Origin of the sequence: Streptomyces sp. Isolate_45 (assembly GCF_024721315.2) — a bacterium.
In the GTDB taxonomy this organism is placed as follows: domain Bacteria; phylum Actinomycetota; class Actinomycetes; order Streptomycetales; family Streptomycetaceae; genus Streptomyces.
Genome location: NZ_JANFAK020000002.1, coordinates 1 through 113131 on the forward strand (window position 1 = coordinate 1; position 113131 = coordinate 113131).

Annotated in this window: 110 protein-coding genes and 6 pseudogenes (1 of these 116 cut by a window edge); 52 read left to right on the forward strand and 64 right to left on the reverse strand. The window is 70.3% G+C overall.

Annotation, left to right across the window (positions count from 1 at the left end):
• Positions 1-8: 8 nt before the first annotated feature.
• On the forward strand, positions 9-1994 hold the full coding sequence (locus NOD94_RS00910) for a transglycosylase domain-containing protein (RefSeq protein ID WP_281203845.1): 1986 nt from the start codon (positions 9-11) through the stop codon (positions 1992-1994).
• Between the two features lie 67 nt (positions 1995-2061).
• Here the strand turns inward: NOD94_RS00910 and NOD94_RS00915 are convergent, their stop codons facing one another.
• A complete protein-coding gene (locus NOD94_RS00915; RefSeq protein ID WP_281203846.1) occupies positions 2062-3288 on the reverse strand; it encodes a hypothetical protein in 1227 nt (408 codons plus the stop codon).
• 261 nt (positions 3289-3549) lie between these two features.
• Here NOD94_RS00915 and NOD94_RS00920 point away from each other — a divergent pair, with 261 nt between their 5' ends.
• Positions 3550-4137, forward strand: coding sequence for a TetR/AcrR family transcriptional regulator (locus tag NOD94_RS00920; RefSeq protein ID WP_281203720.1), 588 nt, complete (start codon positions 3550-3552; stop codon positions 4135-4137).
• Positions 4134-4514, forward strand: a complete 381-nt coding sequence (locus tag NOD94_RS00925; protein ID WP_281203721.1) for a hypothetical protein — start codon at positions 4134-4136, stop codon at positions 4512-4514. Before NOD94_RS00920 ends, NOD94_RS00925 begins: the two co-directional genes overlap by 4 nt.
• A gap of 151 nt (positions 4515-4665) precedes the next feature.
• On the opposite strand, the pseudogene NOD94_RS00930 reads toward NOD94_RS00925, so the two are convergent.
• Positions 4666-5360, reverse strand: a pseudogene (locus NOD94_RS00930) (hypothetical protein); the annotation flags it as partial.
• Here NOD94_RS00930 and NOD94_RS00935 point away from each other — a divergent pair.
• A complete protein-coding gene (locus NOD94_RS00935) occupies positions 5268-5459 on the forward strand; it encodes a hypothetical protein (protein ID WP_281203861.1) in 192 nt (63 codons plus the stop codon). The pseudogene NOD94_RS00930 and the gene NOD94_RS00935 overlap by 93 nt on opposite strands.
• Here the strand turns inward: NOD94_RS00935 and NOD94_RS00940 are convergent.
• Together NOD94_RS00940 and NOD94_RS00945 are read right to left on the reverse strand one after the other, a co-directional pair.
• On the reverse strand, positions 5435-6226 hold the full coding sequence (locus tag NOD94_RS00940; protein WP_281203722.1) for a sulfite exporter TauE/SafE family protein: 792 nt from the start codon (positions 6224-6226) through the stop codon (positions 5435-5437). The two genes, NOD94_RS00935 and NOD94_RS00940, sit on opposite strands and share 25 nt — an antisense overlap.
• Positions 6227-6492: 266 nt before the next feature.
• A pseudogene (locus NOD94_RS00945) lies at positions 6493-6846 on the reverse strand (hypothetical protein); the annotation flags it as partial.
• Between the two features lie 134 nt (positions 6847-6980).
• On the opposite strand from NOD94_RS00945, the gene NOD94_RS00950 reads away from it, so the two are divergent.
• Positions 6981-7484, forward strand: coding sequence for a GNAT family N-acetyltransferase (locus tag NOD94_RS00950; protein ID WP_281203723.1), 504 nt, complete (start codon positions 6981-6983; stop codon positions 7482-7484).
• Positions 7485-7595: 111 nt separating this feature from the next.
• Here the strand turns inward: NOD94_RS00950 and NOD94_RS00955 are convergent, their stop codons facing one another.
• On the reverse strand, positions 7596-8588 hold the full coding sequence (locus tag NOD94_RS00955) for a hypothetical protein (protein ID WP_281203724.1): 993 nt from the start codon (positions 8586-8588) through the stop codon (positions 7596-7598).
• Positions 8589-8767: 179 nt separating this feature from the next.
• Here NOD94_RS00955 and NOD94_RS00960 point away from each other — a divergent pair, with 179 nt between their 5' ends.
• Positions 8768-9751 (forward strand): tetratricopeptide repeat protein, encoded by a 984-nt coding sequence (locus NOD94_RS00960; protein ID WP_281203725.1) that lies wholly within the window; start codon positions 8768-8770, stop codon positions 9749-9751.
• Between the two features lie 321 nt (positions 9752-10072).
• Here NOD94_RS00960 and NOD94_RS00965 read toward each other — a convergent pair whose 3' ends face one another.
• Positions 10073-11203: an NADH:flavin oxidoreductase gene (locus tag NOD94_RS00965; protein ID WP_281203726.1), complete on the reverse strand. Its 1131-nt coding sequence runs from the start codon at positions 11201-11203 to the stop codon at positions 10073-10075.
• Between the two features lie 228 nt (positions 11204-11431).
• Between NOD94_RS00965 and NOD94_RS00970 the strand changes: the two genes are divergently transcribed.
• Entirely contained in the window at positions 11432-11935 is a 504-nt protein-coding gene (locus tag NOD94_RS00970) for a MarR family transcriptional regulator (RefSeq protein WP_281203847.1), read from the forward strand.
• A 246-nt stretch (positions 11936-12181) separates the two neighbouring features.
• The gene (locus tag NOD94_RS00975; protein WP_281203727.1) at positions 12182-13120 is read left to right on the forward strand and encodes a ribosome-inactivating family protein; all 939 of its coding nucleotides are present in this window, start codon (positions 12182-12184) and stop codon (positions 13118-13120) included.
• Positions 13121-13420: 300 nt separating this feature from the next.
• Here the strand turns inward: NOD94_RS00975 and NOD94_RS00980 are convergent, their stop codons facing one another.
• On the reverse strand, positions 13421-14056 hold the full coding sequence (locus tag NOD94_RS00980; protein ID WP_281203728.1) for a hypothetical protein: 636 nt from the start codon (positions 14054-14056) through the stop codon (positions 13421-13423).
• Between the two features lie 285 nt (positions 14057-14341).
• Between NOD94_RS00980 and NOD94_RS00985 the strand changes: the two genes are divergently transcribed.
• Together NOD94_RS00985 and NOD94_RS00990 are read left to right on the forward strand one after the other, a co-directional pair.
• Positions 14342-15559, forward strand: a complete 1218-nt coding sequence (locus NOD94_RS00985) for a ThiF family adenylyltransferase (RefSeq protein ID WP_281203729.1) — start codon at positions 14342-14344, stop codon at positions 15557-15559.
• Positions 15556-16161 (forward strand): GNAT family protein, encoded by a 606-nt coding sequence (locus tag NOD94_RS00990; protein WP_281203730.1) that lies wholly within the window; start codon positions 15556-15558, stop codon positions 16159-16161. Before NOD94_RS00985 ends, NOD94_RS00990 begins: the two co-directional genes overlap by 4 nt.
• 168 nt (positions 16162-16329) lie before the next feature.
• Here NOD94_RS00990 and NOD94_RS00995 read toward each other — a convergent pair whose 3' ends face one another.
• Entirely contained in the window at positions 16330-17331 is a 1002-nt protein-coding gene (locus tag NOD94_RS00995; RefSeq protein WP_281203731.1) for a nitrilase-related carbon-nitrogen hydrolase, read from the reverse strand.
• A 221-nt stretch (positions 17332-17552) separates the two neighbouring features.
• Between NOD94_RS00995 and NOD94_RS01000 the strand changes: the two genes are divergently transcribed.
• Positions 17553-18554, forward strand: coding sequence for a LacI family DNA-binding transcriptional regulator (locus NOD94_RS01000; RefSeq protein WP_281203732.1), 1002 nt, complete (start codon positions 17553-17555; stop codon positions 18552-18554).
• Positions 18555-18644: 90 nt separating this feature from the next.
• Here the strand turns inward: NOD94_RS01000 and NOD94_RS01005 are convergent.
• Positions 18645-19130 (reverse strand): annotated as a pseudogene (locus tag NOD94_RS01005) (citrate/2-methylcitrate synthase); the annotation flags it as partial.
• Here NOD94_RS01005 and NOD94_RS01010 point away from each other — a divergent pair.
• Positions 19129-19551 (forward strand): annotated as a pseudogene (locus NOD94_RS01010) (DUF2083 domain-containing protein); the annotation flags it as partial. The pseudogenes NOD94_RS01005 and NOD94_RS01010 overlap by 2 nt on opposite strands.
• A 167-nt stretch (positions 19552-19718) precedes the next feature.
• Positions 19719-20936: an FAD-dependent monooxygenase gene (locus NOD94_RS01015; protein WP_281203733.1), complete on the forward strand. Its 1218-nt coding sequence runs from the start codon at positions 19719-19721 to the stop codon at positions 20934-20936.
• Positions 20937-21252: 316 nt separating this feature from the next.
• On the opposite strand, the gene NOD94_RS01020 is transcribed toward NOD94_RS01015, so the two are convergent.
• The 6 genes from NOD94_RS01020 to NOD94_RS01045 form a co-directional block, all read right to left on the reverse strand.
• Positions 21253-22164, reverse strand: coding sequence for an SDR family oxidoreductase (locus NOD94_RS01020; RefSeq protein ID WP_281203734.1), 912 nt, complete (start codon positions 22162-22164; stop codon positions 21253-21255).
• Between the two features lie 153 nt (positions 22165-22317).
• Positions 22318-22809 carry a hypothetical protein gene (locus tag NOD94_RS01025; RefSeq protein ID WP_281203735.1) on the reverse strand — a complete coding sequence of 164 codons (492 nt, stop codon included), beginning with the start codon at positions 22807-22809 and terminating at the stop codon, positions 22318-22320.
• 177 nt (positions 22810-22986) lie between these two features.
• On the reverse strand, positions 22987-23505 hold the full coding sequence (locus NOD94_RS01030) for a MarR family transcriptional regulator (protein WP_281203736.1): 519 nt from the start codon (positions 23503-23505) through the stop codon (positions 22987-22989).
• A 155-nt stretch (positions 23506-23660) separates the two neighbouring features.
• Entirely contained in the window at positions 23661-23918 is a 258-nt protein-coding gene (locus tag NOD94_RS01035; protein ID WP_281203737.1) for a hypothetical protein, read from the reverse strand.
• 2 nt (positions 23919-23920) lie between these two features.
• The gene (locus tag NOD94_RS01040; protein WP_281203738.1) at positions 23921-24343 is read right to left on the reverse strand and encodes a hypothetical protein; all 423 of its coding nucleotides are present in this window, start codon (positions 24341-24343) and stop codon (positions 23921-23923) included.
• 198 nt (positions 24344-24541) lie between these two features.
• Positions 24542-24985, reverse strand: a complete 444-nt coding sequence (locus tag NOD94_RS01045; protein WP_281203739.1) for a hypothetical protein — start codon at positions 24983-24985, stop codon at positions 24542-24544.
• A gap of 1065 nt (positions 24986-26050) precedes the next feature.
• Here NOD94_RS01045 and nadE point away from each other — a divergent pair.
• Genes nadE through NOD94_RS01060 form a run of 3 tightly spaced genes read left to right on the forward strand, consistent with a single transcriptional unit; the run spans position 26051 to position 29564 of the window.
• A complete protein-coding gene (nadE, locus tag NOD94_RS01050) occupies positions 26051-27040 on the forward strand; it encodes an NAD(+) synthase (protein ID WP_281203740.1) in 990 nt (329 codons plus the stop codon).
• Between the two features lie 11 nt (positions 27041-27051).
• Positions 27052-27801: a 2OG-Fe(II) oxygenase gene (locus NOD94_RS01055; protein ID WP_281203741.1), complete on the forward strand. Its 750-nt coding sequence runs from the start codon at positions 27052-27054 to the stop codon at positions 27799-27801.
• Entirely contained in the window at positions 27798-29564 is a 1767-nt protein-coding gene (locus NOD94_RS01060) for a hypothetical protein (protein ID WP_281203742.1), read from the forward strand. Before NOD94_RS01055 ends, NOD94_RS01060 begins: the two co-directional genes overlap by 4 nt.
• A 2346-nt stretch (positions 29565-31910) precedes the next feature.
• Here the strand turns inward: NOD94_RS01060 and NOD94_RS01065 are convergent.
• Positions 31911-32825: a LysR family transcriptional regulator gene (locus NOD94_RS01065; RefSeq protein WP_281203743.1), complete on the reverse strand. Its 915-nt coding sequence runs from the start codon at positions 32823-32825 to the stop codon at positions 31911-31913.
• Between the two features lie 116 nt (positions 32826-32941).
• On the opposite strand from NOD94_RS01065, the gene NOD94_RS01070 reads away from it, so the two are divergent.
• From NOD94_RS01070 to NOD94_RS01085, 4 genes are all read left to right on the forward strand, one after another.
• Complete coding sequence (locus NOD94_RS01070) at positions 32942-33754, forward strand: inositol monophosphatase (RefSeq protein ID WP_281203744.1); 813 nt, start codon at positions 32942-32944, stop codon at positions 33752-33754.
• Between the two features lie 50 nt (positions 33755-33804).
• A complete protein-coding gene (locus NOD94_RS01075) occupies positions 33805-34452 on the forward strand; it encodes an NAD(P)-binding domain-containing protein (RefSeq protein ID WP_281203745.1) in 648 nt (215 codons plus the stop codon).
• A gap of 350 nt (positions 34453-34802) precedes the next feature.
• Positions 34803-35843 (forward strand): vWA domain-containing protein, encoded by a 1041-nt coding sequence (locus NOD94_RS01080; protein ID WP_281203746.1) that lies wholly within the window; start codon positions 34803-34805, stop codon positions 35841-35843.
• Positions 35844-36066: 223 nt separating this feature from the next.
• Entirely contained in the window at positions 36067-36534 is a 468-nt protein-coding gene (locus NOD94_RS01085) for a hypothetical protein (RefSeq protein WP_281203747.1), read from the forward strand.
• A gap of 4 nt (positions 36535-36538) precedes the next feature.
• Here the strand turns inward: NOD94_RS01085 and NOD94_RS01090 are convergent.
• A pseudogene (locus tag NOD94_RS01090) lies at positions 36539-36772 on the reverse strand (IS630 family transposase); the annotation flags it as partial.
• Between the two features lie 146 nt (positions 36773-36918).
• Complete coding sequence (locus NOD94_RS01095) at positions 36919-37590, reverse strand: response regulator transcription factor (RefSeq protein ID WP_281203748.1); 672 nt, start codon at positions 37588-37590, stop codon at positions 36919-36921.
• Positions 37591-37936: 346 nt separating this feature from the next.
• Here NOD94_RS01095 and NOD94_RS01100 point away from each other — a divergent pair, with 346 nt between their 5' ends.
• Positions 37937-38209, forward strand: a complete 273-nt coding sequence (locus tag NOD94_RS01100; protein WP_281203749.1) for a DUF3040 domain-containing protein — start codon at positions 37937-37939, stop codon at positions 38207-38209.
• 141 nt (positions 38210-38350) lie between these two features.
• Positions 38351-39661, forward strand: a complete 1311-nt coding sequence (locus NOD94_RS01105) for a cation:proton antiporter (protein WP_281203750.1) — start codon at positions 38351-38353, stop codon at positions 39659-39661.
• 255 nt (positions 39662-39916) lie between these two features.
• Here NOD94_RS01105 and NOD94_RS01110 read toward each other — a convergent pair whose 3' ends face one another.
• The 5 genes from NOD94_RS01110 to NOD94_RS01130 form a co-directional block, all read right to left on the reverse strand.
• Complete coding sequence (locus NOD94_RS01110; RefSeq protein WP_281203848.1) at positions 39917-40660, reverse strand: ABC transporter ATP-binding protein; 744 nt, start codon at positions 40658-40660, stop codon at positions 39917-39919.
• A gap of 43 nt (positions 40661-40703) precedes the next feature.
• Positions 40704-41747, reverse strand: a complete 1044-nt coding sequence (locus NOD94_RS01115; protein WP_281203751.1) for an ABC transporter substrate-binding protein — start codon at positions 41745-41747, stop codon at positions 40704-40706.
• An 88-nt stretch (positions 41748-41835) separates the two neighbouring features.
• The gene (locus tag NOD94_RS01120; RefSeq protein ID WP_281203849.1) at positions 41836-42624 is read right to left on the reverse strand and encodes an ABC transporter permease; all 789 of its coding nucleotides are present in this window, start codon (positions 42622-42624) and stop codon (positions 41836-41838) included.
• A gap of 89 nt (positions 42625-42713) precedes the next feature.
• Complete coding sequence (locus NOD94_RS01125; RefSeq protein ID WP_281203752.1) at positions 42714-43829, reverse strand: LLM class flavin-dependent oxidoreductase; 1116 nt, start codon at positions 43827-43829, stop codon at positions 42714-42716.
• A 585-nt stretch (positions 43830-44414) separates the two neighbouring features.
• On the reverse strand, positions 44415-44717 hold the full coding sequence (locus tag NOD94_RS01130; RefSeq protein ID WP_281203753.1) for a hypothetical protein: 303 nt from the start codon (positions 44715-44717) through the stop codon (positions 44415-44417).
• 138 nt (positions 44718-44855) lie between these two features.
• Between NOD94_RS01130 and NOD94_RS01135 the strand changes: the two genes are divergently transcribed.
• From NOD94_RS01135 to NOD94_RS01150, 5 genes are all read left to right on the forward strand, one after another.
• Positions 44856-45137, forward strand: a complete 282-nt coding sequence (locus NOD94_RS01135; RefSeq protein WP_281203754.1) for a hypothetical protein — start codon at positions 44856-44858, stop codon at positions 45135-45137.
• Positions 45138-45409: 272 nt separating this feature from the next.
• Complete coding sequence (locus NOD94_RS41350; RefSeq protein ID WP_348652299.1) at positions 45410-46135, forward strand: histidine kinase dimerization/phospho-acceptor domain-containing protein; 726 nt, start codon at positions 45410-45412, stop codon at positions 46133-46135.
• On the forward strand, positions 46074-46424 hold the full coding sequence (locus tag NOD94_RS41355) for a sensor histidine kinase (RefSeq protein ID WP_348652300.1): 351 nt from the start codon (positions 46074-46076) through the stop codon (positions 46422-46424). The genes NOD94_RS41350 and NOD94_RS41355 overlap by 62 nt, the downstream gene beginning before the upstream one ends.
• A 61-nt stretch (positions 46425-46485) precedes the next feature.
• Positions 46486-47331: an endo alpha-1,4 polygalactosaminidase gene (locus NOD94_RS01145; RefSeq protein WP_281203755.1), complete on the forward strand. Its 846-nt coding sequence runs from the start codon at positions 46486-46488 to the stop codon at positions 47329-47331.
• Between the two features lie 143 nt (positions 47332-47474).
• Positions 47475-47828 (forward strand): hypothetical protein, encoded by a 354-nt coding sequence (locus NOD94_RS01150; RefSeq protein ID WP_281203756.1) that lies wholly within the window; start codon positions 47475-47477, stop codon positions 47826-47828.
• Positions 47829-47945: 117 nt separating this feature from the next.
• On the opposite strand, the gene NOD94_RS01155 is transcribed toward NOD94_RS01150, so the two are convergent.
• The 3 genes from NOD94_RS01155 to NOD94_RS01165 form a co-directional block, all read right to left on the reverse strand.
• Positions 47946-48317, reverse strand: a complete 372-nt coding sequence (locus NOD94_RS01155; RefSeq protein WP_281203757.1) for a low affinity iron permease family protein — start codon at positions 48315-48317, stop codon at positions 47946-47948.
• Between the two features lie 172 nt (positions 48318-48489).
• Positions 48490-49755, reverse strand: coding sequence for an MFS transporter (locus NOD94_RS01160; protein ID WP_281203850.1), 1266 nt, complete (start codon positions 49753-49755; stop codon positions 48490-48492).
• A 17-nt stretch (positions 49756-49772) separates the two neighbouring features.
• Positions 49773-50312: a transcriptional regulator gene (locus NOD94_RS01165; RefSeq protein WP_281203758.1), complete on the reverse strand. Its 540-nt coding sequence runs from the start codon at positions 50310-50312 to the stop codon at positions 49773-49775.
• Between the two features lie 179 nt (positions 50313-50491).
• On the opposite strand from NOD94_RS01165, the gene NOD94_RS01170 reads away from it, so the two are divergent.
• Positions 50492-50947, forward strand: coding sequence for a TerB family tellurite resistance protein (locus NOD94_RS01170; RefSeq protein ID WP_281203851.1), 456 nt, complete (start codon positions 50492-50494; stop codon positions 50945-50947).
• Between the two features lie 130 nt (positions 50948-51077).
• On the opposite strand, the gene NOD94_RS01175 is transcribed toward NOD94_RS01170, so the two are convergent.
• The 3 genes from NOD94_RS01175 to NOD94_RS01185 form a co-directional block, all read right to left on the reverse strand.
• Positions 51078-52007 carry a M56 family metallopeptidase gene (locus NOD94_RS01175; RefSeq protein WP_281203759.1) on the reverse strand — a complete coding sequence of 310 codons (930 nt, stop codon included), beginning with the start codon at positions 52005-52007 and terminating at the stop codon, positions 51078-51080.
• A gap of 6 nt (positions 52008-52013) precedes the next feature.
• Entirely contained in the window at positions 52014-52412 is a 399-nt protein-coding gene (locus NOD94_RS01180; RefSeq protein ID WP_281203853.1) for a BlaI/MecI/CopY family transcriptional regulator, read from the reverse strand.
• Positions 52413-52780: 368 nt separating this feature from the next.
• Entirely contained in the window at positions 52781-53176 is a 396-nt protein-coding gene (locus tag NOD94_RS01185; protein ID WP_281203760.1) for a DUF4118 domain-containing protein, read from the reverse strand.
• Positions 53177-53470: 294 nt separating this feature from the next.
• Here NOD94_RS01185 and NOD94_RS01190 point away from each other — a divergent pair, with 294 nt between their 5' ends.
• Positions 53471-53785, forward strand: a complete 315-nt coding sequence (locus NOD94_RS01190) for a hypothetical protein (protein WP_281203761.1) — start codon at positions 53471-53473, stop codon at positions 53783-53785.
• A 735-nt stretch (positions 53786-54520) separates the two neighbouring features.
• Entirely contained in the window at positions 54521-55030 is a 510-nt protein-coding gene (locus tag NOD94_RS01195; RefSeq protein WP_281203762.1) for a hypothetical protein, read from the forward strand.
• A gap of 32 nt (positions 55031-55062) precedes the next feature.
• Here NOD94_RS01195 and NOD94_RS01200 read toward each other — a convergent pair whose 3' ends face one another.
• Both NOD94_RS01200 and NOD94_RS01205 read right to left on the reverse strand, forming a co-directional pair.
• The gene (locus tag NOD94_RS01200; RefSeq protein ID WP_281203763.1) at positions 55063-56304 is read right to left on the reverse strand and encodes a cytochrome P450; all 1242 of its coding nucleotides are present in this window, start codon (positions 56302-56304) and stop codon (positions 55063-55065) included.
• A gap of 355 nt (positions 56305-56659) precedes the next feature.
• Positions 56660-57583, reverse strand: a complete 924-nt coding sequence (locus NOD94_RS01205) for a LysR family transcriptional regulator (protein ID WP_281203764.1) — start codon at positions 57581-57583, stop codon at positions 56660-56662.
• A gap of 143 nt (positions 57584-57726) precedes the next feature.
• On the opposite strand from NOD94_RS01205, the gene NOD94_RS01210 reads away from it, so the two are divergent.
• Positions 57727-59208 (forward strand): MFS transporter, encoded by a 1482-nt coding sequence (locus NOD94_RS01210; RefSeq protein ID WP_281203765.1) that lies wholly within the window; start codon positions 57727-57729, stop codon positions 59206-59208.
• 227 nt (positions 59209-59435) lie between these two features.
• Here the strand turns inward: NOD94_RS01210 and NOD94_RS01215 are convergent, their stop codons facing one another.
• Together NOD94_RS01215 and NOD94_RS01220 are read right to left on the reverse strand one after the other, a co-directional pair.
• Positions 59436-60395, reverse strand: coding sequence for an NAD(P)H-binding protein (locus NOD94_RS01215; protein ID WP_281203766.1), 960 nt, complete (start codon positions 60393-60395; stop codon positions 59436-59438).
• A 280-nt stretch (positions 60396-60675) separates the two neighbouring features.
• Positions 60676-61116: a hypothetical protein gene (locus NOD94_RS01220; RefSeq protein WP_281203767.1), complete on the reverse strand. Its 441-nt coding sequence runs from the start codon at positions 61114-61116 to the stop codon at positions 60676-60678.
• A 139-nt stretch (positions 61117-61255) separates the two neighbouring features.
• Here NOD94_RS01220 and NOD94_RS01225 point away from each other — a divergent pair, with 139 nt between their 5' ends.
• Entirely contained in the window at positions 61256-62155 is a 900-nt protein-coding gene (locus NOD94_RS01225; RefSeq protein ID WP_281203768.1) for an alpha/beta fold hydrolase, read from the forward strand.
• 216 nt (positions 62156-62371) lie between these two features.
• Here NOD94_RS01225 and NOD94_RS01230 read toward each other — a convergent pair whose 3' ends face one another.
• Positions 62372-62986 carry a DUF6461 domain-containing protein gene (locus NOD94_RS01230; RefSeq protein ID WP_281203769.1) on the reverse strand — a complete coding sequence of 205 codons (615 nt, stop codon included), beginning with the start codon at positions 62984-62986 and terminating at the stop codon, positions 62372-62374.
• A gap of 149 nt (positions 62987-63135) precedes the next feature.
• On the opposite strand from NOD94_RS01230, the gene NOD94_RS01235 reads away from it, so the two are divergent.
• Both NOD94_RS01235 and NOD94_RS01240 read left to right on the forward strand, forming a co-directional pair.
• A complete protein-coding gene (locus tag NOD94_RS01235; RefSeq protein WP_281203770.1) occupies positions 63136-63873 on the forward strand; it encodes a VOC family protein in 738 nt (245 codons plus the stop codon).
• 920 nt (positions 63874-64793) lie between these two features.
• Positions 64794-65363 (forward strand): hypothetical protein, encoded by a 570-nt coding sequence (locus NOD94_RS01240; protein WP_281203771.1) that lies wholly within the window; start codon positions 64794-64796, stop codon positions 65361-65363.
• 227 nt (positions 65364-65590) lie between these two features.
• On the opposite strand, the gene NOD94_RS01245 is transcribed toward NOD94_RS01240, so the two are convergent.
• Positions 65591-66517, reverse strand: a complete 927-nt coding sequence (locus tag NOD94_RS01245; RefSeq protein ID WP_281203772.1) for an aminoglycoside phosphotransferase family protein — start codon at positions 66515-66517, stop codon at positions 65591-65593.
• Positions 66518-66901: 384 nt separating this feature from the next.
• Here NOD94_RS01245 and NOD94_RS01250 point away from each other — a divergent pair, with 384 nt between their 5' ends.
• Together NOD94_RS01250 and NOD94_RS01255 are read left to right on the forward strand one after the other, a co-directional pair.
• Entirely contained in the window at positions 66902-67507 is a 606-nt protein-coding gene (locus NOD94_RS01250; protein ID WP_281203855.1) for a maleylpyruvate isomerase family mycothiol-dependent enzyme, read from the forward strand.
• A 529-nt stretch (positions 67508-68036) separates the two neighbouring features.
• Positions 68037-68612 (forward strand): hypothetical protein, encoded by a 576-nt coding sequence (locus NOD94_RS01255; protein ID WP_281203773.1) that lies wholly within the window; start codon positions 68037-68039, stop codon positions 68610-68612.
• Positions 68613-68849: 237 nt separating this feature from the next.
• Here NOD94_RS01255 and NOD94_RS01260 read toward each other — a convergent pair whose 3' ends face one another.
• The 3 genes from NOD94_RS01260 to NOD94_RS01270 all read right to left on the reverse strand — a co-directional run bounded on the left by NOD94_RS01260 (position 68850) and on the right by NOD94_RS01270 (position 69888).
• Positions 68850-69359, reverse strand: a complete 510-nt coding sequence (locus NOD94_RS01260) for a GNAT family N-acetyltransferase (RefSeq protein WP_281203774.1) — start codon at positions 69357-69359, stop codon at positions 68850-68852.
• 155 nt (positions 69360-69514) lie between these two features.
• A complete protein-coding gene (locus NOD94_RS01265) occupies positions 69515-69724 on the reverse strand; it encodes a hypothetical protein (protein ID WP_281203775.1) in 210 nt (69 codons plus the stop codon).
• Between the two features lie 8 nt (positions 69725-69732).
• Positions 69733-69888 carry a hypothetical protein gene (locus NOD94_RS01270; RefSeq protein ID WP_281203776.1) on the reverse strand — a complete coding sequence of 52 codons (156 nt, stop codon included), beginning with the start codon at positions 69886-69888 and terminating at the stop codon, positions 69733-69735.
• Positions 69889-70453: 565 nt separating this feature from the next.
• Between NOD94_RS01270 and NOD94_RS01275 the strand changes: the two genes are divergently transcribed.
• Positions 70454-71803 carry a serine/threonine-protein kinase gene (locus tag NOD94_RS01275; RefSeq protein ID WP_281203777.1) on the forward strand — a complete coding sequence of 450 codons (1350 nt, stop codon included), beginning with the start codon at positions 70454-70456 and terminating at the stop codon, positions 71801-71803.
• Positions 71804-71825: 22 nt separating this feature from the next.
• Here the strand turns inward: NOD94_RS01275 and NOD94_RS01280 are convergent, their stop codons facing one another.
• Positions 71826-72302 carry a hypothetical protein gene (locus NOD94_RS01280; RefSeq protein ID WP_281203778.1) on the reverse strand — a complete coding sequence of 159 codons (477 nt, stop codon included), beginning with the start codon at positions 72300-72302 and terminating at the stop codon, positions 71826-71828.
• Positions 72303-72733: 431 nt separating this feature from the next.
• Here NOD94_RS01280 and NOD94_RS01285 point away from each other — a divergent pair, with 431 nt between their 5' ends.
• Positions 72734-74413, forward strand: coding sequence for a serine/threonine-protein kinase (locus NOD94_RS01285; protein WP_281203856.1), 1680 nt, complete (start codon positions 72734-72736; stop codon positions 74411-74413).
• 145 nt (positions 74414-74558) lie between these two features.
• Here the strand turns inward: NOD94_RS01285 and NOD94_RS01290 are convergent, their stop codons facing one another.
• A complete protein-coding gene (locus NOD94_RS01290) occupies positions 74559-74921 on the reverse strand; it encodes a hypothetical protein (RefSeq protein ID WP_281203779.1) in 363 nt (120 codons plus the stop codon).
• Between the two features lie 191 nt (positions 74922-75112).
• Here NOD94_RS01290 and NOD94_RS01295 point away from each other — a divergent pair, with 191 nt between their 5' ends.
• Positions 75113-75802 (forward strand): SDR family oxidoreductase, encoded by a 690-nt coding sequence (locus tag NOD94_RS01295; protein ID WP_281203780.1) that lies wholly within the window; start codon positions 75113-75115, stop codon positions 75800-75802.
• A gap of 236 nt (positions 75803-76038) precedes the next feature.
• Here NOD94_RS01295 and NOD94_RS01300 read toward each other — a convergent pair whose 3' ends face one another.
• Positions 76039-76638 carry a hypothetical protein gene (locus tag NOD94_RS01300; RefSeq protein WP_281203781.1) on the reverse strand — a complete coding sequence of 200 codons (600 nt, stop codon included), beginning with the start codon at positions 76636-76638 and terminating at the stop codon, positions 76039-76041.
• A 595-nt stretch (positions 76639-77233) separates the two neighbouring features.
• On the opposite strand from NOD94_RS01300, the gene NOD94_RS01305 reads away from it, so the two are divergent.
• Positions 77234-77917: a PepSY domain-containing protein gene (locus tag NOD94_RS01305; RefSeq protein ID WP_281203782.1), complete on the forward strand. Its 684-nt coding sequence runs from the start codon at positions 77234-77236 to the stop codon at positions 77915-77917.
• Between the two features lie 150 nt (positions 77918-78067).
• Here the strand turns inward: NOD94_RS01305 and NOD94_RS01310 are convergent, their stop codons facing one another.
• The 5 genes from NOD94_RS01310 to NOD94_RS01330 all read right to left on the reverse strand — a co-directional run bounded on the left by NOD94_RS01310 (position 78068) and on the right by NOD94_RS01330 (position 82940).
• Entirely contained in the window at positions 78068-79309 is a 1242-nt protein-coding gene (locus NOD94_RS01310; RefSeq protein ID WP_281203857.1) for an ABC transporter substrate-binding protein, read from the reverse strand.
• A gap of 26 nt (positions 79310-79335) precedes the next feature.
• Positions 79336-80385, reverse strand: coding sequence for a branched-chain amino acid ABC transporter permease (locus tag NOD94_RS01315; RefSeq protein ID WP_281203858.1), 1050 nt, complete (start codon positions 80383-80385; stop codon positions 79336-79338).
• 79 nt (positions 80386-80464) lie between these two features.
• On the reverse strand, positions 80465-81355 hold the full coding sequence (locus NOD94_RS01320) for a branched-chain amino acid ABC transporter permease (protein WP_281203783.1): 891 nt from the start codon (positions 81353-81355) through the stop codon (positions 80465-80467).
• Positions 81352-82146 (reverse strand): ABC transporter ATP-binding protein, encoded by a 795-nt coding sequence (locus NOD94_RS01325; RefSeq protein ID WP_281203784.1) that lies wholly within the window; start codon positions 82144-82146, stop codon positions 81352-81354. Before NOD94_RS01325 ends, NOD94_RS01320 begins: the two co-directional genes overlap by 4 nt.
• A complete protein-coding gene (locus NOD94_RS01330; RefSeq protein ID WP_281203785.1) occupies positions 82143-82940 on the reverse strand; it encodes an ABC transporter ATP-binding protein in 798 nt (265 codons plus the stop codon). Before NOD94_RS01330 ends, NOD94_RS01325 begins: the two co-directional genes overlap by 4 nt.
• Positions 82941-83164: 224 nt before the next feature.
• On the opposite strand from NOD94_RS01330, the gene NOD94_RS01335 reads away from it, so the two are divergent.
• Entirely contained in the window at positions 83165-84373 is a 1209-nt protein-coding gene (locus NOD94_RS01335; protein ID WP_281203786.1) for a PucR family transcriptional regulator, read from the forward strand.
• 320 nt (positions 84374-84693) lie between these two features.
• On the opposite strand, the gene NOD94_RS01340 is transcribed toward NOD94_RS01335, so the two are convergent.
• Together NOD94_RS01340 and NOD94_RS01345 are read right to left on the reverse strand one after the other, a co-directional pair.
• Positions 84694-86268, reverse strand: coding sequence for a serine/threonine protein kinase (locus tag NOD94_RS01340; RefSeq protein WP_281203787.1), 1575 nt, complete (start codon positions 86266-86268; stop codon positions 84694-84696).
• 383 nt (positions 86269-86651) lie between these two features.
• Positions 86652-87044 (reverse strand): YciI family protein, encoded by a 393-nt coding sequence (locus NOD94_RS01345; RefSeq protein ID WP_281203788.1) that lies wholly within the window; start codon positions 87042-87044, stop codon positions 86652-86654.
• A gap of 1109 nt (positions 87045-88153) precedes the next feature.
• Here NOD94_RS01345 and NOD94_RS01350 point away from each other — a divergent pair.
• The gene (locus tag NOD94_RS01350; protein WP_281203789.1) at positions 88154-88486 is read left to right on the forward strand and encodes an SsgA family sporulation/cell division regulator; all 333 of its coding nucleotides are present in this window, start codon (positions 88154-88156) and stop codon (positions 88484-88486) included.
• A 364-nt stretch (positions 88487-88850) separates the two neighbouring features.
• The gene (locus NOD94_RS01355; RefSeq protein ID WP_281203790.1) at positions 88851-89300 is read left to right on the forward strand and encodes an SRPBCC family protein; all 450 of its coding nucleotides are present in this window, start codon (positions 88851-88853) and stop codon (positions 89298-89300) included.
• A 574-nt stretch (positions 89301-89874) separates the two neighbouring features.
• Here NOD94_RS01355 and NOD94_RS01360 read toward each other — a convergent pair.
• The 3 genes from NOD94_RS01360 to NOD94_RS01370 all read right to left on the reverse strand — a co-directional run bounded on the left by NOD94_RS01360 (position 89875) and on the right by NOD94_RS01370 (position 90931).
• Entirely contained in the window at positions 89875-90219 is a 345-nt protein-coding gene (locus tag NOD94_RS01360; protein ID WP_281203791.1) for a PRC-barrel domain-containing protein, read from the reverse strand.
• 12 nt (positions 90220-90231) lie between these two features.
• Positions 90232-90540 (reverse strand): hypothetical protein, encoded by a 309-nt coding sequence (locus NOD94_RS01365; RefSeq protein ID WP_281203792.1) that lies wholly within the window; start codon positions 90538-90540, stop codon positions 90232-90234.
• Between the two features lie 202 nt (positions 90541-90742).
• On the reverse strand, positions 90743-90931 hold the full coding sequence (locus NOD94_RS01370) for a hypothetical protein (protein ID WP_281203793.1): 189 nt from the start codon (positions 90929-90931) through the stop codon (positions 90743-90745).
• 151 nt (positions 90932-91082) lie between these two features.
• Between NOD94_RS01370 and NOD94_RS01375 the strand changes: the two genes are divergently transcribed.
• The 5 genes from NOD94_RS01375 to NOD94_RS01395 all read left to right on the forward strand — a co-directional run bounded on the left by NOD94_RS01375 (position 91083) and on the right by NOD94_RS01395 (position 95432).
• On the forward strand, positions 91083-91355 hold the full coding sequence (locus NOD94_RS01375; protein ID WP_281203794.1) for a hypothetical protein: 273 nt from the start codon (positions 91083-91085) through the stop codon (positions 91353-91355).
• A 106-nt stretch (positions 91356-91461) separates the two neighbouring features.
• Positions 91462-92532 (forward strand): hypothetical protein, encoded by a 1071-nt coding sequence (locus NOD94_RS01380; RefSeq protein ID WP_281203795.1) that lies wholly within the window; start codon positions 91462-91464, stop codon positions 92530-92532.
• A gap of 167 nt (positions 92533-92699) precedes the next feature.
• A complete protein-coding gene (locus NOD94_RS01385) occupies positions 92700-93194 on the forward strand; it encodes a hypothetical protein (RefSeq protein WP_281203796.1) in 495 nt (164 codons plus the stop codon).
• A gap of 191 nt (positions 93195-93385) precedes the next feature.
• Positions 93386-94633 (forward strand): cytochrome P450, encoded by a 1248-nt coding sequence (locus tag NOD94_RS01390; protein ID WP_281203797.1) that lies wholly within the window; start codon positions 93386-93388, stop codon positions 94631-94633.
• 31 nt (positions 94634-94664) lie between these two features.
• Entirely contained in the window at positions 94665-95432 is a 768-nt protein-coding gene (locus NOD94_RS01395; protein ID WP_281203798.1) for an enoyl-CoA hydratase/isomerase family protein, read from the forward strand.
• 788 nt (positions 95433-96220) lie between these two features.
• Here the strand turns inward: NOD94_RS01395 and NOD94_RS01400 are convergent.
• From NOD94_RS01400 to NOD94_RS01420, 5 genes and pseudogenes are all read right to left on the reverse strand, one after another.
• On the reverse strand, positions 96221-96475 hold the full coding sequence (locus NOD94_RS01400) for a hypothetical protein (RefSeq protein ID WP_281203799.1): 255 nt from the start codon (positions 96473-96475) through the stop codon (positions 96221-96223).
• 1201 nt (positions 96476-97676) lie between these two features.
• The gene (locus tag NOD94_RS01405; protein WP_281203800.1) at positions 97677-98045 is read right to left on the reverse strand and encodes an amphi-Trp domain-containing protein; all 369 of its coding nucleotides are present in this window, start codon (positions 98043-98045) and stop codon (positions 97677-97679) included.
• An 830-nt stretch (positions 98046-98875) separates the two neighbouring features.
• A pseudogene (locus NOD94_RS01410) lies at positions 98876-99142 on the reverse strand (transposase); the annotation flags it as partial.
• A 23-nt stretch (positions 99143-99165) separates the two neighbouring features.
• Positions 99166-99462, reverse strand: a complete 297-nt coding sequence (locus NOD94_RS01415) for a hypothetical protein (RefSeq protein ID WP_281203801.1) — start codon at positions 99460-99462, stop codon at positions 99166-99168.
• A 696-nt stretch (positions 99463-100158) separates the two neighbouring features.
• Positions 100159-101298, reverse strand: coding sequence for a PucR family transcriptional regulator (locus NOD94_RS01420; RefSeq protein WP_281203802.1), 1140 nt, complete (start codon positions 101296-101298; stop codon positions 100159-100161).
• An 87-nt stretch (positions 101299-101385) separates the two neighbouring features.
• Between NOD94_RS01420 and NOD94_RS01425 the strand changes: the two genes are divergently transcribed.
• A complete protein-coding gene (locus NOD94_RS01425; protein WP_281203803.1) occupies positions 101386-102441 on the forward strand; it encodes a ferredoxin reductase in 1056 nt (351 codons plus the stop codon).
• A gap of 7 nt (positions 102442-102448) precedes the next feature.
• On the forward strand, positions 102449-103567 hold the full coding sequence (locus NOD94_RS01430) for an acyl-CoA desaturase (protein WP_281203804.1): 1119 nt from the start codon (positions 102449-102451) through the stop codon (positions 103565-103567).
• Between the two features lie 83 nt (positions 103568-103650).
• Here the strand turns inward: NOD94_RS01430 and NOD94_RS01435 are convergent, their stop codons facing one another.
• The 4 genes from NOD94_RS01435 to NOD94_RS01450 all read right to left on the reverse strand — a co-directional run bounded on the left by NOD94_RS01435 (position 103651) and on the right by NOD94_RS01450 (position 106074).
• Complete coding sequence (locus NOD94_RS01435; RefSeq protein WP_281203805.1) at positions 103651-104829, reverse strand: low specificity L-threonine aldolase; 1179 nt, start codon at positions 104827-104829, stop codon at positions 103651-103653.
• A 77-nt stretch (positions 104830-104906) separates the two neighbouring features.
• Positions 104907-105296: a hypothetical protein gene (locus tag NOD94_RS01440; protein ID WP_281203806.1), complete on the reverse strand. Its 390-nt coding sequence runs from the start codon at positions 105294-105296 to the stop codon at positions 104907-104909.
• A 77-nt stretch (positions 105297-105373) separates the two neighbouring features.
• The gene (locus NOD94_RS01445) at positions 105374-105619 is read right to left on the reverse strand and encodes a hypothetical protein (protein WP_281203807.1); all 246 of its coding nucleotides are present in this window, start codon (positions 105617-105619) and stop codon (positions 105374-105376) included.
• 155 nt (positions 105620-105774) lie between these two features.
• Positions 105775-106074, reverse strand: coding sequence for a hypothetical protein (locus NOD94_RS01450; RefSeq protein ID WP_281203808.1), 300 nt, complete (start codon positions 106072-106074; stop codon positions 105775-105777).
• Between the two features lie 80 nt (positions 106075-106154).
• On the opposite strand from NOD94_RS01450, the gene NOD94_RS01455 reads away from it, so the two are divergent.
• A complete protein-coding gene (locus tag NOD94_RS01455) occupies positions 106155-106790 on the forward strand; it encodes a VOC family protein (protein WP_281203809.1) in 636 nt (211 codons plus the stop codon).
• Between the two features lie 291 nt (positions 106791-107081).
• Here the strand turns inward: NOD94_RS01455 and NOD94_RS01460 are convergent, their stop codons facing one another.
• A complete protein-coding gene (locus NOD94_RS01460; protein ID WP_281203810.1) occupies positions 107082-107633 on the reverse strand; it encodes a hypothetical protein in 552 nt (183 codons plus the stop codon).
• A gap of 274 nt (positions 107634-107907) precedes the next feature.
• Here NOD94_RS01460 and NOD94_RS01465 point away from each other — a divergent pair, with 274 nt between their 5' ends.
• Entirely contained in the window at positions 107908-108216 is a 309-nt protein-coding gene (locus NOD94_RS01465) for a hypothetical protein (protein ID WP_281203811.1), read from the forward strand.
• Between the two features lie 299 nt (positions 108217-108515).
• Here the strand turns inward: NOD94_RS01465 and NOD94_RS01475 are convergent, their stop codons facing one another.
• The 3 genes from NOD94_RS01475 to NOD94_RS01485 all read right to left on the reverse strand — a co-directional run.
• Positions 108516-111365, reverse strand: a complete 2850-nt coding sequence (locus NOD94_RS01475) for a glycoside hydrolase N-terminal domain-containing protein (RefSeq protein ID WP_348652301.1) — start codon at positions 111363-111365, stop codon at positions 108516-108518.
• A 106-nt stretch (positions 111366-111471) separates the two neighbouring features.
• A complete protein-coding gene (locus NOD94_RS01480; protein ID WP_281203812.1) occupies positions 111472-112461 on the reverse strand; it encodes an aldo/keto reductase in 990 nt (329 codons plus the stop codon).
• A gap of 69 nt (positions 112462-112530) precedes the next feature.
• A protein-coding gene (locus NOD94_RS01485) for a sugar ABC transporter substrate-binding protein (protein ID WP_281203813.1) crosses the window boundary here: on the reverse strand, positions 112531-113131 show its final stretch. 731 nt of this gene lie beyond the right edge of the window; 601 of the gene's 1332 nt are visible here — the last part of the coding sequence; its start codon lies beyond the right edge, outside the window — the gene reads right to left on this strand; its stop codon occupies positions 112531-112533.

A 113131-nucleotide genomic window follows, 5' to 3' on the forward strand; every position in this document is an offset into this window, starting at 1 on the left:
GTGGCCGCGTGGGCGGGGCCCTCGCCGCCGCGCGCCCCCACCTACGGCGCCTGCGCCCCGCCTACCCGCGGCCCGGCCGGACGGGCTGGCGCCGCTGGGCGCCCTCCTGGCGCCAGTGGCTGGGAGCCTGCCTGTACACCATCACCGGCCTGACCTGCTTCGTCGCGCTCGCCTACGCGGTCACGGACATACCCGACGACCTCAACTCCTTCGCCACGCAGCAGGACAACGTCTACTACTGGTCCGACGGCTCCACCATGGCCCGCACCGGCTGGGTGAGCCGACAGGAGATGCCCCTGGACAAGGTGCCGCCGAAGGTCAGGGGAGCGGTCCTCGCGGCGGAGAACGCGAGCTTCTACTCGGACCCCGGAGTGTCCCCCTCCGGCGTCCTGCGCGCCCTGGGCGCGGCGGTGACCGGAGGCGAGACCCAGGGCGGGTCCACCATCACGCAGCAGTACGTGAAGAACGCGTACCTGAGCCAGGACCGCACGATGTCGCGCAAGTTCACCGAACTCCTGCTGGCCTTGAAACTGGACAACCAGAAGGACAAGGACCAGATACTCCAGGACTACCTCAACAGCAGTTGGTTCGGGCGCGGCACCTACGGAATCCAGCGCGCGTCCCAGGCGTACTACGGCAAGGACGTCTCACAACTGAACGCGAGCGAGGGCGCCTTCCTCGCCTCCCTGCTCAAGGGCGCGGGCCTGTACGACCCGTCCATCAGCCCCAAGAACCGTGAGCGGGCGGAGGAGCGGTGGAGGTGGATCCTCGACCGCATGGTCGAGACCGGACAGCTGAAGGCGTCCGAGCGCGCCACGTACACGAAGTTCCCGGAGCCCTCGGCCACATCCCTGGCGGGCATCCCGGGCGCGCAGACCGGCTACCTCGTCGAAATGGCGAAGGCGTACACGGTCAAGGCCGGGCACATCGAGGAGTCGAACTTCGACCTCGGCGGCTACCAGATCTACACGACCTTCGACAAGGCGCGCATGACGGCCCTGACCAAGGCCGTCCAGGAGACGCAGAAGGGATTCGACCCCGAGAAGCGCCCCGACACCGACAAGCACGTGAAGATCGGCGCCGCGAGCGTCGCGCCCGACGGGCGGCTGCTCGCCGTCTACGGCGGTCCCGACTACCTGAAGCAGGGTTACAACGAGTCGAACGCGACGACGATCCCGGTCGGTACGGCGTTCACACCGATCGTCTATGCCGCCGCCCTCGAAGACGGAGTGGTGCGCACCCGGGGCAAGGCCCGTACGCCGGTTTCCCCCACCACCCCGTACGACGGGAACGACCAGGCGACCGTGCAGACCCCCGAGGGCCCGTACTGGGACCGCAGCGGGAAGGTCCTCAAGGGCAGCAACGACGGTGGGCGCAGCTGGGGGCAGGTGCCCCTGCGCCAGGCCGTCGCCGACTCCGTGAACACGCCGATGCTCCAGCTCGGCCTGGACGTGGGCCTGGACCGGGTGGAGGCGTTCGCCCAGAGGTCGGGCCTGCTGGCCTCCAGCCTCGGACCTCGGATCCCCACGTTCGCCCTCGGGGAGAACTCGAAGCCCAGCGCGATCCGCATGGCCGGCGCCTACCAGACCTTCGCCGCGGACGGGATGCACACCGACCCCTACTCGGTGCGGTCGGTCACCCGCGGCGGCGCGGCGGTGCCCCTCGACCCGCCGAAGCCCACGCGGGCCGTATCGGCCCCCACCGCGCGGGCGGTGACGGACGCGCTGCGGCAGGCGGTGACCGACGGTTCGGCGAAGACGGCGGCCAAGGTGCGGGCCGGCGCGGTGGGCAAGACGGGAACGACGACGGCCAACACGGCGGGCTGGTTCGTGGCCAGCACCGAGCAGGAGTCCACGGCGGTGGTCGTCTACCGGATGGCGCTGACCGACCTGGCCCCGCTGCCCCTGACGGGGCTGGGCGGCGACGCCCCGGGAACGCCCGCCGGCGAACGCGCGGTGCGCCTGTGGAGCGAGTACGCCAAGGCCGTGAAGTAGCCGCGGTGCCGTTCCCGGACCGCCGGACCGCTGCGGCCGCCCGGCGGTCCGGCGGTCCGGAGAGCGCCTACCGGACGACGTCCTTCCAGTCCGGTGCCTGCGCGGGGTCCAACTGTCGGAGCCGCGCGAGGACCTGCGGGTCCTGGGCGTCGAGCCAGTCCGCCAGCTCGCGGAACGACACGCAACGCACCCCCTGGCGCGGGCAGACGTCCCTCATCATGTCCTCGACGGCCTTCATGTAGATGCCGCCGTTCCAGTCCTCGAAGTGGTTGCCGATGAACATCGGAGCCCGGCTGCCGTTGTAGACGCGGTTGAAGCCGTTCATGTAGGAGCCGCGGACCTGTGCCTGCCACGCCGGGAACTTGGTCGGGTCGCCCTGGGTGCTGTCGCCCGACTGGTTGTAGAGGAAGTTGAAGTCCATGGACAGGACCTGGACCTCCTTGCCGTGCAGGGGTACGAGCTGCAGCGGGAAGTTCCAGATGTCGTTCTGCTTGGTCGGCCAGAGCTGGAAATCGCCGGAGGAGCTGGCGTCGTAGCGCCAGCCGTACGGCTTGACGGCCGTCAGGAGGTTCTTCTGGCCCTCCAGGCAGGGCGCCCGGCCGCCGACGACCTCGCGCGTGGGATCGAAGGGCAGCGGTGCCTCCTTGCTGAACCCGGTGTTGGTCTTCCAGTTCTTCATGAACGAGTAGGTCTGGTCGATCTCGCTCTTCCACTCCTCGGGGCTCCAGTCACCGCCGCCCTTGGGTCCGCAGAAGTGGCCGTTGAAGTGGGAACCGATCTCGTTGCCGTCGGTCCAGGCACCCCGCAGCTGGGCCAGGGTGCTCTTGATGTGAGGGACCGTCGGGTAGGAGATGGCGGCCGAACCCTGTCCGTGCTGGGGCGGGTTGTAGAGCGACTTCTTGCTCTCCGGGAGCAGGTAGATGCCCGTGAGGAAGAAGGTCATGTGGGCCTTGCTCTCCTTGGCCACCTGCCGGAAGTGCGAGAAGAGGTGGTCCTCGCCCTCCAGGGCGCCGTCCCAGGAGAACACCACGAACTGCGGGGGCTGTTCGCCGGGCTTCAGCCGCTCGGGTTTGAGCTGGCCCGGGTTCGGCCCCGTGTAAGAGGTCGAACCGTCACCCAGCACCTTGACCTTGCCGTCCCACGACTCCGCCGGCTTCTTCCCGGCGTTGTCCCCGCCGGTCGTGTCCCCCTTCGGGGCGAGCTCCGCCTCGGTCCCCGCGGAACCGCCCCACCCGAGTGCGTACGCCCCGGCCGCGGCTCCGCCCAGCGCGAGCACGGCCGCGGCGATGCCCATGCGACGGCGGTTGCGCGCCTTGCGACGCACCTTGCGGGTGCTCCGCGATGCCTTCCGCGATGCCTTCCGGGTGCCCGGTTCGCCATCGGTCTCGGTCTCGGCCATAGCCGTGGTCCCCTCCTGATCGCCGCAGCCGGGCCGCGTGGGTGATTCGTATGAATATAGAACGTGTTGACGTCTCATTCGCACGCGGTTCATTCGTGCCGGGCGCCGCGCCGGTCGGGGTTGTTATCAAACGGGTCGACCCGTAAGGTAAAGGTCATGACTTCCTTCCCGTCCTCCAAGGGGCGTCCACGGGATCCCCGCTCGCACGAGGCGATCGTCAACGCGGCCACGGAGCTGGTGATCGAGGTCGGCTACGCCGCGACGTCGATCGGGGCGGTGGCCGCCCGTGCCGGTGTCGGCAAGGACACGATCTACCGGCGGTGGCGGGGCAAGCCGGAGTTGGTCTTCGAAGCCGTGTTCACGACCACCGACCAAGGGCCGGTCCCGGACACCGGAACGCTGGCCGGGGACCTCACCGAACTGCTGCGGGGCCTGGTGGACGAGTTCAGGGCCCCCGCGGCCGCGGCGGCCCTCCCGGGACTTCTCGCCGACTTCGCCGCCGATCCGGTGCTGAAGGCGCGCATCCGCAGCGAGTTCCTGGCCCCGTCGAAAGACCGGCTGCTGATCGTGTTCGAGCGCGCCGAGGCACGAGGGGAGATCGCGGCCGGCACACCCGTGGACCTGGTCCTCGACACGATGGCGGGAGCTGTGTTCTTCCACGTCGGTCTGGTCGGCGAACACGCCGACCCCCGGCTGGCCGTCCGGCTGGCCGCCGTCATCGTCCAGGGGATCGAGGTCCGATGAACGGATGGCTTCTCGCCGCGGGCATCACCGCGTTCGGTGTGGCCGTGGCCCACATCGTCGCCGGGCACCGCGATGTCGTGCGGCCGCTGGTGAACTCTGGACTTGCCGACGAACCCAAGCGCGTGCTGCACGCCGTGTGGCACATGGTGAGCGTCGACCTGGTGCTCTCCGCGGCCGTCCTGGTCCACCTCGCCCTGGCGGACGGTACGTCGGCGACCCGCCCGATGGCCTGGTTCGTGGCCGCGCACTACGTCGCGTACGCCATCGCCTTCCTGGTGGTCACGCTGTCGGTCGGCTGGTCGAAGCCACTGCTCCGGCTGCCGCAGTGGATGCTGCTCCTACCGGTCGCGGTCCTGGCGGCGGCGGGCGCCGCGTAGCTACAGTCCCGCAGGGATGGCGCGCAGGTGCCGGTGGCCCCCTGCGAATGGCGTCGGCGCCGAGCCGGTGCCGGCCCGGGGCGGCCGTCCGGACCCCAGTCCCGGTCGCGGCCCGTACGCCGAAGAACGGCCGGCTCGCGCACCGCCGCGGTCAGCGGCCACCCGAAGGGGAGGTCGCGCAGCCGCCGCTGCCGGTCTCCTCGGACGTGCGCTCGTCGAAGAGGCCCGCGCCACCGCAGACGCCGGTCTCGGGCAGGGCGAGTTCGACGCGTTCGGCGCCGTCGTGGTCACCGGCGAGAGCGGCCGCGACGGAACGGACCTGTTCGTAGCCGGTCATGGCCAGGAAGGTCGGGGCGCGACCGTAGGACTTCATGCCGACGAGGTGGACGCCCTTCTCCGGGTGGGAGGGCTCTCGCGCGCCATGGGGCCGGACGGTGCCGCAGGAATGCTGGTTGTGGGGTCGATCAGCGGCGCGAGCACGGTCGGGGCCAGGAGGCACTCGTCCAGGCCGAGACGGAGTGCGCCGACGACGGCCAGGAGCCCGTCGCCGTCTCGTTCGAACGCGTCGGTGCGGAGCCCGCTGACGGCGTCGGCGTGGCCGTCGTCGACGGCGGCCTTCGCGGCGAGGCCGAGGGCGCCCCGGGCGGGCAGCCGGTCGGCGGCGCCGCCGCCGAAGGTCGAGCCGGAGAGCCCTCGGAGGAGCTTCTCGGCGGCCTGGTCGACGACCTCGGACCAGGTGGAGAACAGCCGCACGTGCGACCACTCCCGCACCGCGGACGCGGCGACCGGTCCGGCCTCCAGGACGAGCGGCTCGATGTGGCGCTCGACGAGTCGGGCGGCTGCCGCATGACGCTCGCCCTCGTGCCGCCGAGCGGCCGGGGCGCGGACGGGGGCGCCTCGGCCGGGTCGCGCATCGAAGGTCAGCCGAGCGTTTCGACCGCGTAGAGGGATCCGACGCCGGCGGCCAGCGTGCCGAGCAGCAGCCGCAGGGCCTTTTCGGGGAGGTGGGGTTGGAGACGGGCGCCGAGGTAGCCGCCGATGAGTCCGCCCAGGCCGCAGGCCAGGCCGAGGAACCAGTGGGGTGCGATGCTGTCGGAGCCGGCTGACGACAGCAGTGTGTACGTGCCGGCGCCGACGAGCGAGGTCGCGAAGGTGGAGGCCAGGGCGGCCGGGGCGACGACCGCGACGGGCATTCCGCGGCCGACCAGGACGGGGCCGAGCAGCGAGCCGCCGCCGATGCCGTAGATCCCGCCGATCACTCCCACGCCCAGGGCCAGCCCGGTCACCGCGCGCCCCGAGGGCCCATCCTTCCCGGACGGCTCCGGTCGCCGCGAGGGCAGCACCGTTCGGGCGATCAGCCACAGGCCCAGCGGCAGCAGGAACACGGCCACCAGCGCTTTGAAGACGACAGGGCCGGGCAGGGCGAAGACGCGGATGATCGCACCGAGGACGACGCCCGGCAGGGTGCCGAGCACCAGCCGCCGCACCAGCGGACCCTGGAGGGCGCCGGCGCGCCAGTAGCGCAGGAGCGCGCCGGGGCCGGCGACGACGTTGTAGAGGAGGTTCGTCGGGGTGACGGCGGGGCTGGGTACGGCGAACACGCTCAGTTGTACGGGTAGGAGGAACACCGCCCCGGACACCCCGACCGGAGCGGTCACGATCGCGATCAGGAGTCCCGCCGCCAGCCCGGCGAGTCCCGTCCCCCAGTCCACGGGTCAGCCGCCTTCGATGTGCGCGCCGGCCGACTTCACTCGCGCGGTGCCCCGCGTGCCCGACTCCGTCCCCGCTTCCTCGACGGCCTCCCGGGGCGCCGAGGGCAGCACTCGGCGCGGGCCCGCCCGGGTCCCGACGTTCACGCCCGGCTGCTCGGGTGCCTGACCCGTCGTGCAGGACTGCATGGGGTCACCCTAACCGTGGCCCCTCGGGCCGTTCGATGTGGCACCACCCGGTGTGACGGCCGCGCGAGGTCGGCGTCCTGGCGGACGACGTCCAGGGGCTGCGAGGTGATGGTCCTCCCCTGCGGGGCGAAGAGGACCACGATGGTGAACAGCAGCCCGTGGAGCGCCCACGGGCCGATCCGCGGCAGGAACGTCGCCTCGTAGCCCCCGCGCCCCATCTTCCGCTCGCCGATGCGACGGGTGAGGAACCCGGCCGGCAGCGGGATCCCGAGGAAGACGGCGACGTTCAGGGCGGTGTTCCTACGGGACGCCGCCGGGTGAGTGACGTGGGCGCCCCTGCGGCCCGTGCGGGCCGCAGTCGGCAGGGGCTGAAGAAGCATCGGAGTCGCGGACGGAAACTGCTCCTCAAGGTGCTGGGCGAACAGCACGGTCATGGCGAAGCCTGGCCGGCCGACACCGAGCAGTCCGTACTCGCGACCCTGTCCGATCTCGAGCCACGCCCTCCCCGACCACCTGGCACCGGTACTCCGGCCGTGGTCGGAGGTGATCCGTAGGGCAAAGTGATGCCATGACAACGTACGGGACGATGGCGTACCACCTGGAGACCGAGCGACTGATACTGAGGCCGTGGGCCGAGTCGGACGCCGACGATTTCTGCGCCCTGCTCTCCGAACGCGGCAAGGGAACCCCTGAGGTCGAGCACATCAGGACGTCCATCGCGGAGTTGCTCACCGCGACGGAGACCACGGGGATCGCGCTGTTGCCCATCCAGCGCCGGGACGAAGGTGACTTCATCGGGTACTGCGGGCTGATCATCGGCCGAACCACCCTGGAGGAGCCCGAAATCGCGTATGAGCTGTTCCAGCACGCGCACGGGCGCGGTTACGCCACCGAGGCGGCCGCGGCGGTGCTCGACGCCGCCGTCGCGACCGGGCGGACACGGCTCTGGTCGACCGTCGGCACGTGGAACGCGCCCTCGCTCCGTGTCCTCGAGAAGCTCGGGTTCGAGCGGGATCGCGTCTCCACGGAGGAGAACGGTGAAGTGGCTTGGCTCACGCGCTCGTTGCCGTAACGGTGACGCCTGAGCACGCTCCCGCGGCCTGACGCTCCCGCTGGGACGGCGCCCAGCGCCGAGGACGCTCCCGCCACGTGCGGTCGGAGCACGCGGATCCGTAACGACGCGTCAGAGCCGGCCCGGACGGAACGCATGGACGGCTCTGACGAACAGGCCGAACCGGCGGCCCCACGTCGCTCCGCCGAGCTGGTCGACGTACCGTCCCGCCTGCGGGTCGACGGCGCGGCGGCCGGTCTCCAACTGGACGGCGAACGCGAGCCGGTAGAGCTGCTCCAGCACCTCGGCCGTCGGCACGGTGTCCTCACCGGGCAGGGGTGCTGACAGCTCGTAGCGGCCCGAGGCCCGGTCCAGGGCCAGGCGTACGCCGCTGACCGGATGGCCGACGGCCGTCCCCTCGGCCGGGCCGGCGGTCGGCCCCACGATCTCGCGGGCCTGCCGGGCGATCCTGTCCCAGGTGGCGAGGGCCGCGACCGAGCCGGTGGGGGCGTCGTCCTCGTCGAAGGCGATCACGTACCGTCCCGCCGTGCGGACCCCGCCCGGGGGTCCGTCCGGGAGCGCCGCCGGATCGTGTTCCTCCGCGGCCGGAAGGCGACCGCGCAACCACTTCTCGGCGGCCGCCCAGTCGTCCTCGTCCGCGCGCTCGACCCAACCCCGCACCCGGTCCTCCGCCTCCGTCAGCCCCTCCCCGGAGTCGACGGCCCGCTGGAACGCGTCCTCCAGATCCGCCAGGTCCGCCGGGTCGCCCGGCTCCGCCTTCGCCCTGCCCACCGGCCCCGAGCCGGGCAGCAACGGGGGCGACCCCTCGGTGCGGGTCAGGGTGAAGGAAGCACCGTCACCGATCTCCTGGGCATGCACGGTGAGGACGTCCGGGCCGGGCCGCCAGGCGACAGCGCACCGGAGGTATCCGTGCGTCGGGTCGGCCAGGTGCTCGTGGGCCTCGTCGAGGTCGGCGAAGGTGTAGAGGTACCGGTCCTCGACGTCGTCGGCGAACAGGAACACGGCTCCGACGCCCGCGTCCTCCGCGGACGCGGCACCCGCGTGCGCCAGTGCGAACGCGGCGAACTCGTCGAGCGGCCCGCCCGACGCCCCGCTCCGGGACATGAAGTCGCTTCCTCTCCGCCGCCGGTCCTGTCCGCCGGATCATACGTGGACACCCGGTGATGATCAGGGGGCGTGGGTGGCCGCCCGGGGCGGAGGCGGGGTGTCGGGCGGCAGCCGGGCAGCCGGGCAGCCGGGCAGTCGGTGATCGGCGGGCAAGTGGCCACGGATATTCTCCGGCCATGTCGAATTGGTCAGTGGCGTCGGCAGTCGGTCTCGCCGGTGTGATGGCGCACTGCGGCGGAAGCCCGGTGGACGCAGTGAAGCTTCTGGTGGGGGCCATGGCCTCGGCACCGGAGGCTCCCGAGCCCTATGCGGCCCTTTCCGAGTTGTGGCAGCAGCGCCGCCCGGAACTGGAGGCGGGCCTCGGAGAGGACGGTTCCCTGAGCACCGTGCCGGCGCGGGCGTACTTCTCCTTCCTCGAAGGGGACATGGACGACGCGGTGATGACCCTTGGATCGGTCACGGGTGTACGGCCCGACGTGGCATGGGGCGCCGCACCCTGGTTCGGCGACGCGCGCCTTCTCGGCGCGGTGAGCGCCGAGGCGCTGGCCGAGGCGTGCCTGCGGACGCTGGACCACGGCCACGACCTGGACACCGACGAGATGCGGGAGCGGTTCGAGCCCTGGTTCCATGCCCTCGACGTGGTGTCCGAACGGAATCCCGTACCGGAGTCCCTGGCAGCCATGGCCCGGCTGCCCCGGGCCTGCGGCCGTTACGAACGGTCCTTCGCTCTGTGCGACCGGGCCGATGCCGTCGAGCGGGTCATGTGGACCGCAGTGGCACGCGCGACCACCTGGCGCGTGATGGGCGACCTCGATCGCGCTGCCGCGGCCCTCGAAAGCGCGTTGCTCCTGGACCCCGCCAACTGGTCCCTCCACTTGGATCTGGCGGACGTGCGTGCCGAACAGGGCGACTTCGCGGCCGCCGCGAACCTCGTCCGCGAGGGCCTGGAGCACGCACCTCGCGAACTCTCCCTGCGTGCGGCGGGCGCCGCCTTCCGCACACGGCTTGCGGGTTCGCCCGACGACCTGAGGGCCCTGATCGCCCTGGCGCCGGAGCTCGCGAACACCACCTACCGGAACCAGCTGATCGACTACGCGTGCGCAGGGCCGAAGCTGCCTCGGGAACTCGTTGCCGAGGCCCACCGCATCCGTGGGAACTGAAAGGGCTGTCGTGCCGACCGGCGCCGGTCCGGCTCGACCCGACGGACGACGCGACAGCGCTCACCGTGCTCAACCGTGCTCACCGCTGCCCGGCCGAGGGTATCGGGGCCGGAGGTTCCGAACGTATCGATCGACGCCCTGCCGGTGGATCGGATCAAGCGGGACAACGCGAGAAGCGCGCCGCCGCTCGGCTGCTCGGCCGGCCGTACGTGCCGGGAGCCGCCGAGGCCCGGAGTCCCGGGCCGGAGCGTGGACGCCCCGTGGCATCGACGGACCGATGTCACGGGGCGTCCACGGGCGGGTGGTCCGGACGGCTTCCGGTTACCGGCTGAGCGACCTGAGCGCCGCGGCGTCGTACGGCTTCAGCTCGTCGAAGCGGTTTCCGAGGACCTTCGCCGCCCACTGCGGGTCCTGGAGCAGCGCCCGGCCGACGGCGACCATGTCGAACTCGTCGCGTTCCATGCGGTCCAGCAGGTTGTCGATGTCGCCGAGCGCCGCACCCTCGCCCGCGAAGGAGCGGATGAAGTCGCCGTCGAGGCCGACCGAGCCGACGGTGATCGTCGGCCGACCGGTGAGCTTCTTGGTCCAGCCCGCCAGGTTCAGGTCCGAGCCCTCGAACTCCGGGAGCCAGTATCGCCGGGTGGAGGCGTGGAACGCGTCGACGCCGGCCGCCGCCAGCGGGGCCAGGATCGCCTCCAGCTCCTCCGGGGTCTGCGCGAGCCGGGCGTCGTAGGCCTCCTGCTTCCACTGCGAGTAGCGGAAGATCACCGGGAAGTCGGCCGGGACGCGCTCGCGGACCGCCGTGACGATCTCCGCGGCGAACCTCGTACGGGCCACCGCGTCACCGCCGTAGGCGTCGGTGCGGCGGTTGGTCCGCTCCCACAGGAACTGGTCGAGCAGGTAGCCGTGGGCGCCGTGGAGCTCGACGCCGTCGAATCCGATCCGTGCGGCCTCGGCGGCGGCGTCGGCGAACGCGCCGATGACGTCGTCGAGGTCGGTGCGGGTCATCGCCCTGCCCGTTCCCTCGGTGCCGTCGACGCGGATGCCGGAGGGGCCTACGGCCGGCGCGTCGGGGTACGGGGCCTCGCCCTGCTTGCGCACCATCCCTATGTGCCACAGCTGGGGCACGATGGTGCCGCCCGCCTCGTGCACGGCCGCGGCGACCTTCGCCCACCCCGCCAACTGCTCCTCACCGTGGAACCGCGGCACCCGGTCGCTCTGCCCGGCCGAGTCGTGACCGACGTAGGTGCCCTCGGTGATGATCAGGCCCACCCCCGCGGCGGCCCGGCCGGCGTAGTACGCCTGCACGTCCTCGCCGGGCACGCCGCCGGGGGAGAACATCCGCGTCATCGGAGCCATCGCGATGCGGTTGGGGACGGTCAGTCCGTTCAGCGTGACGGGCCGGGACAGGATCTCGGCCGCGCGGGAGGCGGCGGTCGTGGTGACGGTCATGCGGGTCCTCCGGGTTGAGGCTGTGGCTCGTCGGGGTGACAACGAGAAGTGCATAGTACACACGTTATGTATCATGCATATTGCAGCGTCCGGTGGCGGTCGCGATGCGGCGCCACCCGACGGTCGAGTGGTGTCGGGGGTCGCCGTTCCCCGGATCCACAGGTCCGCGATAATGGAGCGCCGGAAGGAGCGGGAGGCGAAGTGCTGGAGAAACTGGAGCGGGAGCTGATGCTGCTCTCGCGGCACCAGGTGCTTGCCCGGCGCGAGCGCGACCCCGAACGCCTGGAGCGGTCGGCGTACCTGCTGCTCAGCCGGATCGACACCCAAGGCCCCATGTCCATCGGGCAGTTGGCAGAGGCCTTCGGGCTCGACACCTCGACCGTGAACCGCCAGACGGGCGCCCTGCTGCGATGCGGACTGGCCGAGCGGGTCGCGGACCCCGACGGCGGCATGGCGCGCAAGCTGCGCATCACGGTCGAGGGCGGGCGCCGGCTCGCCGAAGACCGTGAGGTCAACCGGTCCTGCCTGGCCCGGGTCGTCGCCGGCTGGTCGCCCGAGGAGGTACGGGAGCTGGAGGACGTCCTGGTCCGGCTCAACCGGAGCGCCGAGGCCCTCGAAGGACGCTACTGGCCGCGCGCGGAGGAAGAGGACGCCCTCGCTCCATGCCGCCCGCCGGCTCCGCACCCGGCCCCGACTCCTGCGCCGCGGGAGCCCGCGACTCCCACCCCGTAGGAACGGCCGGGGCGCGCCCCGGGGGCTGCACCCGCCCGTGACCGGTGGGTGGCAAAACCGTGCGCTGACAGGACAGGGCGGTGCGCTGGAGGAACATCGGGGGCCGTCGGGCGACCCTAGCGTGGGGTGCGTACCCGAGCAGCCGAACCACCCCCTTGGGAAGTCCGCAAGGAGTGTGCCGAGCGCCGGGTCCCCTTCCCCCGCCGTCGCTGTGCGTCGGCGGCGACCCCGACCCGTGGAGCCCCCATGCCCCTCTTGCCCCTGTCGCGCCTGGCGCGGCAGTTCGCGCGATCGAGCCGACGCCTCGTCGGCTCAGCGGTCGCCCTCGCGCTCGCCGCCGGTCTCGTCGGCCTGGCCACGCCCGCGGCGCAGGCCGACCCCAGCCAGCCGAACACGGTCATAGACTGGAACATCGACAGCCTGGAGAACGGAGGCCGGAGCGCCCACGATGCCTACTACGGCATGATCGACCGGATCCACCGGGTCAGTGGCCACGACTTTCGTTCAGCCGGCGAAATCGACGAGAGCACCACCCAACTGTCCCGCCTGATCCAGATCCGGGTCCTGCGCCGGGGCAGCCAGGTCGTCTCGCTGTACTTCTGGGCCAACAACCTGTATCTCGCCGGGTTCTACGCGCCCGGCAACGACCAGAACCAGGGCAGGCACTACGCCTTCAACGACACCTGGCCCGAGGACTTCAACCACGTCCTGAACCTCCAGACCGCGGCGACCCGCCTGCCGTGGGGCGGCAACTACGTCTCCCTGCCCGGCGGGAACAACCGTACGGACGACGTCATCAACGGCCCCAGCCTGCACAACGCCCTGCTCGTCCTGGGCGGCGCCCGTGCCCGGCTCGACAACGGCGGTGACCGCGGTGCCACCGAAGTCGGCAACGCCCTGACCCTGACGATCCAGGCGACCGCCGAGGCCGCGCGCTTCGGCCGGATCCTCGACACCGTCCGGGGCAACATCGGCACGGGCACCAGGACCGCCATGGGCACGGACAACGTGGTCCTCCAGAACAACTGGAGCCAGATCTCCCGTTGGATCTACCGGGCGAGCAACGACCCGGCCTACCCCGCGCACAACGCGCTCACCCTGAACGGGGTCGCCTACACGGCCCTGCGCACACTGCTCACCCACCTCCTGTACGTGGAGCTCCACAGCGGTTCCCGCCCGCGCTGACCAGGAGCACGTCGCGAATGGCCCCACGGACCCCCACCGCACCCGCGCGGCCGGATTCGGCCCGTAGGTGAGGAGAGCTCCTGGGCGAACACGGTCGACCCGGTGAGCGCCTGCCGGCCGGGCGAGCGCGCCGACCACGGCGCGTTCGCCCGGGGAAGCGCCAAAGAGGTATCTCGTGACCCTCCGCCATCTCGTGGTCGAGCGGGGACACCATTACGGCAGGCAGGCAGGCAGGCAGGCAGGCAGGCAGGCAGGCAGGCAGGCAGGCAGGCGTTCCGGTGTTCCGGACGAGGGACGCGGCTACTTGGTGGCGCGCAGGTTCCAGGTGGTCAGCTGGCCCTCGATCAGGCCGTAACCGCCCTCTTCGTAGTGGGTCGCGGTGACTTTGAGCGCGGCGATCGGGGATTTCTCGTTGACGAGGCACACGCTGTCGCCCTCCGCCACGACCACCGCGTTGCGCGACTGGGCCGCCAGGAGGTCCTTGCAACCCTGCGGCGTGGGATCCCCGGCGTTTTCCCACAGGGCGACGGTGCCCTTGACCTCCATCGAGCTGGACCCGTTGCGTCCGGCCGCGGGCCGGATGCCGAAGCCGGTGCCCTTGCTCGGCGGAACCTGGGAGAGGTCGATGCCCTCAAGCCCGAGCACCACCTTGCCCGACCACCGGACGGACGCGGCCCCGCCGGCGCCCGCCGCAGCACTCGGGGCGGCGGTGATGGCGGGGCTCTGCGGCGGTTGGTCGCCGACGGAGGACGAAGCGGGTGGTGGCACGGCCGAGGGCTGGGGCGACCCGTTGGAAAAGGCGGCGATGGCAGTCGCCACGCCGGCGATGGCGCTCACCACGGCGGCTCCGGCCGCCCAGATCTTGGCTCGCGAGGGCCTCGGGGCTGCCGGCGGCGCGTACGGCGGCCAGGCCGGCTGCTGCGGCGGATTCTCCATGCTCACGTCCCCTTCGGCCTTCCCCGATCGGCCCCTTGGGCCGGCAATCCCCGTGACGATAGCAATTCCCCTTCACCGCCACGAACATGGTTGTGCCGTGGGCCGGGCCGCGAAATGTCGATCCCCGGGGAACCCCCGCGACCGGCGCGCATGCACACTCGCCGACGGAGCGACAGAGGGCGTGCACAGTGCAAGGGGGCGCACTCGGATAGAAGATCAATTCGAATGCGCCCCCTGGGGTGAGATGTGCCGGTTCAAGATCTTCTGATTGCTAGCGTCCCTGCCGTGACGACCCCCCTGCTTACCGGCCTGGAGCCGGACCTTCTCGCGCCTTCCTCGTCCCGCCCATTCGACGAATCGTTTCGTCCGGTGCTGCTGGACATCTCCCGGCCGGCCGACGCGGCGGCTTTGGCCGAGCTGCGGGAGTCGGACCGGCTTCGGGAGGTCCACGACCGGATCGATGACCAGGTCGAGGAACTCCTGCGCTGTCTCGCGCCGCAGGACCCGTTCGGCTCCCGCTCCCGGTCCCGCGCCCTCGCCGACACTCTTGGACCGCGGCCCGATGCCTACGGCAGATGGGCCTGGTACCCGTGGTCCGGACGCCTGGTCCACGTCCTGCCCGAGGCCGAGTTCCGCCTGGTGCGCACCGACCGCAACCGGGACAAGATCACTCGCGAGCAGCAGCGGAGCCTGCTGCGGCGCCGTATCGGCGTCATCGGGCTGTCGGTCGGCAGCAGCGCGGCGTTGACCTGCGCCATGGAAGGGGTCGGCGGCGCATTTCGCCTGGCCGACTTCGACCGGCTCGGCCTGTCCAACCTCAACCGGCTGCGTGCCGGAGTCCACGAACTCGGTCTGGAAAAGAGCGTGTTGTGCGCTCGCCGCATGTACGAGCTCGACCCCTACCTGGACATCGAGATCCACCGTGGCGGAGTGGACGAGGAGAACATCGAGGAGTTCTTCGGCGGCCGGAACAGCGGCCAGGACGGTGGCCAGGGCAAAGGCGAGGAGGGCGGCAGCCAGGACCGCGGCCTCGACCTGCTCATCGAGGAATGCGACACCCCCTGGGTGAAGGTCGCCGCCCGCGAGCACGCCCGCGGCCGAGGGGTCCCCGTCCTCATGGACACCAACGACCGGGGCCTGCTGGACATCGAGCGCTTCGACCTCGAACCGGACCGACCGCTCTTCCACGGCCGCACCGGAACCACGACCGCCGCCGACGTCGAGGTGATGGACCAGGAGGAGACCATCCGCTTCCTGCTCGCCGTCGTCGACGAGCAGCGGCTGAGCCCCGCCATGACCGACGCCCTCACCCGGGTCGGCCGTACCCTCTCCAGCTGGCCGCAGCTCGCCAGCGGTGTCATGCTCGGTGCCGCCCTGGTCACCGACACCGCCCGCCGCGTCCTGCTGGGCGAACCGCTCGGATCGGGCCGCCACTCCATCGACTTCGAAGCCCTCGTCCCCGCCGGGGCGCCGCTCCCCGCACCGCAAGGAGCCGCCCTGTGAACCGAGTCCCCGAACTGCGCGGCGACCACCTCCGGCTGCGGGAACTGCACGCGAGCGACCACGAGGCCTTCGCGCGCATCTTCACCCACCGTGTCCTCACCCGCTACCTCGGCATCGACCGCATGGATGCCGGCCAGGCCCACGACGCCTTCGCCCAGAGCCTCGCCCAACCCCTCACGCACCCGCGCCGCAAATACACGCTCGCCGTCTGCGCGCCCGACGACGACACGCTGGTCGGCACCATGGGCCTCCTGGTCGAGGACTACGGCAGCAACGCCATGCTCACCAGCCTGGTGCTGCTGCCCGGCACCCCCGTACGAGGGCACGGACACGAGGCCGGCCGCCTGCTGATGGCTTACGGCTTCGGGCACCTGGGGCTGCACCGCATCTGGGCCGGCCACCGTAGCGACCACCACCACATGCCGAAGGTGATGCACGCTGCCGGTCTGCGTCCCGAGGCCACGCTGCGCCAGCTCTTCCACACCCAGGGCTGCTGGTACGACGTCACCACCTACGCGGCCGTCGCCCCTGACTGGAAACGCCAGGCGGGCAGCAGGGAACTCGCCATCCTCGACGGCGCACACCGGCTCGAACGGGTCTGAACCCCCGGCTCCCGTCGCGGGAACGCGAGCCTCCGGATCAGCTCCGGTTGGTCGCCAGGGTGGTCGCCGCGCACCAGGTGGTGGTTCCGGTGCGCGGGGCACCGCCACGCCCCGGTGGAGTGCGGAGGTGGCCGACCTCGCGCCCTCCCCGACCCCTGGGGCCTGTCGTCAAACCGCCGTGAGGCCGCCCTCCGGGCGACGACGGGAGTTCGACGACAGCCCCTGGAGGTCGCGCGTGCCCGGTCGCTCGGAGAGCGAGCCGTACAGCTCGGGGCGGCGGGTGCGCATGAGGCCGAACTCCAGCCAGTCCCGGCGCTGGTCGAGGTCGAGGTCGGCGACGAGGACGGCCTCGCGGTCGCGCGGGGCGCGCAGCATGATCCGGCCATAGGGGTCGGAGATGAACGAGGATCCGTAGAAGGTGGAGCGGCCCTCGGTGCCGACCCGGTTGGGCACGACGGCGAAGAGGGCGTTGGCCAGACCGTTGGCGCTGATGGCGTGTTCCCACATGGGCCGGGTGTCGAACTCCGGGAGGTCGACCTCGGAGCCGATGGCGGTGGGGTGGACGAGGATCTCGGCGCCGGCGAGGGAGTAGGCGCGGGCGAGCTCGGGGAACCATTCGTCCCAGCAGGTGGGGAAGCCGAAGCGGGCCCCCTCGTGGGCGATGACGGGGAACCCGCTGTCGCCGGGGCGGAAGCACAGGTCCTCACGGTAACCGGGGAACGCCGGGATGTGGTTCTTGCGGGTCCGGGCGATCAGCTTGCCGTCGGCGTCCACGCACACGGCGGTGTTGTAGCCGAGGCCGCCGTCCTCGGCGCGCTCGTAGAGGGAGGCGTGCACGGTGATGCCCAGCTCGGTGGCGAGTTCTGTCGCGAGGGTGACGGTGGGGCCGCTCTCCACGTCCTCCAGGTAACGGGCGGCGCCGTCGGCCATGGGGTCGTCGGTGTTGCAGAAGTAGGGGCTGCGGGTGAGCTCGGGGAGGCAGACGATCGTGGCGCCGTGCTCGGCGGCCAGGGCGACGCCCTCGCGCAGCCGCTCGTCGTGCTGGATCGGGTCGGCGTACCAACGCATCTGGACGAGGCCGACGCGCAGCGGCAGGCGCTCGGCGGGCTTGGTGCGGCCCGGGGAACCGAGCGGGGAGCCGTCGGAGGTCAGGAGTGCGTACCGGGTCATGGGATCCGCCTTCGGTGAGATGGGTCGGTGGGGGACAGGTGGGGGCTCGGCGGGCCGCGACGCCATCCTGACTGAAATTTAAGTCAGGATGAAGGTCATGAAAAGAGCCGTCCGATCGTGAGTCCATGAGCGGGGCGGTCGAACGGCGGCGCCGGGCTCGAATGTAGACCGTGCCGGAACGTTCCGGCAAGACCGGTCCCATACGTCTAGACTCCGGAAACGTGAACGCCCGTACCGTGACCCTCCTCGACGTCGCCCGCGCCGCCGGAGTCTCCAAGAGCACCGTTTCCGACGCTCTCCAAGGCTCGGGGCGCGTCGCCGAGGCCACCCGCGACCGGATCCGCGCGGTCGCCGATGAGCTGGGGTACCGGCCGAACAGCGCCGCCCGCCGCCTGCGCCGGGCCAGCACCGGCGCGATCGGACTCCATCTGCCGCAGACGGCGACCCGCCTCGACTACTACATGAACCTCGCCTTCGGCGCCGTCGACCGCGCCCAGCAGGAGGGCCTGGACGTGGTCCTGCTCGCCCCCGCCACGGGCCTCCACGGGCCGCTCGCCTCCCGCGTCGACGGACTCCTCGTCATGGACCCCGAGGTCGGCGACGCCGCGATCCCCTCACTCCTCGACGCCGGCGTCCCCGTGGTCACCGGCGAGCGCTACCTCGGTCCGGCCCCGGCCCCCAGCGGCGCCGTCGTCTGTGACAACTCCGCTTCCCTCGTCGCCCTCCTCGACCACGTCCACGGGCGGGGCGCCCGGCGTCCGGCCCTCCTCGCTCCCGAGGCCACCTCCGCCTGGGCCGAAGCCCTGCGCTCGACGGCCGAGGCGTGGGCCGCCACACACGGCGTACCGGTGGAGGTCCGCACGGTGCCCTTCGCCGCGACCACGGGGGAGACGGAGGCGGCGACGCGTGCCCTCATCGCCGCGGACCCGGCGATCGACGCCGTGATCTGCGCCCCGGACGGCGCCGCCATCGGCGTCCTCCACGCGGCGACCGCCCTCGGCCGCCACGTGGGTCAGGACCTCCTCGTGGCTTCGTGCGTCGACGGATCGGCCGTCCGCGGGGCCCGGCCGGCCGTGACCGCGGTCGACCTGCGCCCCACCGCCTACGGCCGGGCGTGCGCGGAACTCCTCTGCGACATCCTCGCCGAACGCGCCCCGGCGGACACCGTCCGCCGCCACGACTGGGTCCTCGAAACCCGCGCCTCCACCCTGTCGAGCGGCTGACCACGGATCAGCCGTTGCGCACCGCTCCGGGCTGCGGGAGCCCACCACCACCGGTCGCTCCCGCACCCCGGCATTCGATCGGTCCGGGTCTCAGACCGCCTGGGGGAGCGGGCGCCGCGCCGGACCGTTGTAGATGCCGAGCGGGCGGATCAGCGCGTTGTGGGCGAGCTGTTCGGTGATGTGGGCCGTCCAACCGGTGACCCTGCTCATGACGAACAGCGGCGTGAACATGGCCACGTCGAAGCCCATCAGGTGGTAGGCGAGCGCGGCGGGGTGGTCGAGGTTCGGGTGGATGCCCTTGCGGCCGATCATCGCGTGACGCAGGGCCGCGTGCAGGGCGGCGAGAGTGGTGGCCCCGGGGTCTCCGGCTCGGGCGACGAGCCGGTCGGTGGCCTCCTGCATGATCGGCACGCGGGAGTCGCCGTGCTTGTGGACCCGGTGGCCGAACCCCATGATCCTGCGCTCGTCCGCCAGGGCCCGGTCCAGCCAGTCGGCGGCGTGCTCGGGGTCGCCGATCTCCCGCAGCATGTGCATGACCGCCTCGTTCGCGCCGCCGTGCAGGGGACCCTTCAGCGCAAAACGACAGTCGGCCACCGACTTCCACTTCTCCCGCCTCGGCGGCACCTGCCCGCTGTGGACCGTCTACGAGGCGTTCTCCGCGCCCGGCCGGATCCTGACCCAGGTGGCGGAGATGCCCGACGGGAAGAAGTACTTCTGGATCGCCCGCACCGTGACCCGGGGCGGCCACGGCCATCGCGCACGACGGGCCGAGTTCGCCGTCGCGCTGGGCTGCGAGCTCCGCCACGCGTCCCGGCTCGTCTACACCTAAGGCCTCGCGGTGGCCGATCCGTCGGCCGCGACGCCCATCGGGCTCGGCTGCAGGATCTGCGAACGCCGGGACTGCGCCCAGCGGGCCAGGCCGCCGGCCGGAGGCCGGCTCGCCGTGGACCCCGACCGGCAGACCTACGTTCCGTACCCGGTGTTCAAGAGCGGCTGATCCCCTGCTCCGAGGGCGCCCGCCGAGAACCCGGTGCGCGTCCGGGCCACCGTCCGGATCCGGTGATTTCCCGCCTGGTCCGCGACGCCCCGCACCGGCACCCCCGGCGTGCGGGGCCGGGAGGGTAGCCTCGGCCGACCGAACGACGAAAGCGGGTGGAGGCCCTCATGCGCACGCCCACCGTCCTGATCTCCGGAGCGAGCATCGCCGGCCCGGCGTTGGCCTGGTGGCTGAACGGCTACGGCTGGCGGACCACCGTCGTGGAGCGCTTCGCAGAGCTACGCGAGGACGGTCAGAACATCGACATCCGCGGCGCCGGCCGCGAGGTCGCCCGCCGCATGGGCATCGAGGACGCCGTCCGAGCCGCTTCGACCGGCGAGACGGGTACGGAGTTCGTCGACTCGACCGGCACCTCGCTCGCCCGCTTCGCTGCCGGAACATCCGACTCCGGCGGTGCGACCGCCGAGTTGGAAATCCTCCGGGGTCAGCTCTCCCGCATCATCGTCGAGCGCACCCGCGACCGGACCGAGTACGTCTTCGGCAACCGGATCGTGTCCCTCGACGAGGGCGAGGGCGACGACGGCGTAACGGTCACCTTCGCCGACGGCGCGATCCGCAGGTTCGACATCGTCGTCATCGCCGAAGGCCTGCGCTCCCGGACCCGGTCCCTGGTCTTCCCGCGCGTCGACGCGGTGCGCGAACTCGGCTTCTACGTCGCCTACCTCACCCTCGCCCGCACCGACGACGACACCGACCTGTGGCGTTGGCACAGCGCCGGTCGCGGCCGCAGCATCACCCTGCGACCGGACAACCTCGGCACCGTCCGGGCCACGCTCGCCTTCCTGTCGGACGTCCGGGGCCTCGACGAGCTCGACCGCGACGGCCAGACCACGGTCCTGCGCCGCACCTTCGCCGACGTCGGCTGGGCCGCGCCCCGCGTGCTCGCCGCCCTCGACGACGCCCCGCTCTATTTCGACGCCGTGGGTCAGGCCCGTATGCCGTCCTGGTCCTCCGGGCGGGTGGCGCTGCTCGGGGACACGGCGTACTGCGCCTCGCCGATCAGCGGGATGAGTACGAGCCTGGCACTGACGGGCGCCTACGTCCTCGCGGGCGAACTCGCGACCCGTCCGCACCGCACGGCCTTCGCCCGCTATGAGGAGGTCATGCGTCCGTACGTGGACCGGGCGCAGAAACTCCCTCCCGGCGCACCGCGCATCGCCAACCCGCGCAGCCGTACCGGGCTCGCCGCCATGAACACCGTCCTGAGGATCGCCGGCACTCCCGCCGCCGCACGCCTGGGGGGTCTGGCGTCGAGGTTCTTCACCCCGCCGGCCGACGCGATCGACCTGCCGGACTACCCGCCCGCGCTCGCCCCGTCGCCGTGACCGACCGGCCCCGAAGGGCCGGCACGGGAGCGGCGGTCCGCTCGCCCACCGGACCGCCGCCGGGCGTTCCCGGGCCGGGCCGAGGCGGCCCGGAGCTCCTGGGCGGCGCTCGCATCGCGGCCGAACCCGCCCAGGTATTCCACGCCGCGGGCGGCCGCATCGGCGTGGGCGAGCACGAGGGGGAGGGGCGGACGAGGGCACGCTCCGGTCCGAGCGGGACGCGCCGTCGCACCGCCCCCGGCCGCCCCACCCGCTACGGCGTCCCGCGCGGGCGGTGGCGCACCACCTGCGGCAACCCGGCCGGCGCCGAACCCGGTCAGCGGCTCCCCGTCGTCCTCCTCCGGTCCGGGTCGGGACCGTCCTCCCGACGGAAACGGTCCCGGTTTTCGGCGAGGAAGGCGTCGAGGCCGCGGGGCGGGCGGCCGAGGATGTCGGCGACGGTGGTGGTGGGGGTTTCGGGTCGGGCAACGGCCAGCCGCTGGATCTCCGTCACGTGCTCGGCGAGCCATCCGGGCATGCGGGCGCGGTGCACGAGATGGTCGCGCAGCTCGTCGGGGGAGAGGTCGACGTAGCGGATCGGACGGCCGGTCAGGAGGCTCAGCCGTCGCGCGATGTCCGGGTAGGAGACGGCTTCGGACCCGGTCAGGGTGTGGACGCCGCCTGCGATCTCGGGCCGGGTGAGGGCCGCCGCGGCGACATCGGCTATGTCGCGGCAGTCGATGTGGTTGCAGGGGGCGTCGCCGGTCGTTCCGAGGATGAGCCCCTGTCCGACGGTCGGAGCCAGGCGCAGGAGGTTCTGCATGAACGCGTAGGGGCGCAGGATGGTGTGGGGGAGGCCGCCGGCCCGCAGGTGTTCCTCGACGGCGTGGTGTCCACGTGAGACGGCCACGGGAGAGTCCGGTTCGGCGGCGGGTGCGGAAACCTTGACGATGTGTCGGATACCGGTGTCGGCGGCGATGTCGATGACACGCGATTCGAGTTCGACCTGTTCCGGGCCGTTGGCCATGGCGAGGAAGAGCTGGTCCGCGCCCTTGAACGCGGTGCGCAGGGAGTGGGGCTCGGTGGCGTCGGCGTAATGGACCTCGACGGGCGGCAGGTGAGCGCCGGTCAGGCCGGGGACGGGCCGGTGCGGGTTCCGGGTCAGTGCGCGGACGGGAATGCCGAGCGCGAGGAGGCTGCGGAGCAGGGCGTTGCCCGTGGCTCCGGTCGCTCCCATGACGACGATCATCGTGTACTCGTTCCTTGATGGGGTCCCGGCGGCGGGCGCTGCCGGAGTGGACTCGGTCGGGGGCGGGTTCGCGGGGGCCCGGGGTTCGAGATCGTCGGGTTCCACGGCGGGGGCGACCCGGGGCGAGCCTGTGGTCCCGGGGTGGTGCGGGCCCTAGGTCAGGGAAGCCGCCGCTGTGCCGCGCCAGCGCAGGGTGACGATGGTGGTGGCGAGGGCCGCGGAGACCGGTAGGTCGACGCGCAGGCGCTCCAGCCACGGGGCGGCGGGGACAGCTGTGTGGGCGGGCAGCCACTCGGCGGTGAACCAGCCCAGGGCGCCCGCCGTCCCAACAGTCGCGATGACGAGCACGGCGGTCAGGACACCGCGCGGCACGGTGGTGGTCCACCGCCGCGGCCGTCCGCCGCGCCGCAGCCAGGTGCCGATCAGGAACGCCACCACGGCGGAGGTCCCGGCGATGGAGGTGCAGGCGGCCACGGCCAGGTCCCGCTGCCCTGTGATGACCCCGGCGGTACCGGCCGTCAACGCCGGGGCGGCGTAGGCGGTCAACACCTCGCGCCACAGGGCGAAGGGGCGGGCGGGGCGGGGCGGTCGGGGCGGTCGGGAGTCGGCCCGGTTTCGGCCGGTCCGGGATTTCGCTGGGTGCATGCTGTCCTTCTTCTCGTTCTCGTCCCCGCCTTCCCGAGAGCGCGAGCGCGGGGGCGGGGAAGCGGAGGGGAGGGCCGGCCGGATCGGCGGATTCATTCCGTCGAAGTGATTAGGTGCCTAACTATTGGGTCGAAAAAAACCCCGCCGGGAGGTCGGGGCCGGTCGGCCCCGATCGCCTCAGTCGGCGACCAGAGCCTCGCTGCCGCGCACGACACGGGCGAGCAGTTCCAGGAACACGGTGCGCTCCTCGACGGAAAGTCCGCTCACCATCGCCTCAAGCCGCCCGAAATGCTCGGCGGCCATGTCACGCAGCCGCTGCGCCCCCCGCGCGGTCAGGACGGCCACCGTTCCGCGACCGTCCTCCGTGGACGGCCGGCGGGCGATCAGCCCCTCGCGCTCAAGGCCGTCCAGCAAGCCGGTGACCGTGGCCCTGGTGACTCCGAGATCGGCTGCGAGGCTCGACGGGGACTTCTCCCCGCCGTGGTCTTCGAGGTCGGCGAGCAGGCGGTAGCGGCCGGTCGACAGTCCGAACCTGGCGAAGTGCGTCTCGGCCGCCCGACCGACCCGCGCACCGGCCGAGATCAGCCGCACCGCGACCAGTACTGCCTGCGGGTCGGCCCGCAGTCCGTAGTGCTCGACCTGCCGCCTGGCCTGCTCCAGCGTGGGCGCCTCGTCGGCGTCGCCGTTCCTCGTCATGGAAGTAATATGGTGGCTAACTATTCGACCTGTCAAGTGTCGCCGCACAGCGAGGCGTTCACGCCCATGAGGAAGAGCGCGAGCGCGCGCACCTCGGCCATTACTGAAACGCCCATACTCCGCCCAGGAGGTGGATCAGGGACGAGCAGGGCCGTTTACGAATCGAGCACGTCAACGACCCTCGGGACCGCGCTCGTTGCGACCTCCGTCCGGTCGGCGAGGTGTTGCACAAGAGACGCTCGGACCGACTCCCGCCGGCCGCGCGGCGGGGCCCGGTCGCCGTCGCCGGTGCCGGTCTCCTCCGGGGGCTGCCAGGGCAGGGTCAGGTCGAAGCCGTCGACCACCTTGCCGGGTACGTCGTGCGCGGAGGCGGCGCCCTTGGCGCCCTGCTTGGGACCCTCGTTGACCTGCATCATCAGACGGTCGCGGCGGAAGACGAAGCCCCGTTCCAGGTGCCGGCCTCACCCTCCCAATCGATGGTCCACCTCCCGTTCGCCTCCTCTTGGCCCTGCACGGTCGCCCGGCCCCGAAGGACCTGGCCGCCGGGCCCGGTGGGCCGGATGCTCCAGGTGCCCGTGAGGAATGCCTCCACGGAACGCTCGATCACGCCCTGCCCACCGGAGGACTTCGAAGGTGCGGTCTGGGCGGGGGGAGAGGAGCTCGGGACTCCTGTCGAGGGCGTGTCGGCCGGGGGTGGGGTCGCGGAGGCCGGTGTCGCCGGCTTGTCCTTGCCCGTACACGCCGCCAGGAACGCCGCGCCGGCCCCGATCGCCAGGTAGCGCAATGCGGTACGCCGGCCGACGGTCTGCGCGGCCGTACGTATGACGCCGATGGTCATGTGATCCCCCGTGCAACACAGTTGGACAACCGGCGTGACTCCACGAGGGCTACGGGCGCGCTTGGCGACAGCCGAATCCGCCGGAGTTGCCTCCGGCGGCGGACGCCGGCCGTCATCCTGCGGGGCGTCCGTGCGCGCCTCAGGCGGCGTCGGGTGCTGTGACCGGAAAGGTCCCGGCGAACCCTCCCGGCGACAGCGTTAGCTCGCCGAGGGTGCCGAAGTCTTGAAGTCCTCGGGGTTCAGGACGGGAGCTGGAACGATCTTGAACGAGCGGAGGGGGAGGCCGATGATGACCTTGCCGGGTTCCATGGGCGTCCGGTCACGCGGAGCACCCGCGCACGCGTCGGCTTCGTAGATGAACACCGACGTGTTGGTGTGGTTGGACACAGAACGGAAGTAGCTGCCCTCCGGGGCTTCGGGGAAGACTTCTTTGACCGTGTAGCAGTGTCCGTCCGTGGGGCTCTGGACGAGCTTGCGGGGGGCGCCGATGATGGGCCCCTCCTTGCCCGGTTCACCCAGGACGACCTGAACGTCGCCGACGGCTGCCGAGGCCGAGGTCGGCAGGGCCACCACAAGCATCAGAGCTGTCGTTCCCGCCGAGACGAGGAGTCCGGTCCGGCGAGCGATCCGTTGACTGCGCATGGAACCTCCAGGGCGCCGCGTCATCCGGGGGTGTGGTCAGGAGGCGCCCACCTCGGCCCAGTATCCCCTCGAAGCGGTAGCGGCGCAGCGCGGCCGAGGCTCGGGATCCACCACCGTCAACGCGCGGGTCCAGAGGCCGGCTCGGGCGCGGAACGGCGATCGTGGGGCGGACGCAGGCGGACGCGGGCGGACGTACGGCGACGTACTCCCATGCGGCGACCGCGGCTGAAGGAGAGAGCCGCCCGAGCGATTCGGGCGGGGGAGACCGTGCACCAGCACCAGCGGCATCGACATCGACATCGGCCGGCTTCCCGTGCGCCGGGGTGGGGCGGCGTCGTCCGGCTCCGATCGCGTCCGCGCGAGGCGTTGGACGGGCAGCTTGCCTCACGGGGACACCAGGGTCTAATCTCGTCACCATGACGATAACGGCGCATCGATCTTCGCGCCCCCATCACACCGGTCCCCAGGGGCCTCGATCCGGCGCCGCGCGCACGGCCGCGAGGCCTTCTGGACACCGCCAACGCGCTGCGGGTGGTCTACGGGTAACTGGGCATTCAGGAGGCGGAGTTGATGGCAATGGAGGAAGCCACCACCGGCGGCGTCGGGCCCCCGCCGATCTGACGCTTCCTGCCCGAACCCGCCGTCGAAGCGGCGGAAAGCGTCTCAGTGTCGTGGCATTACCTGGCCCGTGTTCGATGTGAGGGGCACCTGAGCCACAACGCTCGGGCGTCCGCGGCGTCGTGGTGCGGTCGTGGCCATGGGCTCCCTCGGAGGAGCGCCCGCGCGGCCCTGGGCGTCGGGCACGACGAGCCTCGCTGCCGTGACGTCACAACGTGCGAGGCAGGCTGCATCAGTCGAACCGGAACGCCGCGAGCTTCCATGGTTCGTATGAGCACCTCTCCGCGCTACGCCTTCACAGAACTGTCGTCGTCGACGCGCCGCACCCTGGTTCAACGCATCCGGATTCGCGGATTCGCGCGGTTTGGCCGTCCACGAAAACTTCAGGTGTCGCAATCAGAGTCACGCGATACTGCTCCCGAAATTCCCTCCCGCTAGGAACGTCTCATGCGCCACGCCAGTCCGCCTCCGCCTTCTCCGCTGCACACCATCCTGTCCACCTGCCTTTCTGAATTCCGCTCGGTCCGAGCATTTGATGCAGCGAACTATGTCCGTAAGAAGTGTCGAGTCCTGAACGGGTACCTGCGGCAAAACAACCTCGACTCCCTCGTGGTGGGGATATCCGGTGGTGTCGACTCGGCTGTTGTCCTCGCTCTCGCGGAGACCGCCCGTAAGATGCCTGACTCGCCGCTGGTCGAGATCGTTCCGGTTCTGGCGCCTATCAACGATGCGTCTGCGGCCACGGGGCAAGCCGAGGGAGTGCGCCGCGGCCAGGAGATATGTGACTTGTTGGGCCTCACCCCCATATTGGTGGACCTGACAGGAGCGCATGCTGCCCTCAAGGGTGCAGTGGACGCGGATTTGCCTCATGCCGGCGAGAATTGGGCCTCGGGGCAACTTGCCAGCTACATACGGACTCCGGCCCTCTATTACACCGCCAGCACGCTCGCCGAGCGCGGACATGCCGCGATCGTGCTGGGGACAACGAATCGCGACGAAGGCGCCTACCTGGGCTTTTTCGGTAAGGCTTCCGACGCGATGGTCGACGTGCAGGTCATCAGCGACCTGCATAAAAGCGAAGTCTACGCAGTGGCTCGCCACCTGAAGCTGCCCCACTCCGTAATTGAAGCCGTTCCTACAGGTGACATGTATGACGGGCGCCCGGACGAAGCTGTCTTCGGGGCTTCGTACGACTTCGTCGAGCTTTATCTCAACTGGCTCACGACTTCGTCGAGTTGGAGGGAGTCACAAACAGAGCGTTGGCCGGAAGCAGCCCGCATCGAATTCGCAGAACTGGCCAAGCGCCTGGAATCCCTCCACGCTTTCAATGCGCACAAGTATGTAGCCGGCAGTCAAGCCGTGCATATCAATGTGCTGCCCGCTGCTGTTCCCGGTGGCTGGAGTCACGGCCACGGATATTTTACGGCGAAGGGCTGAAGGTGTCCGGAATGGCGGTCAACCCATTTGACCTCGCTCAAAATACAGTGCGCGGCATCTCCGTCAATGATGCTTGGGTCCCGGCGGTATCAGAAATTCCGCAAGGCCGGGCCAAAGTGATCCGAAATTTTCTCACCCCGGTCGAGGTGAAACTCCTGGAGGCCGAGCTCGCCAACCAACACTTCGTGCCGACCGGCCGAGACGGTATTCTCGCGAATTATTCGCAGGGGGACCCGGTTGGCTCACTTCGCGCCACAACCGACTCCGAGGCCTTGGCGGCTGAGTTCTACCTCAGGCTGCAATCGTGCTTGTCGCTCGAAGTAAGTCCTGATGACCCGACCGATTCAGAGGGTAGGTCGTGGAGAGCGGTATCCGTTAACCCGCGCATGCGATTCATAAAATATGAACGCGGCGGACTGCTTGTGCCGCATTATGATTCTCCTTACCTTGCCCCCGACGGAACGCGAACCCTTTTGAGCGTTGTCGTCTACTTGTCCTACGAGGCAGAGGGGGGCGAGACGCGGTTCATCAGAGACCGGCAGGGCGACCTCCCCTTTGTGCAACGAGACTTTTCGGACTGGTCCCGGGTTGCGAGCCCCGATGAGGTAGTGGCTGTCCACCACCCCGAACCGGGCGATGCGCTTCTCTTTTGGCATCGCACGCTTCACGACTCCGCCCCCATTCTTGAGGGAGCGAAAACAATTCTTAGAACCGATGTGCTCTATGAGCCAATGGGTCCGCCTGAAGCAATAGGAAAATGACTGTCTCCCAGGGGGCCCACGTGGTGCTCGCGTCATCGATGGATGTGCTTGCAAGAGAGGATCATGCATGGCATGACCCCTTCTACCGTGACGTGATCGCGGAGTGGGGCGAAGCCGAGCTGCAGGGCGCCGGATATTTTGATGACGGGTCGACACGGGCGGACTTGCAGCAGGAAAACATCACCCCGTTCTTTTGTACGCCCACTCATAAACTGACCAGAAGTCCAAACGAAACCAGGCCGCTCGTCCTGTTGGCCACCGGAGCATTCTCGCCGATTCATCAGGGGCATATGGACATGCTCCTGAGCGCACGTCGTGTGCTTGAATCAAATGGAGAACATGTAGCAGGAGCCTACCTCTCACCCAGTCACGATCGGTATGTGTCTGCCAAGCTTTCCCATGAAGCGGCGTCGGCGGACGAGCGACTCGCGCTTGTTGCCGAAATGGTCTCGCGGCATGACTGGATCATGGCTTGCCCGTGGGAGTCAAAATGGGTGGCCAACCCCGTGAACTTCACGACGGTCCTGTTGCGCCTGCAGAACTATCTGCGTCACTCCTGGGACGCAAACTGTGACGTGGTGTTGGTCGTAGGGGCCGACAACTCCGAATTTGCGCGATGCTTTGTCAGACAGGGCCGCTGCGTGATTGTTGCGCGAGGAAACCATGGACGTCAGATTTCTGAAGTCTGCGGTGACCCCGGAATGGCGCCTGCCTTGAATGAAAAGCGAGTGCTTATCGGCCCCGCCTTTTCCAGATCGACTCTCATGTCCTCCACGAAACTCCGCAGTGCGCGGGCGGAAACTCCTGCAGCGCAGAATGCACCCGGCCGGCGTGGCGACGGCGGCAACGCACAAGTCGTTTGCCGATACGCAGTCAGGGACGATCTGGACTGGGCGACAAAACGGTGGCGTGATTCGGTTCCCAAAGAAATCATGGAGCCTGCCCTGGCCGAGTTCAAGGACAGTGCTCTCCACAGCATACGGGCTGCCCTGCACGGTACCGGAGAGCGCAGGATCGTAGTCGATCTCCTGAGCCATGAAAAGCAGAGGCAGATAGCCGAAGAATTTTGTGCCAGTAACGTCGTCGTCTCCTTGGACACCTCGACTCCGGCAACCCATCGATTGGCCATATCGCGGCTTTTCCATCCGTTCGACAGGCAGCTGCATCCGCACGGTATGGTGGCGCGCCCAGGATGGCGCAGCAAACAAGAGCAAGTGGCGTCGATTGCGGCCAAGTCCGTTGTCCTCATGGACGATGACATCTGGACGGGCGCCAGCATAGGCCATGCCTCGGGGTTGCTCGAAGGAGCCGGCATAGAGATATCGCGTACCATTTCTCTGATGGCCGAAATCGAGCCGGGAAAGTCCCGACCTTTGGATCTCATCGATCTGCGAGACCTCCTGGTGGGCGCCGACGACAGTGGGTTGGTGGTTCAGGACTCCGGGGGCCTCATCACCCGAGCACCCTATCTGCCGCCTTTTGTGGACCTCACCTCCAGGGCTTCGATCCATCCGACCGGGATTCGCGATCTCGGTTACCGACTTTGGGCGGCGAATTCGGTTTTCTTCTCCAGAACCGGTCTACGTGTAGGTGATGCTGCCGCCGCCGTACGTCAATTTCTGCACCTTCGTGGACACCGGGACGGAGATGCTTTGTCGGAGGTGTGTGACAGGTATCGGCGTCGCGTAGCGGACCTGCCATTCGCCGCGGGGTCGGATGTCCATCAGATGCTGAGGAATCCCTCTGCGCGATCTGTAGGTTGAACGCCTGCGCAATGTGGGGACGCGAGGACCGGTGAGAGGCGAGCGGGTCTGACGAGGGGCGAACGCTCGGTAGGAGACCGCGTATGTGTGCCGCGTCGGCCCGTTCCAGGCGACGTCCAGCCCGTCCGGCCAAGCAAGTTGCCTACCGTGTGGTGGAGTTGGTGCGGAGGGCGGGAGAATGCCTGCCGGCGGGGCTCGCAAGGGGCTCGTCCCGTCGCACCGTCATGGCTCAAGCCCAGGCACTCAGCTTGCCGTTCGACCTCGGTGCCGGATGAGCCGAGCAAGTGCCTCTGTGGGGTGGCAGAGCCACGCGAGAAGTGGGCTCGTGACCACGAACCAGTGGACACTGATTTGACCCTGTTCCTTGTCCAGGGTCGCTCGGGCACCATCCCGGTGGACGAAGCGGAGGTATCGCCGGCGGACGGACGCGCCGGCTACCAGTAGCACTGGCGAGGTGAGAAGGATGGCCACCGGGACCAAGGCTCTGGCGGCGGTGACTTTCGCCTTCTCCTCGTATCGCATGCGCCAAGTTTGTCGTCCAACCTCAACTTCCTGAAGGGGTGGGTACGGATCGGACGGCCCGGGCTTGTGCCACCGATGTCGGACCCGGGCGGCTCGGGTCCATCATCGGTCGGCTGGACCGGCGCCCGGGCGGCCCCGCGGCTGGGACTGGGTGGGATCGGCCCCGGCAGGTGGGTTTTGGTTCCTCCCGCCGAGTGCGCACGTCGGCGGTCGCGGGCGGTCGCCCGCCCCGACCATCGACGCGAGGCCGATCACCACGACGTCGCACACACCCATGTGCGGCTTCAACACGTCTGTGCCCGAAGGCCCCGAGACCGTGCGCATCGCTCCCACTTCCACGACACGTCGGCAGCTGTACCGGCGCACCGTATGGGAACGAGGCGACGGGACGGTGACCGCGCCCCGGAGACGGCAACGTGCTCGGGGTGCACCGAGCCGTGGGCCATGGCTGACGCTCGAAACCGAGAGCCGCATCCCAGCAACCGCATCCCAAGGGACGGCCGTGACCGAGAACTTCCCCGACGCGACGCGGTACCTTGCATGTTGTCTTCGTGGGCCGGAAATGACGTGGGTGAGGTATGTGCAGTGGGGGATTGGGCTGAGCTGTGGGTGCGGAAGACGGCGCTTTGGTGGTTCGTGCTTGTTGCCTTCGGGACCTGGTCGTTGGAGGAAGAGTGGCTGCCCTGGCGGATCCTCACGGTGCTGATCGCGGCCGCTGCTCTCACCAGGGTGGCTCGTACCACATGGGAGCTGTCTCATGACTCGCGTCCGGCGAAGGAACGGTTGGAACAACACATCGAAGAGTCTCCTGCGCCGTAGCCGGCCGCACGCGGAGCTGGCGGTCAGCCCGTGCAGGCCGCCCGGGACACCCCGCACCCTGTCCTGCCGTCACCAACCCGCCGGATAACCCGAACTCCCTTCCTCCACACCGGCCCGGCGGCCGAGGCGGCGGTGGAGGCATCGGACCGCGATGGTTCGGGACCTTCGGGACGGGTCTCCACCGTCGACCGTTCGTATCCCCAGCACGTGCCCGGGTCGGCCTTGGACTGTAGCGTCCGGTGGATGATCAACCAGGGGTGGCGGGCAGTGATGGGCGGGTTGGGTGCGGGTGCGCTGTTCTGGGGGGTGGCGGGTGCTGTCCACTTGGGATTCGAACGGAACAGCAGGCCCGGAGGCGGGGTTGGCCTCAGTCTTCCCGAGGGAGGCGGGTGGTACGAGTTGGCGGCGTTCACCGGGTTCGTCGTGACCGTCTACTCCGCGCCCGGGTTGCTGCGGCGGAGGGCGTGGTGGCCCTGCCTCGCTCTGAGTTCGGGCGCCGGTACGGGAGTTGTAGCGGTGCTGATACTGGGGCAGAGCACGAGGTACTGGATTGCAGCCGGGGTCATGACCGGCCTTGCCGTTGTGGTTCCACTGGCACAAGCGACTTGGGGACGTCACAACCCGATCCGGTGTTTGGAACGGGCCCGTTGAGTTGGCGAAGCGTGGCGCCACGCATGCGCCGCAGACGCCGTCCCTGGCTGATCCTCCCGCACTACGCGCGGGACGTGGGGGTTCGGTGTCCCGGCGGTGGTGAACGGTCGCCCGCGAAGCGGCATCGGTTCCTACCGCGGCGTGCACTCCTGGCGCGCCTTCATGGCCGCCGCGGCCGATGTCAGGGCCGACGCGACTGCGCCTCGTCAAGCGCCTGATGCGATGCCGCGCCGGTGAGTTCGGACCCGGCCGGGACCTGTGCCCTCAGGCCGACGACACGTGGCCTGCCGGGTCGCGGCTCGACTTGATCGACCCCCCGCCCTGCCTGTCCGGTCGGTCGGTCGGTCACGGGTGTTACGCGATGGTCCGTGCCCCGAACAGCGCCTGGACGGTCTCGGCGGCCGTTTCGCGCAGCCAGGTGTGGGCGCGGTCGTCGTCGTAGCGCTGGTGCCACAGCAAGTAGAGGGGGACGTCGGGCAGCTGGAGGGGCAACGGCATTGTGATCAGGCCGAGTTGCTCCCGGTCTGCGCGGGTCACCGCGTCGGGAAGTGTGACGAGCAGGTCGGTGCCGAGCGCGAGTCGCAGAGCGAACGTGGTGGTGGGTCCGGCGGCAACGACGCGTCGTTCGAGGCCGCGCGCGGTCAGGGCGTCATCGATCCGGTCGTGCAGGCGGCCGCGCCGCGAAACGGTGAGGTGCTCGGCGGCCGCGTAGCGTTCGAGACTCAGCGGGCCTTCGATGAGCGGGTGGCCCGGGCGTACGGCGACGACCAACCGGTCCCTGCCGACGAGGCGATGGCGGATGTCGGGAAGCGTCGGAGGGCCGGAGCTCGATTCGAGGTCGACCTCGCCCCGGCGCAGTTCGGGGGTGTCCGTGCCGGGTTCGGCGGGCAGGCGCAGCTGGACGCCTGGGGCCCGGCGGTGGACCGCGGTGATCAGGGCGGTGCCGCAGGCGGCGGCCAGGGCGTCGTGCCAGCGCACGGTGAACACCCGCTCCAGGGTCGCCAAGTCGAGTTCCTGCTGGGCGGAAAGGAGTTGGTGGGCCTGTTGTACGAGGGCGTGGACCTGGGCTCGCATGGCGAGCGCGCGAGTGGTGGGGACCATGGTCCGGCCGGTGCGGACCAGGATCTGGTCTCCGGTGGCCTTGCGGATGCGGCCCAGCGAACGGCTCATCGCCGGTGCGGTCACATGGAGGCGGGCCGCGGCGCCGGCGACACTGCCCTCTTCCAGGAGGGCGTCCAATGCGGTGAGCAGGTTCAAATCCAGTTGCATGAGAGTAACTCTATGACTGAATAGCATGCACTTGTTGTTAACCATCGGTGGGCCTAACTTCGAAGTGCGGGTACGGCACAGGCCGCCCCGCAAGAATCGAACCAGGGGAGCTCATCATGAGCACAGCCATGCCTTTCGACGCCCGCACCACGCTCCTGTCCGACGTGACCGCGGCGGTCAAGGTCGCCGGCCTCACGCTGCGGGACCGCTACACCTCCCACGCCCGAGGAGTGAGTCTCGACGAGGTCGTCGAGGAGATCCACGCCAACGACGACGCGGTGCTGGAGGTACTGAGGGAGCCGCTGCTGCGGGCCCGGCGAGGATCGCAGTGGGCCGAGGACGAGCTGGCCGGCGGCGCGCTCCCGGCCGGGGAGTGGTGGGTCGTCGATCCCGCCGAGGGAAACATCAACCACGTCCACGGCATGGAGGACTGGGCCGTGACCGCCACGCTGGTCCGTGAGAACCAGCCGGTACTCACCGTCGTGCACCTGCCGCTGACCGGCGACACCTACACGGCCATCGCCGGCGGTGGTGCCCACCTCAACGGCCGACCGCTGAAGGTGTCCGCCAAGACCGACGTGGGCGCCGCGCTCATCGGCACCGGGCAGGCCAAGCCCGGTGAGGACGAGCGAACCTTCCGCCGGATCGGCGACTCCGTCACCGCCATGCTCATCAACGGCCTCGTCGTGCGCGTGTCCGTTCCCGCCACGATGCAGCTCATCCACGTCGCCGCCGGACGCATGGACGCGTTCTGGCAGTTCTCCGACGTCCGTTCCGGCCTGGTGGCCGGCGCCCTGCTGGTCTCCGAGGCCGGAGGCACCGTCACCGACCTGGCGGGGGAACCCTGGAACACCGGCAGCCGCGACTTCCTGGCCGCCGCCCCCGGCATCCACGCCGCCACCCTCAAGGTCCTCTCGCCCATCGCCTGACCGCACACCTCCGCTCTTCACCCACCCCATACCGCAAGGAGCACCACCTCATGACCAGCATCGGCATCCTGGGCGCGGGCCGCGTCGGGACGAACCTCGCCGGCAAACTCGCCGCGGCCGGACACCACGTCATCCTCGGCCGCCGGGGCCCGACGGACGAGACCACCGCGGTCACCGAAGGCGCGGACCCCCGTATCTCCTTCGCCGACCAGCGCCTCGCCGCCCGCACCGCGGACATCGTGATCAACGCGACGCCCGGAGACAGCTCACTCGACCGCCTCGCCGGCCTGCGAACAGAACTCGCCGGAAAGATCCTCATCGACGTCTCCAACGCCACCCGTGACTCCGCTGACGGCCTGCCCGGCGACCTGTGCCATCCCGACAGCAGCCTCGCCGAACACCTCCAGGCCGCCCTCCCCGACACCCACGTGGTCAAGACCCTCAACACCATGCTGTTCATGGTCATGACCGCCCCCGAAACCCTCGCCACTCCACCGACCGTCTACGTCTCGGGCAACGACGAGAGCGCGAAGAAGACCGTCACCGGCCTGCTCGGTGACCTGGGCTGGCGTCCCGAATGGATCGAGGACCTCGGCGACGTCACCACGGCTCGCGCGACCGAGGCCATGATCCTGGTCGTGCCCCACGTCCTGCGCCGACACGGCTTCAAGCCCTTCGCCGTCTCCCTCGCCCGCTGACCCCGCTGACCCCACTGACCCCGCTGTCCCCGCCGGATCCGTGGGAGAGGACCGCGAGCCGGGCGAGGCCGTGTGCAACTCGGTGCTCCCCGCCTTCCCTGTTGACTCGGGGCGTCGCCTTCGGAACGGAAGCGGAGCTCACCCGCGGACGGGCGTGGTGAAGGGGCGGACCGGGAGGGCCGTTGACGGCCTGCCAGACAGGTGATGCTCCCGCCCCTCCAGACTCCAGACCGTCAGGAGAGGAGGAGCGGCGAGAGTTGGCCGCCCCCGCCCCGTCGGATCCACGATCGATTGTCAGTGGTGGCTGAGAGGATTGGTTTACCAAGTCGGGAAGAGCGGGGAGCGCAATCATGTCCGGAAGCCAGAATTACATCAACCACGTAGCCCTTGTGCTGGATGCCAGCTCGTCCATGTCGCATCTGAGTGGCAAGGTCATCGAAGTCGCCGACCGGCAGATTTCCTATCTGGCCCGGCGGTCGCAGGAATTGGACCAGGAAACCCGCGTCACGGTGTACGTCTTCGCGAACGAGGTGAAGTGCGTCATCTACGACAAGGACGTGCTGCGCATGCCGTCGCTTAAGCAGCTCTACCAGGTCGGTGGAATGACGGCCCTCCTGGCGGCGACCCTCACCTCGCAGCGGGAACTGGCGCAGACCGCCCAGCTCTACGGCGACCACAGCTTCCTGACGTTCGTCCTGACGGACGGGCAGGAGAACGCGAGTCACCGCTGCCCGGGTTCCCCCAGCAGGGATCCGCGCGCGCTGGTGAAGGCCGTGGCGGATCTGGTCGAGACGCAGGCGGACAACTGGACGCTGGCCGTGCTGGTACCCGATCAGATGGGCAAGCGCGAAGCCATGCAGTGCGGTTTCCCGAAGGACAACATCGCCGTCTGGGACGCCACCAGCACGCAGGGGCTGGAAGAAGCCGGGAACGTGATCCAGGAGGCCACCGAGAAGTTCATGGTGGGTCGTACGAAGGGCATCCGTGGATCGCGGACGGTGTTTTCCGCGGGCGGTGACGCCGTCAACAAGAAAGCCATAGAGGCCGCCGGCCTCACCCCGGTGGATCCCTCGGAATACCAGCTGATCACGGTGGCCCACGAAACCGCCATCCGGGAAGGGGTGACGGAAAGCGGACACACCTATCGGACGGGTTGCGCGTTCTACCAGCTGAGCAAGTCGGAGAAGATCCAGGCGCGCAAGCAGATCGCGGTGCTGGAGAAGAAGACGGACCGGGTGTACACGGGGCCGCAGGCCCGAGCCATGCTCGGACTGCCGGACACCGAAGTCCGCGTCAAGCCGGACCACAACGACGACTTCACCATCTTCGTGCAGAGCACCAGCGTGAACCGGAAGCTCGTACCGCAGACGCGGCTCCTGGTCATGGTCTGACGGCACCCGAGCCCCGACGAGCCGTTCGCCGGGGCACCCGGGGTCGGGCCGGAGGCGCGCAGCGGTCCGTCCGACCCCGTGGGTGCTCAACCGGACGCGGGATCAACCACGGGCCCTGGGATACGGCGGATCCTGGGTGATCGCCACTCGTCCAGTGCTGTGACCGGGAAGGTTCACCGGGGTCAGTACCCTGAGCCCGGCTGCGGTGACGAGGAGGTCGGGCATGACGCGGAGACTGTCGGTGGACGAGGCCGTGGGACTGCTTGAGGGCGAACTGGGGTCAGGGCAGCAAGCGTTTGACGATCTGGTCACGGAAGACCTCTGGCTCGCCTTCCTCCGATTCGGCCGACGGCTGTTCGACGTCTCGGACACACCCGACGCTGACGGTCTTCTGTTCCAGTACGGGACCCACGCGTTCGACGGTCCTCCGGCATTCACGCTGGACCTCACCCGACAGTTCGAGATCTCCGACAGCAACGGTGATCACGACCATTACGTGCAGGTCCACTGCGAGCTCAGATACGGACTCGCACCCGCCCTGGAGGCCCTCGGAAGCTTCGACTCGTGGTTCTTCCACGATGCCGGAGACGATCTCGAAGAGTGGGCTCAAGGACTGATCGAGCGGGCAGCCTGGGCAACGATCCACAGACTCAAGCCGACCGAGATCAGGGTGTATCACGAGCAGGTGTAGTCGTTCAGGCCGTCATCGTGGTGGGACGCCCTCTCCAGCGGACACCCTTCTCACTGCGGATGCGGGCTCGTTCACGTCGCTGGACTGCGAGGACGTCGGGGTGGCGTGCGTTCTTGTTGCGCCAGCGCAGGTAGGCGTGCAGGGCCCGGGTCTGGACGGTGTGGTTGGGGTGGTTCGAGTTGGCCAGGGTGAACTGCCGTAGCGGTCCGAAGTGGGCTTCGATCGGGTTGGCCCAAGACATCCTGAGGTGCTGGAGCGGTGTCTGCACCACCTGCCGGCAGCCCCTCCCGAACAGACCACACACCACACCAAGATCAAGAGCAACCCAACGGAGTCCTACTAGGCGCCTGACGGGGAAGCCGGGGCTCGGCGCCGGAGGCCGCGTCATGCCTCGATGAGGCCGGCCCGGATGGCGTAGCGGGTCAGTTCCAGGCGGTCCTTGAGACCGAGCTTGTGCAGGAGGTTGGCGCGGTGGCGCTCCACGGTCCTGGGACTGATGACCAGGACGTCGGCGATCTCCTTCGAAGTGTGCCCCTCCGCCACGAGTTTGAGGATCTCCTCCTCGCGGCCGGTGAGGGTCCTGGCGTGCGCATCGCCACAACCGTCCTTGTGGTCGAGATAGTTGCGGATGAGGGCGTTGATCGCACCCGGGTACAGAAAGGGCTCGTCTCGCATGGCCGAGCGACACGCCTCGACCAGGTCTCGGTCGGCGACGGATTTGAGGACGTAGCCGGCTGCCCCGGCCTTGAGGGCCTCGAAGAAGTACTGCTCGTTGTCGTACATGGTCAGCATGAGGATGCGCAGCTCCGGCCGGAGGCGGGAGAGTTCGCGGGCAGCCTGCAGACCGGTCAGGCGGGGCATGGCGATGTCGAGGATGACCAGGTCGGGTTGTTCGGCGAGAGCCGTGTCGACGGCCTCGGCGCCGTCGCCCGCCTCGGCCACGACGGTCAGGTCCGGTTCGCCGTCGAGGATGAGCCGCACCCCGCGACGGACCAGGGCGTGGTCGTCGGCGAGCAGGATGCGGATGGTGGCCCGTTCCGGTTCGGTCGTGGTCATCGTTGGTGGCTCCCTGACGGTACGAGCGCGTCGAGCCGTGCCCCCGGAGTCGCCCCGAGCCCCGAGCCCCGAGCCCCGGGTCCCTGTGCGTGCGCGTCCTCCCGATCGGAGTCGCGGGGGCATTGACGCGCCGTACACCCAGGGTGGCGGTACGCCTGCGGCCGTGTCCATCGGGGCCGACACCCATTTCCCGCCGCGCCCGCCGATCGCGCCTACACGTCCGCCTCCCCCGGATATGGGTGCCGGCGCCGATGGCAGCGCCGACGTACCACGTGTGACCGTTGCAACAACGCTTCGACGCCCCCACCGCCCACCGCCCACCGCCCGCACCCCGGCAGGAGGCGCCATGGCCGGAACCGACGACGGACCACTGCGCGACCCCGCGACGACGACGGCACGCACCGACCCCCGGTTCGGGCACGCCCTGAACGCGGGAAACCCCCGCCGGCCACTGGAACACCGGCGCGGCAGGGCATGGACGTTGCTGACCGTCGCGCTCGTGACACTCACGGTGGGCGTGGTGCTGCCCCATGGTCTGCTCCTCGCGGCGGGCCTGGTCATGGCGGGCGAGGCCGTCGGCCTGCTCGACCCGCCACCCGGACGGGAGCGACGCACCTGACGGCGGCCGCACCCCCGGTGATCGCGGCAGATGAAGACCCGGACCACCGGAGTCCGAACGGACCCGCCGAACGAAGGAGGACCCATCCGCCCTCGTCATCAGAGACGATCCGACCTTGCGCGCCGCCGGGAGTGGTGATCCATGGGACACGCCGACACCTTGCTGGCCATGGGTGGCGCCTTCCTCGCCGCCGCTTTCCTCGCCCGCCTGGGCAGGCGCATCGGCCTGCCGACCATCCCGCTCTTCATGCTGGCCGGCATTCTGCTCGGCCCCCACACCCCAGGACCGGTACTGGTCCAGGACGCGCACGACTTCGAAATGCTCTCCGCCCTCGGTCTGGTACTGCTCCTGTTCTACCTGGGCCTGGAGTTCCACCTGGACGACCTCCGCAGCGGGGGCAGGCGTCTGCTGGCCGCAGGCGGGATCTACCTGCTGCTGAACGTCGGGGCCGGCCTGGGCTTCGGCTTCGCACTGGGCTGGGGCGCCAGGGAGGCGTTGGTGCTCGCCGGCGTCATGGGCATATCCTCCTCCGCGATCGTCACCAAGATCCTCATCGATCTCGGCCGCATCTCGCACCCGCGGACGCGGCTGATCCTGGGCGTCATCGTGGTCGAGGACATCTTCCTGGCCCTGTACCTGGCCGCGCTCCAGCCGGTCATCAGCGGAGCCGAAGGCGCGGCCGAGATGGTGCTGCAGGCGGCGAAGGCGTTCGCCTTCCTGTTGGCGTTGGCCGCCGCCGCGCGCTACGGCACCCGGCTTACAGGGCGTCTGATCGCGGTCCGCGAGAACGAACTGCTGGTCATCAGCTTCCTGGGAGCCGCGGTCTTCGTCGCCGGTGTGTCCGAACTCCTGGGGGTCGCCGACGCCATCGGCGCGTTCATGGTCGGCCTGATCCTCGCGGGCACCCCTTCCGGCCCGCGGATACGCGAACTGGTGCACCCGCTGCGGGACGCCTTCGCGGCGATCTTCTTCTTCGCCTTCGGGCTGTCCATCGACCCCGGGAACATCGCGTCCGTCGCCGTGCCGGTGGCCGCCGCAGCGGTTCTGACGATGGGGGTGAACATCGCGGCGGGGCTGCTCGTCGCCCGACTGTACCGCTACGGCCCCGGGCCCGCCGCGGACATCGCCACCACTTTGCTGGCGCGCGGGGAATTCGCGCTGATCCTTGCCGCCATGGCCGCCGGCGCCGGACTCGACGGTCGCCTCACCCCGTTCGTCGCCGGCTACGTCCTGGTCCTGGCCGTCCTCGGACCCGTGGTCGCCGGGCGCGCGCACCTGCTCGCCCACGCGCTCACCTCCGTACGGGACCTCCTGCCCGACGGCCGGAAAGCCCGCCCGCCCGAGGCCCCCGACCAGGCCCCTCGGGCCGACCCGGACCGGTCGCCGGCACCTCCCGCGCCGGTACGGACACCCCCAACGTGTGTCCCGGACGTCCCGGGAAGCCACGACTAGGCTGCCTCTCAGTGGTCGTCCCGCAGCACGAACGGCTCGACGTTCCAGGGCCCGCCGGCCCCACGCGTCAGGGCGCCGTGCCCTCAGGCAGTGGCAGTGGCAGTTGCATGGCAGTGACAGTGGCGTGGCAGTGACAGCGGCGGCGCCGATCCGCGGGTGACGGGTTGACCGGTTGCCCGTGGCCACGCCATCAGCACGTGGCCGGCGGTGCCGGCGCGAGCGGGGGAGTGCGGCGCCGCGACGCCGCACTCCCACTCAGCCGCGCATGATCTTCGTCAGCCGGCTGCGCAGCCGGGCGAACTCGGGCGACGCCCGCAGCGCGGCGACGTCCGTGTCCGGATCCCGATCCAGGCCCACCGGCAGCTCCGCCACCACCCGACCGGGTCCGGCCGCCATGACCAGGACCCTGGAGCCCAGCAGCACTGCCTCTTCCGCCGAGTGCGTCACGAACAGCACCGTCGTACCCAGCCGGGCGGCCAAGGCCCGTACCTCCTCCTGGAGCCGCTCCCGGGTCAGGGCGTCCAGCGCGGCGAACGGCTCGTCCATGAGCAGGAGTTCGGGCTCCGCCGCCAGGGCCCGGGCGAGCGCAACCCGCTGCTGCTGACCGCCCGAAAGCTCCCAGGTCCGCCGACCCGCGGTGCCGGGCAGTCCCACCCGGTCCAGGAGTTCCGCGATCCGCCCGGCGCGCTCCGCGCGCGGCACCCCGAGCCGCGCCAGCGCGAAGCCGAGGTTCCCGCCGACCGTGCGCCACGGGAACAGCCGGGGCTGCTGGAACACCACCCCGGCCCCCACACCCGGCCGGGGGAGCGTGCCGCGGACGAGGGCGACGCCCGAGGAGGGCAGCTCGAAGCCGGCCACCACGCGCAACAGGCTCGTCTTTCCGCAGCCGGAAGGCCCGACGAGGACGACGAACTCGCCGGGGTGGATCCGTAGGTCCACGCCGTCCAGAGCCGTCACCGGCTGTTTGGCGGACCCGTACGTGACCTTCACCCCCGCCAGTTCGACGGCGACGGCCCCGGGAAGGGCGACCGCCCCGGGGCCGTCAGTTCGCGGCACGACCGAGCTCCTCCACCGCGAGCGCCTTGCCGAACACGGCCTGGTCGGGTACCGCGTCGACCGCCTTCTGCCCCTTCAGGAACACCGCGGCGTCGTGCAGGTTGGCGGCGAGCTTCCCCGGGGCGCCGGGGGTGCCCAAGTACTCGGGCCCGGTCTGCTCCTTCGCGCTCAGCAGCACCAGCTCCGACAACTGCCGCTTCGCCTCCTCCGTCGGCAGCCCGAGTTCGGCGCCGATGGACTTCGCGGCCTGGTCCGGTGCGGTACGTGCCTGGGCGACGGCCTGGTCCTGTGCCTTGATCCAGGCGGTGACCACCTCCGGATGCTCGGCCGCGAACGCGTTGGTCACCACCCCGAGGTCGGCGGTGGGCTTGCCCTGCTTCGCCAGCTCACGGCTGCTGACGAGCACCTTGCCGTCCTTGGTCAACTCGCCCAGGGTCGGCGTCCACACGTACGCGGCGTCGATGTCCCCCCGCTTCCACGCGGCGAGCGCGTCCTGCGGCTGGAGGTCGATGGTCTGCACCGCCGACGGTTCGACACCGGCGGCGGTCAGCGCGGCGAGGAGCGAGTAGTGGGCCGTCGATCCGAAGGGGGTGGCCACCTTCTTGCCCGCCAGGTCCTTCACCGAACCGATCCCGGCCTTTGCGACGAGCGCCTCGTTGTCCCCGATCAGATCGTGGATCCACACCACCTTGTACGGAATGTTCAGCGGCGCGGACAGTCCCTTGGTGACCGGACTGGACCCCGCCAGGCCCAGGTCCACGGCACCCGCGATGACGGCCGTGTTCACATCACCCCCGGACTCGAACTTCACCCACTTCACCTCGACGTCGGGCAGGGCCTGCTCCAGCAGCCTCTGGTTCTTCACCACGAGGTCCGCGTTGGGTATCGCCTGGTAGGCGATCCGTACGGTGGTCTTCCCCGCGCCGCCTCCCGTGGCACTTGCGCCACCCCCGCACGCGGTGGTGACGGAGGCCGTCAGGGCGACGGCGGCAGCGAGCAGGAAGGTGCGGCGGGAGGTGAATGCGGGCACGGGAGATCTCCGGTCTGAAGTCGGACGACGAAAAAAGGGGGGAAGCGGGGAGGAAGGGGAGAAGAGGCAAGGAGGGAGGGCAGGACCATCAGGCGCGAGTACGCCAGGGCACCGCCATCCGCTCGACGAGCCGCAGGAGCGAGTCCAGAACGATCCCGGACAGTCCGATCGCGAGGATGCCCGCGATCACCAGAGCCGTCTGGTTGTAGCGCTGCGCGTCGCGGATCATGCCGCCGATTCCGGGCACGCCGTTGATGGTCTCCGCCGCGACCACCGAGGTGTACGCGACCCCGACGGCTATGCGGACACCCGTCAGGATCTCGGGCAGCGCGGAGGGCAGCCGTACGGACAGCAGTAGCGCCACCGGACCCGAGCCCAGGGCCCGCGCCGCCTCGACGAGTTGGCCGGGAACCGTACGGACGGCAGCGGCGGTGGCCGCCGCGATGGGCGGCAGCGCGGCGATCACCAGCAGCCAGATCTTCGGTGCCTCGTCGATACCGAACCAGATGACGAGCAGTGAGAGGTAGGCGAGCGGCGGCAGGGTCCGAAGGAACGTCACCGCGGGTTCGAGTACGACGGCCAGCGGCCGGACCGTACCGATCAGCAGCCCCAGCGGCACGCCCGCCAGTACGGCGTACGCCGAGCCGGTGCCGATCCGCCCCAGGCTGACCCCCAGGTGCTCGATCAGCAGGTGGCCGCCGTAGCCGCGGACCCCGTCGTGAACGGTGGAAGCGAGGATGAACTGCCGCCATACGTCCCCGGGCGAGGGCACCAGGACCCGAGGCCACACCTCGGCGACGACGACCGCATGCCAGGCGGCGAGCAGTACGGCGAGGGCCGCGATCCGCAGCGCGCCCCAGCGGAGCGCGTCACGCAGCCGCTCCCGTCGCCGCGACGCGGAACCAGGAGCGCCCGGACCGGGCCGAGGTGGCCGCGCCGACACCTCGGACGCTGTCGCGAGGGCGGTCACGTGGCCTCCGTCCCGGTCAGGGCGCGCAGTCGCGGAGCCACTTCCTCGCCCACCCGGTAGGCCTCTTCGAGGTGCGGGTAGCCGGAGAGGACGAACTCGTCGATGCCGAGGTCCCGGTACTCGGCGAGACGATGGGCCACTTCGTCGTGCGAGCCGACCAGCGCCGTCCCGGCTCCTTCGCGGACCAGGCCGATGCCCGCCCACAGGTTCGGTGCCACGGTGAGCCGGGCGGCGTCCGTGGCCCCGCCGTGCAGCGCGGTCATCCGGGCCTGCCCGGTGGAGTCCATGGTGGCGAACCGTTCCTGGCTCGCCCGCACGGCCTCGGGGTCGAACCCCGCAAGGATCCGGTTCGCCTCCGACCACGCCTCGGCGGCGGTGTCGCGGCTGATGACGTGCAGCCGCAGTCCGAACCGTACGGTGCGGCCGGCGGCCCGGGCCAACTCCTTCAACCGGGCGATCCGTACGGCCAGGGCTGCCGGCGGCTCGCCCCAGAGGAGCTGTACGTCGGCCTGCCGGGCGGCGACCGCCTCTGCGGCGGGAGAGGCCCCGCCGAAGTACAGGGTCACAGGGTGGAGCGGTTCGGCGCCGGTGAGCCGTGCCCCCTCGATCCGCAGGTGTGTCCCGTGGTGGTCCACCGTCTTGCCGTCCAGCAGCGACCTGAGCACCGACATCACCTCCTCGGTGCGGGCGTAGCGCTCGTCGTGCTCGACGTGGTCCCCGTAGGCGCGCTGTTCGGCCGGGTCGCCGCCCGTCACCACGTTCAGCGCGATCCTGCCTCCCGCGAAACGCCGGAAGGCATCGGCCTGTTGGGCGATCAGGGTCGGGCTGGCGAAGCCGGCGCGGAACGCCACCAGGAAGCCGATGCGGGTGGTGTGCTGCGCGAGCGCGGCCGTGAGGATCCATGGGTCCACGCAGCCGAGCCCCACCGGTGTCAGCAGGGAGTGGAAGCCGGCCTGTTCGGCGGCGCGGGCCACCTGGGTCAGGTACGGGATGTCGGCGGGCCGGCGGGTGGCGGCCCGGCTGCGGCCCTGGACGGCGGTGACGCCGCCCGGGTCGCGACCGTCCCCGCCCGTGGGCAGGAACCAGTGGAGCCGGAGTGGGTTTTCGGGCATGGGAGGACCTCGTCGAAGCAGCGGCGTGGCACGTGTCGCCGCCGTACGGGCGGTGGCACGTGTACACGGGCAGGAGGAAGGGTGGAACGGAGGCGCGGCTATGCGCGGGGTTTTCCGTACGGCTTCAGGTGCGGCGGATCAGCGGATCAACAGCCGTGCGTACGGAAGCGGTCGGCCCGACACAGCATGGTCGAGACACGCAGCAGATCTACGTGACGACGCGAAACGAGGACGGGGGCCATGGCCGTATCCTGTCGGCGCCGTTCGGGCATGTGCAACCGCCGTCCGCATCCTGGACCATTCTGTTCCGCATGGCGGGACGGGGAGTGGGAGGCGGAGGTGTGCCCGGTCCGGGAGCCCCCGCGTGCGCGCGCAAGAGGCCCGGAGTGCGGTCCGCTGACGGACCGCCGGGCGCCCATCGGCTCCGGTGCGGGCAACGGGGTTCCCGTACTCGCGGCCACCTCGGCCCCGCGCCGCGCCGCCCCGGAACGCGAGGGGTGGTTCGATTAATTTCCTGTCCGCGTGGAATTCAATTGCGCCCCCGTATGCGCTCGGCGCACTTCTCGTCCCGCATTTCCTGCTCCGTCAGCCCGGATCCGGTAACGTTTGTCGGTGCGGGCCGGCGGGGAGCGCGAGGATTTCGGTTCGTGGACGAGAATCCTGAGACCATCCGTGCTGCTGCGGCGCCTGGGCGAGTACCGTTCCGCTGGCATGTTTTCGGCCAAGCTGACTGATCTTCGATCGTCGAACGCGGGTCACATAAAGACCAATTACTGCCAGAGCGTCGCCAAGAAGCGCCGGATCCGGCCCATCGATCGCAACGTTGCCGTCGATCCGCTGCGTGCGCCCCAGGAGAATGTCCCGGCGCCAGGTCGATCCTGCGGCCATTTCCTTTCCATTGAGGTGGCCGGCGATAATTGGGTCCGCTCTTTCCGGACTTTCGCCTGGAATATTCCTCTACTCTCTAATCGTCCCCGGAGGATCGTCTTCCGGGTTCGGTCAATTCGTTTGTCCTCGGGAGGAATCATGAAGCGCACCCTTCGTACCCGCCTCGCCGCCGCCGCCGTGACGGCCATGGCGATGGCGGGCGCCGTGGTCATCGCGGCCCCGGCGGCCCAGGCCGCTCCCAGCGACTGCACGGCGTACCTCGCGGCCGCCGGCTACTCCAGCACGGACACCAACCTGGCCTGCACCGTGGGGGGTTCGGGCCTGCCGGCCGACCAGCTGCTGTGCCGCCTCATCCTGATGAACGTCTCGTCGGTGCCGCCGGCCCTCGCGCAGACCGCCTGTACGCTCGCCAAGCTGTGACGGGCCGGCCGGGCGGTTAGGCGCTGACCCGACCGGCCGGAACGGCTCGAATGATCGGCTCCACGCCCTGGGAAGACGCCCGAAACGTCTTCCCAGGGCTGTGGCATGCCTGCCCACCGCCAACCCGTTCGACGCGAGCCGCAACGAATTCGGCCCGTCCACCCGCCTGTCGCCCACCGTGCTCCGGTCACGCGGTCGTGACCGAACGGGCCGAGGCCGGCGACGGCGACCACCGAGGACCAGCGGCGACCACCAATGGTCATGGTTTGGCCATGGCTTGTTTAGCATGTCCTCCCGGTCACTACTCCGCCGCACGGCGGCGCGGCGCGAATCCTCCCGCCGGCCCCGTCCGCGCCGAGGTGCCGGACGTCCGGGGCGGCACCGCCTACCTGCTGGCCCGACCCTTCCACCATGACGAGACGCAGGAGGTGCGGGGCGCGGTCGTGGTCGCCGGCGATCCGGCCCACCGCATGGCCGAGCACGACCGGCTCGTCATGTCGGTACTCGTCGGAGCGGGACTGCTGACCACCCTGGCGGCCGGCACCGGCCACCTGCTCTCGGGGCGCAGCCTGCGCCCGGCGTGGGAGTCGCTGGAGGCCCAGGAGCGCACGCTCGCCGACACGGCCCACGAGCTGCGGACCCCGGTGGCGGTCATGCGCAGCTCGGTCGACGTCGCGGGCGCGGACCCCCGGGGCCTCGACCCCCATCTGCCGCGGATCCGGCGAGCCACCGAACGCCTCGCCGACGTAGTGGAGAACGTCCTCACGCGCGGCCGATTGCAGGCGGCCCATCGGGACGCGCTGCGCGCGGTGCCACTCAGGCTCGATCAATTGGTCGAGCAGACCTGCGACGAACTGTCGGCCGGTCGGCACGTCCTGACGACCTCTCTCGACGCTTCCGTCGTCACCGCGGATCCGGCTCTCGTGCGGATCGCCCGTGCGCAACCTCCTCGACAACGCCCTGCGGCACGGCCGCGTTCCCGGCGACCCCCCGGGTAGTGCGGAGGTGCACGTCATGGTCCGGGGCGCGACCGTGGTGGTGGCGGACCGGGGCCCCGGCATCGGGGCCGCCGACCTGCCCGCTCTGACGGAACGATTCCGCTCGCCCGGCGGCGGCACCGGCATCGGCCTGTCCCTGGTCTCCGAGATCGCCACCGCGCACGGCGGCGCCCTCACCGCCGACCTCCGCCCCGGAGGCGGCACGCTGGTCCGTCTCTCCCCCGACCGCCGGGACCAGCGTCCGGCCCACGGAGCGGGTCCGGTGCCCGGTCGGGGCCCCGCCTCATGAATTCCTCACGATCACTGGCGCAGGATGCGAACACCTCATCGCACCTCGCACTGGAGAACGTGTGCCGAAGCATTCCGCAACCCCCTTCCTGCGTCGCAAGTCGACCCTGGCCGCCGGCGCGACGGGCATCGTCCTGGCCGTCGGAGCGGGCCTGACCCTTTCGCAGGCCTCCGCCGGACAGAGCGCCGCCCCACGGCTCCCGGCGGCCAACGCGTCCTTCGACTACCAGATCGGGGCCGCGTACACGCCCCCGAAGGGCGTGAAAGCAGTCTCCCGCGACCGCTCCGACCGGCCCGCCCCCGGCCTGTACAACATCTGCTACGTCAACGCCTTCCAGGCCCAGCCCGATGCCCTCGGCTGGTGGCAGAAGAACCATCCCGACCTGGTGCTGCGCGACACCGCCAAGCGTCCCGTTCTCGACGAGGGCTGGGGCGAGGCGCTCCTCGACACCTCCACGGCCGACAAGCGAAACCGGCTCGCCAGGGTCGTCGGAGACTGGATCAAGGGGTGTGCGCGCAGCGGCTTCCAGGCAGTGGAGCCCGACAATCTGGACTCCTTCTCCCGTTCCGGGGGCCGCCTGACCCAAGCGCACAACGCGGCCTTCGCGAAGCTCCTCGCCGACCGGGCACACGCCGAGGGCCTGGCCATCGGCCAGAAGAACACGGCCGAGATGCTCTCCGACCGGACGAAGATCGGCTTCGATTTCGCCGTCGCCGAGGAGTGCGGCCAGTACAACGAGTGCGGGGACTTCGCGAAGGCCTACGCCAACCGCGTGTTCGTCATCGAGTACGAGAACGCCGGCTACGACCGGGCCTGCTCCGCCTGGGGATCGAAGCTCGCGATCGTGCAGCGTGACCTCGACGTCTCCGCCGCCGGCGCGCGGGGCTACCGCTACCGCGCCTGCTGAACCGCGGGGCCCCCACCCCTCTCGGGGGCCCCGCCCCGTCACCGGAACCCGGGAACGCCGACCGCCACGCGGACGGCCCGGCCGCCCGCTTCCGGTGACGGCCCCGCCGTGGCGGGACCGGGCAGCACTACTGTGAGCCAACCGTGAGCACCCGTGCCCTCTACGGGAACCGCAAGCGCCGGCCGCCGTTTCCACCGTTGCCCGCCGTGGCAGCCACCGCTCAAGCCGTCGACCTTGAAGACCTCGACCCGGGTGTACGGGGTGCCGCGGCGATCCGCGCGTGCAGCGTCTGCGCCCACCCCGTCCGGGGTGTGAACCTCCGCCAGGTCTGGATCTCACTACGGACGTCCGGCTCTGACGTTCTGCCCCTGCTGGTCAACGCCTGTTCGACGGCTTGCGCGGACGCGCTGCCCGAGCCGCCCGAGGGCTACGCCCGGATGCCGCACACGGGCGGACCGAACGTCGGCCCGCAGCCGACTCGTGAACGCCCTCGCTGAAGGGTGCTGCGGAAGGCGGCCACGGGCGATTCCGCGCGCGATCACGGATCGCAGCTCCCGCGGCTGCCGATGGTCGTGTTCGAGCTCCGGACGGTCACCCGGCGGGCGAGGTCGCTCCTACTGACGTTCCTCGATCCCGATGGCCTTCCTCAGTTCCTCGTGCGCCGTGCCGGGTTCACCCGAATGCTGTTCCAGTAGCGCGGCGGCGATGGCGTCCAGCTTGCGCTGGATGGCGTGCTCGGCCCGCCGTTCGGAGTTCTTCAGCAGGGCCAGCAGGAGCAGGGCGACGGAGGCCACGGCGTCGCCCGCCAGGTGCTGCCAGCTCTGGGACAGGTGGAGGGCGTGCACGACCACGACGTTGACCACCAGGGCCACGCACACCGTGAAGAAGACTGCCGAACTCGTGAAGTTGGAGGCCAGCTCGGCCAGCCTCTCGAACGGACCGACGCGGCCGTCCTCGTTCTTTTCGGCGGGATGTTCGAACGTCATGCCGAGCATCATCCCTTGTTCGACCACAGGTGAGACCGTGCCGGGCCGTACGGGATCAGCCGATTCCGGGGTCCACACGTCCGGGCGCCCGTACGCGGTCGTGGGGCACCGGCACCCGGCCGACGGGCCACCCGCCGGCTCCACCACCGCTACGCGACGCGGGGAACGCGGTCTACACGGCGGCCCCCTGAACGGGGATCCGGGATTCCGGGTGCTCAGGATCATCGGGCGGCGCGACGGCACGCAGCGCCGCCTCGACCCGCCGGTTGGTGGTCATGGTCGATGTGACGGCGGTCATGGTGAGGAGGAGTGCGGCGGCGGCGTAGAGCGGGGTGCGTACGTCGTACGTGGTGGCCAGCCAGCCGCCGAGGAAGGCGCCGAACGGGGCGGCGCACATGGCGAGCATGCGGGAGGTGGAGGCGACGCGACCCATCAGCCGGGCCGGGACGATCGCCTGCCGGAGGGAGGGCGCGAGCACCATCGTGGCGCCCATGCCCGCCCCGCATACGGCGAGCGCGAGCCCGGCCACGTACGGGTTCGGGGCGGCGGCAAGCCCCAGGATGGCAACCCCCTCGACCGCTGCCGTGCAGGTCAGCGCAGTACCGGTGCCGAGTCGTCGGCCGAGGAAGGAGGCGACTCCCGCGCCGAGCAGGCCGCCGGTGGCCTCCGCCGTCAGGAGCAGGCCGAAGCCGAAGGTGTCGATGCCGAGGCGGTCGTGCGCGAAGAGGGCGAGTACGGTCTCCACCGCGAGGAAGGCGACGTTCCCGACCGCCGGACGGAGTGCGAGCCCCAGCAGCAACCGATCCCGGAAGACGTACGAGGCCCCGGCCCTCGCCTGCCGAAGGAGCGACGCGCGGGCCTCCGGTGAGGGCCGGGGCGTGGCGGGCAGCGACCGGACGAGCAGTGCGGAGAGTGCGAACGACAGCGCGTCGAAGAGCAGCGGAACCGCCCGTCCGAACGCGAGCAGCGCACTGCCCAGGGGCGGGCCCACGAAGCCGGACGCGGTGGTCTGGGCCCCGCGCAGGCGGGAGTTGGCGCGTTCGAGGAGCGCGGGGTCACGGCCGAGGAGATCCGGCAGATAGGCCGTGGCGGCCGTGTCGAAGAAGAGTCCGCCGAGGCCGAGCAGGAAGGCGACGGCGGCGAGCAGCGGAATGCTCAGCACGTCGAGCGCGGCCGCTGCCGCCGGTATCGCGAGCAGCACCGCACGCACCGCGTCCGCGACCCACATCGTGCGCCGCCGGTCCCAGCGATCCACCAGCGCACCGCCGAGCACCCCGAAGAGCAGCCACGGCAGTGTCCCGGAGGCCGTGACGACGGCGAGCGCCATCGGATCCCGCGTCAACATCAAAGCGAGTAGCGGCAGCGCGGCATGCGATACCCCGTCGCCGAGCGAGGACACCGTCTGCGCGGTCCACAGCCGTCCGAACCCGGCCGGCAACTTCGTCATTCCTCGGGTCACTTGGCGTCCCCCTCGGCCTGCTCACGCCGTGCCGGGTGGAACAGCGCGAAGACGAGCGAGGCGTCCGGCAGTGAGGGATCGGACAGTTCCCGGTACTCGTCCGCCAGTGCCTGCAGCCGCGCCCCCAACTCCGCGAACTGCTCCTCGGTGAGGCGCAGATGAGCCATCCGTACGTGTCGCTCGCCATCCACCGGCGATGCCTCCAGGTCCGCCACCGCGTGCCGCATCAGCACGTCCGGCCCTCCCTCGCCCGGATCCGGCAGCGCGATCGACCGCGCGGCCATCGCGTAGTACCGCTCGGTGACCCCCCGGACCTTTCGCGTCCGCACCACCTTCACCAGGCCGGCCCGTTCGAGGAGTCGTACGTGGTAGCTGGAACTCCCCTTCGCGAGGCCCACCCGCTCGGCGATCTGCGTGATCGTCGCGGGCTCGAAGCGGAGCACGGCCATGATCCGGTGGCGGGTGAGATTGGAAACGGCGCGCAGCTGCTCGTCGGTGGTGACGTGGAACGTCTCGGGAAGGTCATCGGTAGGCATGTCCCCAATGGTCAACACTTCTTGACCATTGGGCAAGGGGTTTTCCTCGGACTTCCGGAATTGGTTGTCAGGGTGGTGAGGTCTCCGTTCCTCCCTACTGGTAGCTTCTACAGAGTTGTAGAAACATGATGGGTTCGGGCACCGGCCCGATACCGCCGTTCGAGGATTACGGAGTGGGCATGGCACTGTGGGACCGGATCAAGGAATCCGCATCGACGATGCAGACCCAGCTGGTGGCGAAGAAGAACGACCTCAAGAGCGGTGCGTTCCGCGACGCGAGCATGGCGATGTGCGCTCTGGTCGCCGCGGCCGACGGCACCATCGACCCTTCCGAACGCCGCCGGGTGGCACAACTCATCGCCAACAACGAGGTGTTGCAGAACTTTGACGCCGTCGACCTTCAGCGTCGCTTCGACGCGAACCTCGACAAGTTGGCGGCGGACTTCGACTTCGGCAAGGTCGCCGTCCTGCAAGAGGTCGCCAAGGCCAAGAAGAAGCCCGCCGAGGCCCGCGCGGTCATCCAGATCGGCATCGTCATCGGCGGCGCGGACGGCGACTTCGACAAGACCGAGCAGGCCGTCGTACGAGAGGCCTGCTACATCCTCGACCTGCCGCCCCACGAATTCGACCTCTGAGCACAGGAGAACGAAGGCCCGCGTCGCACACCGGGCATGGGAAACAGGTGGGGGCCGTCTTCGGACGCGTCGAGGCCCCCGCCCGACCCCCGGCCCCCGGCCCCGCTGTAGGGGCCGGGGACCGCGCTCCTTACAGCGGGGTCGCGGCCTTGAGGACGAAGAACAGCGTGATCGCCGAGTTCGCCGACGACAGGGCGGAGGCGGCCGTACCGGCGGCAGCGCCCCACACGGCGAGACCCGCGGCCGTGAAGACCGGCGGCCGGCGCGACGCCGCCGGCCCAGGAGCCAAAAGCGCGGCCACCCGCCGCGGCAGCGGACCCGCCGCAGCGAAGTGCGCGAGGGCCCGGCCGGGAGCACTCACCCGTACCAGAGCCGCCTTGGCCACGGCCCGGGCAACACCACGACGGCTCCCCGTCACCGACGCCGCCTCCTCGTCGGCCCACCGCTCGGTGGTGTAGGCGACCGACGCGTACAAAGGACGCAGGAACGGATTGGCGCACGCCGCCAGCCGCGCGGCCAACAGGAACCGGTGGTGACGGGCGTCCAGATGGGCCCGCTCGTGAGCGAACAGGGCCCGCCGCTCAGGCCCGTCGAGTTCCGCCAACATGCCGGTGCTCACCACGATCCGATCACGCCGTCCGGGCAACGCGAAGGCGAAGGCCGCGTCGTCGGGCAGTACGGCCACAGTCCGGTCCGGCAGGGAGGCAAGAGCGCGCCGGGCCACACGCCACACGTGGAAGTGGTGCCACGTGATCGACGCGCAGCCGGCGAGAGCGCCGAGCAACACGGGGATGGCCACCTTCCCCGCGACCTCGTCGTACGGCAACGCCGCGCGCACCTCCGGATCGGACCAACCGTCGGGCAGAGGGTTCCCGGGCAACTGCGCGGTCCCGACGACCATCAGCAACGCCAGGCACAGCGTGCTGCACGCCGCCAGAACGACCGCGATGGCGGTCAGCAGCCGGGTCGCGCTCCGCGGATGGAGATGGTGCTCGGCCAGCCGGGCGATGGGCCACGCGGTGAGCGGCAGCACCAAGGGCAGGAAGACGAAGACCCCCATCGGAGTTCAGCGCTCTCCCTCTTCGTCCACCTGCGCGAGCAAACCCCGCAGCAGGTCCTCGTCACCGGGGGACAACGACGTGACGAAACTCGCCAGCACCGCCTCCCGGTCGGCCTCGCCGTCCAGGACCTTGCGCATCCGCAGCGCCGCGAGCCCCGCCTCGTCGGCCACCCGCACCCACTCGAAGGAGCGACCGGCGCGCGCACGCTCCACGGCCCCCTTGGCGTGCAGGCGGGTCAGGATCGTGAAGACCGTCGTGTAAGCCAACCCGCCGGGCAGGCGCTCCTGCACCCACGCGACGGGCACCGGCCCCGGGGCGGTACCGAGCACGGCAAGAACCTGCGCCTCCAACTCGCCCTGCCCCCGCCGCGAGGGCGATGCGCCGTCCTTACTGTGCCGGGCCATCATGCTCAAGCCTCCCGTCCGGGGTATCGAGGTCTCAGGTGAAGTGCCCTTCATCGTACTGAGTACCGAGCGCCACGCAGCTCAGAGCCCTCCCGGCCTCACCGAACCGAACCTGCCGGGCCCGCACCCTCCGGATCCTCGAAGTTCCGCTCGCCGAAGGGGACCGTTGCCGGCCCCACGTCCCACCGACGGCCGCGCCCCGTGCTCCACGGCATCCATGCCCGCCATGGGCGAGAGGAAGCCGCTCCTGACCGCGTTCAGCGCCCCCATCCAGCGGTATCCGGCCGGCCCGGGGCACCGCGCTCCTCGCCACCGCGCCGGACCGGGCACCGTTCACGTGACCCGACCGGCCGCACGCGGAGCCCGGGTCACTGGTCCAGTCGGCGGTAGGCGGCGCGGGCATGGGTGATGCGGGCTGCCGCCGTGCCGGTGGTGGCGGCCACGAGCAGGCAGATGATGCGGGCGGGGTCGTGGGGGGCGGCCCAGGTGAGCTCCCCGATGGGCGGGGCGCCGAAGGCGTTGAGGATCGCCCAGCAGAGCAGCGCGGTACCGGGCGCGGCAGCGAGGCGGGCGCCGGTGCTGGTCAGGGCGACCACGAGCGACAGGACGACGAGGCCCGCGGTGGTGCCGCCCTGCCACCCGAGGAGGTTGAAGGCCATCACGACGGCCAGCGCCGCCGCGGTCGTCAGCGCCCACACGGAGGAAGTCGCTGTGGTGTCGGGAACGGGACGGCGGCCCGGGTGCACCGGTTTCCATTCGAGCATCACAGCCTCCTCCGCACCGGAACCCCACCGTTGGAGCCCCCGCCATGGTGCACCACCGGGCAGCGGTGGTCCTCCGAGAGCCGGCCCGGTGACTTCGACGGACGTGCCGTCCGGCTGGTCGGCGAGCCGTGGTGGGCCGTGTGCCATCGCCCCACTCGAAAAGGTGATGCGACGGGCTTCCTCCACGGCCCGACCCGCACCGGGCGACAGCGCTGTCCGGCGGTGCGTGATCCTCCATCACGGTCCCGAAGCGTCCACCGGTGAGCGGGCGGCGCACGCCGTCATCATGGGCTGGTGACTACATGGATGCGCTGCCACTGGGACGAGGAAGACGTCTGGTTCTACTTCGAGGTCGACGCCGAAGGGTGGGTCACCCGGCAGGTCGAACTCGAAGGGCCGCAGCTGACCCCGATCGCGGCCGCGTCCCTCACCGAATGGCAGCAGGCGTGTGACACGGGCTGCCTCGACGGGTACGACAGCAGGTTCGGGATCACAGCAGAACTGCCGGTCTCCGAGTGGGAAGGCCATGACGCCGAGGAGTTGACCTCTGACGAGTTCGAGGAGGTCTGGGGCTCCGCCCGTCGGCAGATCGTGGTCGGGCCGTCGTGATCGCTGTCAGGGGCGGGCGGTCACTTTGCCCCGACCGGCCGCCTTCACCAGGCGTAAGCCGGTGATCACCGGGGCAGGTCTTCGCGCATGCCCGAGGACTCTTCCCAGCTTGTCGACGCCATCGCCGCAGCCGTGCGGAACGGGGACGACCACCGTATTTCCCTCCTGCTGGACCGGTTCAGGCATGTGGCCGAACTCCCCGATCTGATACGGCTGAGGTACCGGCTCATCGGCGCGCCGACCCGTCACGGTGCATGAGCACGCCCGGTGACCCGTGCGTCGGCTCCTGGCCGCCCGCACCCCGTGGAACCCGACGCCCAACGAATGGGGCCCCAACTCCGGTTGCACACCAGGGCGTGACCCGTCCCCCGTGCGGGGGAACCGGACCGCATCCGATGGCTGATGCGGCGGAGCGCGCCGACGTGCAGCCTTGGACTGAGTTCGCCTGGTGGAACTCCGCAGCCGACGAACTCGGCCGGGCACGCGGCTCGTTGCTCCAGAGGCGGCCCGCACCCGGACGAGATCCCGTCCGCGCGGACCGCTCGGCGGTGGCACGCAAGTCGGCGGCGCGACGCGTACGCATGAGGGGGACGAGGCACAGTGCAACAGGATGCCCGAACGACCACGGACGGCGGAACCGGTGTTCGGCGGCTGCCGAACGTGCCCCGTTGGGCCGAGGTCGCGGCCCACGCCGTACCACTGGCCGTACTGCCCTCGGGGCTGTGGAGGATCGCCTTGGTGGTGGAATTCCCGGACTGGTACGGCGAACACCACTGGCAAGCATGGGAACGGCCGTACATCCTGATGCTCACCATGATCTCGGAGTGCCTCGCGCTGCTCACGCTCGGGCTGATTCGCCCGTGGGGCGAGGTGATCCCGCGCCGGATCCCATGGCTGGGTGGCAGACGCATCCCGATACGCGCTGCCGTCATCCCCGCCGCAGCGGGCGCCGTCGCGGTCACCGCGCTGTGCGCCTATGCCACGCTCAACCACTTCTTCCATTTCGTGCCGCCGCTGAACAGCAACGGCGAGTGGTTACCGACGAGTGGACCGGGCAAGTGGGCCCTGGTGATCTGTTACGTACCGCTGCTCGCTTGGGGGCCCTTGCTCGCCGCGGTCACGGTCGCCTACTACCGCCGTAGGCGCGCTGACCGCCGGGGGGAACTGCCGCGGTGGACCGAAATGCCCTTCGAAGCGATGGCCACCAGGAGCCCGCCACCGGCGACCGGCAACGGTCCACGGTGAGCCGTTCCGGGCACACCTTCCGGAGGCAACCGTCAGGGTACGCATCCTGCGGCAGGGGTCGGTGTGAACTCCACCAGCAGGGACTTCGGCCCACGGGTGAAGACCCCCTGCTCGGCGGGGTCGTAGCCGTCGGCGGGCCGAACGCCCGGCATGGCGTCGAGGAGTTGGTTGACAGAGGTCTCCACCTCGGCCTTGGCCAGTAGCGCGCCGACGCAGAAGTGCCGCCCGAGCGCGAACGCCAGGTGGTCCGCTGCCGCGGAGAAGGCGGTGGTCGCCGTGAGGTCGTCGCGGAAGATGTCGAAGCGGTCCGGGGCCTTGTAGCGCCCCGGATCACGGTTGGCTGCTCCGATGAGGCAGGTGACGGTGGAGCCGGCGGGAATCGTGCCCCCGCTCGTCAGGACCTCGGTGGCGGACTGACGCATGATCATGTGCACCGGCGGGCTGTAGCGCAGTGTCTCCGCGAAGGCCCGGTCGATCAGTCCGCGGTCCTCTCGTACGGCCTCGAGCTGGTCGGGGTTGGCCAGGAGGTTCGAGAAGAGGCCGGCGATGGCCTTGTCCGTGGTCTCGGCACCCGCGGTGAGCAGCAGGCTGCAGAAGGCCTTGATGTCCTCGTCGCTCATGCGCACCCCGTCCACCTCGGCGGTGCAGAGCGCGGACAGTAGGTCATCACCGAGGTTCTTCCGCCGGTCGCTGATGATCGGCAGCATGTACGCGGCGAACTCGGCCTGTGCCCGGACGCCGGCCGCCGCGCACTCGGGATCACCGGACAGGTTGGCCGTGAACGCCACGAAGGCCCGGTACCAACCGCCGATCTGCTCGTGCCCGGACCGGTCCAGCCCGAACATGTCGGCGATGACCGAGATGGGGAAGTGGGACGCGAAGCCACTCACCAGATCGACGGAGCCGGCGGCGCGGAACCCGTCGATCAGCTCACGCGCGTTGCGTTCGATGACCGGAAGGACCTTCTCCCGCAGCTCGTTGCCGCGGAAGGCGGGAGCCACCAGAGCCCGCCGGGTGGAGTGCTCGCGCCCGCTCAGCTGGAGAAGGGTCTTCCCGTGCACGGGCTCGGCCTGCCAGGCGTAGTTGTCCGTGGTGAAGAGCGACTCCTTGTCCTTGAAGGCCCGAGCCACGTCCTCGTAGCGCGAGATCAGGTAGCTCTGCGTCGCCTCGTGCCAGAGCAGGGGAGTGTTCTCGCGCAGGGCGCTGTAGGTCGGGTACGGGTTGTCGGCGAATTCCTGGGACAGGATGTCCGGGACGTTGTGGACGGCGGTCATGGAGTCCCCCATCGGCTTGGCTTCCGTCACACCGGCTCTACCGGCGTCGTCATGTCCGGCCGTGCTGCCGTACCGCGCTCTTCACCCCGACTGGACGGACGTCCGGCGAACTCAGCCGGGAGGAGCGGGGGTTGCGTTCGGATCGATGGTGTCCGCCCGGAGGGGTCCCTTCAAGGAAACACCACACCGTCCCCCCTCGCCAGGGCTTGGGCAACTCATCGCGGGTGGTCCGCGACCCGGCCCGGGACCCGAGTCGACGCGAGGGGCGACACGGACAGCTGAGGACACGGAGTCTCGGCGATGACCGGCTTGGAGGGTGGGATCCGGAGTCGGGCCGACAGCTGCTGTCGCGCGGTCAGACGAGCATCGGGCTCCCAGGAGCGGCGGGCGCCATGTCCCGAGCGATCGCGTGTGCCGTGCGGCCGAAGAGTTCCGTCACCCGGCTGCTGCCACCGGAGCGCCACATCAGGCCGTACGCCAGAGGGTTGTCCCCTTCCACAGGGACGTAGGAGACGCCGGGTCGACCGTGGTACAGCGCGACGTGGGCCCCCGCCAGCCAAGCCCCCTTGCCGCCCGCGACGAGCGTCAGCGCCTCCTGGAAGTTGGTGATGGACGGGCCCCGCCCGATCGGCCTGCCGCTGGGGGTGCGCGTCGGCGTCCGATGCTCCAGCCAGTAGTCCGGAACGTCTCCGGCGATCGTCAGCAACGGCACACCCGCCAAGTCCTCAAGCGTCACCGAGTCCCGTCCGGCCAGGGGATGCCCGACGGAAACGGCCAGCACCCTGCCCTCGGCGAGGAGCGTCGGTCCGCGGGTCACATCGTGCTCGAACACCGGGAATTCCGTCAGCTGAAGGTCGAAATCACCTCTCCGAAGCATTCCGTACGGATCGGAGAGCGGTACCTCGCACACCTCGACGACGAGTTCGGGGTGGGTGGCCCGCAGCTTGTCGGTCGCCTTCATCACCATTTCTCCGGCCAGGGGCGTGGAGAAGCCGACGTGCAGGACTCCCTCGATGCCGCGTGCCGACGCAACGGCGCGCGCCAGGGCGCTCTCGATGCCGCGGTAGTGGGGTTCGAGGTCCTCGCGAAGGCGGCTGCCCAGACCGGTGAGCGCCACGCTACGGCTCGTGCGCGTGAACAGGGGAGCTCCCACGCGGCGCTCCAGCTTCTGGATGAGCTGACTCACCCGGGCGCGGGAGAGACGCAGGCGGGCGGCGGTCCGGCCGAAGTGCAGTTCCTCGGCGAGGACGAGAAAGCAATCGAGTTCGTTCTGGTCCACGTAGGTCTCCGGAAATCGCCTGGGAGATGGATCGGTAAGCCCGGCTGTCCGAACGTTGCGATCATCGCTGTTGTTCCCGACGGGCACGTGGCGAAGGCTTGACGCATCACCAACACCCACCAATCCGGAAGGACTTCATCGTCATGACTGCCTTGAGTACTTCGAGCGGACTGGACGCGCGCAAGTGGGGCGTCCTGCTCGTGCTGTGCGGCGCGATCTTCCTCGAAGGCATCGACGTCGCCATGCTCAATGTGGCGCTGCCGTCGATCCGCGCCGACCTCGGACTCTCCACCGGTGAGCTGCAGTGGGTCATGAGCGCCTACGTACTCGGCTACGGCGGCTTCATGCTCCTCGGCGGACGGGCGGCCGACCTGTTCGGACGCCGTCAGATGTTCGTCTTCTGGCTCACCGTCTTCCTACTGTTCTCCGGGCTCGGCGGATTCGCCACCGAGGGGTGGACGCTGATCGTCGCGCGGTTCATCACGGGCGTCGCCGCGGCCTTCATGACCCCGGCGGGCCTGTCCATCATCACGACGGGCTTCGCCGAGGGCCCGGAGCGCAACAGGGCCTTGCTCCTCTACTCGGGCACCGCCGCCGGAGGGTTCACGATCGGACTGGTCGCCGGCGGACTGCTCACCTCCCTCGGCTGGCGGTGGGTCTTCTTCGCCCCGGTCGTCCTCTCCTTCCTCATCCTCGTCGCCGCCCTCGCCATCGTCCCCAAGTCGGAACGCCCGGACAGAACCGGCAAGCGGGTCGACGCCGCCGGCGCGTTCACCGTCACCACTGCCCTCGTGCTGATCGTGCTGGGCGTCGAGCGTGCGGCCCACGCCGGGATCACCACCAGCGCCGGCACCCTGCTGGCCGGGCTGGCGTTCCTCGTGGCCTTCCTCGTCATCGAACGGCGCTCCACCGAGCCGCTGGTGCGCATGGGCGTCTTCCGCAACGGCTCCCTGGTGCGGGCGAACCTATCGGCGATGCTGTTCGCCGCCGGGTTCTTCGGCTTCCAGTTCCTGGTGGTGCTCTACCTCCAGGAACTGCGCGACTGGTCGACGCTGCAGACGAGCTTCGCGATGCTGGTCATCGGGGTCGACGCGATCCTCTCGCCGACGCTCACCCCGTGGCTGGTCAACCGCTTCGGCAACGCCAAGGTGATCTTCGGCGGTCTCCTGCTGGCGGTGCTCGCCTACGGGCTGTTCCTCCCGCTGGGAGCCGACTGGAGCTACGCGGCGATGTTCCCGGGCCTGATCATCCTCGGCCTCGCGTTCTCCCTCGCGTACGGCCCGCTCACCATCGTGGCCACGGAGGGGATCGCGGAGGAGGAACAGGGGCTCGCGGGCGGTCTGCTCTACACCGCCTTCCAGTTCGGCGCCGCCCTGGGGCTCTCCGCGGTCACCGCCGTCAGCGTGTCCGCCACACGGGCGGAGACTCCCGCCGCGCTGTTGGACGGGTACCGGGCCGGTCTGCTCGTGCCGTTCGCGGCGGCCGTCGTCGCCGCTTCGATCAGCGCCTTCGGCCTGCGCCCCCGGCGGGGCGCCGGCGCCGCACCGTCCGCCCCGGGGGAAACCGCGCCGGACGCCGTGCTCGACGCCGGCGCCGAGCGAACCGACACCGTCCTGGCGCGCTGACCCGCGAGATCAAGTACGCGATCAGGGCGATCAGGGCCACTGTCGACCGTCGCCACCGTGCGCGCGCCCGAGCGCTGGTGCCCGTACGGAAGATCGCCGACGGCGAACCGTCGCCCGGCTCGCCGCGTACCCGACCACGTACGACCCACCTACCCGCCGGGTCTTCGAGCGAGGGCCACCAGAGGCCGAAGGCCGGTGGCCCGGCAGTCGGATGGGGGCTTGAGAGGTCAGCGGAACGAGTCGATGTTCTCGCGCACCCATTCGTCGTAGGTGCGCATCGGACGGCCGATGATGTCCTCGACGGACGGCCGCTGATCGGCCGTCCACCGGGCGAGTTCGGCGAACCGGGCGCCGTACTCCTCCAGGGCGTACAGCGTCACGTCGATCGCGCCGCCGGGCCAGCCCCGACGTCGCCAGATCGCCCGACTCTCGTCCGGCGCCAGCTCGACCGCAGCGATGTCGCGGCCGAGGGCGCTGGTGATGCTCCGTACGCGTGAACGTGTGCTCAGCGGCGGGCCCACCGCCTCGACGACCATCCCGGTGAAGTCATCGCCGATCAGGGCCGCGGCCGCCACGGCGGCGAGGTCCTCCTCATGGATGAAGGGGTAGTGGCCGTCGCTGAGGAAGGCCTCACGGACCACTCCATCGGCGCGGACGGTGTCGGACCAGTCAGACCCCGTCGCCGGGTAGGTCCCCTCGATGACGGCACCCATCACGGCCGACGGCCGGATGTGCGTCCACGGGATGGTCGAGCGCTCCACCGCCCTCTCGATCGCCAGCCAGAACCAGGTCTCCGGCGGGTTCGCCTGCTCGTACTCGGGCCCGTGTGACGACAACACGACGATCTTCCTCACGGCGGCGTTCCGCGCCGACGTCAGGGCTTCCCGGACCGTGGACGGATGGGCACCGGCGAGGAACACGGCCTCGACGCCGTCGAAGGCTCGGGTGCACTCCAGGGGCCGGGTGATGGAACCCCGGACGACTTCGACCGCGTCGGGCCAGCCGTCGCACTGGTCCGGTTCGGCGAGCACCCGCACCCGGCGACCCAGGGCGAGCAACTCTCGCGCCAGGCACCGGCCGACGACCCCGGTCGGGCTGTTGCCTTCGTCCTTGCGCGGGCTGACGACGGTCAGTAGGTGGACGCCTTCGGTTTCCGGCGCCGTCTCATCGTTCTCGAACCTCTTCACAGCAAGACCTTTCAACGCGTGCGCGTGGATCTTGCACCTGGCCCGGACACCGCACGGCCTCCGCCGTGCCGCGTGAACGCAGAACCAAGGCTGCGGATCGAAGTCGGTGAGCCTACCAGGAGCCTCGACCGGACTCGGGAGTAGTGCGGTCCCGCACTCCGTGCAGCCCCCAACTCCCCTCGCCGCGACCGGTGCGCGAGGTCGGGGCGACCGTCGCGGGGGAGAGGACCCCCGCCCCGGGTGGTCCGCCCGGCACCGGGTGGCCACCCGCCCGGAGCGGCTAGAAGGGGTCCGGGTCGATCTGCACCCGGCCGGTGGAGGCGGCACAGACGTCCCAGCGGTCGCCGGTACGGCGCAGGTCCAGGACGACCGCCATCGGGGCACCGGCCTCGGGAGCGAGGTCCACGTTGACGGAGGCGCTGTCGCCGGTCTCGGTGGAGGACACGATGTGGTGCCCGAAGGCGGACGCCGCGAACCCCCGCAGGGTGGTCGTGGGATCTTCCTGCCCGCTCGGGCAGTCGCTGTCCGGCCCGCGCACCGGAACGGCACCCTCGCCGCCCACGGCGTCGAGGTAGGAGTCCACCGCCCGGTGGAGCGGGCCGCGCCCCAGCGCACCGGTCCCCGTGAACACCACCGCCATGACGATCGCGGCCACGGCCGGCGGTATCCCCACCGCGAGGACCACGAACCACCGGCCTGCACCTCGTCCGTCCCTTGCCATCCAGCCTCCTTCCGCCGTGGCCCGAGGACCCGGCCCCTGGCCCCGCACTGCTGCGACTGCCCGGAAGGACGCAGCACCGCCCGCGGCCGTTCCCGGTCCGTGCCTCTCCCCGCCCGGCGCCGCTCTCTACGATGTCGCCATGACCCTCCCGGGGCGGCAACAGCCGCTGATACGCGTCCTGTACGACGAGTCCCGCAGCGACCTGCGTGCCCCCGACCGCCCCCGCCCGCTGCGGCTCTACCTGTGGGAGCCGGACCGGCCGTGCGTCGCACCCGCCCCGCTCGTCTTCGTCTCGCACGGCACCGGCGGGTCGGGCGGCGAGATGCGGTGGCTGGTGCGTCCGCTGCGCGAGGCGGGTTTCCGGGTCGCCGCGCTCGACCACCACGGCAACAACTTCGTCGACGGCTACGAGCCGGAGGGCTTCCTGCACGTGTGGGAGCGGCCGCGGGACGTCTCCTTCGCCCTCGACGCCCTCGACCGCGAGCAACCCCTCGGCCCGGTCGGCGCCGCGGGCTTCTCCCTGGGCGGCTACACGGCGGCGGCCCTGGCCGGTGCCCGGGTCGATCCCGGGGTGCTGTGGGCGGTGCTGACCGGGGAGGTCCCGTTCCCGGAGATCCCCGAATTCCCCGGGGTTCTGGAGGAGCTGCGCAAGACGTTCCCGCCGATCGAGGAGTCCCGCCGGGCGCTGGAGGCCGCGGCGGCGGACCTCTCGGACAGCCGGGTGCGCGCGGTGTTCCAGGTGGCCCCGGGCGTCGGAGGTCTGGTGACCCCGGAATCCCTGGCGACCGTCCGGGTGCCGGTGGGCATCCGGTGGGGCGGGGCGGACACGATCACCCCGTACGAGAGCGACACCCGCCCGTACCTGGAGCACATCCCCACGGCCCGCGGCCGCTCGGCCGGTCCCGAGGTCCGCCACGACGACTTCTTCGCGCCGGAACCGGCCGACCCGCAGGTCCGCCTACGGGTCGGCGCGGAGGCGGCCGGCTTCTTCCTGGAACACCTGGTAGGACCCTCGCGGCTTCCCGCGGCCGGTGTGTGAGAGCCGGCGGGGCCGCCTCGCGGGCCGTTGACGAGACATTGGCGGCCGGGCGCGTACGGGTCCACCGGCCGTTGGGGAGCCGCGCGGGCGTTCGGGCCGTTCGGCCCGTGTCGGGGTGGACAGCCGACAAGCTACGACACTCGCCGGTGGCATCCGTCCTCGTCCACGCCGCACCGCGTTCACAGGGGCCGGTACTGGAAGCACGAAGGACGGACGTCATCGAATCCGGATGGTGGCGCAGGTGAACGTGGTGTCCTGGAGCAGTGCCGGGGTGATGGCGACGCCGGTCAGGTGCTCTGCCAGAGCGAACGCCGCCGGCGCGGACAGGTCCGTTTCCGGAGCCTCCTCGAAAGTCTCCTCGAAATGGAAGCCGATCTGCCGTATGACGTCGAGAAGTTCGTCCGGTGTGGTCCCCCACCTGTCCTCCGGGAACATGGGGTCGAAGCAAAGCCGCAGGACCTGGTCCTCCGCCCAGAGGAACGTACCGACGGCGTTGACGTTCACGAAGTGGGAGACCCAGCTCGCCCCGGTCGAGGCCGGCAGGGCTCGATCCTCGGTGACGCCGAGGTAGCCGTTCGGCTCGATCAACAGCGTCCAGGCACCCACGGTCGTCATGGCGACCAGCTGACGTTCGCCCTCGGTCAGGTCGTACTGAGCGAAAGCCGCGTCGACCACAGCGGCCATACCCCGCAAGGGCTCCTCTTGCCGGCCTTCGAACCGGGACCTGACGTCATCCGGTGACAACCCCCGCACGAGCGTGAAGCAGTAGGCCTCGGCGAGGTCCGGAAAGTCGTTCTCGAACCACGCGTAGTCCGCTCCGGTCTTCGTCATGCCGCCCATCCTCCCTCGTGTCGCCGACAGCGGAAGCGCGCCGGTGCCGTCGAGGGGGAGCGGCTGGGAACCATGGGCATGGTCACCGCCGGGGCAAGGACACGTCGTCGCCGTGGCCCGGGCCGACGGCGACTTCTAGGATCTCCGGCATGGCGACAAGACTCGTACAGATCAATATGAAGGCCCAGGACGACTCCGTACTCGGCCGGTTCTGGGCGGAGGCTCTCGGGTGGGGTGTCGACAGCGAGGCACCCGGTGTGACGAACCTCGAACCCGTCGGTTTCGCCTACCCCGACCCCGTGGCCGTCTGCGTCGACATCGTGGCTCGCCCGGAACCCAAAACGGTGAAGAACCGGGTCCACATTGATCTGGCCACCACCTCGACCGCCCATCAGGCGGAGTTGGTCGCGCGCCTGCGGGATCTGGGCGCGACGCTCGCCGACGTGGGTCAGGGCAACGTCCCCTGGACGGTGATGGCCGATCCGGAGGGCAACGAGTTCTGCGTCCTGGAACCCCGTCCGATCTACCAGGACACCGGGCCGATCGCCGCGGTGGTGGTCGACTGCACCGACCCACGAGCGATGGTCCGGTTCTGGGGCGGGGCGATGGATTGGACGCTCCACGACGTCAGCAACGACCAGGCGACGATGCGTTCCGCGCAAGGCGTCGGCCCCTACCTGGAGTTCATCCGCACCCTCGACGCGAAGAGCGTGTGGAACCGCGTTCACCTCGATGTCCGCCCCTACCCCGGTGACGACCTGAAAGAGGAAGAGGCTCGACTGCGCGCCCTGGGCGCCACCGACCCCGGCATCGACCGGTCCGACATCTCCTGGACGGTTCTGGCCGACCCGGAAGGCAACGAGTTCTGCCTCCTCACTCCTCGCTGACCTCGATCAATCGCTCCGGCCGGTTGCGTGCGATCGGCCGGAGTCCGGGGCTGGTGGCCGCGGCGTCCGGTGCCGAGGCGTTGACGGCTACGGGCTGGGCCGGACCGTCAGGGGGCCCACCGCCGGGACTTCTGGGTGGGACCGGTCTCTCCCGCACGCGGGAAACGATCATCTGTCCGACGCAAATCGATTTTCCAGGGCCTCGTGCATGCCAGATCGGAGGGCTCGTGAACAGCACGTCGTCAGCGTCCCGGAAGGCTGCCCAACGCGGCCCGAGTGCTGAGTGTCTCCGGACCCGAGCGCGAGCCGGGCCGCCCGGGGGAGGCGTGGGCACCGCCTCCCTGGTGGTCTTCTGGTGACGGGTGGGTTACGGCCCGCTACGGCACCCGGCATGGTGTCGTTGGGCTGCGTATGGACCAGAGAACCGTTCCAGCACCGAGGGGTTCCGCCGATGTTGTGGCGGGCGCCGGTTGGGTTTGCGATTCCCCGATCTACGACGCCCTTGAGCGTCAGTGGCTCCAGGAGGGCCGGGCGATTCCCGGCGGCGAAGGCTCCGTGCCGACGGGCAGGCATCGGGCAGGGGAGGGCGACCTGTTCCGCCGCGGCTGACCGGGCGAGGGTCCCACCTCCACCGCCGGCCCCGAGGGGCCGCCGCGGGCCCACGAACAGGGCCGTGTCCTGGACGGGGCCGGGGCGGACACCGGTGTCAGGGGCCCCGGGCGGCGGCCGCCCGGAATGCGGAGCCGTGCGGTGCTGTGCACGATGGGAGCCGGACGGGTGCACGCTCAGGCCGGCCGCGCCGGGGAGCCCGCTCCGGACTCCGCAGGGGAGGCGCCATGGCCCCGGACCGCACCGACGACAGGACAACCCCTCGCCGTACCGGCATTTTCCTGGGTTTCGCGCCGTGGATCATTTTCGACGTGATCGCGGGACCCAGCACGTGGAAGCTGGCGGCGTTCACCGCACTGATCGCCTCACTGGTGCTGAACGTGCCCGACCTGCGGCGCGGCAGCGTCAAGGTGCTGGAGATCACCGGAATGGTGTTCTTCGCGGTGATCTCGATCTTGGCCCTCGTGGTCGACCGCGGTGACCTGCTGTGGCTGGAGACGTACGCGCAGACACTGTCGAGCGGGGTCATCGCCGCGGTCGCCCTCGGGTCGCTGGCGTTCACACCGTTCACCGAGCAGTACGCCCGCGAGGCGGTGCCCCCCGAGTACTGGGACTCCCCGGTGTTCCGCCGGACGAACCGGGTGCTGACGGCCGTGTGGGGCGCCGTGTTCGTCCTCATCGCGATCGCCGGCCTGATCGCCGTGGAATCCGGGCACCACGGCGACTGGCTCAACTGGGTCATCCCTGTCCTCCTGCTCGTGGTGGCGATCAGGATCACCGCCTGGTACCCGGAACACGTCCGATCCACCGCCCGGCAGACCCGACCCGGTGCGGGCGCGTCGCCCACCGGCCCGCCCCACAGCGCTCCGGGCCGGCGGTGAGGGGCCACGGCCCGCAGCCGAGGCCCGTGACCTCGACGACGCCGTTGACGCCTCCGCCCTCCCTGCCGTCACCGTTCGCCGGTACCAGCTCGGCGGAGGCGGTCAAGAGCCGCGCGCCTACGGGCGGTCGCGTTGCGCAGCAGGGGGGGGCGGGTCCGGTCACCCGCAGGCCGGGGCGGGAGGAGCGCCCCCCCGGTGCCCGACACCGCCCTTCCGCCACGCGGGGTTCAGAGGCGAGGCAGAAGTGCCTCGGCCACCGCGGTCTGGGAAGGGTCGATGGCGGTCCGTCCGTCCTCGACGTCCCACAGGGTGTTCTGGAGCAGCCGGGCCAGGGTCCAGCCGGCCGCGCGCCCGCGGTCCAGGCCGAGCGCCTCCGTCAGTAGGTCGAAGCGGCGACGCACCACCCGGTGGGTGTTCCCGGTGGAGCGGAGCACCTCCCGGCCGGTGTCCAGCGCGGGCCACAGGTCGAAGCCCGGGTCGCCGATGAGGGGTTCGGGGTCGATGGCCAGCCACGGCTCGCGCTCGGCGGCGAGCACGTTGTCGTAGTGCAGGTCCCAGTGCAACATCCTGTCGCCGGGCTCGCCGACCAGCTCCGCGACCGCGGAGGCCCAGCCGTGCAGCCGCCGCCGGTCCGCCGGGTCCGACAGGGCGGCGCCGGCCGCCGGTACGGCCATCAGCATGTCGCGCGCGACATCACCGAGGCCGCGCAGGCCCTCGGGCGCCGGGACGGCGTGCAGCCGTGCCATCAGCGCCGCCAGGGTGCTCATGGCCACGTCGTCGTTCTCGACGGAAGTCAGGGTGCGCGAGCCGTCCAGGCGTTCCAGGAGCACGGCGCCGCTCTCCGGGTCGTGGCCGAGCAGCCGTACGATGCCGTCGCCGTTCCACGCCCGCAGCCCGATCAGTGCGGCGGTCGTCTCGGCGCGGGGCATCTGGAGTTTGAGCGCGGCGCGGGTGCCGTCCGCGCGGCACACCGGTACCACCAGTGCGGCCTCGCCGGACCCGACGTCGCCGTCGGGCTCCAGCTCCCACCGCCCGAGGAGCTCCGCCACGAGTGTGGGCAGTCGGGCGATCCAGGCCCGTTCCGCCTCACCGCCGTTCCTCGCGTACGAGGCGACCAGGGAGTCGGGGACCTCGATTTCCAGGGGCGGACTCATGGGGGGCCTTCGGGGGAGTGGGCTTCGGAGGAGGTGCCGTGCCGTCGCTGAGCCTAACGACAGGATGCCGAGGGGGCTCGGGAATTGTGGGTGCGGCAGGGGGCGGGGCGGGGTGCGGGAGGGCATCGTCGGGGTTTGCCCCGCGACAGCCGATGCACCGCGCTCGCCGATGCACCGCGCTCGGCGGGCACCCCCGGCCGGGGGTGCCCGCCGGATCCCGAGCCGCGGACTGTCGACCGGCCGCGTGGTCCGGCCGGCCCCGCCTCCCGCCCCGCGTGCCGCCTGCCGCGCGTGACGAATCGATGAGTTCGTACCGCCTGCGGAGTCCTTTCCGGCGGACACTGGACGAGACGAAGGGAGAACGCCGTGGAAGACGTCTGGACGATGGTGCACGCGGAGCGGGCGGCCCTGGTCGAGGACCTGGAGCGCCTCGATCAGGACCAGTGGCGGACGCCGTCCCTCTGCGCGGGGTGGACGGTGCACGACGTGGTCGCCCACCTGGTCGACACGGCCCGTACGACGCGCCTCGGCTTCGTCACCGGACTGGTCCGGGCGCGATTCGACTTCGACCGGCAGAACGCCCGCGGTGTGGAACGCGCGCGGGGCGCCTCGCCGCAGGAGACGCTGCGACGGTTGCGCGAGGCGGCGACCCGGAGGTCGACCCCGCCTGCGCCGCTCGACAGTCGTCTCGTCGAGGAGATCGTCCACGGTGAGGACATCCGCCGGCCCCTGGGCATCGCCCACCGCTACCCGCAGGAGGCCGCCGTCAGGGCGCTTCGGCTGCAGACGCGCACCCCGGCGTCGTTCGGCGGTGCCAAGGAGCTCGTCACGCGCGTCCGCCTGACGGCCGGGGACGCGGGCCTGGCGATCGGCACCGGACCGGACGTCGAAGGCCCCGCGCTCTCCCTCCTGCTGGCGGTCACCGGACGCCGAGTGGCCCTGGACGACCTCGCCGGACCGGGCCTCCCGACTCTGGCGGCAGGCATCTGACGAGCCCACCACTTCGGCGGGACGCCGCGCCCCCGCTCCCGCCTCCACCTCCCTCTCCACCCGGCTCTCCACCCCTGGGCGCAGGTGTTCCGGGCCTTCGCGCAGCAGCCTTGGGCGCATGGACACCACGACCTGAATCATCGACATCGACATCGCCCTCGTCCTCATCGTCTTCCGGCAACTGCGCGAGGGTCCGCTGACACTGCGGTCCTACCTCCTGCCGCTCGGAATCGTGACCTTCGTCGGCTTCAGCTACCTCGACGGCGTTCCCACGCCCCTCCGCCCGTCCCCAGCCGGGCGGCATGCGTGGAGGGCAGAGCGGATTCTGCCCCGTTCGACACCTTCGGACGGGAGAGGGAGGATGAAGTGATGGACCGGACTCCCTTTGGGGTGACTCGGTAAGCGCCAGGGACGCACTCCTCCTTGCCGTTCGCGACAGCCGGTGGGCCTACGCCGTCCCCCTGCCGCACGGCAGCTGTTTCGTCCCTCATGCGGATGCCCTCGCCCCCACAGGCGTGAGGAAGCTGAGATGAACAAGCGGACCCGTGTCGTCCTGAGCGCCCCCCTTCTGGCCTGCTCGCTGGCCATCGGGCCGGCCGCCGCAGCCGTATGGGCGGCTGCCCCACAGGCCTTGCCCTCGGCACAATGCTTCGTCGAGGCGAAGCCCGGCGATGCCACCAAGTCGATCATTACCGGCGAGGGCTTCAACAAGGGGACCAAGGTAACCGTCGACCAGACCGACGGCCCCGGCGGCGTGTTGGTCACCGTCGGCGAGGACGGCAAGTTCTCGGTCGCCGACCAGCCCAACGGCAAGTACACGGCCGCCGGCGGCGGGCTGAACGCGAGCTGCCTGGGCGGTCAGGCGGCCCAGGACGCCGTCAACAAGAATGCCGTCGACGCCGCGCGGAAGGCCGGCGCCGCCGAGGGCTTCACCACCGGCAAGGAACTGGCGCAGGCCGGCAATTGCGCTGCGAAGCCCAAGGCCAACCCGGTGCCGCAGGGACTCGTGCCCGATGCGGCGTCCCAAAAGGCGGCCAAGGAGGCACATGACGCGGCCTTCGAGGCAGCCTTCAACACGGCGATCAAGCGGTACTGCACCGACTAGGGGTCCGTCGTCGAATTGATCCCGCCCCGAGCAGGAGGGATGCGAGGGTGACCGCTGCTTCGTAAGAGGTAGCGGTCTTCTCGTAGCGGGTGGTGATGACCCGGAGCCCAGCGGAGCGAGTGACTCCCGCTCGTGTTCGGCAAGTTCGTGACGATCACCCACGGGATCGTGGTCCCGGACGCGCCGAGTCCTGGGGCGGGCTCCCTGCCCCTCCCCGGGAGCGCACGCCGAGCTTGCCTACGCGGGTGAGTTTGCGGGCCAAGCGTATTCGAGCTCGGGCAGCTCGAAACCCTGCTCGAACCGGCAGACACGCTCATCGGTACGGAGGGCGCCATGCCGCTCGTAGAAGGCGATGGCGCGGGTATTGGCGTGCAGGACTTCCAGGTAGACCGAGCTGCCCGGGTGTTCATCGGCCGCCCATCCCAAAGCGTGCGCCAGCAGCCGGCTGCCGATCCCGGACCCGGTGCGGCCCGGCCTGGCGTGCAGGTTGTCCAACAAGAGCCGACCGTCGGATTGAAGGATCAAATAGGCGAAACCCTGTATTTCGGCCGCTTCCTCCGCCACGAACAGCGTCGCCCCCGGGCGTGGCTCGTCAAGTCGGCCGAGCCACAGTTGCAGCCGATCTTCGAGAAGAGGGCCGGCCAAGAAACTGCTGGGCATGATTCCCGCATAAGCCGTACGCCAACTCTCGGCATGCATCGCCGCAACCTCGGCAGCATCGCTCTTGCGGCCCGTTCTGATCTCCATGGGTTCCAGCCTCGCCCACGACCAAGAGCGATGCCACATCAGGGCAGGTGAAACGGCTAACAGTGCCTTTTGAAGACAGGCCTCGGTACTGCCGGCAGCAACCGGCCAACCGGCCAACCGGCCGAGCGGGAGGGTTTCTCGGGCGTGGGGGTTCGTCAGTGCGGGATGCGGCGGCCGAGGAACGCCGCCACATGATCCAGGGCCGGCGCGTGCTCGGGTACGGGCCGGGCAGGGTCGAAGGACCCGCCGGCGGTGCGGGGCAGGTCGCCGTGGATTGCGCGGACGACCGGCAGGGCGGCGCGCGCGACGTCGGCATCCAGGTCGCGACCCCGGCCGAGCGCGGCGGCGAGGTCCCAGCTGTGCACGAGCAGCTCTACGAGGAGCTGCTCGGGTCTTCGGGAAGGTCGGAGGCCGCTGCGACGAGGCCCTCGCGGAACTGGGGCACGTCCAGATCGCCAAGAGCGTCGGTGAGGAAAACGTGGACCAGCTTGCGACGTTGGTCGGGTGACATGTGGGCGGTACGGGTCATCAGGGCAAGTCCTTCGGGGGGTAGTGCGACGTGTGACGGTGCGTAGGACGGCCTGGTGGGTCCGCGTCGTAACAGCGGTAGCCGCCGGCGGTCCGCCCGGCCGGCACCACGACACCCGCGTCGGACCAGTGCCTCTCTCTCCCCCCGAGGGAGAGCCGAGCAGCTTCACGTACCAGTCGCGGTAAATGCCTGATTGATCGGCTTCGTTCGCCGGGCGGACGAAGGCTCGTATCCCGGGCCGGCAGCCCGCACGGACGCCCCAACCGGCGAACAGGTGCTCCAGCGTTGGCATCGACGCGCGCACCTGGCTCAAAGTACCGGTGCGGAGTCGGAACAGGCCGGAGTGCGTCCCCGAACCACTTTGACCGGATCGGGGCTCGACAGATGTCTCGGGGCTACAGAGCATGGCGCAGGACATGGAGACGCTACGGGGGGTCCCTCGGGCGTGGACTCGTGCCGGGTGTGGTTCCGCCGGAGCTTGTGCGGCGCGAGACGAGGTAGGGGTTGGACGGCCGTGAAGCGGATCGGCGACTACACGGTCATTCGGCTGCTGGGCAGTGGCGGAATGGGCTCTGTCTTTTTGGCGCGCTCGCTGTCCGGAAAGCTCGTGGCCATCAAGGTCATCCGCCCCGATCACGCCGCCGACCCCCGCTTCCGGCAGCGTTTCCGTCAGGAGGTCGAGGCTGCCCGCAAGGTCGGAGGCTTCCATACGGCGGCGGTGGTCGACGCCGATCCGGACGCCCCGCAGCCGTGGATGGCCAGCGCGTACATCGAGGGACCGACGTTGCGGGCGGAGGTCGGCCGGCGCGGAGGGCTCTCCGAAGGGGAGCTGTGGCGGCTCGCCGCCGTGCTGGCCGAGGCACTCAGGGCGATCCATGGCCATGGTCTGGTGCACCGTGATCTGAAGCCCGACAACATCGTGCTGGCCTCCGACGGCCCCCGTGTCCTGGACTTCGGGGTCGCCCGGGCTCTGGATGAGTCCCGGCTGACGACCGACGGCGTGGTGGTCGGCACCGCGGGGTACCACTCGCCGGAGCAGGCTCTCGGACGGCCGGTCACGGGGGCGAGTGACGTGTTCGCTCTTGGTGCGGTCATCGTCGCGGCGTCCGGGGGCAGGGCGTTCGGCCACGGATCGCCCGCAGGACTGATGTACCGGGTGGTGCACGAGGCCCCGGACGTCTCCACGGTGCCGCCATCACTGCGGTCCCTGGTCCTCGCCTGCCTCCGCAAGGAGCCTTCCCGCCGCCCGACCCCGCTCGAACTGCTCGACCTGTGCTCGGCAGATGTGGGTGTCGCGCCGACGCACGACGACACGTTGATGAACGACGAGCCGCCCGGTCGCACCGTTCGGTCGCAGTCGAGGACCGCCCGGTCGCAGCCATCGACGGTGACGGCGAAGAACCCCTCACCTCCCCTTGCCGTGTACCTCGTTCGCAGGCGTGTCTGGTTCCTGCAGATCCTGCGCAACGTGCTCGGTGTGGCCGGACTCGTCACCGGAGCAGTGCTGAGCGGCACGGATGCCTTCCCCGCCGCGGTACCGGTGACGTCCGGGGTCGTTGCCGCCTTCCTGGCCGTACGGTTCCTGGGGCTGCTCGGCACCGCCAAGGACGGCCTCACCCTCAACAGCCGCGGTATCGCATTGGGCCCGCCGAACAACCTCGTGGTCATGCCCTGGCACGACATCAAGGCCCTTGAGCTGACACGGCACGCCGAGTGGACGGACCTGACCGTCCACCTCGACGTGGTGAGGCGGCTACCCACGGGTTCCCACCACCCGACCTGGGTCCGCAGTGGCCGTGACGGCGTCATGCGCATCCGTGCGCGCAGACTCACACCACTCGGCACCACCCCCCAACTGGCGGACGCTGTCCATGCGTTCGCGAGGTGGCGAGGGATCCGGGTGAGCGAAGGCTGAAACGGCGGATCCGAGTCGCCTCTCAGGACGGCCAGTTGACCTGTGCGTCCTCGACCCGAAGCACATCCGGAACCTCGGCTTCGTAGAACCTGAGGAATCCGACCCCGACCACGCCATCCCCGAGCAGGTGCGTTGCGCCAGCCCTTGCGGCCAGCCAGCAGAGCAGCTCGCCGACCTTCTCGAACTCGTCCGGGTGTATCTCCTGTCGGGACGTCAGCGACCAGCCCTTCCGCGGCGGGTCCGCGCGCCCGGCCAGTGTCGAGCCGAGCACACCACCCACCCGTGATGCCGCGCCCAGACCGCCCAGCAGCGGGTAGGGATCGTCCTCGATCACCGGGACCCCCGAGTCGTCAACCACCACGACCGGGAACTCGGTGACGATGGACAGGCGCTCCGGCCGGGGCCCGATCCCCAGATGCCAGCTCAGCTCGACGAGCTCCATCTCGGAGATCTCGTCCCGCAGGTCGACGGCAATCATCAGCTCATGGATATCACTCACCCGGCGAACCCTAGGGCCGACCACCGACAACGCGAGCGGGGCTGACAGCACGTCCGGCTCCGAGGTGTGAACGTGCGGACCGGTGGCAGCGGGTGGGCGTGAGCGACGGCGCACCGGCGTGCCGTGGCGGAGGCTGACGTCCCCTCCGGACAGGCGGGCCCACTCGACGGCGCCGCACGGGCGCCCCACGAGCAGTACTTGCCCTGAGTCGGCGACGGAACGGGCTCGGGCTTCGACACGGGTCCGCTCGGCCCCTTCCGCGTCACGGTCGGCCCTGCGGGTGGGGGCTGTGGGGGAGCGGAGGTGCAGCCGCCGTGCGCCGCGGGGTGGGCGCCGGCCGCGTGCTCCGCCCGTGGATCGTGCATCTACGCTTGTGCCCCGTCAGAGAGTCGAGACGGACGACCGGTCGTGGAACGGAGCATGGGGTGCCAGTGCGCCAAACGGGGGAAGCGAACGACGGGGACCTGATCGGAAAGGTGCTCGGGGGGCGCTACCGCGTGATCTCCGTGATCGGCCGCGGCGGCATGGGCGTGGTCGCGCGGGCGGTCGACGAGCTCCTCGCCCGTGAGGTCGCCGTCAAGGTCCTGCGGGCCTACACCGACTCCAGTGACGCCGAACTGGCCGATCTGCGCACCCGGATGGAGCGTGAGGCGCAGGCCGCCGCACGCATCCGCCACGGCGGCGTCGTCACCGTGCACGACGTGACGCACGAGCAGGGTCTGCCCGTCATCGTCATGGAACTCGTCGACGGACCCTCACTCGACGAGGTGGTGACGCAGCGCGGCGCGCTCGACCCGTACGAGGCCGCGGCGATCGGCGCCAAGCTGATGGACGCGCTCGACGCCGCACACCGCGCGGGCGTCCTGCACCGTGACGTGAAGCCGGGCAACGTGCTGCTGGAGCGCGACGGCCGGGTCGTGCTCACGGACTTCGGCATCGCCACGATCGATGCCTCCGGCGACGAGGCCATGGCGAAGTTGACCCGCAGCGGTGAGCTGGTCGGCTCGCTCGACTACATGCCGCCGGAGCGAGCGCAGGGTAGGGAGCCCGGACCCGCCTCCGACATATGGTCGCTCGGGATGACCCTGTACGCGGCGGTCGAGGGCGTCTCGCCGTTCCGCCGCACCTCGGTATGGTCCACGTTGGCCGCGATCGTCGGCGAGCCGCTGCCCGAGCCCCGGCGCGCGGGGCCTCTGGCCCCGGTGCTGCGCGCACTGATGGCGAAGGAGCCGGAGCGCCGGCCCACCGCCGACCAGGCCCGCGCGATGCTGGAGAAGGTGGCGGCCGGCATCGGCGCGGTCCCCGAAGCGGCGGCCGCCACGGCCCCGCCCACCCCTGCCGCGCAGCCCGTGACCCCGCCCGGCTTCGGCCCCCCGCCCCCGGGCGGCTTCGACGCCGGCGCCGTATCGTTTCCGCAGCCGTACGCCCCCACCCCGCAGCCCGGATTCCCGCCGCACGGTCCTGTGCAGGGCCCCCAGCCCGGTCAGCCCTTCACTGTCAATCAGTCCGGCTCGACGGCCGCGGGCCGGACTCGGCGCCGCAGCCGGGTCGCGATCGTCGTAGGGGTCGGCGCCGTCCTCGCCGCGGGCGGCGTCACCTACGCCGTGACCTCGGGCGGCGACGGCAACCGGGCGGTGGCGGTGGCTCCGGCTCCGGCACCCGACGTCTCCCCGACCGCCGTCGGGCAGCCGGGGGTACAGCCGGGGGCTCAGACGCCGGCACCGTCTCCCTCCGGTTCCAAGGTCACGGCGAAGCCGTCCGTCAGCGCCTCGAAGAAGGCCGGCACGTCGTCCCCCTCCCCGAAGACCTCCTCCCCCGGCCCGGCCAAACCGAGCCCCGTACCGACGGGCTGTGCCGGCTGGAGCCACCGGGATCCGGCGCCGGGCACGTACGGCTACATCTCCGGTAGTCACCACCTGCTGGCGGCCCCGTACCAGCAGTGCCCGCAGGGCAGTCTGGTCAAGGACGGCACCAAGCTCTGGTACCAGTGCTACATCGTCAACTCCTACGGCAACCAGTGGACGTTCGTACGCGTGGACGGCACGAACGCCACCGGGTGGCTGTACAACCGCGACCTCAAGGGCCAGAAGGGCTCGTCCCCGGCCTGCTGAGGCCGCACGGGGTCGGCCGTCGAAGTTCGACCGCGACCCCACGAGCACAGCCACGGATTCCGCAGGCCTCCTCGCCGCCGTGCGGGACGGGGGCGAGGAGGCGACCGGCTACCTCCGACGTTTCATGGTCGCGGGATCGGTCGGCTCAGCCGTCGACGTGAATGTGCCGGAGCGGGTAGAAGTCGCCCGTCAGGGACTGGTTCTTGTCGAAGTGCTGCACCTTCACGTCACCGGGGGTGGGCTCGTAGCTGAACCAGCCCGAGTGGTTGCCGGTGGCCACCCAGTTGGCCTCGGTGTTGAACGCGTACCCGACCTTGAGGTCACCCACGCCCACGAAACAGCGGCTGAATCCCATGAACTTGGTGAACTTCAGCTGACCGGTTGCGGAGGTGCACTTGACCTCGGTGAGTGCGGCCTGAGGGCTCGCGGTGGCCGGAGCGGCGAACGTCAGGGCAGCGGCGGCGAGAGCGGCGGCTGTCGCGGCTTTGGCCGCGGATGATATGCGCATGTGAAAGCCCTTGCGGTTAAGGGGAATTGGACGCTTCATGTTGTGTCGGGCCCGCCCGGTGGCGGCGCCCCTTGACCGCTAGGTGCCGGCCTTCGAGGCCGAATGGCATTTATGTGACAAAACGCGCATGCGTGGAGGCCGGCACCGGAGGCATCGACTTTCCGGCCGGCCGGCCGCGCGTAGACGCACCCGTGGCGATCGTGACCGCGGCGGGTTCGGGCATCGGCCGCGGCATGGCGGGCGAGCTCGCGAAGGCGGGCTACCGGCTCGCCCTGTTGGACATCGACGAGTCGATCCACGCCTTCGCCGACGAACTCGGCGCGACCGCGGTCGTCGGCTCCCTCACCGAGCCCACCGACCTGAAGCGCCTGGTGGACACCGCGCTGGACCGCTACGGCCGGCTCGATGCGGTCGTCAACGGCGCGGGTCACGCGAAGAACGACGAGCTCCTCAAGGTCACCGACCAGGAATGGCACGACGGCCTCGACATGCTCCTGCTCAGCGTCGTGCGCATGGCACGCCTGGTCACCCCGCACTTCGAGCGGGCCGGCAAGGGCGCGTTCGTGAACCTGTCCTCGTACACGGCGTTCGTGCCGATGGGCATGATCCCCGTGAACTCCGCGATGCGCACCGCCCTGACCAGCTTCACCAAGCTCTACGCCGACCAGTACGCCGTCAAGGGAATCCGGATGAACTCCCTGATGCCCGGCTACGTCAACAGCCGGCCCGAGGACCCAGCCTTCCTCGCGAAGATCCCCGCAGGCCGCTACGCCACCACCGAGGAGATCGGCAAGCTCGCCCGCTTCCTCGTCTCCGACGACGCCGCCTACATCAACGGCGAGTCCATCCGTATCGACGGCGGTGCCGCCCGCTCCTTGTGACCGCCCCCCACGCAAGGCCGTGCGGGCCACGCCGCGGGTTGCTGCCGGGTCGCGCAGTGGATGGTGCCGCCGCCACTGCGCTACGCCGTCGCTGGTAGTGGATGACCGCCGGCGTCCGCGGTCCGGCTACCCGCTCATCACGCCGCCGTTACCGGCTTCAACCTGCCGCGGCATGGAAGCCGGCGCCGGGCGGGGCCCGGCGCCGGAGGAGTCACGATGGCCGGTGACCGCGGTGGCTATACGGGGGTGTCGGGCAGGGTGGTGAAGCCGGGGGCGCAGGCGGCGCCGAGGTTCGACGGGGTGAAGGGGACGTTGCTGTTGGTGGTGCACGTGGCCTGGTGGAGGGTGCCGTCGTCGGCGAGGAGCGTGATGAACAGGTGCCCGGGATTCTCTTCCGTGACCGCGACGGTGGTGTCGTACACGCAGCGGGGGGCGCCCGGGACGAGTGCGAGGTTGATCCAGACGCCGGGGTTGCGGCTGTCGTTCAGGAACGAGTGCCCCTTGTTGTCCGTGGCCGAGCGGAACACCGTCTCGAAGAGGCCGGAGCCGGCGTAGTCCACCACCGCGGAGCTGACGTCACGGGAGGTCTGGCAGCCGCCGACGGCGCCCTGTTCGGCCGCGCTCTCGTCCGCGGCCGGAGCGGGCAGTGCCGGAGCCGGCTTGGGTGCCTGCTTGACCGGCTGCTTCTTGGCGGGCTGCTTCTTCGCGGCCTGCTTGGCCGGAGCCTTGGGGTCCGGGCCCTGGTGCGCCGACGCGGTCGGCGCGAGGAGTGTCCCGGCGAGTACCACGCCGGAAACGGCCGCTACGCCTCGTGCTGCCCAGGCAAGTGTTCGCATGTGTGCTCCGTCGTCGCTGGAGGCCGGCCCCGCGGGGCCGGATTGCCGTTGTGCGGGGATGACAGGACAGCTCCCGGGCCTGCCGCGATCGCGTGCGGAGCCAGGTCCGGGAGTTGGTGAGCAGATGGGTTCTGCCACTGTTTCGTAACCGCGAACGAACATCGCACGAACGTGCCGAGGAAAGTCGTCCACCGGTCCGTGAGGTCACCCGTGCGAGATAGCCGGCGGACCCCGAATGGCGGCCTCAGGCCCACGCCTGCCGCCGGGCGTCGGACCAGGTGTCCGGCCGGCAACGCGCCCGACCCATCGATGCCACCCCGGTTGCCGGCGCGGGCGACGACGCCGCGGCCGGCAGTGCGGCCGTGGGGGTCCGCACGGGGCCACCGCGGTGCACACCGTCCGGCGGATGTCGCCGCGGAGCCGATGCTGATCAACGGATCCTCACGTCACCGGTAGGTACGGGTATCGGCCCGTCTCCCGTTCCGGTTCGGCCCGTGGCGTCGATGGTCCGTTCGGATGCGTCGACATTTGCCGATCGGGTGATCTCGGCGCGGTCGCCGGTCCGGCGGGGGGCGGTGGGCTGAGCGTGGAGGTCATGACAACTCTATTGCGTCTCCGCGCGATGGCCGTGGGCGTCGCCGTCTCCTCCGCTCTGCTGGCCGGTTCCTGCGGGAACGCCAAGCAGCCCGTGACGGCCGCTCCCGCTGCCCCGTCCTCCCCGCAGGCCAGTGCCACGGCCGGTGGAGGGCTCACCGAGGACCAGCGCGAGCGGATGGCCTTGATTCCCCCGGCGAGGGTGCCGTGGGACAAGGCGGCGGTCACCGCGGTGGGCGAGGTGCCGAAGGGCAGGCTCGTCGAAATCGAGCTGGAGGCCTCTCGCGGTACACCCGCCGGCGCGGCGTCGGGCAGCCCGAGCCCGGCCGGCTCCGCCCCGCCGGCGGGGATGCCGGTGTGGGACGTCACGGTCGTCGCCGAAGACGGAACCGCTCACGACGTCCAGGTGGACGCCGTCACCGGGAAGGTCACCCGCTCACGGGTCGAGCCCGGCCAGGACGAGGACGACAAGAGCGAGGTCGACGAGCAGTTGAAGGCGGCCACCACCACCGCCCAGCAGGCGGTGAAGACCGCGACGGACCGCAAGCCGGGCACCGTGGCGGCCGTCGAACTCGACGACGACGTCTGGTCCGTCGACATCGTCACCCCGGACTGGAACAAGACCACCTACGACATCGACGCCGCCAAGGGAACCGTCGTCCGCGAACACGTCGACAGCGACTGACACCCTGCCCGGCAGGGCACGACGCGCCCCGGGTTTCGGCGCGCGGGCCCCTTCGGGTGAAGGGGAGGGGAGTCCGGCCGGGGCCGAGGGCCCCGGCCCACGCGCCCGGCCCCGGCGGCGGGCCGCTCGGGCCGGGCGAGTCGGGGGTTCTCAGGGAGCGGGCGTGAACTTGGTCGCGGCGGGCGCCGCCGCGGCTTCCTTCACCACCTTCATGCCGCCCGGGACCCCCGCGTCGGGCTTCAGGATCACGCTCTGCCGGGTGGAGGGCGCCTTCGGGTCCGAGAAGTCGTGGGTGATGCCGAAGCCGTTGTCGTAGGACTTCAGGCTCAGCAGCGCCGCACGGATGCCCTCCCGGGTCAGGTCCTTGTCGGCGCAGGCCTTCTTCAGTACCTCGCCGAACAGGGCGCCGGCGGTGAAGCCGGCGACCACGCCGTTGTCGAGTCCGGAGTCCGGGTACTCCGCCTTGTACGCGGCGGCCAGTGCCGCCGGGGCCGCATCCGCGGAGCCGATCGGCAGGGCGGAGGAGGCGACGTAGTAGTCCTTCTGCAGGGCCGCACCGGCCGGAGTCGCCAACAACTGAGGTGCGAAAGCCGAGTTGTTGCCGACGATCGGCACGTTCCAGCCGCCCGCCGCGGCCACCCCGACGAGCGAGGCGGCCTGGCGGGGCCCGGCGCTGATCACCACGGCCTTGACCCCGGCCTGCTTGAGCGCCGCGACCTGGGCCGTCATGTCGTTGTCGGTCGGCTTGATCTTCTGCTCGACGACGGTCAACCCGGCCTCCGCGGCCACGGCCTTGGCCCCGGTCAGCGCGTTCTCGCCGTAGTCGCCCTCGAAATACACGTGCCCGATCCTGTCGCCCGAGGCGATCCGCTTCTGGTCCAGGAGGAAGCCGACGGCGTTGATGGTCTCCACGTCGTACGTCGCGCCCACCGTACGGATGTACGGGCTGCCCAGCAGCGAGGCGGACCAGGCCTGCGGGATGACCAAACCCTTGTCCCGGCCGTCGATCCGCTCCTTGACCGCGGAGACGAAGGGGGAGCCGATGAACTGGGGGAAGCCCAGCACCAGGGGCTCCAGTTCGGTGTAGGCGGCGAGGGCCTTCTGCGGGTCGTAGCCGTGGTCGCGGACCGTCAGCTCGACGGTGCGGCCGCAGATGCCGCCGGCGGCGTTCGTCTGCTTCGCCCACAACTGCTGGGCCTGGGTGACGCTCTTGCCGAGAGAGGCGTAAACCCCCGTCATGTCGGTGAGCGAGCCGAGCCGGATGGCCTTGTCGCTCACCCCGACCCCGGCCTTGACCCCGCCCGCGGCCGGCTCGTCCCCGGCGGCGCCCGCGGCGGGCTTCGCCTTGCCGCTGCACCCGGCGGCGCCGGTCAGGACGAGCGCGGCCGCCAGGGCCGCGGCAGAGAGCCTTCTTCTGTTCACGTTCGCTCCTTCGGGGGTGTGGTGCGGTTCCGGACGGTCCGGGTGATGCCCGTGAGGCCACCGGGTAGGAACAGGACGACCGCGACGACCGCCGCGCCGTAGAGGTAGCGGGAGGCCTCGCCCGGCGACACCCCGCCCGTTCCGGGGGCGGACACCAGCGGGAGGGCGTCGCTGTAGCGGGTGAGCAGTTGGGGCAGCAGGGAGACGAAGACAGCGCCGACGACGGCGCCCGAGACCGTACCCAGGCCGCCGATCACGATCATGGCCAGGTACTCCAGGGACAGGACCATGCCGAAGTAGTCGGGCACGGTGCGCTGGAAGACGAGGGCGAGCAGCACACCGGCGAGCCCCGCGTACATGGACGACAGGACGAAGACGGCGGCCCGGTACCGGGCGACCGCCACCCCCATCACCCCCGCGGCGATGCTGTGGTCGCGCAGGGCGTTCATGGCCCGGCCGGGCCGGCCCCGCAGGACCCCGCGTGCGAACAGGGCGCCGCCGAGGAGAGCGGCCAGGGCCACGTACCAGAGCTTCTCCGCGGAGTGGAAGGGGACGGAGGCGATGACGGTCTGGGTGTCGTCGAAGGCGAACCCGAAGAGGGACAGCGGTTCCACGGCACGGCCGTTGAAGCCGCCCGTGAGGCTGGTCGCGTTGAACAGCAGATGCTGGCCGATGAAGATCAGCGCGAGGGTGGCGATGCCCAGGTACGCACCGCGCAGACGGCCGGCGATGGGGCTGAAGAGACCGCCCGCCGCCCCGGAGAGGGCGACGGCCAGGGCGGCGGCGAGCCAGCCGGGCAGGCCGAGCCCGATCGGCCCGTCGCCGCCGGCCGTGCCTCCGTCCCCGGCGAACGCGCAGTACCCGTACGCGCCGACGGCGAGGAAGAAGGCGTGGCCCATCGACAGCTGACCGGTGGCCCCGGTGAGCAGGTTGAGCCCGATGGCCCCGATGGCGGCGGCGATCGCGAACAGCCCGGCCTGCAGCCAGAACCGGTCGAGGTAGAACGGCAGCGCGAGGAGCACCAGCCCCGCGGCCGCCGCCGACACGCTCCGGACGCTCGCCGACCGCGGCCGGCCGGCCGCCCCGACGGGGGCGGCGCCGGCGCGCCGCACGGCGCTGCGGGTGTCAGACACGGGCGAGCTCCTTCGTGCCGAGGAGTCCGGCGGGGCGGACCAGCAGGACCGCGACCATCACCAGGTACGGAGCGAGGTCACCGATGCCGCGGCCGAGGAAGGCCAACTGGCCCTGATAGCCGGTCGCGAGCGCCTCGGTGACTCCGATGATCAGGCCACCCGCCAGAGCGCCCGACGTGGAGTCGAGGCCGCCGAGGATCGCGGCCGGGAAGGCCTTGAGCGCGGCGAGGGAGGTGGCCCGCTCCAGACCGGGGGTGGGAAACACCGTCAGGAAGAGCGCCGCCACGGCGGCCAGGGCCCCCGCCACCGCCCAGGCCGCGAGGGAGACCCGACCCAGTCGTACGCCCATCAGCGCGGCCGTCTCGGGCCGTTCGGCGGCGGCGCGCATGGCCACGCCCCAGGAGGTGTGGCGGAACACGAGCAGGAAGACCGTGATCAGCAGGCCGGCGGCGAGGATCGCGGCGATCCTCGTCTGGGGCACCGTGACCGGACCGAGGTGGACGACACGATCGCCCCACGGATCGCCGAGCGAGAGCACGTCCGTGCCGATGCGCCGGGTGAGGTCGGTGATGAGGAGGATGTCGACGCCGATGGTGACGATGGCGAGCACGTTCTGGTCCTGGCCCCGGTAGCGTCGCATCACCAGGAACTCGATCGCCGCCCCCACCGCCGCCGCCGCTAGGACACCGGTCAGGAGGGCACCCCAGAAGCCGAGTTCCTCGTGCAGCGTCGCGGTCACGTACCCGCCCGCGAGCAGCAGGGAGGCGTGGGCGAAGTTGACCACCTCCGTCGCCTTGAAGATGACCACGAAGCCCAGGGCGATCAGCGCGTAGACCGAGCCCATGGAGAGCCCGCCGAGGAGCAGTTCGAGGAAAGTGGTCATGCCGCCGGCTCCTCCTCTCCGAGGTACGCGCGGACCACCGCGGGATCGTTCTGCACCTGCGCGGGAGTTCCGCCGCCGATGCGCCGGCCGAAGTCGAGTACGGTCACCGCGTCCGCGAGCCGCATCACCACCCCCATGTCGTGTTCGACCAGCACGATCGAGATGCCGAGGCCGTCCCGGACGCCCGCGATGACGGCGGCCGTACGCTGCCTCTCGTCCGCCGTCATGCCGGCGACGGGCTCGTCCAGGAGCAGCAGCCGAGGCTCCATGCACAACGCCCGGGCCAGCTCGACGAGCTTCTGCCTCCCGTACGGCAGGGAACCCGCGGGCGCCGCCAGATCCCCCTCCAATCCGACGAACTCGGCTATCTCCCGAACCCGTTCGCGGTGCCGGCGTTCCTCGCGGGCGGCGGCCGGCAGCCGCAGGCCCGCGGCCAGGAACCCGTACCGCATCAGCCGATGGCGGCCCAGCAGGAGGCTGTCGGCGACGGTGGTGTGCGCGGGCAGCGCCAGGTTCTGGAAGGTACGGGCGATCCCGAGGCCCGCGACGGCGTGCGGTGCGAGGCCCGTCAGCTCGGCGTCCCCGAACCGGATGCTGCCGGCGGAGGCCCGGTACACCCCGGACAGCACGTTGAAGCAGGTCGACTTGCCCGCCCCGTTGGGCCCGATGACGGCGTGGACACTGCCGGGTTCCACCGCGAAGGACACGGAGTCGAGCGCGGTCAGGCCGGAGAAGCGGACGGTGACGTCGTTGACGGTCAACGCCGGGGTGGGGGACGAGGGGGCGCTCACGCCGACCACCTGCGCAGCTCCCGCCGCTCGCGGGAAGGAGCCGGTACGGAGCCGGCCCCGTCGGAGATGCCGAGATAGCGGCGCCGCACCTCGTCCGAGGCGGCCAGCTCGGCGGCCGGGCCGTCAAGGGTCACCTCGCCGACCTCCAGGACGTACGCGTGGGAGGAGAGGCGCAACGCCAGTGCGGCGTTCTGCTCGACGAGGAGGACCGAGGCGCCCGCGCTGTTGATCTCGGTGACGGTCTCCGCGATGGTGGCGGCCATCCTGGGCGCCAGCCCGAGGGTGGGTTCGTCGAGCAGCAGCAGGCGGGGCCGTGCCATCAGGGCGCGCCCCAGGGCGAGCATCTGCTGCTCGCCGCCGGAGAGCAGCCCGGCGCGCTGCCGCGACCGCCGACCCAGCACGGGGAACAGCTCGTGGACCCGGGCGAGGGAACGGGCGGTGTCGGCGCGGGATCCCGCGCGGCCGCCCAGTGCCCCGGCCCGCAGGTTGTCCGCGACGGTCATCCGCGTGAACACCTGCCGCCCCTCGGGGACCTGAACCACTCCCGCGGCGACGACCCGGTCCGGACCGAGCCCGTCCAGCGGCCTGCCGTCGAAGCTGATGCTCCCGCCCGTCACGGCGCCGCGGTGGAAACCGAGCGACCGTGACACCGCGCGCAGCAGCGTCGACTTCCCGGCGCCGTTGCCGCCGAGCACGACGACCACCGCGCCGGCCGGCACGTCGAGCGACACCGAGCGCAGGGCCCGGACCGGCCCGTAGCCGACGGACAGCTCGCGCACCTGTAGCGAACCCACGTCCTCCTCCTTCCTGTGAACGGCCTCGACGGGCCTCCGACGGCCCTTCGACGGGCCTTGGAAGGGCCTGTGAACGGCCTGTGTGCTGGCGCACACCCCAACACCGGCCCGGGGCACCCGTCCACGCCCGGATACGGAATCGCTGCCGATGACCAGCCGGAACCCGAACGCGTTGTGCACCGGCACAGACCTGGTGCGCGAGCCCCTGACGGCGGCGGAGGCGGATGACATCCTCGGCGGCCATGGGCGGCGGACGCAGAACGCGCACGGAAGAGGAATGGTCGGTCCTGCTGTCGGCGGCGGACGTGTTGATCGCCGACATCCCCGGACTCACCGACCACCTCATCGAGGACCTGGCGAAGCACTCGCCGCTGTTCGACCTGGCCGTCCCGCGCGACGAGCACTGGCAACAGATCAGCGAGGCCATGCACTACGGGATCGAGGCCTTCACCGCCCGCCGGTCCGCCCCGCGCAAGGACCTCGCGTTCGCCGAGGAGTTGGGCCGCCGGCGCGCCGAGCAAGGGCTGCCGCTGGGCCTCCTGCTCTACGCGTACCGCAGGGCCGGGCGGCTGACCTGGGACGCGCTGCTGGACATCGTCACCGAGAAGGAGCCGGAGGCGCTGCCGGTACTGGCCCGCGCTGCCGGGGCCATGTGGGCGGGCATCGAGCAGCAGGCGACCGCGACCGCCGAGGCGTACCGCACCGCGGAGGTGGAGATGCGCCGGCGCAGCGACGAGAGGGTACAGGCCCTCCTCGACGCCCTGCTGGAGGGGGACACCGCGCCGGCTCTGGCCGCCCAGGTGGCACTCGCCCTGGACCTGCCCGAACAGGGACGGTACGTGGTGGTGGTGCTGACGGCCGACCGGGGCGACTCGGTGCACCGGGTGGCGGCGGCCAAGGGGATGCGGCTGTTCTGGCGGATGCGCACCGAGCGGGAACTGGCCGTGGTGGCGTTGGGCGACTCCTCGCCGGCCGACCTCGCGGCGGAGCTCGCGGACCGCTGTCCGGGACCCGGCGGAATCAGCCCGGTGGTGGGCGGACTGACCGAACTGGGCCGGGCCCGTCGACTGGCCGAGACGGCGCTGCGCACCTGCGGGCAGGAGGAACGGGTACTGGTGCAACTGTCCGACCGGCTGCCCACCGCGCTGGTGGTGCGCCAGCCCGAACTCTCGGCGGAACTCGTCCACGCGGTCCTCGGCCCCCTGCTGGACCTGGACCCGGCGGACCGGGCGATGCTGCTGGAGACCCTCGACGCCTGGCTGGCGGCGGAGGGCTCGGCGGGCCGCGCGGCGAGCCGGCTGTACTGCCACCGCAACACGGTCTTCAACCGTCTGCGTCGGCTGGAACACCTGACCTCGATGTCCCTGTCCCGCCCCCGCGACCTGATCGCCCTGACCCTGGCGCGGGACGCGTACCGCCTGTCGGGCGGCTGAGCGCACCACCCACGGACGCGACCGGTGATTCCACCGATGGACGCCTTCCGGCCACGCCGTGATCGTGCCCCGGCCGGCGACACGGGCGCCGCTGGTGCGCTCGGTCGCGGACGGTGATGGTCATGCGGACCGATGCACCGTTCTGGGTTTCGCCGGCGTTCCACCGGGATCGACGATGTGGATGTCGAGGTCGGTCAAGGCCGTCCTCTGCACGGTCGAGGTGGTGACGAGAGGCCGCGGCCGGCTACGCGCGCCCCGACCGTGGCACCGAGGCACCTTCTGGGCTGTCCACGAGGTCTTGTTGTCGCCTGCGGTCGCCGTCACGGTGCTATCGGCTTGCGTATGGCGTCGCGTATCTTGTGGGTCTCCGTCGCGGCCAGTTCGAGCGTGGTGGCCGCCGGGGTGAAGCCGATGCCGACGGTGGTGCTGTCGTCGCCCCATCCGCAGACGGTTTCGTTGTTGACCGTGGTGCAGCGGATGTCGACGTCCGAGTCGGGGACGCGGATCGTTCTGGCCGGCTCGACGACGTTCTCGCTGCCCGTCACGGTCATGGCGTCGATCAAGCGGTCCCGCTGGTCCGTCGGGTCTTTGAACCGACCTGACGAGCCGTATACCTGCACCTTTTCGAACACCGGGGGTTGACCGGTACCCGCGTACGTCGCGGAGTGATGCAGTACGTCCTTCTGGCCCCAGTCATCAGGTTGCGGGTCCGTGAAGTTCGAACCTTCGTCATCGCGGTGGTACGTGCCCTCCACCATCGTTTCGGGTGGGGCCAGCTCGTGCGTGGCCTTGGGGAATGCCGCGTCCGAGAAGCCGTGGGCGCCGTAGCCTCCGCCGCCGAGCAGGATCAGGGCGCCGGCGCCCCCGAGGACGAGCCGTCGGGCTCGCCTCCCGCGTGGTGGAACCGTCTTCGTTTCCTGACCGGACGGTGACTGCTGGGGAAGGGCGGGAGAGGGATCGCTGTGCGGGGTCGCGGCAACGGTCGCGGCACCGGCGATGTGCCCGACGACCGGTGCGGCAGCCGACCCGGAAACCGGTGTGGGTGGCCCCGGCAAGGCCTCGGCCGGCAGGGTCGGCGGGTGCGCGGCCGTGCCCGGCGTTCCCCGCGGTCCCTCGCCCGGGGCGAGCCGGTCCAACAGCTCCTCGGGTGTGGGCCTTTGCGCAGGGTCCTTGGCCAGACAGGCCGCGACCACGGAACGTACGCCCCGGGGCACGGCGGACAGGTCCGGCGACTCGTGCACGGCCCGGTACATCAGCCCCATGGGAGTGCCCTCCCCGAACGCGTGGCCCCCGGCGGCCGAGACCAGCACCGCGCCCAGCGCGAACACGTCGGCGGGCCCGTCCACCTGGAACCCCTGGGCTTGCTCGGGAGCCAGGAAACCGGGGGTGCCGAAGGCCGCTCCGGTGGAGGTCAGTCGGGTCGACTCCAGGGCCCGGGCGATGCCGAAGTCGAGCACCCGCGGGCCGTCGTCGGCCATGATGATGTTTCCCGGCTTGAGGTCACGGTGGATCAGACCGCATGCATGAATGGCCTGCAGCGCCTCCGCCAACGCCGCGCCGAGCGCCCGCAGCCGGGCTTCACCCATGGGACCCTGTTCCGCGAGCAGGCGCGAGAGCGTCGGCCCCGCGATGTAGGCGGTCGCCAGCCAGGGGGCCGCCGCGTCCGGGTCGGCGTCCACCACCTGCGCGGTATGGAAGCCGCCGACCCGGCGGGCGGCGTCGACCTCCGCACGGAAACGGGCACGGAAATGCGGATCGGCGGCCAATTCGGGACGGGCCACCTTGACGGCCACGGTCCGCCCGCCCCGGGACCGGGCCAGGTACACCGTTCCCATGCCGCCCGCTCCGAGCTCCCGCTCAACGGCGTAGCCGCCGATGTACCCCGGCAGGTCCACTCCGCCCACTCCCCAACCCATGTGTCACACGCCCCCGTTGGTATGCCCGGGGAAAGTATGGCGGAGCCTCCCGCCCGACACCACGCGCGGTACAACGGGCCGGAGGCTCCGGCTCTTCGACCAGCCGGATACGGCCCCACGCCGTGGTGGGGCCGTATCCGCCGAGTGCCCTACCCGCTGTGGTCCGAGCGCCGGACGGAACCCGGTCCCGGTCCCGCAGGTTTCGCGTACACGCAGGTCGCTCCGGCGGGCGGTGCGAGGCCACGATCGGTTGGCGCGCCGGTCCGTCCGCATGACGCCCGCCGCCCGCCGCCCGGTGCCGGCGGGCCCGCTGCCGGAGCAGCTGTCGTACCGACCGCCGGCGCCGCTCGGCTCAGCCCGGTTCAGGCCTGAGTGGGGTCTGAGGGGATCGGGTGTACCTCGACCGGGTCGTTGCTGGGCTTCCCGCCCGCCCCCGGGCACGCGGATGCCCGTGCGGCGATTTCCAGGGCCCGGTCCTCGCTCTTGACGTCGACCACCCAGTACCCGGCCAGGATGGGGCCCGGGAAGGCCGGCCCGTCGGTCACCTGAGGCCGTCCGTCGTTACCGGCCCGCACCGTCTTGACCAGGGACGGGCCGCCGAGGCCCTGCCCCTCCACCCATTCTCCGGCAGCGGTGAGGTCGTCGTTGAGGGCGTTCATGTGGGCGAACATGGCCTCCATGTCCTCCTTGGAGTACCCCGACATAATGGCGTCCCACTGATCGGCGGGCACGTTCATCTGGATCATGTACTTCATATTCCTCACCCTTCCAGGGCGGCTGATGGGTTTCTCCGGCTCGTTGAGAGGTAGACCGCCGGACGCCGCAGAACTCATCGGCCTCCCCGGCACCAAATCGCCGCGGACCGACATGTGGCGCCGGGCCCGGACCAGGCCGCGCTGAGGCCGGGCGTCCGCGGGACCGACGTCGACGACCTCGTCCGCCTCGGTTTCCCGCGTCCGGTCTGCCGGGGCGACGTCGATTTCGGCACGCCCCGGGGTGGCGAGGTCGACGTACCTTCCCTCCGTGGCCTGGCCGTCGCCCCCTCCCGGCGCGGCGGAGGCCGGGGGCGGGTGTGCGGCTGCCGCTCGCCCTCACCGCCTGGCGGCTCAGCCGACCCGGCCCGCGCGAGCCCACTGACCGACACCGCCTCGCCGGCGGGCAGGGTGCGAATCCGGATGGCCACGCCAGAGGGTCCTGCCGGATACGGGCTGCCGTCGGGGTCCGCTTGCCCGGTGACGGCGGTCTGAGCGCCGTGGCCGGGGGCCTGCCCGGGAGGGCGGTGCCCCGGCCGGGAAGAGGCCGGGGTCCTGCTGCCCGGGCGCCGTGCGGATCCCGTACGGCGTAATGGTGCGCAAGGAGACCGGGCCGTGTACCGCACGGGGTGCGGCGGCCTGGTTTCCTTCCGGAGCCCTGCCCGATCCCTGGCTCCGCTGTCCACGCGTGTGACCCGCCGCCGGCCGTACAAACGGTTCTGGAACGTGATTGTCCGAAGCCATGCCCGCCGGACGGCGCCGGGCACAACGCTGAGGCGGCCACCGGGTGCTCTCCGTACCTGTCCGCCGACCGGATCCTCGACGCGTCTGCGGCCGGGGGCTGGGCCACCCTCGGTGAACGGGTCGTGACCGGTGGGCGAGCGACGAGGAGGCAGCAGGGCCGCGCACCAGGGATTTCACCCGTCCGGCAGACAGGCGTGGAAGCGTCGGAGCACGCTCCGTGGGCATGCGCGGGGCACAGTGCCTGCCCTTGCTCAGGATTGGATGACGTGGAGACCACACCTCGCTCCGGCGCCGCGCGACGCGAAGCCCATTGGGCCACTCACGCCCGCCAGTACCTCCCTCACGCGCGCGTGCGGCTGTCGGTCCCGGTGACCTTTTCCTACCGGCGCAGCGACCCGCTGTGCGTCCGAGCCGTCTTCCAATGCCCGCGGGGCAGCGATATCACCTGGAACCTGGGACGCGATCTGCTGGCAACCGCGACCCGTACCCTCGTCGGCGGCTGCGACATCCTGGGCTGGCCGGACCCCGTGGACGGCCGGCTGTGGCTGCGCCTGGGCCCCCACCCCGAGCATGCCCTGCTCAGCATCGACCGGGCACAGCTGACTGCCTGGCTACAGATCACCTACACCCTCGTCCCGCCTGGTGCCGAGGAAGACCATCTGGACTGGACGCCCATCCAGCAACTGCTGACGCGAGGCTGAACCGGCGTGGTCGCGGCGGCCCCCGAAGCCGGACGGGTCCGCGCGGTGATCGCCGCGGGCCGTCGACGGCTGCTCCGGCAGGAATCGGCTCAGGAACCTTCAGGGCGATTTCAACCAGCGGACCGCGAACGATCCCCGTCCCGACGAGGGCGACAGCGCCCCGGCCCCCGCAGATCGCCGCCGTACGGGCCGGTCACCGGTCCGGTCGGGCCTGCCACATGACCGGCGCGTGTTCCGCCGTTTCGTGTCGCGCGTCTGTTCGTGGGTCATGAGCGCAGGGAACGTGGGCAGGGGCGAGGACGGGGGAAGGTCTCCCCGATGCGGCTGGGCGCCCGTCCGGCCGGCGAAGAGGAAGGATGCTTCTGTGTCGAAGGTCGAGGAGTCCGTCGAGGTCGACGTTCCCGTGCGTACCGCCTACAACCAGTGGACGCAGTTCGAGTCGTTCCCCCACTTCATGGAAGGCGTGGAGCGAATCGACCAACTCACCCCCACCGTCACGCACTGGGTGACGAAGTTCGGTGGGGTGGATCGGGAGTTCGATGCTCGGATCACCGAGCAGATCCCCGACGAGCGGGTGGCCTGGACCACCGTGGACGGTGAGGTGAAGCAGGCGGGTGTGGTGACCTTCCACCACCTGGCCGACAACAAGTCGAAGGTGATGCTGCAGCTCGACTACGACCCGGAGGGCTTCGCCGAGAACGTCGGTGACAAGCTCGGCTTCGTCAAGCGGCAGATCACCGGTGACCTGAAGCGGTTCAAGGAGTTCATCGAGGAACGCGGCAGCGAGACCGGTTCCTGGCGCGGTGAGGTCTGAGCACCGGTCCTCAACAACCGCGCGCGGTGCGGGTCTCCCGGCGGTGTGGTCCGGTGGCCGCCGGGAGACCGCGAGCCGGGATGGAACGGTCCATCAGGATCACGTCGTACAGATCGAGCATGAGAGCCCGCACGCACCCGGTGACCTGCTCCCGTACCCGCACCAACACTGCGCCGGCGCCGGCGTCGACTTGTCCGGCGACGACGGTCCAGAGGGTGTAGCCATCGGTGCCGGACGTCCACAGTGATCAACGCCGGCCTCCCGTCACCCGGACGGCCGGTGCCGTCGGGGGGCCGTCATCTTGGTGGGAGGACCCACGTCCGGGTCCTGGAACCCGTTGGTACCCGGCGTGGCTGTGTTGACGGCTGCGGAAGTGCTGGAGCATCCGACCCACGTCGCTGTGCGAGGGATGACTCCTTGCCCGAAACGGGCCTGTCAGCCACGCGTTTCGATGGCGGCCAACCGGCCGTTGGCGCTGCGATCGAACAGAGCGGGGGAGTTTGGGGCAGGTGCGGGCTGCGGCCCCTTCCTCCGGGGTGGGGGAGCCGCAGCCGCCAATCAGGTGCCTGGGTGGTCAGCTGCGGCCCTGGTAGTACGTGCCGACTTGGTCGCGGTAGCCGGCGTCGCCACGGTGCTTGTCCTTGTCGTACTCGGGGGAGTCCTTGATCTGGTCCTTGGTGAGGTTGACGACGATCTTCTCCTCCTTCGCGTCGACGCGGACGATGGTTCCGGCGGGCAGGAGGACTTCCTTGCCGAAGATCCACGGGCCGGTGTCGACGACGATGTAGGACGAGCCGACGTCCTCGGTGTGCTCGTCGACCTTCCCGATGTGCCCGTCCGATGCCTCGACCTTGAAGCCGACCAGGCGGGTGCCGGGCGTGTAGCGGGACTCCGGGTTGTAACTCCACATGTCGGTCACAGCTGCTTCTCCTTATTGACGAGGGGCCGCCGGTTCATGGCGGCGATCAGGTGTGGAGGAGGCTGTTGCGGCCGTCGTGGCCGCCGGCCCCTCCTCGTCGCGCCAATGCCCGTCCTCGGCGAGGTAGCGGAGCCCGTGCCTGTCTCCGGCGGGGAGGACGACCGCGGCCGCGCGGCTGCCGTCGGCGCAACCAGGCATCGGATGCAGACCCGGCCGCCGGCCGTTGAAGCCGCCGACCACGCTGACCTCGCCGATCGGATGACCGGAGGACAGGACGAAGATGACCTCGCTCCGCTTCCTACGCGGCGTCCGCTCCAGCACCGACACTCAACTCCTCAGCAACCGGGGGCGGGCAATGACTGCGCCATCCCTGCCCCAAGCCGCGAGGACTGTCGCGGGAGACCGCTCCACGTCACCCGCATGGCCCCCGACTCTCGGCCGGCGGGCCGGCCGGTTCCTGTCCGGCCGCCGGCCGCCGAGGATCCGGCACCCTCCCTCGCGGTCCACTACGTTCCGACGACGGCTACGGCTCGTTGGCACGCGTGTCGTCGTCCATCTCATGCTCACGCTCGCGTGAGGGGTTTTGGATGGCGCGCTCGTGGGTCGGCTTGCCCTGCATGTCCTTCGGCTCGTCCTGGGCCGGGCGCTGGGGGCGCTCCTGTTCCTCGCGGCCCTTGCCCGGCTCTTGGTGCTTGTCCTGGATACCGCTCATCGCGCACTCCATGAAAGTTGGGACGTTCCACCGCCACGCTGCCACCGAACGTCACCTACCGCACCATTTGATGACGGACGGTGATTCACTCCGGTTACCCGTATGCCCGGGACGTCGCCGCTGACCCGCCCTCCTCGCGCAGCAGATCGCCATGCTTGAGCGGCAGCGCCGCAAGGACCGCACCGAGGTCACCCTCGTCCTGTCCGCCGACACCCCGCCCGGGTCGGTCAGCGCCGTCGGCGACTTCAACGAGTGGCGGCCCGACACCCGGGGGCCGACCCGACGCCCAGCCGGCCCCCGAGCCGTCACGGCCACCCTGCCGGCCGAGGCCGGCCACACCTTCCGTCACCTCGCCGCTTGCGACTACTGGTTCAACGGCGACATCGCCGAAGGCCACGACGGCAACAGCCGCCTCATGAAATGACTTTGGCCGGCCGCCCCTCGTTGTTTCCGGTCTGGACGGACGCGGCGGCAGTGTCCGCGAGCACCGTCCTGGTCGATCGCTTCAAGATCTGCCAGGGTCTGTGAGCATGAACAGGCGAGACGACGTTTGGGAACTGATCCACCTCATCAACACGAAGATGGAAAGCGCGGCCGCGTCAGGCACACTGCGCACCGACCTGACGGCCGGTGATCTCCCAGAAGTGCTGCGGCTCGACGCGATACTCGCCGAGAGCGGCGCGGACATCGACGTCAGCATGAGGGCCGTCGCCCAGCATCTGCTGGGCAAGCTGCGTTGGTACCGGTCCCGGCTGATGCCCGAAGGCGAGGGGGACGGCGAATACGATGCCGCGCTGAGCTTGTTCGAGCTGCCCTTCATCCTGGGGCTGGACGACATCCCGGAGCCCATGCTTCCCGCACTCGCGGAACGGGCGGTGCCCGTAGCCGCTTCATTCGAACGGGGGGCGTCCGGGACGAAGACCCCGGCCGAGATCGAGAGCGCGATCATGCTGTCCCGGCAGATCGTGACCCACCTCGCTCCCGACCACCCCTTCCGGCCCGGAGTGACCGCCAATCTGGGACACATGCTGATGCTCCGGTTCGACAACGGCGGCTCGCCGCAGGATCTCGACCAGTCCATCGAACTGCTCCAGGCGGCGCTGGCCATCGCCATCGCCGCCGACCAGCGAGAAGCCGTCCTTTCCACCTTGACGACGGCGCTCAGGCGCCGGCTCACGGCCACTGCCGACCCCGCGGATCTGGACCGGGTCATCGAGTGCTGTGAAGCCGGTGCCACGCTGGCGCCTGTTGACGACGAAGGCTCCGTCAAGTGGCTGAGCGGCTTGGGAGACTCCCTGCTCAACCGATGCGAACGCACCGGCGCCGACTCCGATCTGGACCGAGCGATAGACGTCCTGAGGCGGGCGCTCGACGCCGACCGTGCGCGCCTCCTGGACCACACGGCGATGAGGTACGACCTCGCCTACGCACTGTCGCGCCGCTTCAACCACACCCGGTCGGCGACGGATCTCACCGAAGGGATCGACCTGGCCAGGGCCGCGGTGGAAGCCGCCGAATCCGACCACGTGTTCCGCGCGCCGGCGCAGAACCTGCTGGAAGCCATGCTGCGGGTGAAAGCGTCGGGTCGCGCCCCATCGTGAAACGGTCAGCACGACATGCCGCTCCGTCGGTGCCCGCCCCGGGAAGGTCCGGAGCCGTAGCGGGGCCAGGCCGGGTGTCGATGATCGGGAAGAGGGTGTCGGTGCCGGTCATTGCCGGCAGGCGCAGGAACTGGGGCTGCGGGCCGCGCAGGCAGATACGCCTTTTCATGTTCAGCCGCGACCTGCCGGGCCAGGAGGAACGCGCTCAGGCCGGAGGAATCACAGAACGCCAGGCCCGACAAGTCAACGACGATCTCCAACGCCGCAATGATTCCGGGTCACAGGATCTCTCGCGCCGCGAAAATCACGGCCGCATTGCGCGCCCATCCCTGACCCATGAGGCACGGGACGCATACGGAACTCCCTGGCCCGAGTGGATCAGATCCAACACCGACCAGCTGAACCAAGCCCAACGTCAAGGCGAGATCGGCTCCGATGTGAACACAGTCGACCAGGCCCACCAGATCTCCGGCACCCGGACAGGCCTTGTTCTGACGGGTCACTCCGTCTACGGAGACTTCGAAGGTCTTGAAGAGCGAATCGCGGCGAGGTGCAGGAATATCATGACCGTCACCGCGCATCCGCGCATTCTCCTGAAAATCGACTTCTCGCCCACTGCGGGCCGGGATCTCTATCAGGCATTCCTCGATAGACAGTCCTGAGGGTCGACTGAAGCACGCGCCAGAACCCCGGCGTTTTGTGCGGTCTGTTCACAAAAGCGGCAATCCTTCAAGTCGGCGAGTCTCACGGTGGCGCATGTAGGTGTGGGGAAACTCTCCTCTGGCGTAGACGCTCAATGGTGAGGGTATGCAGGGCTGGCCATCCCTGTTTGATCTTGCGAGAAAGAGATTCCTTGAACACTTCCGTTGCTTCCGTCGGCGTCGACCGGCGGGCATTGGCGGCCATATTTTCCAAGCTGCGAACCGAGGCAGGGCAATCGGATCCATTGCCGGCCTACCGGCAGCTTGCCGCAATGGGTGAGGTTATCCCCGCGCCATGGGGCGGATACGTCGTCACGTCATACGCTCTCTGTGACCGGATTCTGCGGGACAAGGCCTGGCGCGTCCCCGACGCCGATTGGCGGAGAAAGAATTCGGCTCGATGGAATTCGCCTTCATCGCAACAGATGGCTGCGTCACTGCCGATGTTCAACCAACCCCAGCACACGATGGCACGCCGATCCCTCGGCAGCCTGTTCCCGCACAGTTCACTCGCAGCTCTTCGTCCGTCCGCGGAGCGGGCCGTCGACAGGCTGCTCACCAACTTCACCGATCAACTGCGCCACGGGCCGGCCGACTTCCACACACTCGTCAGCGAAGAACTGCCCATCGTCACCATAGGCGAGTGGATGGGAATACCCGTCACCGACTACGCACTCCTGCGCGACCTCACGCATGATCAAGTCTTTGCGCAGGAACTCTTCCCCACACCCAGCCAGTTGGCTCTCTCCGATGCCGCCACGGCACAACTGCGGACCTATTTCGATGAGTTGATTCGTGAGCGCAGAATGAGCCCTGGGAGTGACCCGGTTTCGGCGTGGCTACGGACGTGGGATGAGATCGAACCCGACAGGCAGCGCGCAGACGAAGCCGTCCACGGCCTCGCCCTCTTCATGATCCTCGCGGCGCTGGAGACGACCTCGCACATCCTGTCCACGGCGGTGCGCCTGCTCCTCGAAAACCCCACGCATCTGGAATCACTGCGTCGCGACCCCGCGCTCATCCCGGATGCCGTCGACGAAGTACTGCGCTACGACGCCCCCATCCACATGATCACGCGTGTGGCCCCGATGGATACCCAGCTCGGAGAAACCCTCGTGCCGGCCGGCCAGATGGTGCAGCTCATGGTGGGAGCCGCCCATCATGACCCCGCCCGCTACCCCGAACCCCATCGCTTCAGGCCCCGTCGTGGAGCGGCCCACCTGGCCTTCGGAGCCGGAATCCACTACTGCGCGGGCAACGCCCTGGCCCGGCTGGAAGCGGTCACCCTGCTCACCTCGCTCCTCGGTCGCCCCATACGGCCGCGCCTGAGCGGGCTCCCAGGGTGGGCGCCGCGGGTCGCCTTCCGACGGATCACGTCCCTGAGCCTTACCCTCGCCTGACCATTCATTCGAGAAACGAGACGACGCTCGCATGCTCAAGGACTTCAAGACCCTTCAGGTGACCGACACCAACAAGGGAGCCATCGTCGAGGTGCAGCTCAACCGGCCCGAGACGGGTAACAGCGTCGATGGGCAGATGCTCAGCGAACTGCTGCTGCTCCTGCGTCACTTGGAGGACGACGCCACCGTCCGCGTGATGGTGTTGTCCGGCGCGGGAGATCATTTCTGCCAGGGTGGCGACCGTTCGGAGTTCCCCGAACTACTGGAGAGGGACCCGTCGGGCTCCGAGCTGACCGCCCTCGGCTACACGGCCCAGCGTGTGTGCTCGACACTCGCGCAAATGAAACTGGTGACCATCGCCCGTCTCCACGGTGACGTCATAGGCGCCGGCCTTGGACTCGCGATCTTCTGCGATCTGCGCATCGGAGCAGACACCGCCAGATTCCGGATGCCGGAGGTCGGCCTCGGAGTCCCGCCCGCATGGGGTGGCGTCCTGCCGCGTCTCCTGGAAGAGGCGGGACAGTCCAGGGTTCGCCGGTTCCTGCTCACGGCCGACGCGTTCGACGCCGACATGGCGGAGCGAATGTCCATCCTGGACAAGGTGGTGCCCGCAAGCGAGCTCGACGCTGCCGTCAATCACTGGGCCAAGAAGATCGCCCGTCGTGACCAGACGGCCATGCGGATCACCAAAACCATGTTGAACGCGCGTGCAGGCGCGTCTCAGCTGGCGGTTGGTTCGTATTTCGACGAGGAGTTGCTGACGGCTTCGATCGCCAGGCGGGTGCTGCCCCGGGGGTGACCCCAGGTAGGTGCAACGTCGGTCCGCGACCAACCGACCCTCCGGCCCGGAGGCGAGTCTCGGCAAAGGAACCACGGTGGCCTTCCGTGCCCCCGAGCCAGCCGCATGCATCACCGGTGCCGTGTGCCCGTCAACGGCAGCGCCGGTACGGGCCGCTGGCCTTCGGGACCGTCCGCCACCCTGGAGTCCGATGACCGCATGACCTGACAGCGGGCAGTCCCCAGTGGGGCTGCCCGGCGGCAACAAATCCCTGGTGTGTCCAGCGCCTCGGTTTGCTTGCCGGCAGCGCTGCCACCACCTGGCGAGTGTTCAGCTCGCCAGGTGAAGAACCCGGTCCGCAGACCGGGCAAAACCGCCCCTGCCAGGGCGGATCACATGCTTCCGAAGAACCCGACTCCAGTGCGCATGGGTACCAGGGGATCGACGCTACCGTGTCCCGACACATCCGCCCGGGGCGACTTCTCGCGCGCCGCCACCTGGGTCATCACCCAGCGCCTGTACCCCAAGACCGGCGACACCACGCTGGGCGTCGCAAGCGACCTCGCCGCGCGGCGACGGCCTTCGCCACCGGATACGACAAGCTCGCCGTCCGCTACGAAGGGACCGTGCTGGTCGCAGTCCTAAACGAGTGGCTGTGACAGACATCCTCTTTCCGGAGACCCAAGCGCCGCCCCGCTCTCCTTCGATCGGCTCGTAGTCGTCGAGGTAGCAGGTCAGGGCGACCTTGTCGAGGCCATCCGCAGTCTCTGAACGACACCCCGCACCTTCAGCCACTTTCGCAACAGACCCTAATCGCCCGCGAAGCCTATGCGTAGGTCTCTGTCCGCACGGCAGCGTAGGCCCCAGGCCGGCAGTGTCGTGATGGCCTCGTGCTCGGCATTGCTCAACCGAGCGAGATCCGCACCTTTCAGCTCCCGCACCATCCGGCCCACTGCCTCACCGCGCAGGGCGGTGTCCCCGTAGGGATTGATGGTGGCCAGGGTTGGCAACCGGTGCCGGCCCAACTTTTCGATGGCCGTCCAGAACTCGTCATCGACGACCATCCGCTCCAGCGCCCCGGCCGCTTGCTTCAGCAGCAGGACGGCGATCGCGGCCCTGAGCAGGGCGAGCCCGGGGGCCAGGACCGATACGTGATCAACATCCGGCCGACGTCAGGCGCGAAGAGGAGAACCTGGCGCAGGTCGGTGGCGATCAGGCCCGGCAGAACCGCGTAGGAGGCAACGGCCGGTAGCCGCAGGCCGCCACCGTGAGGATCCTCCGGCGAGGATGCGGCGCCGCCCCCTGTGGCGCCTGCCCGGCGAGGCCGGAACAGGTGGAGTGTGGAGTAGGGACCAGATCGTGGCCGCCCCCAGCGCGGTCCTGCTATCGGCCGGAGCCCGCGGCCCGCCCCGTCGTGAAGGCCGGTCTGCGCACCTCGGGCCAGTTCATCGGTACCCCGGCCCCGGCCCCGGCACCGGCCCCGGGCCGGTGCCGGGGTAGCAGGACCCGCAGTGCTCCCGGTTCCACGTGGCAGCGCACCGGCGTGGGCATCGTCAGGGATTCGCCGTCCAGACCGATCCTGATGACCGGACCGTCCGAGTCCACGACAACCTCGCGGGCCCGGACCGAGGTCAGGCCACCGGACCGGCCATGACTGGCGCGAGCAGGTCCGGCAACAGCGCCAGGACCGTACGGATCTTGTCGTCGCGACGACGTCCTGGGGATGCTCCGGGTCGAGGAGCACCACGTCGGCACCCATGGCCTCAGCCTTCTCGCGAAGTGGAAGGAGCCGACCTTCACGCCGCCGGAGCGGGGATTCATGATGATGTACGGCCGTCGCGGCGGCACGGCACGCAGCTCGGGCATCCGGGACCGGCCCTCCTGGACGAGCGCGGCACGCCCGCACGCCGCGGCCAGGACCCAAAGGAGGACCGAGCAGATCACCACCCAGAGCAACGCCACCCGCGCGAACCACACGATCACGGCCACGGGCGCCACCTACAGCAGCGCCACCATCCACCGGATGAGGCCTCGGTGCGCCAGGACGAGCCAGGCGGCGACAGGGGGTCAGGGACACTGCGGCGAGCCCTACGCCCACCAGGACGACGCTCCGGAGCCCGGCGAAGACCAGCAGGACGATGAGGGCCGCCGTGCCGGACAGCAGGGCCGGCCGTGCCTGGCTGGGCGTGCATGCTCACGGCGACCCCAACCGCAACCGCAACCGCAACCGCGTCGCCGCGCCGTGCAGGACCGCGGAGCCTCAGCTCACGGGCGTTTCCCGACGGACCGCCGGGGTTTGGCCGTCGCCGCTGTCTTCCTCGGCCGTGCGGGTCGCGGCTGCGCCCGTTCGCTCTCGTCCGAGGCTTCCGGTGAGGTCTCCCGCCCGGCGCGGGCAGACGTATGAAGTCGACCGGTCGTCCACTTCAGCTCGATCTCCAGCTCGATCTCGTCACCGTCCACCTCGATCTCGATCTCACTGCGGAGCTCGTCGGGTACGCGCAGGCTCAGGACGCCCGAACCAAGCGTGACCTCGGCGTTCCCACCCTCTCTCAGTGCCTCGGCGAGCGCCGAGAGCTGCTCGGCGGCCTCGCTTCGGGACAACGAGCGTTTCTGTTCGAACTTGAGGTCCGACACGTTTCCTCCAGGGCTTGGGACGCGTCTGACCGAACCGACCAGACACCTGCCATGTTCTGTTCCTGACGCTCATCCCGCACGACCGGCCGGTCCCACGGATGACGTTCCCCGGCGTGCACCATGCCGGCCGGCCCCAAACCGGCCCCGCCGGGACCGGACCGGATCGGGAGGACGGCTGGTTCGCGGAGCGGCTGAAACGTACCGGGGAAAGGCGCCACTGCCTGCCCGGGCGGCGTGCCGGGCGAGGGAGCCGGGACGCCGCCCCGCCGCCATCCGTGCGCGGAAGCGGTGTGGAGGCGCGCTCGCCGGGGCGGAATGAGGGTCTCGCGCGGACGGGGGCGTGAGATTGGTCGGATGCAATAAGCGAGCGGTCGCACGAACAGCGTCCACCTCACTCACGAGGAGGACTACTTCGGGCTGGTCGGCCGTACGAGATGGAGGAGGGGTTGGTGGTTGTCCACCGGGCCGTGGTGACGCGTGTCGCAGGAGCTGCGGGAGCCGGTGGGGGTGCTTCGGCTCGCGTACGGGCCGACTGACGGGAGCAGCGGGTACGGCGGTCATGCGGTGTACCTCGTCGAGGCGCTTGAGCGGCCGACTGGGCCGACACGATGTGGTCCGGTGCGTGACCACCCAGGCCGCAGGACGACAGTGGCCTGCCTGGCGGGGCCGGGCACTGGAGGGGCGGTCACCGCCCGCCGGTGGCAGGGACGTTCGGACAGGCGCCCCTTCGGCCCTGAGAAGGTAGCCCCGCACCCAACCGGCACGTCATGCACCTGCTGGCCATTACTGGTGGGTAGAGGCTCAAGCCGGCGCCGTGTCTTTGGGGCTCCGGCCAGTCGTTGCAGGGTGCAGCAGGCGTGCGCGACGGAGACGAGGGTGACGTGGTGGTGCCAGCCGTTCCAGGTGCGGCCCTCGAAGTGGGCGAGTCCCAGGGCCTGTTTCATCTCGCGGTAGTCGTGCTCGATGCGCCGGCGGAGCTTGGCCAGGCGGACCAGGGTGGTGAGCGGGGTGTTGGCGGGTAGGTCGGAGAGCCAGAACTGAACGGGTTCGGCCTGGTCGGCCGGCCACCCGGCCGGCAGCCAGCACTGCGGCAGCTCACGCGAAGTCCGAGTGGCTGGGGTCAGCCCTTGATCGTGGGCACGTTGGGTACGCAGAACAGGCCTTGCAGGTACCGGAAGACGATGTGCTGGCCATCGGGACACCAGCCCTGGTTCGGGTCCTTGTCGAACGGGATGCCGTCGTAGACGCCGCGCGTGCAGAACGCCTTGGCGTCACTGTTGTAGCCGCCGAAGAAGCCGCCGTTCTTGAAGCACTGGTCGGCGGTGACGGTGGTCGGGGTGGCGGCGGAAGCGGTCGCCATGGGTGCGATGGCGAGGGCAGCCCCGAGGGCCATGGTGGCTGAAATGCGGTGTCGCATAACCAGATCCTTCATGTGCTGGACAATTCGGCAAAGGCCGCCACTCATGCTTCCCGCCCACCAACCCGCGGACCACACGACCCGACCCCTGTTCCGCCCCTAAGAACCCCTGAACGTGATCTCCGAGAGCCGCCCATCGCCGGGCCCGGAGGAGCCTGCCGGGTGGCTTCTCCGAACGGACGAACGGGCGGGGCGGCGCCCCGGGCCAGGCGCCGTCACCCCATCTTCGCGCCGGGCGACGCCCAGTCCTTCGCGTGCCCGGTCGGATAACACTTCGGTGGGCGGTACCTCGCCCTGCTCGACGTGGTGTGGGGCTTCGCCGGAGCGGGCGAGGGCGCCGGCAAGGGCGCCCCGGCGGGCGTGGTCGAGTCCGTCACGGGGTCGTTCCCCGCGTAGTTCGAGGAGCGAGAGGGAGGCGAGGACCCAGGACGGCGAGGCTGTCGTCACGCAGTTCCGTGGCGGTGTCCTTGGCCTGGGTCCAGTACCGGCGGGGCGCGGGCGTGGGCGTGGCTGGACACGGGAGAGGCCGGTGGCGAGAGGTCCGATCGTCGCTCCGCCGAAGCGGTCGTCGAGACAGTACGGCGAGTCCAGGCCGGAGCGTAGATCAGTGACCTTGTCGGTACCGATGCGGGGCCCGTCGAAGGATGCCCACTGCGGTTCAACGCGCCGCGAAGCCGTTCCCGGTCCGCCGTGACGCTAGTGTCTCCGGAGACCGACCGCCAGCGTCAGTTCGAGGACCCGGTGCGGCGACCCCAGATCGGGAAACAGCTCCCGCAGTTGCGACATCCGGTACCGGACGGTCTGGGGATGGACGAACAACGCCGCCGCCACCTCGTCCCGCCTGCCCTGGTGCAGCAGCCACGCCCGCAACGTCTCCTCAAGCCGCCGCGAGGTCGCGTCGGGCAAGGTCCACAGCGGTGCGAGGGCTCGGGTCCGAAGGTCTGCGAACGTGTCCGCGTCGGCGCTCAGTACCAACTCGGGCAGGTGGTCCTCGGTGTCGCGGATGTCGGGGGATAGGGAGCGCGCGCGTACGGCTCGTGCGTACGAGGCGGACGCACGCGTCCATGGCCGGGCCGGGCCGACCACGGCGGTGCGGTCGGGCAGCTGCCTCAGGAGGTGTGCTCGGTCGGCATCGGGGACGAGCAGCACGCCGGAGGCGTCCGGCAGATCGTCGAGGACGAGGGTGCCCGGATCGAGCGCGCGGTAGGCGGGCCGGGCCTGGGCGGCGGGCAGCAGGACGGCGGTCAGCGAAGTCGGCGGCTGCCACCCGGCCCGTTGAGCAGCCGTGACGAGCACGTCCGGGCTCGCGCCGGCCAGGAGGTCACGGGCCAGTTGTTCCAGGTGGCGCTCGTGGGCCCGGCCCCGGGCGCCCAGTTCGTCGGCATGACCCGCGGCGCTCGCGGCGGAGAGCTCGTCGATGTAGGCGAAGGTCAGCTCGGCGAACTTGGCGACCTCGGCGGCGGGCAGGCCCGCGGGTACGGCACCTGCGGCCAGGCCTCGCCAGGCCACGCGGGCGCCGACCCGGTAAGCGCTGAGCAGGGCGTCCATCGAACGTCCGTCGCGGACCTCGCCGCGGCCCAGCTCGTAGGCCGCGGCGCCGGCGTCGCCGCCCGTGGCGTTCCCGCTCGCGAGGTCCAGGTAGAGGCCCAGGGCGGTGCGGACGGCTCGACGGATGGTGGCGCCCATGCGGCCCGAAAGGGCGTTGGCGTAGGGAGGGACCTCGTCGATGATCGCCTGGACGACCTCGTCGGCGGTGGTCCTCAGCGCGGCCCGAAGCGCGGTGACCGTCGTCTCATCCAGGACCAGCTCACTGGCCCTTCGGATTGCATGGCTCACGTTTTTGTTCCCTGCGAACAATTCAACTGATCAGATTCACGTCCTACGGACAGGACTTTACCCCCTGAAGCGCATCAAGCTGGGGTCATGACGAGTGCAGCCCTCCGCAGTAGGGCATGGAAACTGCTGGAGATGGTCACGACGCCGCTGCTGCCGTCGGACTACCTCGACCTGGTCGTCCCCCTGCGTGCGGGTGCCGACCTGCGGGGGCGCATCGAGGCCGTGCACCCCGAGACGGGTGACGCCGCGACCATCGTGATCAGGCCGGGACGGGGTTGGCGCGGCCACACGGCCGGTCAGTACGTGAGGATCGGGGTCGATGTCGACGGGGTGCGCCTGTGGCGTGCCTACTCGGTCACCTCGCCGACGAACCGCCGGGACGGCCGGATCACGATCACCGTGAAGGCGATCCCGGGCGGCAAGGTCAGCAACCACCTGGTCCGCAGGGCCCGACCGGGCACGCTGATCCAGCTCGACCAGGCGACCGGTGACTTCGTGCTGCCGGAGACCAAGCCCGCCAAGGCGCTCTACCTGACGGCCGGCAGCGGCATCACGCCCGTGATGGGAATGCTGCGCGACATCGATCTCGACGACGTCGTCATGGTCCACTGCGCACCACAGCCGCACGACGTGATCTTCCGCAACGAACTGCACGACCGGGTCGCGGACAAGAAGCTGCGACTCACCGAGGTGCACACCGACACGGACGGCATGCTCGACATCGCCCGTCTCGACGAACTCGTGCCCGACTGGGCCGAGCGCGAGACCTGGGCGTGCGGGCCCGCGGGCCTGCTCGACGCCGCCGAAGAGCACTGGAGCGGACACGGCGTCCCGGAGCGCCTGCACACCGAACGCTTCCGCGCCAACGTCGTCGTTGCCGGCGACGGTGGCGAGGTGACGTTCGGCACCACCGGCAAGACCGTCGACGCGGACGCTGCCACGCCGTTGCTGGACGTCGGCGAGGAGGCCGGGGTGCTCATGCCGTCCGGGTGCCGCATGGGCATCTGCTTCGGCTGCGTCACGCCGCTCACGGCGGGCGCCGTCCGCGACCTGCGCACCGGCGAGATCACCGAAGCCGGACCGGGCGTCCTCATCCAGACCTGCGTGTCCGCCGCGGCGGGCCCCTGCGACATCGAACGGTAGGAGCACCTTGACCGCCATCGACCCCACCGCCCACCTGACCGCGGAGCAGATCGAGGAGCTCGGCCGCGAGCTGGACGCGATCCGCGACGAGGTGATCGCCGGCCGCGGCGAGAAGGACGCCGCCTACATCCGCAAGGTCATCTCGGCACAACGCACACTGGAGCTGGTCAGCAGGGGCGTCCTGCTGTTCTCGATCTTCCCGCCCGCGTGGCTGGTCGGCACCGCCGGACTGTCCGTGGCGAAGATCATGGAGAACATGGAGATCGGCCACAACGTCCTGCACGGTCAGTGGGACTGGATGCGGGACCCGAAGATCCACTCCACCACCTGGGACTGGGATCACGTCTCGCCGGCCGAGCAGTGGAAGCACTCGCACAACGAGCTGCACCACACGTACACCAACGTGATCGGCAAGGACAACGACCTCGGCTACGGCATCATGCGCGTCGACGAGGACCAGAAGTGGCACCCCTTCCACCTCGGCCAGCCGCTGTGGAACTTCATCAACGCCTGCTTCTTCGAGTACGGCATCGCCGCCTACGACCTGGAACTCGGCAAGAACCTGCACAAGCGCCGCCGCAAGAACCCGGAGTTCCGCGCGCGGGCCAGGGCCGTGGGCCGCAAGATCCGCAAGCAGGTGCTCAAGGACTACGTGATCCACCCGCTGCTGTCGGGCCCGTCCTTCCTCCCCACGCTCGCCGCCACCTTCACCGCGAACCTGGTCCGCAACCTCTGGACCCACTCGGTGATCATGTGCGGGCACTTCCCCGAAGGCGTGCAGGTCTTCGAGCGCCGGTCGATCACGGGCGAGACGCGCGGCCAGTGGTACCTGCGCCAGATGATGGGCTCGGCGAACATCAGCGGCAGCAAGGCCCTGCACTTCATGACCGGCAACCTGTCGCACCAGATCGAGCACCACCTGTTCCCGGACCTACCGAGCAACCGGTATGCCGAGGTCGCGGTGAAGGTGCGGGCGCTGTTCGAGAAGTACGAGCTGCAGTACGTCACCGGGCCGCTGCCCAAGCAGGTGTACTCCGCGTGGCACAAGGTTTTCCGGCTCTCGCTGCCGAACAAGAAGCCCAAGGCCACGACGCCGGACCGCGAGCAGGAGCTCGTCGCGGCCTGACCGAACCGGAACCGGGCGGCCCTCGTGCGTTTCCCGCCTGGGGGTCGGGGTGCTCGCCCGCCCCCCCAGGCTTTCGCCGACGGCTACTTCGTCTTGCCGTTCCCCAGCGCTTCGAGGGTCTCTTCCATCTCGCGGACCCTACGGCGCAGCCGCACCAGTTCCTCGCGCTCGGACGTGGTCAGCGCGCCCGCCGGCCCCTGGCCCCGCTCCGCCGCCAGCTCCTCCGAGATCGCCGCCGCGAACGCGTCCACGTCGTCCTCGGTGGTGTCGAAGGAGGTCATCCAGCGGACCTCGCCGGCCTGCTCGTCCCAGGTGTAGAAACGGAAGCGCTTCTGGAGACGCTCGGTGACGGCCGGTGGCAGGACGGCGAATATCTGGTTGGCCTGCACCGGGCGGGAGATCTCCAGGCCGGGCAGGTCGCGCACCGCCTCGTACAGCCGCCGGGTCATCGCGTTGGAGCGGTCCGCCGAGCGCAGCCAGAGGTCGCCGCCGAGCAGCGCCTCGAACTGCACCGACATGAAGCGCATCTTGGAGCCCAGCTGCATGCTCGTCTTGCGCAGGTGGGCCATGCCGCGCACCGCGTCCTCGTTGAGCACGATCACCGCCTCGCCGAAGAGCAGCCCGTTCTTGGTGCCGCCGAGCGAGAGGACGTCCACGCCGACGTCGGTGGTCATCTCGCGCAGGGACGCGCCGAGGGTGGCGGCGGCGTTGGCGAGCCGGGCGCCGTCCAGGTGGACGAGCATGCCGAGGTCGTCCGCGTGGTCGCAGATCGCACGGATCTCGTCCGGCGTGTAGCAGGTGCCGAGCTCGGTGGACTGGGCGATCGAGACGACCTTGGGCCGGGCCCGGTGCTCGTCCTCGAAGCCCCATGCCTGGCGGTCGATCAGCTCGGGGGTGAGCTTGCCGTCCCATGTGGGCACCGTCAGGAGCTTGATGCCGGCGACCTTCTCGGGTGCCCCGCCCTCGTCGACGTTGACGTGGGCCGACTCGGCGCAGACCACGGCATCCCAGCGGTCGAGCATGGTCTGGAGCGCGACCACGTTCGCCCCGGTGCCGTTGAAGACCGGGTACGTGCGCGCGGTGGGTCCGAAGTGGCCGCGCACCACTTCCTGGAGGCGCTCGGTGTAGACGTCGGCGCCGTAGCTGACCTGGTGGCCGCCGTTGGCCAGTGCGATCGCCGCAAGGACCTCGGGGTGCACCCCCGCGTAGTTGTCGCTGGCGAAGCCGCGCTCGTCCGGGTCGTGTCGTCGTTGTACGGTCATGGTGTTCGCTGCTCGCTCACTTGTTTCGGTCGTAACGGTGTGACAGATGTGGTTCGGACGGGCGCCGGCCGGTCCGCTCAGGCCGTCGCCGGCTCCGTCCGCGCGCGGGCCTTCTCCAGGCCGCGCACCATCGGTGGCGCGGCGAGTCCGAGCAGGGCGAAGAGCGCCGCGAGGACCAGCCAACCGGTCGACGCCGCGCCGACGACCAGGGAGGTCATCAGCCACGGCCCGGCGAACTGCTGGAACCCGCGCCCCAGGGAGAAAACCGCCTGGTACTCTCCCTGCCGGCCCGCGGGGGCGAGCCCGAAGGCCAGGCCCCAGCTCGCCGAAGCCTGGTACAGCTCGCCGAGGACGAGCACCAGCGCGCCGCCCAGCAGGGCCGCGCTGTCCAGGAGCGCGCCGTGCCCCCCGCTCACCGCGAAGACCAGGCAGGACGCCCCCAGCGCCCACCCGGCCCAGCGCAACATACGTGCCGAATCCGCCGGGGTACGCGCGCCCCTGCTGACCGTGACCTGGAACAACAGCACCAGGACGGTGTCCAGGATCAGCAGCCCCGGTGCAGTTCGAGCGCGGCGGCTTCGAGAGCGGCCTGGTCGTTGGTCTCGACCGTCAGCACCGAGTCGGCCGCCGCGCGCACGGCGTCGGAGAGCCGGCGGTCGCCGGAGTCGGCGGTGGCGACGACGACCCGCAGTCCCATCTCGGCCGCGACGCCGATCAGGGTGGCGCCCCCGGAGGAGGCGGGTTCGACCACGAGGACGCGGGCAGGGCGAAGTGCATCTGTGCGCGGCAAAGCGAAATCCCCCGGGCAGAGCTGTATGGACCGGACTGGTGATCGCGGCCCTGATGACGATCTTTCTATCCGGGCGCCTTGACCTCGGTCAACGGATTACCGCAAGGAATGTCAGCACGAGCGCCCCGAGCCGCACATTTTCCGGAACAAGGGCCCTACCACCGCTTGTTCGGCCCCCGGCGGCGACCGAACGCCTCAGTGAAGGTCCTCAGCGGCGAGCCGCCGCCGGTCCGCTGGACGACCCGGCCCTCGTCGAGGCCCTCCACCGCCGGAGCCTGATCGTCGACGCGGCCCAGCACGGGCCGCGCGTCGAGTTCGCCGACTCCCTCGACCGGCGCGTCCTGGAAGTGAGGTGTGCGTGGTGCTGCATGCCGGATCGAAACCCTGTGGCAGCGCCGCTGCCCGGCTTCGACCGGGCTTCCCCCGTCGGGATGACGATGAACGATCCGCTCCACGGCTGAACCCACGGCGGACGCGGCCGGGGTGGCGGGCGTGGCGGCGGGATTTGTACGGGTTGCCGGGTGATGATCGCGCAGTGAGACTTGATCACGTGTCCTACGCGGTGGCCCGCGACAGCTTCGTCTCGACCGTCCAGTGGATCGGATCGGCCCTTGGCGGCGGGTTCGTCGACGGGGGCGTGCACCCACGATTCGGCACCCGCAATTTCATTCTCCCGCTGAGCGGCGGCACCTTCGTCGAGGTCGTCACCACACTCGACCACCCCGCCGCCGACCGCGCACCCTTCGGCCAGGCGGTAGCGCGCCGCGCCGCCGAGGGCGGCGGCTGGCTCGGTTGGGTGGTCTCCGTCGACGACATCGCCCCGGTCGAGGCCCGCCTCGGCCGCACTTCGGCCGAGGGCCACCGCGTCCGCCCCGACGGTTTCGACCTGAGGTGGAAGCAGATCGGCCTGCTGGAACTGCTGGAGGACCCACAACTGCCCTACTTCCTCCAGTGGTTGGTCCCCATCGAGGAGCGCCCGAGCGCCGACCCGCGCACCTCCAGCACCATCCACGGGGTCTCCATCGCCGGCGACGCAGCCTCCATCGCCGAATTCCTCGGCGAACCGGCCGACCACCCCCTCGACCAGATCGACGTCACCTGGGTCGAGGAAGAGGAACCGGGCCTGGTCACGGTCGAGTTCGCCACCGCCCACGGCCCGGTCACGATCTGACGAGGGCCCGACCGCCCCGCGGAAGCGACCGGAGGATCACAGGCTTGTCGGCCGACGTGCTCCGCGTCCAGGCCCTCGCACTTCATCCGCAGGGTCATGGGGTGGTCGGCCAGGTAGCCCCGGAGGGTCCCGCGCTGTCGCGGCTCGTCGTCCGGGCCCGCCCATATCGCGGCAGACGGTCGGCCGGCTTCATCGTCGTGCGGCTCAACCATTCATGTGTGCCATGTTCGCCCGTGCGGGCCGGACGTGCCGCGGGGCTTGCGCGGTTCCTCCGGCGAGGCGCGCCGGCCTTCAGGTACGGGAGACGAACCAGTCCTCCTGCGCGCAGGCGCGCCGTGCCTTGCGGGTGGTCCGCCGCAGGGGCGACAGCGCGTACCCGGCCATCGCGTATCCGGCGCCGGCCGACAGGAGGGCGAGGGCTCCCAGGGCCGGCAGCGAGAACGACATGACCGAGTCGCGGGTCTGCTGCCGCTGGTAGGTCAGGCAGGAGTCCATCACGTCGTCCACCCCTCCCGCGTCGGGGCCGGGAACCGGCTGCGGGCAGGCAGTGTTCCGTACGACGACCGAGGTACCGGCCCCCAGGTCGAGAACCGGTTCGCGCGCGTCGTCAAGGGCTTGCACCGCGAATACGGAGACCGCGGCGAGCAGGACCGTCCCGGCCATCATGAACACGCCGCCGTACAGGCAGGTGAGGCGCAGTCGGGTCACCGCTCGCCGGTCCGGCGCGGGCCGCTCGTCCAGGAGGGTCGCGGCTGCCGTCGCCGCACCGGGGCGGGCGGTCGGCGAGGGGGCGCCGAGGGCGACACCGCGGGTGGTGGCCTTGCTGCGGACTCGGATGGGCATCGGTACTTTCCCCTGACGATGTGACAACCCCCCACTCTCGCCTGACCACCCGTAAGCGGCACGTCAGCTCGGGAAACGCTGGAAGGTTTGCCCGCTTATCATGCTATTTGTTCACGTGCCCGTGGGTGGGCGCAGGGGTCGCCCCGTGTCGTTGCCGCGCAGCAGGTTGATCGGCCTGGCAGCCGGGACTCAGAAGACGGGCGAATTGCCGATGTCAGCGGGCCCACATACGTTTCGGTTGACCGTCCGGCCGGGTGGCGAGGAGGGGTGAGACATGAAGTGGGTCGGGGATGAGCGGCTGGCGGCCGGGCCTGAGGCCACCTGGTACCTGGAGACGGCTTTCACGCCCGGCGCTCACCTGGGCACGGTGTACGACGATCCGACAACGCCCATCGTTGTGACGGGCATCGAGGAGGTGACCGCCATGCGTGTACCCAGTGGTCGGGGCGTCTTCCCATGGCCGGGTGTGTCCTACGGGCTGGTATCCGAGGTGTTCGTACCAGCAGGCGGCCGGGGCCTCGGGGCGTACGGCGAGCATGGCCCGATGGGCGGGGATGCCGTCGAGGGGGCGCCGCTGACGTGATGGCGGTGGGCACCTGCGCAGTCCCGGGGCGTGCCCCGGGCACCTGGTGACCATCGCGGGCCTGCCGGGCGCAATCGTCGAACTTTCCGAGCATCGGCGACAACAACAACGACGCAGGGCCACCGACAGGCGCCGCCGGCCGGTGCGAGGGAAACCCGCGCGCCCGCCGACTGGTGCGCGCACGCACCTCGGTATCGGTCGGCGGGCGTACCCGACGAGCTGGGAGGCTACGGACGAGGTAATCGTCACCCATCGACTCGGGGGAAAGTGGCAGTGCCACTCCGGAGGGATTTCCTCGCTCATCTGCTGACGCGGCGCCATTGTTGCTGGGCGCTGCCATCGAAAGTCTGTTGTTCGAGGGTGGAGCCGTCCGCGGCGGAGCGGTTGGTGATGCCGAGTACCTTGCCACTGCGGGCGCAGGTGAGGGTGATGTGGCCGTCGCCGGTTTCGGTCACCTTCCAGAACTGGTTGTCGGCGTATGTGGGGTTCCACTGGACGAGTTTTGCTCCGTCCTCGGTCCCGCCGCCCCTGATGTCCCAGGCCAGCCCGTGAGTGGTGCGGATGCGGTGCAGGTCGCTTCCCACGGGGATGAAGCGGAACTGTTGGTTGGGCGCTTCGCTCGGGGTGTACTGGATGAGCTCGGTGCCGGGGCTGGTGGAGGCGCCGGGGATGTCGACGGCCTTTCCGCTGTGGCGATTGATCAGCTGGAACACGGTGTGCTGGGCGGGCGGTGTGACGGTGACGGATCTGCTGGAGGGGATGGTGACGGTCGTGTTCCAGGCGCCGAAGACGACGGTGGTCGACCGTCCGGCCGGGCCGTGCAGCGTGGCGTTCGTGACTTGTCCGGACGACCATGCGAGGTCGACGGTGAGACCGCCTCGTACGCCGATGCCGGTGATCGAGCCGGAAGCGGCCCAAGCATCGGGCAGGGCCGGTAGCAGCTCGACGCGTCCGGGCCGGGACTGGACGAGCATTTCGAGCATCGCCACGGGCGTGCCGAAGTTGGCGTCGATCTGGAAGACGGACCAGCCGCCACGGCTGTACATGTCGAACAGGTTGATGGCGGAGCCGTTGCTGTGGCCGAGGGAGGGCTTGAGCACGGACATGACGCACTGGTACGCCTTGTCGGCGTGCTTGAGGTGGGCCCAGCAGATGGCGCGCCACGCGGTGGCCCAGCCGAAGCTTTCCATGCCGCGTTCCTCAAGGAGCTTGGTGGTGCCGGCAACGAGGGCGGTGGGGGAGTCCTGGAGGTTGATGCGGTCTCCGGGGAACAGGCCCATGTGCGCGGAGAGGTGGCGGTGGGCGGTTTCGCCGAGGTTGTCGTCGCCCATCCACTCGGCCAGCCGGCCGCTGGTCGCGCTGACCTCGGGCAGGTACAGCCTGCTCTGGAGGCCCGCGATGGTGGAAGCGTAGGAGGCGTCCCTGCCGAGTTCCGCCGCGGCGGCCCGGTAGTTCTTGAAGAGCTGCCAGACCAGCTCCTGGGCATAGGTGATGCCGCGGGCATCGTCGGGACCGTGTTCCGGGGACCAGTCGTGGTCGTCGATCAGGACCTGGCGGGCGGCGCCGGTCGCGGGGTCGGTCACGGTCGTCGTGATCAGCCGTGCCTGCCAGAACTGGCAGGCACCCTTGAGTAGCGGGTAGATCTTGGCGAGGTGGGTGGTGTCCTGGGTGAATTCGTAGTGCTCGTACAGGCAGTTTCCCATCCACGCGTTGCCGGCCGGGTGCCACCACCAGCCGTTGCCGCCCCAGACGTTGGTGGATATGGCCAGAGTCCAGCCGGCCACGGTGCCGGAGGTGTTGCGGAAGCGGTTGCGGGAGTCCTGGAAGAGGTCCCTCGTTCTGGCCTGCCAGCCGGGGAGCTGCGCGACGCAGTAGTCGGTGAACGCGTCGAAGCACTCCGACAGGCCCGCCCGGTCGGGCAGCCAGTAGTTCATTTGGACGTTGATGTCGGTGTGGTAGTCGCTCATCCACTCGGGGGTGTTGGTGTCGATCCAAAGCCCTTGCAGATTGGTCGGGAGGCTGTCCCGGGACCCGGTGATCGTCAGATAGCGGCCGAACTCCAGATAGGCGGCCTCCAGCTCCGGGTCGGGTGCGGAGTCGGCCGCGGCCCGCGCCGCCAGTCGTGCGGGGGTGTCCAGCATTCGCTGCGCGGCTGTCGAGGTTCCCAGGTTCACCGACATCCGCTGCTGGAGCCGGTGGAAGTCCGCGACGTGCGTAGCCAGCAGTGCCGTACCGGTCGCCGCCGCCGCGGTCGCCGTCCTGCTGCGGGCCACGGTCAGCGGGGCCAGTGCGGGGTCCTTGTAGGCCACGGAGGCGTCGGCCGTGTAGTTGGTGCCGCCGGACAGGATCAGCACGACCTCGGTGCAGTCCATGAACGTCACCTTCGGGCCCGCCGCCGAGACGCTGCCGCCCGTACCGACCGCCTTGAGCAGGGCCGCGTACTTCAGCGCGTTGGGCAGCGCCGCAGCGAACCAGACCTCCGACGTGTCGGCATTGGCCATCACCGTCTCGTCCCGCGTTCCGGCGAGGGTCAGCGACCCCGTGCAGGAGCCGCCGCCGCTCTGTGAGAGGCGTACGACGATGACGTCGTCCGGGTGGCTGGCGAACACCTCGCGGCGGTACGTCACGCCCCCGAACTCGTACGAGACGGTGACCAGGCCATTGCTCATGTCGAGGGAGCGGCGGTACCCGCTGATCGCCGAGCCGGTGTGGGCCGGAATCTCCAGGTGGGCCTTGGCCAACATGCCGAAGGCGCCGAAGTCGTCCGTGCCGTAGGGGAACTGCCCGTCGGACTGGAGCGCGGCGTTGGCGTGGCCCGTCCACAGCGTCGCGTCCGCGAGGACGAGCGTGTCCCGGACCGGGTCGCCGGACACCAGCGCGCCCAGCCGCCCGTTGCCCACGGGAAGGCCCTCCTCCATGATCACGCTTTCCCGGCCCGGCGAGCGGTACCAGAGCGTGACGGCCTCGTTCTCGGGAACCGGTGACAGCCTGCTCGGACGCGTCACCGCGGCCGCGGCAGGAGCGAACTCGGGAAGCGACGACATCGCGAACAACGCCCCGAGAGCGGCGGCTGCTCTCAGGACGCCACGGCGGGACACCTCGGGATCGCCGTCCGCTGCCGGTGGGTGGGGGGTGGGGTTGAACGTCACGCTGCTGCTCCTTCGGTCGACAGGATTTCGCATCGTTACGGTGTTCTTGCCGTTCGTTCCGTGCGGGCTGAGGCAGTTACCTGTCCGGAGACAGCCGCAGACATGGTCAGCGGGTCAGCAGATCGATCTCCATCAGCTCCTCCTCCGACAGAGGTGCCCGGTGCAGCGCGTCCAGATTCTGGTCCAGTTGGATCACACTGCTCGCGCCGGTGATCACCGACACCACCCGGGGGTCGCGCAGCACCCAGGAGATCGCAAGTTGTGCCAGGCTCTGTCCGCGTCCCTCGGCGAGCTTGCCCAGGGCGCGCAGCCGCTCCAGTCGGGCGCCGGTCAGCGCCTCCTCCTTGAGGAAGTGTCCGACCGACATCCGCGAACCGGCGGGCACCTCGCCGGAAAGGTACCGATCCGTCAGCAGCCCCTGAGCGAGGGGTGAGTAGGCGATCAGACCGGTTCCGGTGTCACCCACGGCGTCCAGCAGTCCGTCCTCGGGAGCGCGGTCGAGGATCGAGTACCGGGCCTGGTTCAGCAGCACCGGCGTGCCCAGTTCCCGCAGGATCGCCACCGCCTCGCGGTGTTGCTCGGCGGGGTAGTTGGAGATGCCGGCGTGCAGCGCCCGGCCGGAGCGCACCGCCGTGTCGAGCGCCCCCATGGTCTCCGTGAGCGGGGTCTCGGGATCGTAGCGGTGTGAATAGAAGACATCCACGTACTCCAGGCCCATCCTCCGCAGCGACTGGTCCAGGCTCGCCAACAGGTGCTTACGGCTGCCGCCGTTCCCGTACGGGCCGGGCCACATGTCGTAGCCCGCCTTGGACGCGATGAACAGTTCGTCCCGGTACGGGCGGAAGTCCTGTGCGAACAGGTGGCCGAAGTTGCGCTCCGCGCTCCCGTACGGCGGCCCGTAGTTGTTCGCGAGGTCGAAGTGAGTGACACCCCGGTCGAAGGCCCGACGCAGCACTGCGCGCTGTACCTCCAGCGGCACGGTGTCGCCGAAGTTGTGCCACAGGCCCAACGACACGGCAGGTAGCTGAACACCACTGCGTCCGGCGCGACGGTAGGTCATGGCGGCGTAACGGCCCTGTTCGACCTGGTAGTTCATGTTGACCATCCTGCCTGCATTCCACCGGAAACGGAACTGAATCAACATGTATAAACATGAGTGGGCGCGCTATTCGGCGACGGTAAACCCTTGTTCTTTGCCGTACTTGGCACTTGTGGCCCTCCAGGCCGCCAGCCCTTGGGTCAGTGTCGTCGAGGAGACGTAGGCCTTGCCGACGGTGTCGTTGAAGACGGAGTTCGCGTACACCTGATAGGGCAGGTATGACCAGCCCGTGCCGACGTCACGTGCGGCGTCGGCCAGGATTCGGTTGGCCTGCTGACCCCCGAAGTAGGGGAACGGCGTGTCCAGGAAGGCCTGAGATTCCAGGTCTGCCCGGGTGGCGGGGAAGGCGCCGTCGGCGGAGCGGCCGGTGGCGCCGGCTCCCGTGGTCGCGTACTCGATGAAGGCGTAGGCCAGCGCCTTGTTCTTCGACGCCTTCGGCACGGCGAGGGAGCTGCCGCCGTTCTCCGCCCCGACCTTGGCACCCTTGGTCCACTGGGGGAGGGGTGCCACGCGCCAGTCACCCGACGCGGCGGGAGCGCCGGAGGCGAAGTTGGCGGGCATCCAGGCGCCGATGGACAGGGTCGCGATGCTGCCGTCCGACAGACCCTTGTACCACTCGTCGCTCCAGGAGGTGACGGGCGCGAGCAGCCGCTCGTCGATGAGCTTC

Bases quoted from the DNA above. Each gene is read 5' to 3' on its own strand.
- NOD94_RS00915 (WP_281203846.1), bottom strand. From the start codon at position 3,288: ATGGGCATCGCCGCGGCCGTGCTCGCGCTGGGCGGAGCCGCGGCCGGG.
- NOD94_RS00920 (WP_281203720.1), top strand. From the start codon at position 3,550: ATGACTTCCTTCCCGTCCTCCAAGGGGCGTCCACGGGATCCCCGCTCG.
- NOD94_RS00925 (WP_281203721.1), top strand. From the start codon at position 4,134: ATGAACGGATGGCTTCTCGCCGCGGGCATCACCGCGTTCGGTGTGGCC.
- NOD94_RS00950 (WP_281203723.1), top strand. From the start codon at position 6,981: ATGACAACGTACGGGACGATGGCGTACCACCTGGAGACCGAGCGACTG.
- NOD94_RS00955 (WP_281203724.1), bottom strand. From the start codon at position 8,588: ATGTCCCGGAGCGGGGCGTCGGGCGGGCCGCTCGACGAGTTCGCCGCG.
- NOD94_RS00960 (WP_281203725.1), top strand. From the start codon at position 8,768: ATGTCGAATTGGTCAGTGGCGTCGGCAGTCGGTCTCGCCGGTGTGATG.
- NOD94_RS00965 (WP_281203726.1), bottom strand. From the start codon at position 11,203: ATGACCGTCACCACGACCGCCGCCTCCCGCGCGGCCGAGATCCTGTCC.
- NOD94_RS00970 (WP_281203847.1), top strand. From the start codon at position 11,432: ATGCTGCTCTCGCGGCACCAGGTGCTTGCCCGGCGCGAGCGCGACCCC.
- NOD94_RS00975 (WP_281203727.1), top strand. From the start codon at position 12,182: ATGCCCCTCTTGCCCCTGTCGCGCCTGGCGCGGCAGTTCGCGCGATCG.
- NOD94_RS00980 (WP_281203728.1), bottom strand. From the start codon at position 14,056: ATGGAGAATCCGCCGCAGCAGCCGGCCTGGCCGCCGTACGCGCCGCCG.
- NOD94_RS00995 (WP_281203731.1), bottom strand. From the start codon at position 17,331: ATGACCCGGTACGCACTCCTGACCTCCGACGGCTCCCCGCTCGGTTCC.
- NOD94_RS01015 (WP_281203733.1), top strand. From the start codon at position 19,719: ATGCGCACGCCCACCGTCCTGATCTCCGGAGCGAGCATCGCCGGCCCG.
- NOD94_RS01020 (WP_281203734.1), bottom strand. From the start codon at position 22,164: ATGATCGTCGTCATGGGAGCGACCGGAGCCACGGGCAACGCCCTGCTC.
- NOD94_RS01025 (WP_281203735.1), bottom strand. From the start codon at position 22,809: ATGCACCCAGCGAAATCCCGGACCGGCCGAAACCGGGCCGACTCCCGA.
- NOD94_RS01030 (WP_281203736.1), bottom strand. From the start codon at position 23,505: ATGACGAGGAACGGCGACGCCGACGAGGCGCCCACGCTGGAGCAGGCC.
- NOD94_RS01035 (WP_281203737.1), bottom strand. From the start codon at position 23,918: ATGCAGGTCAACGAGGGTCCCAAGCAGGGCGCCAAGGGCGCCGCCTCC.
- NOD94_RS01040 (WP_281203738.1), bottom strand. From the start codon at position 24,343: ATGACCATCGGCGTCATACGTACGGCCGCGCAGACCGTCGGCCGGCGT.
- NOD94_RS01045 (WP_281203739.1), bottom strand. From the start codon at position 24,985: ATGCGCAGTCAACGGATCGCTCGCCGGACCGGACTCCTCGTCTCGGCG.
- nadE (WP_281203740.1), top strand. From the start codon at position 26,051: ATGCGCCACGCCAGTCCGCCTCCGCCTTCTCCGCTGCACACCATCCTG.
- NOD94_RS01055 (WP_281203741.1), top strand. From the start codon at position 27,052: ATGGCGGTCAACCCATTTGACCTCGCTCAAAATACAGTGCGCGGCATC.
- NOD94_RS01060 (WP_281203742.1), top strand. From the start codon at position 27,798: ATGACTGTCTCCCAGGGGGCCCACGTGGTGCTCGCGTCATCGATGGAT.
- NOD94_RS01065 (WP_281203743.1), bottom strand. From the start codon at position 32,825: ATGCAACTGGATTTGAACCTGCTCACCGCATTGGACGCCCTCCTGGAA.
- NOD94_RS01070 (WP_281203744.1), top strand. From the start codon at position 32,942: ATGAGCACAGCCATGCCTTTCGACGCCCGCACCACGCTCCTGTCCGAC.
- NOD94_RS01075 (WP_281203745.1), top strand. From the start codon at position 33,805: ATGACCAGCATCGGCATCCTGGGCGCGGGCCGCGTCGGGACGAACCTC.
- NOD94_RS01080 (WP_281203746.1), top strand. From the start codon at position 34,803: ATGTCCGGAAGCCAGAATTACATCAACCACGTAGCCCTTGTGCTGGAT.
- NOD94_RS01085 (WP_281203747.1), top strand. From the start codon at position 36,067: ATGACGCGGAGACTGTCGGTGGACGAGGCCGTGGGACTGCTTGAGGGC.
- NOD94_RS01095 (WP_281203748.1), bottom strand. From the start codon at position 37,590: ATGACCACGACCGAACCGGAACGGGCCACCATCCGCATCCTGCTCGCC.
- NOD94_RS01100 (WP_281203749.1), top strand. From the start codon at position 37,937: ATGGCCGGAACCGACGACGGACCACTGCGCGACCCCGCGACGACGACG.
- NOD94_RS01105 (WP_281203750.1), top strand. From the start codon at position 38,351: ATGGGACACGCCGACACCTTGCTGGCCATGGGTGGCGCCTTCCTCGCC.
- NOD94_RS01125 (WP_281203752.1), bottom strand. From the start codon at position 43,829: ATGCCCGAAAACCCACTCCGGCTCCACTGGTTCCTGCCCACGGGCGGG.
- NOD94_RS01130 (WP_281203753.1), bottom strand. From the start codon at position 44,717: ATGGCCGCAGGATCGACCTGGCGCCGGGACATTCTCCTGGGGCGCACG.
- NOD94_RS01135 (WP_281203754.1), top strand. From the start codon at position 44,856: ATGAAGCGCACCCTTCGTACCCGCCTCGCCGCCGCCGCCGTGACGGCC.
- NOD94_RS41350 (WP_348652299.1), top strand. From the start codon at position 45,410: ATGGCTTGTTTAGCATGTCCTCCCGGTCACTACTCCGCCGCACGGCGG.
- NOD94_RS01155 (WP_281203757.1), bottom strand. From the start codon at position 48,317: ATGACGTTCGAACATCCCGCCGAAAAGAACGAGGACGGCCGCGTCGGT.
- NOD94_RS01165 (WP_281203758.1), bottom strand. From the start codon at position 50,312: ATGCCTACCGATGACCTTCCCGAGACGTTCCACGTCACCACCGACGAG.
- NOD94_RS01170 (WP_281203851.1), top strand. From the start codon at position 50,492: ATGGCACTGTGGGACCGGATCAAGGAATCCGCATCGACGATGCAGACC.
- NOD94_RS01175 (WP_281203759.1), bottom strand. From the start codon at position 52,007: ATGGGGGTCTTCGTCTTCCTGCCCTTGGTGCTGCCGCTCACCGCGTGG.
- NOD94_RS01180 (WP_281203853.1), bottom strand. From the start codon at position 52,412: ATGGCCCGGCACAGTAAGGACGGCGCATCGCCCTCGCGGCGGGGGCAG.
- NOD94_RS01185 (WP_281203760.1), bottom strand. From the start codon at position 53,176: ATGCTCGAATGGAAACCGGTGCACCCGGGCCGCCGTCCCGTTCCCGAC.
- NOD94_RS01200 (WP_281203763.1), bottom strand. From the start codon at position 56,304: ATGACCGCCGTCCACAACGTCCCGGACATCCTGTCCCAGGAATTCGCC.
- NOD94_RS01210 (WP_281203765.1), top strand. From the start codon at position 57,727: ATGACTGCCTTGAGTACTTCGAGCGGACTGGACGCGCGCAAGTGGGGC.
- NOD94_RS01220 (WP_281203767.1), bottom strand. From the start codon at position 61,116: ATGGCAAGGGACGGACGAGGTGCAGGCCGGTGGTTCGTGGTCCTCGCG.
- NOD94_RS01225 (WP_281203768.1), top strand. From the start codon at position 61,256: ATGACCCTCCCGGGGCGGCAACAGCCGCTGATACGCGTCCTGTACGAC.
- NOD94_RS01230 (WP_281203769.1), bottom strand. From the start codon at position 62,986: ATGACGAAGACCGGAGCGGACTACGCGTGGTTCGAGAACGACTTTCCG.
- NOD94_RS01235 (WP_281203770.1), top strand. From the start codon at position 63,136: ATGGCGACAAGACTCGTACAGATCAATATGAAGGCCCAGGACGACTCC.
- NOD94_RS01245 (WP_281203772.1), bottom strand. From the start codon at position 66,517: ATGAGTCCGCCCCTGGAAATCGAGGTCCCCGACTCCCTGGTCGCCTCG.
- NOD94_RS01250 (WP_281203855.1), top strand. From the start codon at position 66,902: ATGGTGCACGCGGAGCGGGCGGCCCTGGTCGAGGACCTGGAGCGCCTC.
- NOD94_RS01255 (WP_281203773.1), top strand. From the start codon at position 68,037: ATGAACAAGCGGACCCGTGTCGTCCTGAGCGCCCCCCTTCTGGCCTGC.
- NOD94_RS01260 (WP_281203774.1), bottom strand. From the start codon at position 69,359: ATGGAGATCAGAACGGGCCGCAAGAGCGATGCTGCCGAGGTTGCGGCG.
- NOD94_RS01270 (WP_281203776.1), bottom strand. From the start codon at position 69,888: ATGACCCGTACCGCCCACATGTCACCCGACCAACGTCGCAAGCTGGTC.
- NOD94_RS01275 (WP_281203777.1), top strand. From the start codon at position 70,454: ATGGGCTCTGTCTTTTTGGCGCGCTCGCTGTCCGGAAAGCTCGTGGCC.
- NOD94_RS01290 (WP_281203779.1), bottom strand. From the start codon at position 74,921: ATGCGCATATCATCCGCGGCCAAAGCCGCGACAGCCGCCGCTCTCGCC.
- NOD94_RS01300 (WP_281203781.1), bottom strand. From the start codon at position 76,638: ATGCGAACACTTGCCTGGGCAGCACGAGGCGTAGCGGCCGTTTCCGGC.
- NOD94_RS01305 (WP_281203782.1), top strand. From the start codon at position 77,234: ATGACAACTCTATTGCGTCTCCGCGCGATGGCCGTGGGCGTCGCCGTC.
- NOD94_RS01320 (WP_281203783.1), bottom strand. From the start codon at position 81,355: ATGACCACTTTCCTCGAACTGCTCCTCGGCGGGCTCTCCATGGGCTCG.
- NOD94_RS01335 (WP_281203786.1), top strand. From the start codon at position 83,165: ATGACATCCTCGGCGGCCATGGGCGGCGGACGCAGAACGCGCACGGAA.
- NOD94_RS01345 (WP_281203788.1), bottom strand. From the start codon at position 87,044: ATGAAGTACATGATCCAGATGAACGTGCCCGCCGATCAGTGGGACGCC.
- NOD94_RS01370 (WP_281203793.1), bottom strand. From the start codon at position 90,931: ATGAGCGGTATCCAGGACAAGCACCAAGAGCCGGGCAAGGGCCGCGAG.
- NOD94_RS01375 (WP_281203794.1), top strand. From the start codon at position 91,083: ATGCTTGAGCGGCAGCGCCGCAAGGACCGCACCGAGGTCACCCTCGTC.
- NOD94_RS01380 (WP_281203795.1), top strand. From the start codon at position 91,462: ATGAACAGGCGAGACGACGTTTGGGAACTGATCCACCTCATCAACACG.
- NOD94_RS01385 (WP_281203796.1), top strand. From the start codon at position 92,700: ATGTTCAGCCGCGACCTGCCGGGCCAGGAGGAACGCGCTCAGGCCGGA.
- NOD94_RS01395 (WP_281203798.1), top strand. From the start codon at position 94,665: ATGCTCAAGGACTTCAAGACCCTTCAGGTGACCGACACCAACAAGGGA.
- NOD94_RS01400 (WP_281203799.1), bottom strand. From the start codon at position 96,475: ATGGTCGTCGATGACGAGTTCTGGACGGCCATCGAAAAGTTGGGCCGG.
- NOD94_RS01415 (WP_281203801.1), bottom strand. From the start codon at position 99,462: ATGCGACACCGCATTTCAGCCACCATGGCCCTCGGGGCTGCCCTCGCC.
- NOD94_RS01425 (WP_281203803.1), top strand. From the start codon at position 101,386: ATGACGAGTGCAGCCCTCCGCAGTAGGGCATGGAAACTGCTGGAGATG.
- NOD94_RS01435 (WP_281203805.1), bottom strand. From the start codon at position 104,829: ATGACCGTACAACGACGACACGACCCGGACGAGCGCGGCTTCGCCAGC.
- NOD94_RS01440 (WP_281203806.1), bottom strand. From the start codon at position 105,296: ATGTTGCGCTGGGCCGGGTGGGCGCTGGGGGCGTCCTGCCTGGTCTTC.
- NOD94_RS01460 (WP_281203810.1), bottom strand. From the start codon at position 107,633: ATGCCCATCCGAGTCCGCAGCAAGGCCACCACCCGCGGTGTCGCCCTC.
- NOD94_RS01465 (WP_281203811.1), top strand. From the start codon at position 107,908: ATGAAGTGGGTCGGGGATGAGCGGCTGGCGGCCGGGCCTGAGGCCACC.
- NOD94_RS01480 (WP_281203812.1), bottom strand. From the start codon at position 112,461: ATGAACTACCAGGTCGAACAGGGCCGTTACGCCGCCATGACCTACCGT.